Source organism: Ornithinibacillus salinisoli (assembly GCF_042684965.1).
Taxonomy (GTDB): Bacteria; Bacillota; Bacilli; order Bacillales; family Amphibacillaceae; genus Ornithinibacillus; species Ornithinibacillus salinisoli.
On record NZ_JBHUMI010000016.1, the window covers coordinates 403,701 to 519,043 of the forward strand.

Annotated in this window: 125 protein-coding genes and 1 riboswitch (2 of these 126 cut by a window edge); of the genes, 114 read left to right on the forward strand and 11 right to left on the reverse strand. The window is 35.3% G+C overall.

Features of this window, described 5'->3' with window-relative positions; translation table 11 throughout:
- The 21 genes from spoIIIAB to spo0A form a co-directional block, all read left to right on the forward strand.
- A protein-coding gene (gene spoIIIAB, locus ACFSTA_RS12705) for a stage III sporulation protein SpoIIIAB (RefSeq protein WP_377557088.1) crosses the window boundary here: on the forward strand, positions 1 to 216 show its end. The gene continues 297 nt to the left of window position 1, outside the view; 216 of the gene's 513 nt are visible here — the last part of the coding sequence; its start codon lies beyond the left edge, outside the window; its stop codon occupies positions 214 to 216.
- An 18-nt stretch (positions 217 to 234) separates the two neighbouring features.
- Positions 235 to 441 (forward strand): stage III sporulation protein AC, encoded by a 207-nt coding sequence (gene spoIIIAC, locus ACFSTA_RS12710; RefSeq protein ID WP_155666604.1) that lies wholly within the window; start codon positions 235 to 237, stop codon positions 439 to 441.
- 5 nt (positions 442 to 446) lie between these two features.
- Positions 447 to 839: a stage III sporulation protein AD gene (gene spoIIIAD, locus ACFSTA_RS12715; RefSeq protein ID WP_377557089.1), complete on the forward strand. Its 393-nt coding sequence runs from the start codon at positions 447 to 449 to the stop codon at positions 837 to 839.
- 42 nt (positions 840 to 881) lie between these two features.
- On the forward strand, positions 882 to 2,057 hold the full coding sequence (gene spoIIIAE, locus ACFSTA_RS12720) for a stage III sporulation protein AE (protein WP_377557090.1): 1,176 nt from the start codon (positions 882 to 884) through the stop codon (positions 2,055 to 2,057).
- An 11-nt stretch (positions 2,058 to 2,068) separates the two neighbouring features.
- Positions 2,069 to 2,689, forward strand: coding sequence for a stage III sporulation protein AF (spoIIIAF, locus tag ACFSTA_RS12725; RefSeq protein WP_377557091.1), 621 nt, complete (start codon positions 2,069 to 2,071; stop codon positions 2,687 to 2,689).
- Entirely contained in the window at positions 2,686 to 3,303 is a 618-nt protein-coding gene (gene spoIIIAG, locus ACFSTA_RS12730; RefSeq protein ID WP_377557092.1) for a stage III sporulation protein AG, read from the forward strand. Before spoIIIAF ends, spoIIIAG begins: the two co-directional genes overlap by 4 nt.
- Before the next feature lie 12 nt (positions 3,304 to 3,315).
- Positions 3,316 to 3,885, forward strand: a complete 570-nt coding sequence (locus ACFSTA_RS12735) for a SpoIIIAH-like family protein (RefSeq protein ID WP_377557093.1) — start codon at positions 3,316 to 3,318, stop codon at positions 3,883 to 3,885.
- Positions 3,886 to 4,286: 401 nt separating this feature from the next.
- Entirely contained in the window at positions 4,287 to 4,790 is a 504-nt protein-coding gene (gene accB, locus ACFSTA_RS12740; RefSeq protein ID WP_377557095.1) for an acetyl-CoA carboxylase biotin carboxyl carrier protein, read from the forward strand.
- A 13-nt stretch (positions 4,791 to 4,803) separates the two neighbouring features.
- A complete protein-coding gene (gene accC / locus ACFSTA_RS12745; RefSeq protein ID WP_377557096.1) occupies positions 4,804 to 6,162 on the forward strand; it encodes an acetyl-CoA carboxylase biotin carboxylase subunit in 1,359 nt (452 codons plus the stop codon).
- A 52-nt stretch (positions 6,163 to 6,214) separates the two neighbouring features.
- Positions 6,215 to 6,610 (forward strand): Asp23/Gls24 family envelope stress response protein, encoded by a 396-nt coding sequence (locus ACFSTA_RS12750; protein WP_377557098.1) that lies wholly within the window; start codon positions 6,215 to 6,217, stop codon positions 6,608 to 6,610.
- A 139-nt stretch (positions 6,611 to 6,749) separates the two neighbouring features.
- Positions 6,750 to 7,133, forward strand: a complete 384-nt coding sequence (gene nusB / locus ACFSTA_RS12755; RefSeq protein WP_377557099.1) for a transcription antitermination factor NusB — start codon at positions 6,750 to 6,752, stop codon at positions 7,131 to 7,133.
- 33 nt (positions 7,134 to 7,166) lie between these two features.
- The gene (folD, locus tag ACFSTA_RS12760) at positions 7,167 to 8,015 is read left to right on the forward strand and encodes a bifunctional methylenetetrahydrofolate dehydrogenase/methenyltetrahydrofolate cyclohydrolase FolD (RefSeq protein WP_377557100.1); all 849 of its coding nucleotides are present in this window, start codon (positions 7,167 to 7,169) and stop codon (positions 8,013 to 8,015) included.
- The gene (gene xseA / locus ACFSTA_RS12765) at positions 8,016 to 9,365 is read left to right on the forward strand and encodes an exodeoxyribonuclease VII large subunit (RefSeq protein WP_377557101.1); all 1,350 of its coding nucleotides are present in this window, start codon (positions 8,016 to 8,018) and stop codon (positions 9,363 to 9,365) included.
- Positions 9,358 to 9,591 (forward strand): exodeoxyribonuclease VII small subunit, encoded by a 234-nt coding sequence (locus ACFSTA_RS12770; RefSeq protein ID WP_377557102.1) that lies wholly within the window; start codon positions 9,358 to 9,360, stop codon positions 9,589 to 9,591. Before xseA ends, ACFSTA_RS12770 begins: the two co-directional genes overlap by 8 nt.
- Before the next feature lie 11 nt (positions 9,592 to 9,602).
- Positions 9,603 to 10,478, forward strand: coding sequence for a polyprenyl synthetase family protein (locus ACFSTA_RS12775; protein WP_377557380.1), 876 nt, complete (start codon positions 9,603 to 9,605; stop codon positions 10,476 to 10,478).
- A gap of 710 nt (positions 10,479 to 11,188) precedes the next feature.
- On the forward strand, positions 11,189 to 11,779 hold the full coding sequence (locus ACFSTA_RS12780; protein ID WP_377557104.1) for a hypothetical protein: 591 nt from the start codon (positions 11,189 to 11,191) through the stop codon (positions 11,777 to 11,779).
- 35 nt (positions 11,780 to 11,814) lie between these two features.
- Entirely contained in the window at positions 11,815 to 12,642 is an 828-nt protein-coding gene (locus ACFSTA_RS12785) for a TlyA family RNA methyltransferase (RefSeq protein WP_377557105.1), read from the forward strand.
- 193 nt (positions 12,643 to 12,835) lie between these two features.
- A complete protein-coding gene (ahrC, locus tag ACFSTA_RS12790; protein WP_377557106.1) occupies positions 12,836 to 13,285 on the forward strand; it encodes a transcriptional regulator AhrC/ArgR in 450 nt (149 codons plus the stop codon).
- A 27-nt stretch (positions 13,286 to 13,312) separates the two neighbouring features.
- Entirely contained in the window at positions 13,313 to 15,055 is a 1,743-nt protein-coding gene (gene recN, locus ACFSTA_RS12795; protein ID WP_377557107.1) for a DNA repair protein RecN, read from the forward strand.
- Positions 15,056 to 15,261: 206 nt separating this feature from the next.
- Positions 15,262 to 16,542 (forward strand): SpoIVB peptidase, encoded by a 1,281-nt coding sequence (gene spoIVB, locus ACFSTA_RS12800; protein ID WP_377557108.1) that lies wholly within the window; start codon positions 15,262 to 15,264, stop codon positions 16,540 to 16,542.
- 391 nt (positions 16,543 to 16,933) lie between these two features.
- Complete coding sequence (gene spo0A, locus ACFSTA_RS12805) at positions 16,934 to 17,752, forward strand: sporulation transcription factor Spo0A (protein ID WP_377557110.1); 819 nt, start codon at positions 16,934 to 16,936, stop codon at positions 17,750 to 17,752.
- Between the two features lie 49 nt (positions 17,753 to 17,801).
- Here spo0A and ACFSTA_RS12810 read toward each other — a convergent pair whose 3' ends face one another.
- Positions 17,802 to 19,151, reverse strand: coding sequence for an aspartate kinase (locus ACFSTA_RS12810; protein WP_377557111.1), 1,350 nt, complete (start codon positions 19,149 to 19,151; stop codon positions 17,802 to 17,804).
- 43 nt (positions 19,152 to 19,194) lie between these two features.
- The gene (locus tag ACFSTA_RS12815) at positions 19,195 to 19,422 is read right to left on the reverse strand and encodes a DUF2627 domain-containing protein (RefSeq protein WP_377557112.1); all 228 of its coding nucleotides are present in this window, start codon (positions 19,420 to 19,422) and stop codon (positions 19,195 to 19,197) included.
- A 144-nt stretch (positions 19,423 to 19,566) separates the two neighbouring features.
- Here ACFSTA_RS12815 and ACFSTA_RS12820 point away from each other — a divergent pair, with 144 nt between their 5' ends.
- The 10 genes from ACFSTA_RS12820 (at position 19,567) to ACFSTA_RS12865 (ending at position 31,856) form a co-directional block, all read left to right on the forward strand.
- The gene (locus ACFSTA_RS12820) at positions 19,567 to 21,627 is read left to right on the forward strand and encodes a sigma 54-interacting transcriptional regulator (RefSeq protein WP_377557113.1); all 2,061 of its coding nucleotides are present in this window, start codon (positions 19,567 to 19,569) and stop codon (positions 21,625 to 21,627) included.
- 113 nt (positions 21,628 to 21,740) lie between these two features.
- Entirely contained in the window at positions 21,741 to 22,643 is a 903-nt protein-coding gene (yqiS, locus tag ACFSTA_RS12825) for a phosphate butyryltransferase (protein ID WP_377557114.1), read from the forward strand.
- A gap of 12 nt (positions 22,644 to 22,655) precedes the next feature.
- Entirely contained in the window at positions 22,656 to 23,750 is a 1,095-nt protein-coding gene (gene bcd / locus ACFSTA_RS12830) for a branched-chain amino acid dehydrogenase (RefSeq protein WP_377557115.1), read from the forward strand.
- A 24-nt stretch (positions 23,751 to 23,774) separates the two neighbouring features.
- Positions 23,775 to 24,893, forward strand: a complete 1,119-nt coding sequence (gene buk, locus ACFSTA_RS12835; protein ID WP_377557116.1) for a butyrate kinase — start codon at positions 23,775 to 23,777, stop codon at positions 24,891 to 24,893.
- Positions 24,877 to 26,298 (forward strand): dihydrolipoyl dehydrogenase, encoded by a 1,422-nt coding sequence (gene lpdA / locus ACFSTA_RS12840; RefSeq protein ID WP_377557117.1) that lies wholly within the window; start codon positions 24,877 to 24,879, stop codon positions 26,296 to 26,298. The genes buk and lpdA overlap by 17 nt, the downstream gene beginning before the upstream one ends.
- A 57-nt stretch (positions 26,299 to 26,355) precedes the next feature.
- Positions 26,356 to 27,348 (forward strand): thiamine pyrophosphate-dependent dehydrogenase E1 component subunit alpha, encoded by a 993-nt coding sequence (locus ACFSTA_RS12845; RefSeq protein ID WP_377557118.1) that lies wholly within the window; start codon positions 26,356 to 26,358, stop codon positions 27,346 to 27,348.
- A gap of 15 nt (positions 27,349 to 27,363) precedes the next feature.
- Positions 27,364 to 28,347, forward strand: coding sequence for an alpha-ketoacid dehydrogenase subunit beta (locus ACFSTA_RS12850; RefSeq protein ID WP_377557119.1), 984 nt, complete (start codon positions 27,364 to 27,366; stop codon positions 28,345 to 28,347).
- A 14-nt stretch (positions 28,348 to 28,361) separates the two neighbouring features.
- Entirely contained in the window at positions 28,362 to 29,645 is a 1,284-nt protein-coding gene (locus tag ACFSTA_RS12855; RefSeq protein WP_377557120.1) for a dihydrolipoamide acetyltransferase family protein, read from the forward strand.
- A gap of 91 nt (positions 29,646 to 29,736) precedes the next feature.
- On the forward strand, positions 29,737 to 30,168 hold the full coding sequence (locus tag ACFSTA_RS12860; RefSeq protein ID WP_377557121.1) for a BrxA/BrxB family bacilliredoxin: 432 nt from the start codon (positions 29,737 to 29,739) through the stop codon (positions 30,166 to 30,168).
- 728 nt (positions 30,169 to 30,896) lie between these two features.
- Positions 30,897 to 31,856, forward strand: coding sequence for an aromatic acid exporter family protein (locus ACFSTA_RS12865; protein ID WP_377557122.1), 960 nt, complete (start codon positions 30,897 to 30,899; stop codon positions 31,854 to 31,856).
- 66 nt (positions 31,857 to 31,922) lie between these two features.
- Here the strand turns inward: ACFSTA_RS12865 and prli42 are convergent, their stop codons facing one another.
- Positions 31,923 to 32,060, reverse strand: coding sequence for a stressosome-associated protein Prli42 (gene prli42, locus ACFSTA_RS12870; RefSeq protein ID WP_377557123.1), 138 nt, complete (start codon positions 32,058 to 32,060; stop codon positions 31,923 to 31,925).
- A 146-nt stretch (positions 32,061 to 32,206) separates the two neighbouring features.
- Between prli42 and ACFSTA_RS12875 the strand changes: the two genes are divergently transcribed.
- The 5 genes from ACFSTA_RS12875 to ACFSTA_RS12895 all read left to right on the forward strand — a co-directional run bounded on the left by ACFSTA_RS12875 (position 32,207) and on the right by ACFSTA_RS12895 (position 38,810).
- Complete coding sequence (locus ACFSTA_RS12875) at positions 32,207 to 33,853, forward strand: acyl-CoA mutase large subunit family protein (protein ID WP_377557124.1); 1,647 nt, start codon at positions 32,207 to 32,209, stop codon at positions 33,851 to 33,853.
- A gap of 61 nt (positions 33,854 to 33,914) precedes the next feature.
- Complete coding sequence (gene mce, locus ACFSTA_RS12880) at positions 33,915 to 34,730, forward strand: methylmalonyl-CoA epimerase (RefSeq protein WP_377557125.1); 816 nt, start codon at positions 33,915 to 33,917, stop codon at positions 34,728 to 34,730.
- Positions 34,730 to 36,277 carry an acyl-CoA carboxylase subunit beta gene (locus tag ACFSTA_RS12885; RefSeq protein WP_377557127.1) on the forward strand — a complete coding sequence of 516 codons (1,548 nt, stop codon included), beginning with the start codon at positions 34,730 to 34,732 and terminating at the stop codon, positions 36,275 to 36,277. Before mce ends, ACFSTA_RS12885 begins: the two co-directional genes overlap by 1 nt.
- Positions 36,278 to 36,300: 23 nt before the next feature.
- Positions 36,301 to 37,425, forward strand: coding sequence for a M20/M25/M40 family metallo-hydrolase (locus ACFSTA_RS12890; protein WP_377557128.1), 1,125 nt, complete (start codon positions 36,301 to 36,303; stop codon positions 37,423 to 37,425).
- A gap of 131 nt (positions 37,426 to 37,556) precedes the next feature.
- On the forward strand, positions 37,557 to 38,810 hold the full coding sequence (locus tag ACFSTA_RS12895) for a DNA polymerase IV (protein ID WP_377557129.1): 1,254 nt from the start codon (positions 37,557 to 37,559) through the stop codon (positions 38,808 to 38,810).
- 45 nt (positions 38,811 to 38,855) lie between these two features.
- Here ACFSTA_RS12895 and ACFSTA_RS12900 read toward each other — a convergent pair whose 3' ends face one another.
- From ACFSTA_RS12900 to ACFSTA_RS12915, 4 genes are read right to left on the reverse strand one after another with little or no spacing between them, the layout of a single operon-like run.
- Entirely contained in the window at positions 38,856 to 40,226 is a 1,371-nt protein-coding gene (locus tag ACFSTA_RS12900) for an aldehyde dehydrogenase (protein WP_377557130.1), read from the reverse strand.
- A gap of 1 nt (position 40,227) precedes the next feature.
- Positions 40,228 to 41,154 carry a ribonuclease Z gene (gene rnz / locus ACFSTA_RS12905; RefSeq protein ID WP_377557131.1) on the reverse strand — a complete coding sequence of 309 codons (927 nt, stop codon included), beginning with the start codon at positions 41,152 to 41,154 and terminating at the stop codon, positions 40,228 to 40,230.
- Positions 41,155 to 41,168: 14 nt separating this feature from the next.
- Positions 41,169 to 42,185 (reverse strand): NADPH dehydrogenase NamA, encoded by a 1,017-nt coding sequence (namA, locus tag ACFSTA_RS12910; RefSeq protein WP_377557132.1) that lies wholly within the window; start codon positions 42,183 to 42,185, stop codon positions 41,169 to 41,171.
- A gap of 12 nt (positions 42,186 to 42,197) precedes the next feature.
- Positions 42,198 to 42,932 carry a glycerophosphodiester phosphodiesterase gene (locus ACFSTA_RS12915; protein ID WP_377557133.1) on the reverse strand — a complete coding sequence of 245 codons (735 nt, stop codon included), beginning with the start codon at positions 42,930 to 42,932 and terminating at the stop codon, positions 42,198 to 42,200.
- Positions 42,933 to 43,134: 202 nt separating this feature from the next.
- Between ACFSTA_RS12915 and ACFSTA_RS12920 the strand changes: the two genes are divergently transcribed.
- From ACFSTA_RS12920 to ACFSTA_RS12930, 3 genes are read left to right on the forward strand one after another with little or no spacing between them, the layout of a single operon-like run.
- On the forward strand, positions 43,135 to 44,094 hold the full coding sequence (locus ACFSTA_RS12920) for an MBL fold metallo-hydrolase (RefSeq protein WP_377557134.1): 960 nt from the start codon (positions 43,135 to 43,137) through the stop codon (positions 44,092 to 44,094).
- Positions 44,084 to 44,881 carry an SDR family NAD(P)-dependent oxidoreductase gene (locus ACFSTA_RS12925; protein WP_377557135.1) on the forward strand — a complete coding sequence of 266 codons (798 nt, stop codon included), beginning with the start codon at positions 44,084 to 44,086 and terminating at the stop codon, positions 44,879 to 44,881. The genes ACFSTA_RS12920 and ACFSTA_RS12925 overlap by 11 nt, the downstream gene beginning before the upstream one ends.
- Before the next feature lie 34 nt (positions 44,882 to 44,915).
- Positions 44,916 to 45,242, forward strand: a complete 327-nt coding sequence (locus tag ACFSTA_RS12930) for an iron-sulfur cluster biosynthesis family protein (protein ID WP_377557136.1) — start codon at positions 44,916 to 44,918, stop codon at positions 45,240 to 45,242.
- A gap of 592 nt (positions 45,243 to 45,834) precedes the next feature.
- On the opposite strand, the gene ACFSTA_RS12935 is transcribed toward ACFSTA_RS12930, so the two are convergent.
- Positions 45,835 to 46,755, reverse strand: coding sequence for an aldo/keto reductase (locus ACFSTA_RS12935; protein ID WP_377557137.1), 921 nt, complete (start codon positions 46,753 to 46,755; stop codon positions 45,835 to 45,837).
- Positions 46,756 to 46,891: 136 nt separating this feature from the next.
- On the opposite strand from ACFSTA_RS12935, the gene ACFSTA_RS12940 reads away from it, so the two are divergent.
- The 20 genes from ACFSTA_RS12940 (at position 46,892) to ACFSTA_RS13035 (ending at position 63,633) form a co-directional block, all read left to right on the forward strand.
- Positions 46,892 to 47,440 (forward strand): NUDIX domain-containing protein, encoded by a 549-nt coding sequence (locus ACFSTA_RS12940; RefSeq protein ID WP_377557138.1) that lies wholly within the window; start codon positions 46,892 to 46,894, stop codon positions 47,438 to 47,440.
- Positions 47,440 to 48,606, forward strand: a complete 1,167-nt coding sequence (locus ACFSTA_RS12945; RefSeq protein ID WP_377557139.1) for an endonuclease Q family protein — start codon at positions 47,440 to 47,442, stop codon at positions 48,604 to 48,606. The genes ACFSTA_RS12940 and ACFSTA_RS12945 overlap by 1 nt, the downstream gene beginning before the upstream one ends.
- A gap of 101 nt (positions 48,607 to 48,707) precedes the next feature.
- Positions 48,708 to 49,352: a stage II sporulation protein M gene (spoIIM, locus tag ACFSTA_RS12950; protein WP_377557140.1), complete on the forward strand. Its 645-nt coding sequence runs from the start codon at positions 48,708 to 48,710 to the stop codon at positions 49,350 to 49,352.
- Positions 49,353 to 49,479: 127 nt separating this feature from the next.
- A complete protein-coding gene (gene fur / locus ACFSTA_RS12955) occupies positions 49,480 to 49,935 on the forward strand; it encodes a ferric iron uptake transcriptional regulator (RefSeq protein WP_377557141.1) in 456 nt (151 codons plus the stop codon).
- Positions 49,936 to 50,255: 320 nt separating this feature from the next.
- Positions 50,256 to 50,462, forward strand: coding sequence for a DUF4227 family protein (locus ACFSTA_RS12960; protein ID WP_377557143.1), 207 nt, complete (start codon positions 50,256 to 50,258; stop codon positions 50,460 to 50,462).
- Between the two features lie 4 nt (positions 50,463 to 50,466).
- Positions 50,467 to 51,360, forward strand: a complete 894-nt coding sequence (xerD, locus tag ACFSTA_RS12965) for a site-specific tyrosine recombinase XerD (RefSeq protein WP_377557144.1) — start codon at positions 50,467 to 50,469, stop codon at positions 51,358 to 51,360.
- 214 nt (positions 51,361 to 51,574) lie between these two features.
- Entirely contained in the window at positions 51,575 to 52,756 is a 1,182-nt protein-coding gene (deoB, locus tag ACFSTA_RS12970) for a phosphopentomutase (RefSeq protein ID WP_377557145.1), read from the forward strand.
- Positions 52,757 to 52,773: 17 nt separating this feature from the next.
- Positions 52,774 to 53,598 (forward strand): purine-nucleoside phosphorylase, encoded by an 825-nt coding sequence (locus ACFSTA_RS12975; protein ID WP_377557146.1) that lies wholly within the window; start codon positions 52,774 to 52,776, stop codon positions 53,596 to 53,598.
- Between the two features lie 15 nt (positions 53,599 to 53,613).
- Positions 53,614 to 54,918, forward strand: coding sequence for a pyrimidine-nucleoside phosphorylase (locus ACFSTA_RS12980; RefSeq protein ID WP_377557147.1), 1,305 nt, complete (start codon positions 53,614 to 53,616; stop codon positions 54,916 to 54,918).
- Positions 54,919 to 55,038: 120 nt separating this feature from the next.
- The gene (locus ACFSTA_RS12985) at positions 55,039 to 56,223 is read left to right on the forward strand and encodes a D-alanyl-D-alanine carboxypeptidase family protein (RefSeq protein WP_377557148.1); all 1,185 of its coding nucleotides are present in this window, start codon (positions 55,039 to 55,041) and stop codon (positions 56,221 to 56,223) included.
- A 104-nt stretch (positions 56,224 to 56,327) separates the two neighbouring features.
- Positions 56,328 to 56,681, forward strand: coding sequence for an anti-sigma F factor antagonist (gene spoIIAA, locus ACFSTA_RS12990; RefSeq protein WP_377557150.1), 354 nt, complete (start codon positions 56,328 to 56,330; stop codon positions 56,679 to 56,681).
- On the forward strand, positions 56,678 to 57,118 hold the full coding sequence (spoIIAB, locus tag ACFSTA_RS12995) for an anti-sigma F factor (protein ID WP_377557152.1): 441 nt from the start codon (positions 56,678 to 56,680) through the stop codon (positions 57,116 to 57,118). Before spoIIAA ends, spoIIAB begins: the two co-directional genes overlap by 4 nt.
- An 11-nt stretch (positions 57,119 to 57,129) precedes the next feature.
- Positions 57,130 to 57,885, forward strand: a complete 756-nt coding sequence (sigF, locus tag ACFSTA_RS13000; RefSeq protein WP_377557153.1) for an RNA polymerase sporulation sigma factor SigF — start codon at positions 57,130 to 57,132, stop codon at positions 57,883 to 57,885.
- 93 nt (positions 57,886 to 57,978) lie between these two features.
- Positions 57,979 to 58,596, forward strand: coding sequence for a stage V sporulation protein AA (locus tag ACFSTA_RS13005; RefSeq protein ID WP_377557154.1), 618 nt, complete (start codon positions 57,979 to 57,981; stop codon positions 58,594 to 58,596).
- A complete protein-coding gene (locus ACFSTA_RS13010; RefSeq protein WP_377557155.1) occupies positions 58,574 to 59,002 on the forward strand; it encodes a stage V sporulation protein AB in 429 nt (142 codons plus the stop codon). The genes ACFSTA_RS13005 and ACFSTA_RS13010 overlap by 23 nt, the downstream gene beginning before the upstream one ends.
- Positions 59,003 to 59,115: 113 nt before the next feature.
- A complete protein-coding gene (locus tag ACFSTA_RS13015) occupies positions 59,116 to 60,531 on the forward strand; it encodes a spore germination protein (RefSeq protein WP_377557382.1) in 1,416 nt (471 codons plus the stop codon).
- Positions 60,532 to 60,673: 142 nt separating this feature from the next.
- Entirely contained in the window at positions 60,674 to 61,981 is a 1,308-nt protein-coding gene (gene lysA / locus ACFSTA_RS13020; protein ID WP_377557156.1) for a diaminopimelate decarboxylase, read from the forward strand.
- Between the two features lie 91 nt (positions 61,982 to 62,072).
- Entirely contained in the window at positions 62,073 to 62,510 is a 438-nt protein-coding gene (locus ACFSTA_RS13025) for a peptidylprolyl isomerase (protein ID WP_377557157.1), read from the forward strand.
- A 19-nt stretch (positions 62,511 to 62,529) separates the two neighbouring features.
- Complete coding sequence (locus ACFSTA_RS13030; RefSeq protein ID WP_377557158.1) at positions 62,530 to 62,985, forward strand: hypothetical protein; 456 nt, start codon at positions 62,530 to 62,532, stop codon at positions 62,983 to 62,985.
- Between the two features lie 276 nt (positions 62,986 to 63,261).
- Entirely contained in the window at positions 63,262 to 63,633 is a 372-nt protein-coding gene (locus ACFSTA_RS13035) for a GNAT family N-acetyltransferase (protein ID WP_377557159.1), read from the forward strand.
- Positions 63,634 to 63,720: 87 nt separating this feature from the next.
- Here the strand turns inward: ACFSTA_RS13035 and ACFSTA_RS13040 are convergent, their stop codons facing one another.
- The gene (locus tag ACFSTA_RS13040; protein WP_075209110.1) at positions 63,721 to 63,810 is read right to left on the reverse strand and encodes a YjcZ family sporulation protein; all 90 of its coding nucleotides are present in this window, start codon (positions 63,808 to 63,810) and stop codon (positions 63,721 to 63,723) included.
- 158 nt (positions 63,811 to 63,968) lie between these two features.
- Between ACFSTA_RS13040 and ACFSTA_RS13045 the strand changes: the two genes are divergently transcribed.
- The 13 genes from ACFSTA_RS13045 (at position 63,969) to ACFSTA_RS13105 (ending at position 75,844) form a co-directional block, all read left to right on the forward strand.
- Positions 63,969 to 64,709 carry a segregation/condensation protein A gene (locus tag ACFSTA_RS13045; protein WP_377557160.1) on the forward strand — a complete coding sequence of 247 codons (741 nt, stop codon included), beginning with the start codon at positions 63,969 to 63,971 and terminating at the stop codon, positions 64,707 to 64,709.
- 2 nt (positions 64,710 to 64,711) lie between these two features.
- Positions 64,712 to 65,308, forward strand: a complete 597-nt coding sequence (gene scpB / locus ACFSTA_RS13050) for an SMC-Scp complex subunit ScpB (RefSeq protein WP_377557161.1) — start codon at positions 64,712 to 64,714, stop codon at positions 65,306 to 65,308.
- A gap of 141 nt (positions 65,309 to 65,449) precedes the next feature.
- The gene (locus ACFSTA_RS13055) at positions 65,450 to 66,556 is read left to right on the forward strand and encodes a D-alanyl-D-alanine carboxypeptidase family protein (protein ID WP_377557162.1); all 1,107 of its coding nucleotides are present in this window, start codon (positions 65,450 to 65,452) and stop codon (positions 66,554 to 66,556) included.
- Between the two features lie 2 nt (positions 66,557 to 66,558).
- Entirely contained in the window at positions 66,559 to 67,143 is a 585-nt protein-coding gene (locus tag ACFSTA_RS13060; RefSeq protein ID WP_377557163.1) for a nucleoside recognition domain-containing protein, read from the forward strand.
- Between the two features lie 2 nt (positions 67,144 to 67,145).
- Positions 67,146 to 67,676, forward strand: coding sequence for a spore maturation protein (locus ACFSTA_RS13065; RefSeq protein WP_377557164.1), 531 nt, complete (start codon positions 67,146 to 67,148; stop codon positions 67,674 to 67,676).
- A gap of 88 nt (positions 67,677 to 67,764) precedes the next feature.
- Positions 67,765 to 68,499, forward strand: a complete 735-nt coding sequence (locus tag ACFSTA_RS13070; RefSeq protein ID WP_377557165.1) for a pseudouridine synthase — start codon at positions 67,765 to 67,767, stop codon at positions 68,497 to 68,499.
- A 58-nt stretch (positions 68,500 to 68,557) separates the two neighbouring features.
- A complete protein-coding gene (gene resA, locus ACFSTA_RS13075) occupies positions 68,558 to 69,127 on the forward strand; it encodes a thiol-disulfide oxidoreductase ResA (RefSeq protein WP_377557166.1) in 570 nt (189 codons plus the stop codon).
- Between the two features lie 16 nt (positions 69,128 to 69,143).
- Entirely contained in the window at positions 69,144 to 70,787 is a 1,644-nt protein-coding gene (gene resB / locus ACFSTA_RS13080; RefSeq protein ID WP_377557167.1) for a cytochrome c biogenesis protein ResB, read from the forward strand.
- Positions 70,788 to 70,799: 12 nt separating this feature from the next.
- The gene (gene ccsB, locus ACFSTA_RS13085; RefSeq protein WP_377557169.1) at positions 70,800 to 71,996 is read left to right on the forward strand and encodes a c-type cytochrome biogenesis protein CcsB; all 1,197 of its coding nucleotides are present in this window, start codon (positions 70,800 to 70,802) and stop codon (positions 71,994 to 71,996) included.
- A 108-nt stretch (positions 71,997 to 72,104) separates the two neighbouring features.
- Positions 72,105 to 72,821, forward strand: coding sequence for a response regulator transcription factor (locus tag ACFSTA_RS13090; RefSeq protein WP_377557170.1), 717 nt, complete (start codon positions 72,105 to 72,107; stop codon positions 72,819 to 72,821).
- Positions 72,821 to 74,587, forward strand: coding sequence for an ATP-binding protein (locus tag ACFSTA_RS13095; RefSeq protein ID WP_377557171.1), 1,767 nt, complete (start codon positions 72,821 to 72,823; stop codon positions 74,585 to 74,587). Before ACFSTA_RS13090 ends, ACFSTA_RS13095 begins: the two co-directional genes overlap by 1 nt.
- A gap of 43 nt (positions 74,588 to 74,630) precedes the next feature.
- Positions 74,631 to 74,807: riboswitch (cobalamin riboswitch) on the forward strand.
- A 134-nt stretch (positions 74,808 to 74,941) separates the two neighbouring features.
- Positions 74,942 to 75,340, forward strand: a complete 399-nt coding sequence (locus tag ACFSTA_RS13100; RefSeq protein ID WP_377557173.1) for a DUF4430 domain-containing protein — start codon at positions 74,942 to 74,944, stop codon at positions 75,338 to 75,340.
- A gap of 6 nt (positions 75,341 to 75,346) precedes the next feature.
- Positions 75,347 to 75,844 (forward strand): ECF transporter S component, encoded by a 498-nt coding sequence (locus tag ACFSTA_RS13105; RefSeq protein WP_377557174.1) that lies wholly within the window; start codon positions 75,347 to 75,349, stop codon positions 75,842 to 75,844.
- A 551-nt stretch (positions 75,845 to 76,395) separates the two neighbouring features.
- Here ACFSTA_RS13105 and ACFSTA_RS13110 read toward each other — a convergent pair.
- Complete coding sequence (locus ACFSTA_RS13110) at positions 76,396 to 76,653, reverse strand: ferredoxin (protein ID WP_377557175.1); 258 nt, start codon at positions 76,651 to 76,653, stop codon at positions 76,396 to 76,398.
- A gap of 124 nt (positions 76,654 to 76,777) precedes the next feature.
- Here ACFSTA_RS13110 and ACFSTA_RS13115 point away from each other — a divergent pair, with 124 nt between their 5' ends.
- The 8 genes from ACFSTA_RS13115 to ACFSTA_RS13150 all read left to right on the forward strand — a co-directional run bounded on the left by ACFSTA_RS13115 (position 76,778) and on the right by ACFSTA_RS13150 (position 84,913).
- The gene (locus ACFSTA_RS13115) at positions 76,778 to 77,836 is read left to right on the forward strand and encodes a helix-turn-helix domain-containing protein (RefSeq protein ID WP_377557176.1); all 1,059 of its coding nucleotides are present in this window, start codon (positions 76,778 to 76,780) and stop codon (positions 77,834 to 77,836) included.
- A 9-nt stretch (positions 77,837 to 77,845) separates the two neighbouring features.
- Positions 77,846 to 79,417 carry a RecQ family ATP-dependent DNA helicase gene (locus tag ACFSTA_RS13120; protein ID WP_377557177.1) on the forward strand — a complete coding sequence of 524 codons (1,572 nt, stop codon included), beginning with the start codon at positions 77,846 to 77,848 and terminating at the stop codon, positions 79,415 to 79,417.
- Complete coding sequence (locus ACFSTA_RS13125; protein ID WP_377557179.1) at positions 79,380 to 79,958, forward strand: CPBP family intramembrane glutamic endopeptidase; 579 nt, start codon at positions 79,380 to 79,382, stop codon at positions 79,956 to 79,958. The genes ACFSTA_RS13120 and ACFSTA_RS13125 overlap by 38 nt, the downstream gene beginning before the upstream one ends.
- 1 nt (position 79,959) lies before the next feature.
- Entirely contained in the window at positions 79,960 to 80,280 is a 321-nt protein-coding gene (locus ACFSTA_RS13130) for a hypothetical protein (RefSeq protein ID WP_377557180.1), read from the forward strand.
- A 499-nt stretch (positions 80,281 to 80,779) separates the two neighbouring features.
- Complete coding sequence (locus ACFSTA_RS13135; protein WP_377557181.1) at positions 80,780 to 81,568, forward strand: metallophosphoesterase; 789 nt, start codon at positions 80,780 to 80,782, stop codon at positions 81,566 to 81,568.
- A gap of 168 nt (positions 81,569 to 81,736) precedes the next feature.
- Positions 81,737 to 82,315 carry a genetic competence negative regulator gene (locus tag ACFSTA_RS13140; RefSeq protein ID WP_377557182.1) on the forward strand — a complete coding sequence of 193 codons (579 nt, stop codon included), beginning with the start codon at positions 81,737 to 81,739 and terminating at the stop codon, positions 82,313 to 82,315.
- A gap of 235 nt (positions 82,316 to 82,550) precedes the next feature.
- Positions 82,551 to 83,831 carry a Glu/Leu/Phe/Val family dehydrogenase gene (locus tag ACFSTA_RS13145; protein WP_377557183.1) on the forward strand — a complete coding sequence of 427 codons (1,281 nt, stop codon included), beginning with the start codon at positions 82,551 to 82,553 and terminating at the stop codon, positions 83,829 to 83,831.
- Positions 83,832 to 83,941: 110 nt separating this feature from the next.
- A complete protein-coding gene (locus ACFSTA_RS13150; protein ID WP_377557184.1) occupies positions 83,942 to 84,913 on the forward strand; it encodes a YpdA family putative bacillithiol disulfide reductase in 972 nt (323 codons plus the stop codon).
- A gap of 74 nt (positions 84,914 to 84,987) precedes the next feature.
- Here ACFSTA_RS13150 and ACFSTA_RS13155 read toward each other — a convergent pair whose 3' ends face one another.
- A complete protein-coding gene (locus ACFSTA_RS13155) occupies positions 84,988 to 85,956 on the reverse strand; it encodes an asparaginase (protein ID WP_377557186.1) in 969 nt (322 codons plus the stop codon).
- Positions 85,957 to 86,084: 128 nt separating this feature from the next.
- Here ACFSTA_RS13155 and prsW point away from each other — a divergent pair, with 128 nt between their 5' ends.
- From prsW to ACFSTA_RS13325, 34 genes are all read left to right on the forward strand, one after another.
- A complete protein-coding gene (prsW, locus tag ACFSTA_RS13160) occupies positions 86,085 to 86,759 on the forward strand; it encodes a glutamic-type intramembrane protease PrsW (protein WP_377557187.1) in 675 nt (224 codons plus the stop codon).
- Positions 86,760 to 87,614: 855 nt separating this feature from the next.
- The gene (sleB, locus tag ACFSTA_RS13165) at positions 87,615 to 88,598 is read left to right on the forward strand and encodes a spore cortex-lytic enzyme (protein ID WP_377557189.1); all 984 of its coding nucleotides are present in this window, start codon (positions 87,615 to 87,617) and stop codon (positions 88,596 to 88,598) included.
- A gap of 14 nt (positions 88,599 to 88,612) precedes the next feature.
- Positions 88,613 to 89,956 (forward strand): germination protein YpeB, encoded by a 1,344-nt coding sequence (gene ypeB, locus ACFSTA_RS13170; protein ID WP_377557190.1) that lies wholly within the window; start codon positions 88,613 to 88,615, stop codon positions 89,954 to 89,956.
- Between the two features lie 95 nt (positions 89,957 to 90,051).
- Positions 90,052 to 90,705: a flagellar brake protein gene (locus ACFSTA_RS13175; RefSeq protein ID WP_377557191.1), complete on the forward strand. Its 654-nt coding sequence runs from the start codon at positions 90,052 to 90,054 to the stop codon at positions 90,703 to 90,705.
- A 134-nt stretch (positions 90,706 to 90,839) separates the two neighbouring features.
- Positions 90,840 to 91,517: a (d)CMP kinase gene (gene cmk / locus ACFSTA_RS13180; protein WP_377557192.1), complete on the forward strand. Its 678-nt coding sequence runs from the start codon at positions 90,840 to 90,842 to the stop codon at positions 91,515 to 91,517.
- Between the two features lie 13 nt (positions 91,518 to 91,530).
- Positions 91,531 to 92,103 carry a lysophospholipid acyltransferase family protein gene (locus tag ACFSTA_RS13185; RefSeq protein ID WP_377557193.1) on the forward strand — a complete coding sequence of 191 codons (573 nt, stop codon included), beginning with the start codon at positions 91,531 to 91,533 and terminating at the stop codon, positions 92,101 to 92,103.
- Positions 92,104 to 92,229: 126 nt separating this feature from the next.
- Positions 92,230 to 93,360: a 30S ribosomal protein S1 gene (rpsA, locus tag ACFSTA_RS13190; protein WP_377557194.1), complete on the forward strand. Its 1,131-nt coding sequence runs from the start codon at positions 92,230 to 92,232 to the stop codon at positions 93,358 to 93,360.
- 148 nt (positions 93,361 to 93,508) lie between these two features.
- Positions 93,509 to 94,111: a YphA family membrane protein gene (locus tag ACFSTA_RS13195; RefSeq protein ID WP_377557195.1), complete on the forward strand. Its 603-nt coding sequence runs from the start codon at positions 93,509 to 93,511 to the stop codon at positions 94,109 to 94,111.
- Positions 94,108 to 94,998 carry a YIEGIA family protein gene (locus ACFSTA_RS13200; protein ID WP_377557196.1) on the forward strand — a complete coding sequence of 297 codons (891 nt, stop codon included), beginning with the start codon at positions 94,108 to 94,110 and terminating at the stop codon, positions 94,996 to 94,998. The genes ACFSTA_RS13195 and ACFSTA_RS13200 overlap by 4 nt, the downstream gene beginning before the upstream one ends.
- A 3-nt stretch (positions 94,999 to 95,001) precedes the next feature.
- Positions 95,002 to 95,187 (forward strand): capping complex subunit for YIEGIA, encoded by a 186-nt coding sequence (locus ACFSTA_RS13205; protein WP_377557197.1) that lies wholly within the window; start codon positions 95,002 to 95,004, stop codon positions 95,185 to 95,187.
- Positions 95,188 to 95,409: 222 nt separating this feature from the next.
- Positions 95,410 to 96,720, forward strand: a complete 1,311-nt coding sequence (gene der, locus ACFSTA_RS13210) for a ribosome biogenesis GTPase Der (protein ID WP_377557198.1) — start codon at positions 95,410 to 95,412, stop codon at positions 96,718 to 96,720.
- A 13-nt stretch (positions 96,721 to 96,733) separates the two neighbouring features.
- The gene (locus tag ACFSTA_RS13215) at positions 96,734 to 97,771 is read left to right on the forward strand and encodes an NAD(P)H-dependent glycerol-3-phosphate dehydrogenase (RefSeq protein ID WP_377557199.1); all 1,038 of its coding nucleotides are present in this window, start codon (positions 96,734 to 96,736) and stop codon (positions 97,769 to 97,771) included.
- A gap of 58 nt (positions 97,772 to 97,829) precedes the next feature.
- Positions 97,830 to 98,090: a stage VI sporulation protein F gene (locus ACFSTA_RS13220; protein ID WP_377557200.1), complete on the forward strand. Its 261-nt coding sequence runs from the start codon at positions 97,830 to 97,832 to the stop codon at positions 98,088 to 98,090.
- A 246-nt stretch (positions 98,091 to 98,336) separates the two neighbouring features.
- On the forward strand, positions 98,337 to 98,534 hold the full coding sequence (locus ACFSTA_RS13225; RefSeq protein ID WP_377557201.1) for a DUF2768 domain-containing protein: 198 nt from the start codon (positions 98,337 to 98,339) through the stop codon (positions 98,532 to 98,534).
- A gap of 22 nt (positions 98,535 to 98,556) precedes the next feature.
- Complete coding sequence (locus ACFSTA_RS13230) at positions 98,557 to 99,279, forward strand: hypothetical protein (RefSeq protein ID WP_377557203.1); 723 nt, start codon at positions 98,557 to 98,559, stop codon at positions 99,277 to 99,279.
- 257 nt (positions 99,280 to 99,536) lie between these two features.
- Positions 99,537 to 101,015, forward strand: coding sequence for a stage IV sporulation protein A (gene spoIVA, locus ACFSTA_RS13235; RefSeq protein ID WP_377557205.1), 1,479 nt, complete (start codon positions 99,537 to 99,539; stop codon positions 101,013 to 101,015).
- A gap of 456 nt (positions 101,016 to 101,471) precedes the next feature.
- Positions 101,472 to 101,744 (forward strand): HU family DNA-binding protein, encoded by a 273-nt coding sequence (locus tag ACFSTA_RS13240; RefSeq protein WP_377557206.1) that lies wholly within the window; start codon positions 101,472 to 101,474, stop codon positions 101,742 to 101,744.
- Positions 101,745 to 101,851: 107 nt separating this feature from the next.
- Positions 101,852 to 102,076 (forward strand): trp RNA-binding attenuation protein MtrB, encoded by a 225-nt coding sequence (gene mtrB, locus ACFSTA_RS13245; RefSeq protein WP_377557207.1) that lies wholly within the window; start codon positions 101,852 to 101,854, stop codon positions 102,074 to 102,076.
- 104 nt (positions 102,077 to 102,180) lie between these two features.
- On the forward strand, positions 102,181 to 102,945 hold the full coding sequence (locus tag ACFSTA_RS13250; protein ID WP_377557208.1) for a heptaprenyl diphosphate synthase component 1: 765 nt from the start codon (positions 102,181 to 102,183) through the stop codon (positions 102,943 to 102,945).
- A gap of 22 nt (positions 102,946 to 102,967) precedes the next feature.
- Entirely contained in the window at positions 102,968 to 103,672 is a 705-nt protein-coding gene (menG, locus tag ACFSTA_RS13255) for a demethylmenaquinone methyltransferase (protein WP_377557209.1), read from the forward strand.
- Positions 103,673 to 103,708: 36 nt separating this feature from the next.
- The gene (hepT, locus tag ACFSTA_RS13260; RefSeq protein WP_377557210.1) at positions 103,709 to 104,686 is read left to right on the forward strand and encodes a heptaprenyl diphosphate synthase component II; all 978 of its coding nucleotides are present in this window, start codon (positions 103,709 to 103,711) and stop codon (positions 104,684 to 104,686) included.
- Between the two features lie 78 nt (positions 104,687 to 104,764).
- A complete protein-coding gene (gene ndk / locus ACFSTA_RS13265; protein ID WP_377557383.1) occupies positions 104,765 to 105,214 on the forward strand; it encodes a nucleoside-diphosphate kinase in 450 nt (149 codons plus the stop codon).
- 66 nt (positions 105,215 to 105,280) lie between these two features.
- Positions 105,281 to 106,054 carry a CheR family methyltransferase gene (locus ACFSTA_RS13270; RefSeq protein WP_377557211.1) on the forward strand — a complete coding sequence of 258 codons (774 nt, stop codon included), beginning with the start codon at positions 105,281 to 105,283 and terminating at the stop codon, positions 106,052 to 106,054.
- A gap of 211 nt (positions 106,055 to 106,265) precedes the next feature.
- Positions 106,266 to 107,432, forward strand: a complete 1,167-nt coding sequence (gene aroC / locus ACFSTA_RS13275; protein ID WP_377557212.1) for a chorismate synthase — start codon at positions 106,266 to 106,268, stop codon at positions 107,430 to 107,432.
- Positions 107,432 to 108,514, forward strand: coding sequence for a 3-dehydroquinate synthase (aroB, locus tag ACFSTA_RS13280; protein ID WP_377557213.1), 1,083 nt, complete (start codon positions 107,432 to 107,434; stop codon positions 108,512 to 108,514). Before aroC ends, aroB begins: the two co-directional genes overlap by 1 nt.
- Before the next feature lie 18 nt (positions 108,515 to 108,532).
- Positions 108,533 to 109,819, forward strand: coding sequence for a 3-phosphoshikimate 1-carboxyvinyltransferase (aroA, locus tag ACFSTA_RS13285; RefSeq protein WP_377557214.1), 1,287 nt, complete (start codon positions 108,533 to 108,535; stop codon positions 109,817 to 109,819).
- A 104-nt stretch (positions 109,820 to 109,923) separates the two neighbouring features.
- On the forward strand, positions 109,924 to 111,177 hold the full coding sequence (locus ACFSTA_RS13290) for a tetratricopeptide repeat protein (protein ID WP_377557215.1): 1,254 nt from the start codon (positions 109,924 to 109,926) through the stop codon (positions 111,175 to 111,177).
- 66 nt (positions 111,178 to 111,243) lie between these two features.
- A complete protein-coding gene (locus tag ACFSTA_RS13295) occupies positions 111,244 to 111,807 on the forward strand; it encodes a ReoY family proteolytic degradation factor (RefSeq protein ID WP_377557216.1) in 564 nt (187 codons plus the stop codon).
- 102 nt (positions 111,808 to 111,909) lie between these two features.
- Positions 111,910 to 112,368, forward strand: coding sequence for a YpiF family protein (locus ACFSTA_RS13300; RefSeq protein ID WP_377557217.1), 459 nt, complete (start codon positions 111,910 to 111,912; stop codon positions 112,366 to 112,368).
- 166 nt (positions 112,369 to 112,534) lie between these two features.
- On the forward strand, positions 112,535 to 113,047 hold the full coding sequence (locus tag ACFSTA_RS13305) for a QcrA and Rieske domain-containing protein (protein ID WP_377557218.1): 513 nt from the start codon (positions 112,535 to 112,537) through the stop codon (positions 113,045 to 113,047).
- A 6-nt stretch (positions 113,048 to 113,053) separates the two neighbouring features.
- On the forward strand, positions 113,054 to 113,728 hold the full coding sequence (qcrB, locus tag ACFSTA_RS13310) for a menaquinol-cytochrome c reductase cytochrome b subunit (RefSeq protein WP_377557219.1): 675 nt from the start codon (positions 113,054 to 113,056) through the stop codon (positions 113,726 to 113,728).
- Positions 113,729 to 113,743: 15 nt separating this feature from the next.
- Positions 113,744 to 114,520 (forward strand): menaquinol-cytochrome c reductase cytochrome b/c subunit, encoded by a 777-nt coding sequence (locus tag ACFSTA_RS13315; RefSeq protein WP_377557220.1) that lies wholly within the window; start codon positions 113,744 to 113,746, stop codon positions 114,518 to 114,520.
- An 82-nt stretch (positions 114,521 to 114,602) separates the two neighbouring features.
- Positions 114,603 to 115,181 (forward strand): DUF1405 domain-containing protein, encoded by a 579-nt coding sequence (locus tag ACFSTA_RS13320; RefSeq protein WP_377557221.1) that lies wholly within the window; start codon positions 114,603 to 114,605, stop codon positions 115,179 to 115,181.
- A 68-nt stretch (positions 115,182 to 115,249) separates the two neighbouring features.
- Positions 115,250 to 115,343: the start of a sporulation protein YpjB gene (locus ACFSTA_RS13325; RefSeq protein WP_377557222.1), read on the forward strand. It continues 158 nt past the right edge of the window; only the first 94 of its 252 coding nucleotides appear in the window; the start codon lies at positions 115,250 to 115,252; the stop codon falls past the right edge of the window.

Sequence of the window (115,343 nt, forward strand, 5' to 3'; positions counted from 1 at the left end):
TCCTCATTAACAAGTAACGAAAAAGAAATTTTAAATCAGTTTGGTAGAACATTGGGACAGCATGATTTTTCTCAACAACAAAAACATATTCAGCTTACGATCACACATTTGGAAAGAGAACTACAAGATGCAATTGATAATCAACATAAATATGGCAAAATGGCCAAAAGTTTAGGTTTTTTATGTGGTTTGTTTATCGTATTATTGCTTATTTAAGAAGGAAGGGGCATTTTTATGCAGATGGATGCGTCCATATTATTTCAGATAGCGGGAATAGGAATTATTGTGGCATTGATACATACCATTTTAAAACAAATGGGAAAAGAGGAGATTGCTCAATTTGCCACATTAGTTGGTTTTATTATCGTGCTAGTAATTGTTATCAATGGGCTCTCTGACTTGTTTCAACAGATAAGATCCGTATTCCTGTTCCAAGGGTAGTTCCTATGGATATCATACAAATCGTAACCCTTGGAATTATTGCTAGCATCCTTTATATCGTGCTAAAGGATCTGAAAGGCCCCTTTGCCTTCTTTATTATTTTAGTTACTGGAATTATTATATTTTTAGTTGTTATGAAGCAAATTGGTTCCATCATAAATTTAATTGAAACGTTAGGACAAAAAGCAACTATTAATGGGATGTATATCCAAACCATTCTAAAAATTATCGGTATTGCTTACATCACGGAATTAGGAGCAAATATTACAAAGGATGCTGGACTAGGTGCTGTTGCAGCGAAGATAGAACTTGCTGGAAAGGTTTTTATTCTTTTACTTGCTATTCCGATTCTAACTGCAGTTATCGAAGCAATATTAAATTTCATACCATCTACTTAATATTTACAAATGCTTGTGAAGGGAAGGGAGTAATTGGAGTGAATGAAACGATATAGTCGAATAATTCTTCTTGTTATCCCATTATTCTTTATAGTACAAGCAGTAGTTTCTGCAGAGGAACGAGAAGCGGAAGAGCCGATAGAAGATAAGATTATGGAAGAAGTATCTTTAGACGGTATGCAGCATTATTGGAATGAACTTGTAAGTGAGTACGGGGGATACTTACCGGAATTAGAGAAAACAAATGTCTACGAATTTATTAAAAGTAAAGATTCCTTTTCGATAAAAAATGCATTACAAGGGGCATTGGAGTATCTTTTTCATGAATTATTAGTTAATGGGAAATTACTAGGGACTTTGTTATTGCTAACATTATTTTCTGTTTTTTTACAAACCATGCACACAGCATTTGACCAGAGTGCAGTCAGTAAAATTGCCTATTTTGTCGTCTACATTGTATTAATATTTATTGCATTAAATAGTTTTTACTTAGTGGTTTCTTATACAAAAGAAACGATAGATATGATGAGCGGGTTCATGATTGCCCTTATCCCTTTAGTTTTAGGATTAATGGCGACCTTTGGTAATTTTATTTCCGTTTCTTTTTTTCATCCAATTATCCTATTCCTAATTAATCTAAGTGGGGTTCTCGTATCTAAATTTATACTTCCATTATTATTTTTATCTGCAATTCTACTTATCGTAAGTAGTTTAAATGAAAATTATAAAGTGACACAATTAGCAGATTTATTTAAATCAGTAAGTTTAGGTGTGTTGGGTGCTTTCCTTACCATATTTTTAGGAGTGATGTCCGTTCAAGGAGCTGCAAGTGCCATACAAGATGGGGTGGCGATGAAAACAACCAAATTTATTACTGGTAATTTCATACCAGTAGTGGGTAGGACAATAACAGATGCTGCGGACACTGTTTTGAGTGCCTCCTTACTATTAAAGAATGCCGTTGGAATAGTAGGGGTAGGAATTATAATATTTATCGCATTGTTTCCTGCCTTAAAAATATTTGCGATCGCTTTAATTTATAAAATAGCTGCAGCTGCTATGCAGCCAATTGGTGATGGGCCATTGATTACATGCTTGGATACGATCAGTAAATACATTATTTATATGTTAGCTTGTTTACTAGCTGTTTCATTTATGTTTTTCTTAGCTATTGCCATTATTGTCATTGCTAGTAATATTACGCTGTTACTACGATAGGATGATTAAATATGGACCTACTCATTCAATGGGTTACACAAATCGTTATATTTATTTTATTAGCTACTATTATTGACCTGATTACACCAGCTACATCTATGAAGAAATATATAAGGTTTGTAGTTGGTTTGCTATTAATTCTCATTTTTTTAAAACCATTTTTTAGTTTATTTAATATTGATATACAGCATGCGTTCAATACCTCTATAACAGAGTTTTTTGAAGAAAGTGAAGAAGAAGGAAATATAGAAAATTTAATTGATATTCAAAAAAGTGAAATAGAATCCACACAGAATGCATATATTTTAGAACAGATGGCTGTCCAACTCATAGATTTAGCTAAAGATCCACTAATAGAAGAATATCAGGTTGAAATTACTGACTTGGACTTTACCTTTGCAGCTGAATCAAGTTACTCATTTGAAAATCTGGAAGAGGTCATTGTTTACATTCGAGAATCTGAAAAAGGGGAGGGTACAGTATATGCAGTTGATGACATCGTAATTAATACAGAAAAACCGGTAGAAGCAGACCAAAACGAAGACCTAGATGAAATCAAAAGATTTTTAGAAGAGGTGTGGGAAACAGAAGAAATGAAGTTAAGTTTAATTTGGGAGGGAGGGTCATCTTGATTAAAAAACTACAGGAGTTCTTTCAATCACGAGTTGGTTCATCAAAGAAAACTTCATATTTAGTATTAATTGGTCTAGTCAGCTTACTACTACTACTTGTTGGAAATATTTTTAGTACCTCATCCCAGGAAGAACAACCAAATCAAGATAACAGAATGCATTTAGAACAAGATTCTAATGAAGATGAATCGGAAGTCGAAACTAGTACATCAGATGTGTCTGAATTAGAAAGAAGTTATAAACAGGATTTAGAAGAACTACTAGGCGAGATAAGTGGAGTCTCTGAAGTAGAAGTAATGGTAAACCTTGATTCAACAAATGTAAAAGTCTATGAGAAAAACTTAATAATAGGACAGCAAAACACAAATGAAAATGACCAAAATGGTGGAACAAGACAAATTGAGGAGAATACCGAAGAAACCCAAGTGGTTTCCATTAGGCAAGGGGATCAGGAATCTCCACTACTTGTACAAACAAAGCGACCAGAAGTCAGAGGGGTGTTAGTTGTGGCCAAAGGAGTTGACCACGCAACAGTAAAACAATGGGTCGTTGAAGCAGTTTCAAGAGTATTGGATGTTCCTACACATAGAGTATCCGTAATGCCTAAAAAATAAGGAGGATGAAATATGTTGAAAAAACAAACGGTTTGGCTTTTGACAATGCTTAGTTTAATGATTGTATTGAGTGTATATTATATGACTTCACCTGATAATGAAGATATTGCTTACGTTGATACAGGACAAGATGCTACTACAGATGACACAGAAGAAGCATCTACTGAAAATGCAGATTCAACCGATGAAACGGATGTAGGAGATATTTCCAACCTAGGTAGAGATGAAATATTTACATCGCTTCGAATGGATTTACAAGATGAACGTAGTGCAAAAAAGAGTCGCTTAGAAGAAATTGTTGCTTCAAGTAACGCGACAACAGAAGAGAAAAACCAAGCTATGAAAGATATCGATGAGATCGAGAAAATGATGACGAAAGAAACTGTTATTGAAGATGCTGTTTTAGCAAATGCCGAATATCAAGATGTCCTTGTAAGAAATGATGGTGAGGTCGTTCATGTGCACGTGATGGTAGATGGTAAGCTATCAAATGAAGAAACCGTACAAATTATGCGCATGGTATATGATGAGTTTGGAGAAATACGCGTAAATGTGATTACCCAACCTACAACGGAGAGCTAGATACGCTTATAATAAAAAAGCTGTTCCAATCGGAGAAAAGGTTACCCTTTCTTCTCCATATGATCTGGAACAGCTTTTTTATGTAATAATACACGTGGTTACCATTGTATTATTGATAGTTAAGCATAGTAAGGTTTCTTTAAACAATTCGCATTGCACATTCAAGATTGTTATAATTAAATTGGAATCGGTTTATCCCGCATGTAATTGTCAGTAAGTGTCCGATTGGTTCAACTAACAATCGGTGGGGATGAAAGAAATCCCCACTGATTGAAGTTTCACTTTATTTTTCTGGTAACTTCATCTTTTCTATTGATGTTTACCTTATACTTATCGTAAAATGTTAAGAGGAGTTATTAAGACCTAATAATAATTTTCTATTGTGAAGGGGTGCAAGCAATATGTTAAAAGTACAAGAAATCCGCGAAATAATAAAATTAATAGATCAATCTACTATTAATGAGTTTACTTATGAAACAAATGGGACCACAATAAGCATGAAGAAAGAAACCGAAACAAAAACGGTTCAACTTTCACCTGCAAGTCCTGTTCAAGAAGTGAAAGAAGTACAACAACCTAAAGTAGAGGTAACAGAAACACAAGAAAACCAACCTGTTGCTAATACGGAGCCAAAAGAGGAATCGACTCCGAATCGTGTAGAATATGACTATGAGATTACATCTCCAATGGTAGGAACACTTTATCGAGCGCCTAATCCTGAAAGCGGTCCTTTTGTTAATGTGGGAAGCAATATAAATAAAGATACAGTAGTATGTATTGTAGAGGCAATGAAATTGTTTAATGAGATTGAAGCAGAAGTTTCAGGTGAGATTGTTGAAGTCTTAGTTGAAAATGGCGAGCTAGTTGAATATGGACAACCATTGTTTAGAGTAAAGACAAAATAAGGGGACGATTGTAATGATTAAAAAACTATTAGTTGCTAATAGAGGTGAAATTGCCGTTCGAATTATACGTGCTTGTAAAGAAATGGACATTGAAACAGTAGCCGTATATTCCGAAGCAGATAAAGAATCATTGCATGTTCAATTAGCAGATGAAGCCTATTGTATCGGTCCTACGTTAAGTAAAGATAGCTACCTCAATTTTACAAATATCATGAGTGTAGCGACATTAACAGAGGTAGATGCAATTCACCCCGGTTATGGGTTTCTAGCTGAAAATGCTGATTTTGCAGAAATATGTAAAGCATGTAATGTGACCTTTGTTGGCCCAAGTGCACATTCAATACAAAAGATGGGTATAAAAGATGTAGCAAGAGAAACAATGAAGGAAGCAAATGTCCCAATTGTACCGGGTTCAGAAGGGATTATTCAAAATGAAGAAGAAGCCATTGCTATTGCTGAAGAAATTGGCTATCCAGTAATTATTAAGGCGACTGCAGGTGGCGGTGGTAAAGGTATTCGCGTTGCAAGATCTGAAGAAGAATTAATCAAAGGAATTCGCGTGACACAAAAAGAGGCGGAGACAGCCTTTGGAAATCCAGGTGTATATATTGAAAAATTCATCGAAGATTTTCGCCATGTCGAAATTCAAGTGCTTGCTGATAATTATGGCAATGTTGTTCATCTTGGAGAAAGAGACTGTACCATTCAGCGAAGACTACAAAAGTTGATAGAAGAAACTCCTTCTCCGGCGTTAAACGAAGAAGTTCGAACAAAAATGGGAGATGCAGCAGTTAAAGCTGCACAAGCTGTTGATTATCGAGGTGCAGGAACGATAGAATTCATTTTTGATCGTACGTCAAAAGAATTTTATTTCATGGAAATGAACACAAGAATTCAAGTTGAACACCCAGTCACCGAAATGGTAACAGGAATTGACTTAATCAAAGAACAAATAAAAATAGCTAATAATGAAGAACTGTCCTTCAATCAGGAAGAAATTACTTTCGAAGGTTGGGCAATAGAATGTAGAATAAATGCAGAAGATCCATTTAAGAACTTTATGCCATCTCCAGGGACTATCGAGATGTACTTACCACCAGGTGGTTTTGGTGTGAGGGTGGATTCAGCTGCTTATCCAACGTATAAAATACCTCCATTTTATGATTCCATGATTGCAAAATTAATTACGTATGGTCCAACACGTGAAGAAGCAATTAATCGAATGAAGAGAGCATTAGGAGAATTTTTAGTTGAAGGAGTTCATACGACAATTCCTTTCCATCAACTAATTATGGAACATGATGTATTTGTAGCAGGGGATTTTAATACAAACTTTTTAGAAGAGCATCCAATTGTTGAAAAAAACAAATAAATGGAGACGAAGGAACATAGATTATCATTAAAAAATGATAAGGAGTGAGAAGATGGCTGATCAACAATTAGTAAATGTAAGTGAGAATACTGGTTTAGGTAAGGTAGAGATTGCTCCAGAGGTAATTGAAGTAATTACTGGTATTGCTGCATCAGAAGTAGATGGGCTGTATGCAATGCGTGGTAATTTTGCTACCGGTGTAGTAGAACGGTTCGGGAAAAAAACACATAGTAAAGGTGTAAAAGTTGAACTAACAGATAACGGGGTAGCTATTGATTTATACGTTGTACTGGATTATGGTGTATCTATACCACAAGTAGCTCAAAAACTACAAGAAAATATTAGACAAACTCTAAAAAATATGACGGCATTGGATATAGCAGAAATAAATATTCATGTTGTTGGTGTACAAATGGATAAAGAGGATACCGAAGAAGTGAACGAATAATGATCAAGGTCAAAAGAAGCCATTCTTTTGACCTTGATTTATTCCTATATCATTCATTTGTTCCTGACTGTTGTTTGTAGCTTTGCGTGTATAATCATGTTATTATTTGTGGTAGATAAGATAAAAGGAGTTATGGAAGATGAAACGTCATGCAGCAAGAGAAAAAGCATTTCAAATATTATTTCAGTTAGATATTAACATAACTGACCCTAATGAAATAACAAGTCAGCTACTAGATGCAGAGGAGCAGGATGATTTTTTGCAAGCACTAGTCGAGGGTGTTGTTTCCCATAAAGATGAAATCGATCAAACCATATCAAACCACCTAGAAAATTGGACAATCCAAAGACTTGCATCGGTAGAAAGAACTGTTTTACGAATCGCTACTTATGAAATTTTGTATGTCGAGGATGTTCCTACTAACGTATCCATTAATGAAGCTATTGAATTAGCTCATTTATATGGAGATGATAAATCAGGGAAATTTGTGAATGGTGTTCTATCAAAAATTATCGCTAAGTAATCAATAAATAATTTGCATAGGGGGAATTGAATTATGTCTGCTCAAATTATTAATGGAAAAGATTTAGCACAAGAATTAAGACTCGAGATGAAAGAAGAAGTGGTGAAGTTAAAAGACACAGGTGTCAACCCCAACTTAACAGTAATATTAGTTGGAGATAATCCAGCATCAAGATCTTATGTAAAAGGAAAAGAAAAAGCTTCTGCACAAGTAGGTATTCAATCTGAAGTTATCGAATTATCAAGCTCTGTAACAGAAGAAAAATTACTTGAAATAATACATAAATTAAATGAAGACCCTTCTGTCCACGGTATTTTAGTTCAATTACCACTTCCTGATCACATACACGAGCAGCATATAATAGAGGCAATTTCCCCAACTAAGGATGTCGATGGATTCCACCCAATAAATATTGGACGAATGATGACAGGGCAAGATACATTTTTACCTTGTACACCATTTGGAATTATTACCATGCTAAAATCTAAAAGCATCCCTATTGCAGGTAAGCATGTAGTTATTATTGGAAGGAGTAATATCGTAGGAAAGCCTGTTGGACAATTATTATTAAATGAAAATGCTACGGTAACTCATTGTCATTCGAGGACAAGTAACCTCAAAGAATATACTACGAAAGCAGATATTTTAATTGTAGCTATTGGGAAGCCAAATATTATTGATAAAGAATATTTGAAAGCCAATGCGGTAGTAATTGATGTTGGTATCAATCGCCTAGATAATGGCTCATTAACAGGAGACGTTGACTTTGATAGCGCAGCCTCTAAGGCTTCATATATTACTCCTGTTCCTAAGGGTGTGGGTCCAATGACGATCGCAATGCTATTACATAACACGATAAAAGCTGCAAAAGGACTGACTTAATTGAGTGAAAAATATTTGACCGTTACAGCTTTAACGAGATATATAAAACGGAAGATAGATACAGACCCTCATTTAAGAGATGTTTGGTTAAAGGGAGAAATATCTAATTTTAAACATCATAGCAGAGGTCATATGTATTTAACCATTAAGGATGATAACACTAGAATCCAGGCTGTGATGTTTGCTGGTAATAATCGTTATTTAAAATTCACCCCTGAAAACGGTATGAAGGTTCTTATTCGAGGGGAAATTAGTGTTTTTGAAATGAATGGACAATACCAACTATATATTCAGCAAATGGAACCGGATGGTATAGGATCACTGTATTTAGCTTTTGAACAGTTAAAAGAAAAGCTTCGAAAGCTTGGCTATTTTGAAGATATCCATAAAAAAACAATTCCGGTTCATCCAACTTCGATTGGAATTATTACCTCTCCAACAGGTGCAGCAGTTCGTGATATTCTCACAACAATTAAAAGGCGTTACCCTATTGTTCAGGCTACAGTTATTCCTGTTTTAGTTCAAGGACCACACGCTGCCGCATCCATAAAAAAAGGTATAGAAACAGCTAATAATAAAGGTTCATTTGATGTGCTGATCGTTGGACGTGGTGGAGGTTCTATTGAAGAACTTTGGAGTTTTAATGAAGAGATTGTTGCCCAAGCTATTTTTAATTCCGATATTCCGATTATATCCGCAGTAGGTCATGAAACAGACATAACAATAAGTGATTATGTCGCTGACCTAAGAGCACCAACACCAACTGGAGCTGCTGAATTAGCAGTACCTTCCGTGAGTGATCTAATGGAACGAATAAGGACTCGTAAACATTCCCTCACAAGGGCGATGAAAGTAGTAATTGAACGTAATCAAAGCATACACCGACGGATGACTCAATCCTATGCCTTTAAATATCCGAAACAGATCATGCAACAACGAGAACAAGAATTGGATAAACTAGATGAACATTTACATAAATATACTAGAAATCATTTATCTCAAAATAATGAAGCGTTCCGGCATCTAGTGATGCGTTTGAACTATCAACACCCAAAACGACAAATTGATTTGTATCAGAAGGAACTTGATCAACTGAATCGTCAACGTCTAAAGAGCATGAAGTTGATAGTGGAGAAAAACACAACACAACTGAAAAAATCGATGGAAAAACTAACACTTTTAAATCCGTTAGAAATTATGAAACGTGGATTCGCAATACCTTTTACTTCTAGTGGGGATATTATTAAATCAACAAATCAAGTTACCAAGCATGATAATGTTTCGATCCAAGTTAATGATGGAAAGATTAATTGCCAAGTGTTACATATAGAGGAGGGTAATAATGAGTAATTCAAAAGAAATATCCTTTGAGGAAGCTATGGAGCAATTAGAAACAATTGTGGAGAAATTAGAAGAGGGAGATGTCCCCCTTGAAAAAGCAATTAATTATTATCAAGAGGGTATGAAGTTATCCAAGTTATGTAGTGATAAATTAAGCAATGTCCAAGAGAAAATGGCCCAAATAATGAATGAGCAGGGAGAACTCGAACCGTTTGAAGTACAGGAGGATAAGTAATCGTGGAAGGTATGTTAAATGATTATATTTCATCGAATCAAAAGCGAATAGAGAAAGAAATAAACAGGTATGTTCAACAGCTATCCATTCCCCTGGAATTAAAAAATTCAATGCTTTACTCTTTAGAAGCAGGTGGGAAAAGATTACGTCCAGTCTTACTAATGGCAAGTTATGAAACTTATGGGGAAGATGTTTCAAAGGTATTTTCATCAGCAGTCGCTTTAGAAATGATTCATACATATTCCTTAATACATGATGATTTACCAGCTATGGATGATGATACGTATCGTAGAGGAAAATTAACAAATCATAAAGCTTTTAATGAGGCAACAGCAATACTAGCTGGTGATGCGTTACTAACATATAGTTTTGAAGTTATTTCAAGTGACCCATTACTTACAGATCGTGAAAAAGTTGAAATTATTAATAAAATATCCAAATGTAGTGGACCAAGCGGTATGGTTGCAGGTCAAATATTAGATATGGAAGCAGAAAATAAGGAGATATCCTTGGAAGAATTAGAAAATATCCATAATCTGAAAACAGGGGAATTGCTAAAGTTCGCCATTACAGCAGGAGCATATTTAGGAAATGCTACTGAAGAACAGTTAGAAGCTTTAGAAGAGTTTTCGTATTATTTGGGATTAATATTTCAAGTACAAGATGATATTCTAGATATTGTTGGTGATGAAAATAAAATAGGGAAATCAGTTGGCAGTGATGAAATCAACGATAAGAGTACCTACCCGAAACTATTAGGGTTAGATGGTGCAATGGAAAGAAAAAATGATTATGTCAATCGTGCGAAAGAGGCTTTAAAAAAGGCGGATGCCGATGTTTCGAATTTAAGTGCACTAACTGACTTCTTTAGTCAACGAGACCATTAAAATATATATTTTTTCCCTAATTTATGTTATAATACTTATAAAAGGAATGGTGCAGTATTCTAGTCAGTCCTCCGTTCCTGAAGGCGGGCCTAAAAATCCGCCAAAGGGCACATCGATGAAGTTCCTTGTGTTGGCTTGAGGCGCCCAGCCTTGGGTCGATGCTGGGAGTTAAGGTTTTTGGGCGATCCACAAAGGCATGTGGGCGTTGACCCGATTACCGCGGAGGCCCATCTCTGTAGTGTTAACTAAGCCTAGGGATCATTATGGAATGGGGTATGAACCTGCATGAAGTGGTTAGGGACACCTAACGTGCAGCGTAGCCTGCCTTGAGTGGTATGCGAGGGGATTAGAGGTACGAGTAGTTACACTAGGTGGCCACTAGTATGACTATTTTTTCTCTATGAAATCGGTACTGCAAAAGAGGCTAGGGAGCGGCTAAAGACTGCTGAGGAAATCTCCTAGACTGTTCTATGGACATTTAAATGGGATTATAGTGTGGACTAAGTGGTAATCCAGTCTAGCTTTTGGTGACAAAGCTAAGTTGGGTTTAAAGGGGAACCGCCTACGTGGCAACACGTGGTACTCAACTGGGAAAACCTACTGGACCTAAGCCACAGTTTTTACTATTTAAATGACCATTCCTTCATACATATTGTAATCAATTCTTAGTATATTATCAGAAATCTAATGATAAAATAATGGAGTTAATAATGAATTCACAAATAAAACGTTCGATAAAATTTAGTTTAACTATTGCCGTTATCACTTTTGTGTTAGCGGCTGTTTTTTCAGTAATATCATCTTCTATCTTAAATCAAGTAATGTGGTTAATCGGTACCATTGTCGTGTTTTTTATTGTATTGCTGGGAGTTATATTTGATATGCTAGGAATTGCCTCAACTGCTGCAGATGAAAAACCTTTTCACGCCATGGCTGCAGAAAAAGTTCCAGGTGCTAAACAGGCGGTGTACATCATCCGCAATGCAGATAAATTTGCAAGCTTCTGTAATGATGTCATTGGTGATATTTCAGGTATTGTCAGTGGCACAGCATCTGCCATAGTTGTATTACAAATTGCTAACCTAATGGGGCAAGGTGATGGCTCTTCAACACAGATTACTTTAGGTGTGATTTTCACAAGCTTAGTAGCTGCGCTTACAGTTGGAGGTAAAGCAGTAGGGAAATTTTTAGCAATTAATTCATCAACACAGATTATTTTCTTTGTAGCGAAGGTAATTGCTTTTATAGAAACAAAGTTTAAAATAAAATTGCTTCCATCATCAGATACTAAGAACAAATAATTTACGTCAATTTATCAAAAAAGGAAATAACAATAATGAGTAAAAAAAGATTAGATGTGTTATTAGTCGAAAGAGAGTTAATTGAAACAAGAGAGAAAGCAAAAAGAGTTGTGATGGCTGGACTTGTTTTTTCCGAACAAACCAGATTAGATAAGCCAGGAATGAAAGTGGAAGAAGATATTCCAATAACCATTAAAGGAAACCTAATTCCGTACGTTGGACGTGGAGGTTTAAAGCTTGAGAAAGCACTGGAATACTTTGCATTAGATGTTAAAGACAGAATAATGGTGGATGTAGGTTCATCTACAGGCGGTTTTACAGATTGTGCTCTACAAAATGGAATAGAAAAAAGTTATGCCATTGATGTTGGATATAATCAGTTGGATTGGAAGTTGAGAAACGACCCTCGTGTAATTGTGATGGAACGGACAAACTTTCGTTATGTGACAAAGGATATGCTACAAGAGGGATTCCCGAATTTTGCTACAATTGATGTATCATTCATTTCCCTAAAATTAATATTACCTGTACTTCATAAATTGTTAGAAGATAATAGTGATGTTATTGCTTTGATTAAACCGCAATTTGAGGCTGGGAGAGAGCAGGTAGGTAAAAAAGGGATTGTAAGAGATAAAAATGTACACCGAAACGTTCTTGAAACGATCATTTCTTTTGCAATAAATGAAGGATTCCAACTCTATGGATTGACTTTTTCACCGATTACTGGTGGCGAAGGGAATGTTGAATTTTTAGCTCATTTCGGTTGGAATAAAGAAAAAGAAGGAATTTTAATAGATGATGTCGAAATAGAGCAAGTAGTCGAAAAAGCTCATCATAAATTTAAGACACCTGAGAATATATGAGTATGGACTGCAAAATGATTGTAGTCCATCTTTTATGAAGGCAGTTTGGTGGAAATACATGAGGATTCCTGTGAGTCCGCAGAAAGCGTAGTGTATTTTCGAAGCAGTTAGATACGTAACAGTATAAATGAAATTGCTACAAATTACATGAACAGAGCCTTTGTAAAAACCGAATGGAATATGGAGGTGCGGAATGAGTAAGATACAACGTCATATAAAAATAAGGGAATTAATTACCGAAAATGAAATTGATACACAAGATGAACTTGTAGATCAATTAAAAAATCTAGGTTATAACGTCACACAAGCAACGGTATCAAGGGACATTAAAGAATTACACTTAGTAAAGGTTCCGACAACTAGTGGTAAGTACAAATATAGCTTGCCTGCAGATCAACGCTTTAACCCTTTAGACAAATTGAAACGTTTAATCATGGATGCCTTTGTAAAAGTAGAACATACCAGTCATTTTATTGTACTTAAAACACTACCAGGGAATGCACATGCAATCGGAGTGTTAATCGATAACTTGGATTGGAATGAGATTATGGGAACTATTTGTGGTGATGATACGTGTCTAATTATTTGTCGATCAGAACGAGATACAGAGAATATTAAAGATCGCTTCTTGAACATGCTTTAAATCGAAATTAATGGGGTGTAAAATTACATGTTAACAGAATTATCGATTCGTAATTTTGCAATTATTGATCACATAACAATAACATTTAATGAAGGATTAACGGTATTAACAGGTGAAACAGGTGCAGGAAAATCAATTATAATTGATGCTGTTCAACTATTAGCTGGAGGTCGTGCGTCCGTTGAGTTTGTAAGACATGGTCAGGAAAAAGCAGAAATGGAAGGTCTATTTTCTATCGATTATCAGAGCCATCCAATATTCAGTGTAGCAAAGCAATATGGAGTGGAGATCCAAGATGATCAAGTTGTATTACATCGTGTTATAACTGCCAGTGGAAAAAGCATCTGTAGAGTCAATGGGAAATTGGTAACATTAGCCATTTTGAGAGAGTTCGGCAAAACCTTAATTGATATACATAGTCAACATGAAACACAATCACTCATGGTTCCTGAAAATCATATTGAATTATTAGATTTATATGATCAACAAGAAATTTCACAAGTAAAAGAAGAGTATACATATTTGTTTAAAAAACTACAAACTTTAAAAAAAAGGTATAAAGATCTTACCGAAAATGAACAAGAAATGGCACACCGGTTAGATTTATTAGAATTTCAACTAAATGAAATTGAACAAGCTGATTTAACACCGGATGAAGACATAGCATTAGAAAAGGAACGTAACCATTTAATGAACTATGAACGGATTTATAAAGGTGTTCATGACGCATACCAAGCTTTGTATGGTGAACAAAAGGGAATAGAATGGTTGAATATTGCCAAACAATCCTTGCAGGACATCAGCAACTATGATAATACGATCAGTGAAAAAGCAGAGGAATTATCGAATTACTACTTTCTAATTGAAGAAATAAGTATGGATTTACGAAATTTCCAGGAATCATTGGAGTATGACCCAAATCGCTTGAATGAAATTGAATCAAGATTAAATGAAATTAGTCGATTAAAGAAAAAATATGGTCAGACAGTGAATGAAATACTATCGTATATGGGTAGGATAGAAGAAGAGATTGAACAAATTAGAAATAAAGATTCGCACCTTTCAAAATTAGCTGAGCAAATGAAAGATCTTGAAAATGATACCTATTTAGAAGCAAAACAACTCCATGATTTACGAAGAAAAGCATCTGAGTCCTTAGTTGAAGATGTGCATCGAGAATTAAAAGGGTTATATTTAGAAAAAGCCACATTTTCGATTTCGTTTAACCCATGCATAAATCACCTGAACGAATTAGACGGAGACAAGGCCACTAGCTTACATAAAAATGGCTTTGATCAAGTAAAATTCATGATATCAACCAATTCTGGAGAACCATTGAAAGAACTAAGTAAGGTCGCATCCGGGGGAGAATTGTCTCGGATTATGTTGGTCCTAAAAAAAATCTTTGCGAGACATCAAGGAGTTACAAGTGTGATTTTTGATGAGGTAGATACTGGAGTAAGTGGTCGTGTTGCGCAAGCTATAGCAGAGAAAATATTTCAAATATCTAATCAATCACAGGTATTATGTATTACTCACTTACCTCAGGTTGCAGCAATGGCTGATATACATAAATTCATTTCAAAAGATGAAAGCAATAACCGTACGACTACCACCGTTTCAGAATTGACATTAAACGAACAAATAAATGAATTGAGTAGAATGATTACAGGAACGAAGCTAACTGAAACGGCAAAAGAGCATGCAAAAGAATTGCTTGATTTAGCCACAGATTTTAAAAGTATGCAGGTCAATAAGGTTAATTCGTGAAAAGCCAGAAGTATCTGGCTTTTTATCGCATCTTTCCTTATGCTGTTTTAAAGGTACAATCATTATTCATTCTTTCATAAACTTTAGACAGGAAATGATACACATCTTTTCTAATCTCTCACCAGTTTAAAAAACGCCCAAAAGGTAAAATTATAAGTACAGAGAAAAAAATATGGTATGGGTTAGGAACGAGGAGAGTGAATTGCGTGAAAAAGACAAATAAGATTCGATTAATTACGGGCGTAATGCTCCTTATAGCTTTGCTTACAGTTCCTTTTATGCCCCCAATTCAGAAATATATCTCGATCCCCAATGAAATTGTTACCGTCAATAACCAATCTCCTATTGATTTACCTGCATTAGGTAGTTCTGTAGAAGTAGGTGCAACGGAAAACATTCAAGCAATTGATTCATCCATGTTTTATGCACAAGATACTGGTAAAAGCGAGCTAACTTATTCGTTAGCTGGCATGCCAATCAAAAAAGTAAATGTTTCTGTACTGGAAGACATTAAAGTAATCCCTGGTGGGCAATCCATTGGCGTACAACTTCATACGCTCGGGGTACTTGTAGTAGGTCATCACCTTGTAAATGGAGAAAATGGTTCACTATCTCCTGGAGAAGATGCGGAAATCGAAGTAGGTGATGTTATTTTAGAAATTAATGGGCAAAAGATTAAAGCAATGAAGGATGTTAAACCACTCGTCGAGGAAGCTGGTAAAAATAAGAAAGACTTAAAGCTAAAGGTAAAAAGAGGCAAAGAAACATTTGAAACTTCGTTGAAACCTGTATATGATCCAAAAGAAAAGGAATATAGAATTGGTTTATATATACGGGATTCGGCAGCTGGTATTGGAACAATGACATTTTTTGAGCCACAGTCAAAGAAATACGGTGCTCTAGGACATGTTATTTCAGATATGGACACAAAGAAGCCCATTGAAATCCACAATGGAACGATCGTACGCTCAACCGTAACTTCCATTGAAAAAGGGAATAATGGAACTCCAGGTGAAAAGCAGGCAAAATTCTCTTTGAAAGATAACAAAATTGGTTCGATTACCAAGAATAGTCCTTTTGGTATCTTTGGAAAACTAGAGAGTGGTATAACGAATGGAAATTATGATAAACCGATGTCAATTGCTTTATCACATGAAGTAAAAGAAGGTCCTGCAAAGATATTAACTGTGATCGATGGAGAAAAAGTCGAGGAATTTGATGTAGAAGTTGTCAGCAGTATAGCACAGAAATCTCCAGCGACAAAAGGAATGGTTATTCAAATTACAGACCCTAAGTTATTAGAGGCAACAGGTGGTATTGTTCAAGGAATGAGTGGTAGCCCTATCATTCAAGATAACAAAATCATCGGAGCAGTTACCCACGTTTTTGTGAATGATCCTACTTCCGGGTATGGTGTTCATATTGAGTGGATGTTACAAGATGCGGGTGTGAACATTTATAAAGAAGAAAATGAAATAGCTGGCTAATACAAAAAACTTGTAGTGATTTCTCACTACAAGTTTTTTGTATTGTTGTATATTCAAATTGATTTTCGAGTAATGAAAACATCTGCGGTAAAAATAAGTTGTTAAAGAGTATTGAACATACACAATTAATATCAAATTTGCGATTAGATCCTGTATATGAATGATTTGTATAATACAAAAGTTGTGTTTTTCAATTATATAAGAATTCTTTCAATTTACATGTTATAATAAAAGCAGAAATATTTTTCGACAAGTTGATCTGGGTTTTGTCATATAAAATCGAATCATATCGAAATATATAGCAAATTGAAGTAAATCAAAGAAAACATAAAAAAATCCAAAGTTTTTCAAATAAAAGAAGGATATTTCGAACTTATGTCGAATACATAGTATGGGAAAAGCTCGAATAATAAAAGGAGGAACTTTTGTGGAAAAGATTTCAGTATGTTTAGTGGATGATAATAAAGAACTCGTCCAACTAATGGAAGAATATTTTGATGAAAAAGATGATATTGAAGTAATTGGTACTGCTTTTAATGGGAAAGATTGTTTGTCCATGCTAGATGAATTAAAACCGGATGTTCTCATTTTGGATATTATTATGCCTCACGTGGACGGAATAGCGGTTTTGAATAAACTTAGAGACATGGGGCGAGACACAAATGATCCAAGTGTTATTATGCTGACTGCTTTTGGGCAGGAAGAAGTAATGAAAAAAGCAGTAGACTTAGGTGCTTCTTATTTTGTACTCAAACCGTTCGATTTAGATAATTTAGCAGATCAAATACGTCAAGTTAAAGGAAGCCCAATTGTTTCAAATAGGGCAAATAAAGGCCATAAAAAAGAAAGAAGGAAAAAAGATTTAGAAGCAAGTATCACAAATATTATTCATGAGATCGGCGTACCTGCTCATATTAAGGGGTATATGTATTTAAGAGAAGCGATTACAATGGTTTATAATGATATTGAATTGTTAGGATCTATTACTAAGGTGCTTTATCCTGATATCGCAAAAAAATACAATACCACTTCTTCGAGGGTAGAGCGTGCTATTCGTCATGCGATCGAAGTTGCATGGAGTAGAGGGAATATTGATTCTATCTCGGCTTTATTTGGTTATACGGTAAGTGTTTCTAAAGCAAAACCAACAAATAGTGAGTTTATCGCGATGGTAGCTGATCGATTACGATTGGATCATAAAGCAAGCTAATAAAAAAAGATTACTGTAAGTTTAAAACTTTACAGTAATCTTTTTTTCTTTAATTTTCAAAAAAAACGTCGTATAAAGATTGTATTGCTTTGTCGATATCTTCTGATTGAATGCCGAACATCATAGAAACGTCGGAGGATCCTTGGTTGATCATTTTAATATTAACATTTGCTTTGGTTAGAGCTGTTGTAGCTTTTTGTGCTATCCCAATCGTATTCATCATACCTTCTCCGACGATCATAATCATCGCAAGATTTTGATGAATTCTAACTGTATCAGGATTTAATTCTTGTTTAATTTGCTTTAATATTTTTTCTTCTTTATCAGCATTAAGTTGATTATCACGAATAATGACAGACAAATCATCAATTCCAGAAGGTGAATGTTCAAAAGACACCGATTCTCTCTCTAAAATTTCGAATAGCTTTCGACCGAATCCTAATTCTCGGTTCATTAAATATTTACTGACAAATAATGTGGAAAATCCTGTATCACTGGCAATTCCTACAACACATTTTTCTTTATCCTCTTTATTTGCGACAATTAATGTCCCTGGAACTTCGGGATTATTTGTGTTTTTAATGGAGACTGGAATACTTTCTTTAAATGCAGGAATTAGCGCTTCATCATGAAAAACAGAGAATCCAGCATAAGACAATTCACGCATTTCTTTATATGTTAGTGTTTTTATTTCTTTTGGGTTGGTAACAATATTAGGATTAACCGTATATACGGAATCGACATCTGTAAAATTTTCGTATAGACTTGCTTTAACCCCTGCCGCTACAATCGAACCGGTAATATCTGAACCGCCTCTTGAAAATGTCATCAATTTTCCAGTAGTTGTATAACCGAAAAACCCCGGTATAACCAAAATTTCTTCTCTATCACGTAATGTAAATAACTTAGGATAACTTTCGGGTAGTATTTGTGCATTCCCTGGTTCATCACTCACAATAATACCTGCATCTTTTGGACTTAAGTAACTCGCCTTAAGACCAATGGTATTTAAATACTCACTAAGTATTTTAGCACTACTGTCTTCTCCAATTGCTTTTAACGCATCCAATTTTTGCTCTGTAGATTCATCCCACTTTAATACGCTATTTATTGTTTCTTCGATATCATATAAGATTTTTTTAGAAATTGCTAACTCCTCTATAATTTCTGCAAATCGTTGCATGATAACTTCCATATAGTCTAAATAGGGTTTATCATGGACAAATGCATCACCTAAATTAATTAATACATCTGTAACTTTAAAATCATTTTTGTCTCGTTTTCCAGGTGCGGAAACGACTATAAACTTTCGACTAGAATCATTTTTAATGATTTCTCCGACCTTTTTTAACTGTGTTGCGTTTGCTACAGAACTTCCTCCAAATTTTGCTACTTTCATTTCAATCTCCCCAATACGAAGTTTAATCTGTTGTTGGATTATTCTATTGCTCTTTCTTTTTTTGCTGGCGTTTTCTATCACGATATACGATAAATCCAGTAATAAAAGTTAATCCGCTTATAAATAGAATTAATCCAACAGTAAACTGAACGCCAGTATGTATGAAAACTGGGTAGAATTCATCGAATAATGTGTCTCTCATGAGCTTTATTCCGATTGCGGAAATAACTCCTGGTATAAGTAAAATTAAAAATGCAATAATTCGAATCATGGAATTCTCCTCTAGCTATATAACTTTAATTAGTATATCAAAATACAATGAAAATAGGTACAGTAATATTAACATTATTAATTTGCTAATTTCTGCAGGTTAAAGTATGATGGATTTATGCAGAAAATTGCAAGGTGGGATGAGATGAAACGAGTTTTAATTGTTGGGGCTGGCAAGGGAGGAAGTGCGCTTTTTAAAATATTATTTCCTATTGATCGTATGAACGTTATCGCTATGATTGATACAAATCCTGATGCAAAAGGTCTTGAATTGGCGAGGCAATATAATATCCCAACTGGAAATGACTGGAAGTACTGGATAAATGAAAAGGTAGATATTATCATTGAAGCAACAGGAAATGAAAATGTTCTCAATGAAATTCTCCAAACCCGTAAACAAGAAACAGTTGTGATTCCTGGATCTGTGGCTTATGTCATTTCAGAATTGCTGGATGAAAAAGAAGCATTACTAGATAAGTTAACGGATCAAACAAATAATCAAGAGCTAATATTAAGTAATATCCGTGATGGAATGATTGTTATAAACGAACAAGAGGTCATTCAATTTGTAAATAAAAGTGCCGAACAAATCTTTGGGAATTCCAAAGCAAATTTAGTTGGCAAACAAATAGATAAAGTAATCCCGAATACGAGATTGCCTCAAATATTGAGAAGTAGAAGAAAAGAAGTAAATCAGAAATTACTACTTGAGAATGGTAAAATGGTCATTACAACTAGACTTCCCATCATAAATGCGAATGACCAGTTAATCGGTGCGTTTGCAGTTTTTAAAGATATAACAGAAGTGCTTAATTTAGCTGAAGAAAATACGGATTTAAATGAAATTAAAACCATGCTAGAAGCAATTATCCAATCCTCTGACGAAGCAATAAGTGTTGTTGATGAAAATGGAATTGGACTCATGATAAATCCTGCGTACACGAGAATTACTGGATTGAAGGAAACAGATGTTATTGGTGAACCAGCGACTGTGGATATCTCTGAAGGTGAAAGTATGCATATGAAAGTCTTGCAGACGAGAAGACCAGTCAGAGGTGTTCGGATGAAGGTAGGTCCTAGCAAGCGTGATGTACTAGTTAATGTAGCACCTGTTATTGTAGATGGAAAAATTAAAGGTAGTGTTGGAGTTCTGCATGACGTATCAGAAATTAAATCATTAACGAGTGAACTGAAAAGAGCTAGACAGATTATACGTAACTTAGAAGCCAAATATACATTCGATGATATCATTGGAAAATCAAACGAAATGCAGTTGGCATTAGAACAGGCAAAAGTTGGTGCGAAAACACCCGCAACTGTACTTTTACGAGGTGAATCAGGAACGGGGAAAGAGCTATTTGCACACGCAATACATAATGAAAGTAATCGAAAACATAACAAATTTATTCGTGTAAACTGTGCAGCTATTGCGGAGTCAATTCTGGAAAGCGAATTATTTGGTTATGAAGAAGGTGCATTTTCCGGAGCAAAAAGAGGCGGAAAAAAAGGTTTATTTGAAGAAGCAAATATGGGCAGTATATTTCTTGATGAGATAGGTGAATTATCTCTCCACATGCAGGCGAAATTATTACGTGTACTTCAGGAAAACGAAATTGTGCGTGTGGGTGGAACAGATCCAGTTATGATTGATGTTCGTATAATTGCTGCAACGAATGTAAATTTAGAGAAAGCAATCATGAATAAAACGTTTCGAGAAGATCTCTACTACCGATTAAACAAATTACCTATCTTTATTCCTTCCCTTCAGGAAAGGATATCTGATTTACCAGAATTAATTCACCATATTATTCAAAAAATGAATCAAGATTACGGTAGAAATGTTACTACAATTTCAAATGATGCTTTACTAGCCTTAGATGCATACCATTGGCCAGGTAACGTTCGTGAATTAGAAAACGTTATAGGACGAGCCATGATTTATATGGAAATGAATGAAGAAGTTATCAAACAAGAACATATACCAAGTTTGCAGACTATGTCGCAAAACTCAAGTGAAGAAATAAGTATTCGTTTAGACCTACCGCTTCAAGATGCGGTAGAGCAATATGAAAAAGAGTTAATTTCAAGTGTATACAAACAAAGTGGTTTTAACAAAACTAAGACAGCAAAAAGATTAGATATCTCGATAAGAAATCTATACTATAAGCTGGAAAAGTACAATATTGCAAAAAGTAACCTGCAATAATTTGCGCATTTGCAAAAATGTGCAAGAGCCATAAAGTGAAAAATGAAGCGCTTACATACATTTGGTAGTTGGCACGTTTTTTGCATATAAGTTTATGAGGTGGTGTGAACATAATGAAATCATTAGCAGCAATAAAGAATCAAGTACAACATGAAAAGAAACAAATCGTTTCACTAGCAAATGCTGCAGATAGGGAGGTTCTTACAGCTGTTAAATATGCTATATCGGAGGAACTTTGTAGTTTCATATTAATTGGCGATCAAGAAGAGATAAAGGAGACGGCATTTAAAGCTGAATTAGATCTTACGTCGCCACTAATTTCGGTACAGCATGAAGAATCAGAACCGAGTTTAGCGGCTGTGAAAACAGTTTATGAAAAGCAAGCAGACATTTTAATGAAAGGAAATGTCTCGACAAAATCATTATTAAAAGCAGTTCTAAACAAAGAATATGGACTCCGAACTGGTAATGTTTTGTCACATGTAGCATTGTTTGACATCCCAAATCAGGATCGTCTTATATTTTTGACAGATGCCGCAATGAATATCCAACCAACATTAAAGGAAAAGGTAGAAATAATTCATAATGCAGTTCGTGTTGCACATGGGGTTGGCATGGAATTGCCGAGAGTGGCAGCAATAGCACCGGTAGAAGTAGTTAATGAGGCTATGTCTTCTACAATGGATGCTGCTATGTTAACGCAAATGCAAAGACGAGGACAAATAAAAGGCTGCCTTGTCGATGGTCCTTTAGCCTTTGATAATGCTGTTTCTAAGGATGCTGCAGAGTTGAAAGGTATTACTTCCGATGTTGCGGGCAAAGCCGATATATTATTATCTCCAACGATTGACGTAGGAAACGCTTTGTATAAATCATTCATATATTTTGCACAAGCGAAAGTTGCTGCGATCATTAGTGGAGCAAAGGCACCAATCGTTTTAACCTCTCGCGCAGATTCTGCTGAGAGTAAATTATATTCTTTATCATTAGCATTAGTTTCATCAAAATCATTTTAGGAGGAATACGATATGGAGATTTTTACTTATATGGAGAAATACGATTATGAACAGTTGGTTTTTTGTCAAGACAAAAATTCTGGATTAAAAGCTATAATTGCAATACATGATACTACATTAGGTCCTGCACTTGGCGGAACTAGAATGTGGACGTATAACTCAGAAGAAGAAGCTATTGAAGATGCTTTACGATTAGCCAAAGGAATGACTTATAAAAATGCTGCTGCTGGTTTAAATCTTGGTGGAGGAAAGACTGTGATCATCGGTGATCCGAGAAAGGATAAAAATCCAGAAATGTTCCGTGCTTTCGGAAGATATATTCAAGGATTAAACGGTCGTTATATTACAGCCGAAGATGTGGGTACTACGGTAGAGGATATGGATATTATTCATATGGAGACGGACTTTGTTACGGGTATTTCGCCAGAGTTTGGTTCCTCAGGCAATCCATCACCTGTGACAGCTTATGGTGTATATAAGGGTATGAAAGCTGCAGCGCTTGAAGCATATGGCGATGATTCATTAGAAGGAAAAACAGTGGCTGTTCAAGGTGTTGGTAATGTAGCTTACACACTATGCGAATATCTTCATAAAGAAGGTGCAAACTTAATTGTTACAGACATTAATAAAGCTGCCGTCGATCGTGCAGTTGAAGCATTTGGAGCAAAAGCTGTAGATCCTGATGATATATACGATGTGGATTGTGATATTTATGCTCCATGTGCATTAGGTGCCACAGTAAATGATGACACGTTGACAAGATTAACAGCAAAAGTTATTGCGGGATCTGCAAACAATCAATTAAAATCAACAAAACATGGCGACATACTTCATGAAAAAGGAATCGTCTACGCACCTGATTACTTAATTAATGCAGGCGGTGTGATTAATGTAGCCGATGAGTTAAATGGTTACAATCATACGAGAGCGATGCGAAAAGTAGACACAATTTATGATAGCATTTTAAAGGTTTTCGAAATTTCGAAACGTGATAATATCCCAACATATGCTGCGGCAGATCGTTTGGCAGAAGAAAGAATAGAGTCTGTGAGGAATTCAAGAAGCCAATTTTTATTAAACGGACATCACACCTTAAGCAGAAGATAGTATTTACTAACGGAGGTAACTATAGTGCAACAACAGTATCGCATTTTAGTAATCAACCCAGGATCAACATCAACGAAAATCGGTGTGTTTGATAACGATGTATGTATATTTGAGAAAACAATCAGACATGAAATGAAAACAATAGCTCAATTTAACAAGATAATTGAGCAATATGATTTTCGGAAAGAAGTTATTCTTGAACAATTAGATTATGAAGGAATTAATGTTTCAAAGTTAGATGCAGTTTGTGCAAGAGGTGGTTTACTTCGACCGATTGAAGGCGGAACTTACGAAGTAAACGACACCATGCTACAAGATTTACAATTAGGATACAATGGAGAGCATGCTTCAAACCTTGGTGGGATTATTGCCCACGAAATTGCAAGTGGCCTAAATATCCCGGCATATATTGTCGATCCAGTTGTAGTGGATGAACTTGATGAAATAGCACGTTTTTCGGGAGTGCCAGAAATTCCGAGAAAAAGTATTTTCCATGCGCTAAATCAAAAGGCTGTTGCAAGAAGAGCGGCAAAAGATATGGATAAGGCATATGAAGATATGAAAATAATAGTCACTCATATGGGTGGTGGGATTACAGTTGGTGCCCATCAAAATGGTCGAGTAATTGATGTGAATAATGGTCTACATGGAGACGGCCCTTTTTCTCCTGAGCGTGCAGGGACCGTTCCAGCGGGAGACTTAGTTGCCTTATGTTTTTCTGGTCAATATTACCGGGATGAAATCATGAAAAAATTGGTAGGAAATGGCGGACTTATGGCTTATTTACATACCAATGATGCCAGAGAAGTGGAAGAGAAAATTACCAACGGTGATAAGGATGCAAAGCGTATTTACGAAGCGATGGCCTACCAGATCGCTAAGGAAATTGGAAGTATGAGCGCTGTTTTAGCTGGTCGAGTTGATGCTATCGTATTAACTGGGGGCTTAGCATATGGGAAAACGTTTGTTGAAATGATTTCTAACCATATCAGTTGGATAGCGGATATATTAGTGTATCCAGGTGAAAATGAATTACAAGCTCTTGCAGATGGGGCTTTAAGGGTATTACGACACGAAGAGTTACCAAAAGTATACCCAAACGTAGATGGAAAGGAGCTGACCATACATGACGAAAGAATATGATTTAGTCGTTCTTGGTGGCGGAACTGGAGGATATGTTGCGGCAATTAGAGCATCACAACTTGGTATGAATGTTGCTGTAGTTGAAAAAGGAAATCTAGGTGGGACATGTTTGCATAAAGGCTGCATTCCATCCAAAGCATTACTGCGAAGTGCTGAAGTATTTAAGCAAACAAAAGAAGCAAGCCAATACGGAATTGAGACGAATAATGTAGCACTGAATTTTATGAAAGTCCAAGAAAGAAAAAATAGTGTCGTGCAAACATTACATCAAGGTGTACAAGGATTAATGAAAAAAGGAAAAATTGATGTTTTTGAAGGATTTGGTCGTATACTAGGACCAAGTATATTTTCACCTATGCCTGGGACAATCTCCATTGAGTATGAAAATGGTGACGAAAACACGATGATCGTTCCTAAAAATGTATTAATTGCTACCGGTTCAAAACCAAAATCATTGCCTGGGTTAGAAATTGATGGAACATATGTAATGAGTTCTGATGAGGCATTAGAGATGGATCAATTACCGTCATCTATCGTAATTGTAGGTGGTGGAGTTATCGGAATTGAATGGGCTTCTATGCTTGCTGATTTCGGTGTGGAAGTAACTGTAATTGAGTATTTAGATCAGATCCTTCCAACTGAGGATGATATGGTTGCAAAAGAAGTAGAAAAACTGCTAAAGAAAAAAGGTATTTCGTTTGTGAAGGGTGCAAAAGTATTGCCTGATACACTATCGGTGGAAAACGGAATCAATATTGAAGCAGAGGTTAATGGAAAAACCGAGACATTTAAAGCAGAAAAAATGCTAGTTTCTGTTGGACGTGAGGCAAATACAAGTAATATCGGTATTGAAAATACGGATATTGTATTAGAAAAAGGCTTCATCCAAACGAATGACTTTTACCAAACGAAGGAATCACATATTTACGCCATTGGAGATGTCATTGGTGGAATGCAATTAGCCCATGTAGCATCTCATGAAGGGATTGTTGCAGTGGAGCATATGGCAAACCAGGATCCACACAAAATCAATTATGAAAATATACCTACATGTATATATTCAAACCCTGAGGTGGCAAGTGTTGGATTGACAGAAAAACAAGCAAAAGAAAAAGGTTATGAAATTAAAGTAGGTAAGTTTCCGTTCAAGGCTATTGGGAAGGCATTAGTATATGGTGAATCAGAAGGCTTTGTGAAGATTATATCTGACAAAAAAACCGAAGATCTTCTAGGGGTTCATATGGTTGGACCTCATGTAACCGATATGATTTCAGAAGCTGGACTGGCTAAAGTACTCGATGCTACACCATGGGAAATTTCTCAAACGATTCATCCACACCCAACTTTATCAGAGATTATGGGTGAGGCATCCTTAGCTATCGATGGATTGCAAATTCATGGTTAGCAGCACGTTTGCGATATTCTATTATGAAATTATTTAAATTAGAGGGAGGGACTTTACATGTCTACGAATCGTCATGAAGCGTTAGGATTAACGGACGAACAAGTTATTGAAATGTATAAAACAATGCTTTTAGCAAGAAAAATCGATGAACGTATGTGGTTATTAAACCGAGCTGGAAAAATTCCTTTTGTAATATCTTGTCAAGGGCAGGAAGCCGCTCAAGTTGGTGCAGCTTTTGCTTTAGACAGATCCGGTGATTATGTAGCTCCTTACTACCGTGATATGGGCGTTGTACTTGCTTTCGGTATGACCGCACAAGAATTAATGTTATCAGCTTTTGCAAAAGCTGAAGACCCTAATTCAGGTGGTCGACAAATGCCAAGTCACTTTGGACAAAAGAAAAATCGGATTCTTTCAGGTTCTTCACCGGTTACAACACAGTTACCTCACGCAGTAGGTGTTGCATTGGCAGCAAGAATGGAAGAAAAGGATTTTGTATCGTTTGTAACCTTAGGTGAAGGTTCTTCTAACCAAGGTGACTTTCATGAAGGGCTGAACTTTGCAGGTGTTCATAAATTACCTGTCATAACTATGGTTGAAAATAACAAATATGCTATTTCAGTACCAATTGAAAAACAAATCGCTGCGGAAAAAGTTTCTGATCGCGCAATTGGTTATGGTATGCCAGGATATACCGTAGATGGAAATGATCCTCTAGCGGTGTATGAAGTTGTCAAAGAAGCAAGAGAGCGCGCGGTTAACGGTGAGGGTCCAACGTTAATTGAGGCGATTTCTTACCGGTTAACGGCCCATTCAAGTGATGATGATGATCGTTTGTATCGAAATAAGGAAGAAGTAGAAGAAGCAAAGAAAAAAGATGCTTTATATACATTTGCAACATACTTGAAAGATGAAGGAATTTTGACAGAAGAATTAGAGTCAGATATGAATAATGAGATAAATCGTATCGTTAACGAAGCAACAGACTATGCTGAAAATGCACCATATGCTGAAGCTGAATCTGCATTAAGATACGTTTACGAAGAGTAGGGAGGGGGATTTTTTATGCCTGTAATGTCATATATTCAAGCTGTAACTAGTGCATTAAAAGAAGAAATGCAACGTGACGAAAAAGTATTTGTCTTAGGAGAAGATGTAGGTAAAAAAGGTGGCGTATTCCGTGCTACTGACGGACTATTCGATGAATTTGGTGAGTATCGGGTATTAGACACCCCGCTTGCTGAGTCAGCTATTGCTGGTGTCGGTATAGGTGCTGCAATGTATGGAATGCGACCGGTAGCCGAAATGCAATTTGCAGATTTTATTATGCCTGCGGTAAACCAAATTATTTCAGAAGCGGCGAAAATGCGTTACCGTTCAAATAATGACTGGAATTGTCCGATAACAATCCGTGCTCCGTATGGCGGTGGGGTTCATGGTGCATTGTATCATTCCCAATCTGTTGAGGCAGTATTTGCTAATCAACCAGGATTAAAAATTGTTATGCCATCTACACCTTATGATGTTAAAGGATTGTTGAAAGCTGCAATCCGGGATAATGATCCAGTACTATTCTTTGAACATAAACGTGCATATCGGTTATTGAAGGGTGAAGTACCAGAAGATGATTATGTGCTTCCAATTGGTAAGGCAGATGTAAAACGCGAAGGGTCGGATGTTACGATTATTACATACGGACTTTGTGTTCATTTTGCTTTACAAGCTGCGGAAAAATTGGCAGAAGAAGGAATTGATGCTCATATCCTTGATTTGAGAACGGTTTATCCACTGGATCAAGAAGCAATAATCGAAGCAGCCAAAAAGACAGGTAAAGTACTATTGATTACAGAAGATAATAAAGAAGGAAGTATTATAGGTGAAGTAGCTGCAATCATCTCAGAGAATTGCTTATTTGACCTTGATGCACCAATTCAAAGATTAGCAGGACCTGATGTCCCTGCAATGCCGTATGCTCCATCAATGGAGAAGTTCTTTATGATAAATCCAGATAAAGTAGAGAAAGCAATTCGGGAATTAGCGGAATTTTAGAAGGAGGGACAACAATGGCTACTGAAAAAATTAACATGCCACAACTTGGTGAAAGTGTTACAGAGGGCACAATTAGTTCATGGCTCGTTAAAGTTGGAGATCATGTAAATAAATACGATCCCATTGCCGAAGTAATGACTGACAAAGTAAATGCGGAAGTACCTTCATCGTTTACTGGAACGATTAAAGAACTTACCGCTCAAGAAGGAGATACGATAGCTGTCGGTGAGTTAATGTGTTATATCGATACAGAGGGTGGATCGACAGAGGAAGAAACAAGTACACCTGATACACAAGCAAGTGAAGAAAACGATCCAACTCCAGAACCTGCTGGAGATCAGTCTATGAAGAAACGATATTCTCCTGCTGTTTTACGGATGGCGCAAGAGAATGATATAGATTTAGACCAAGTGACAGGTAGTGGGCGTGGTGGAAGAATTACTCGTAAAGATCTTGAAAAAATTATTTCGAGTGGTAATGTTCCTACACCAACTCAACAGCCGGCTGAGCCAAAAGCAGAATCTACACCTAAAACAGTAGATACCCCACCTGTACAATCAAAAGTTGAACAACCAGTCCAGCAAGTGCCAACGCAAGCGGGGGATATTGAAATTCCAGTTACGGGTGTTCGAAAAGCTATTGCTCAAAATATGGTACGTTCCAAAACAGAAATCCCTCACGCATGGATGACTGTAGAAGTAGACGTTACTGACTTAGTTGCGTATCGAAATACTATAAAAAATGAATTTAAGCAAAAAGAAGGGTTCAGTTTAACCTTCTTCGCATTCTTTGTTAAGGCAGTTGCCCAAGCTCTGAAAGAGTTCCCGCAACTTAATAGCATGTGGGCAGGGGATAAGATTGTACAAAAGAAAGATATTAACTTGTCTATTGCAGTGGCAAAAGATCAAGAATTATTTGTTCCTGTTATTAAACATGCGGATGATAAAACGATTAAAGGGATTGCTAGAGATATAACTGATTTAGCCACAAAAGCACGGACTGGTAAATTGGCTTCAGAGGATATGCAAGGTGGAACATTTACAGTAAACAATACCGGATCATTCGGTTCTATTCATTCAATGGGAGTAATCAACTATCCACAAGCCGCAATATTGCAAGTGGAATCAATTGTGAAGCGTCCAGTTATTATTAACGATATGTTTGCTGCTAGAGACATGGTGAACCTATCACTATCACTAGATCATCGTATTTTAGATGGGTTAGTTTGTGGTCAATTTTTAGCACGAGTGAAGGATATATTGGAAAATATGAATCAAGATACAACATCTGTTTATTAAAAGTAATATAAATTGAATTTTCTAGGTAGAATTGATAAGCTTTAACTGTAGTTATGCTTATTAATTTGGATTGTAAGGAGATGAACGTTACATGGATTTTAACATGTTTATGAATGATGTTGTCGATGCAGCACGTAAAGATATTAGGGAAGCAGGGTATCAAGAGCTTAAGGACCCTGAAACAGTTGATGAAGCTTTAAATCGTGAGGGGACTACTTTAGTGATGGTTAACTCAACTTGTGGATGTGCAGGAGGGGTTGCTCGCCCAGCAGCAGCAAATGCCATTCATTATGACAAAAGACCAAATCATTTAGTTACTGTCTTTGCTGGTCAAGATCCTGAAGCGACAGAAAAAGCTAGGGAGTATTTCGAAGGATACCCACCATCATCACCATCTTTTGCTTTCTTAAAAGACGGGAAAATTGTCTCGATGATAGAAAGACATGATATTGAAGGTCATAGTGCTATGGATGTTATGGGTAAACTGCAACAGATTTTTGATGAGCATTGTAAAGAGGTATAATAAAAGATCAACATTATGAGGCTGTCTCTTTTTATTCGAGTCAGCCTTTTTAATAAGGCTTCTTTCGTATCGATTGTTTCAATTTATTGTTCTAAAAGGCTATTTTCTAAAATACTGTTGCTCTCTCTTTAGGAGAAATGAATCTTAATGAGTAGTTGATGTAAAATGCGCAGTAACATATCAAAAATTGCTCTGATTACAAATTGTAAATTAATATAACGCTCGCAACACCGCTTCGGAAATACACTTCGCTTTCCGCGGGCGGCTGGTGAGCCTCCTCGTGCTACGCACTGTGGGGTCTCACCGATGCCTTTTCTCCCGCAGGAGTCTTCGTGTATTTCCTACGCTAGTGAAGTAGTAACACTTTTCTTTAAACAAGAAATCGGCATCAGCGGAGGCAGAATACGAAGACTCCTGTGGGAGCAGCACGTGTCCGAAGTCCCCGGAGATGCGCCTGCGTCTTCCAGTTACGCTCCGAAGCATGCTTCCTCGGCGCAAGGGAACGAAGAAGCGTATTCAAGAAGTTCCCTGGCTGAGGCCGTGCCCACGGAAAGCGAAGTATTCTGACGGAGCGGTTTTGTAGCACACTATTGAATTAGACTGTCAAAGTAATTCTATGCATAAGTTATGTCGCAGTTTATATAAAAATAACAATAAACTATGCGAAAAGAGCCTTCTGAAACAGCATCACTCTTTTAGAACACAGTGATAATAAGGAGATTGTACTCGTGAAAATCGGCTATCGTACAATTAAGACTGCTATTGGAACTCCAGTTGCTGTTTTAATTGCTCAACTTCTCGGAATAAGTAATTTCATCTCTGCAGGTATTTTAACAATTTTAAGTATACAACCATCTAGAAAAAGATCTGTATTAAGTGCATGGCATCGATTTTTTGCGTGTATTATAGCGAGTGTGTATTCCTTTTTGTTATTTGAACTGTTTGGCTATAATCCATTCGTTTTAGGAATAATGCTTATAGTCTTTATTCCTACCACCGTGTTCTTTAAAATCACACCCGGAATTGCAACGAGTTCCGTAATAACTCTAAACCTATTTAGTACGGGGAGTATATCCTATTCCTTTTTGTTCGAGCAATATTTACTTATTATTGTTGGGCTTGGGGTTGGACTATTAGTTAATTTATACATGCCTAGCTATGATAAGGAATTAAAGGTTAGTCAACAGAAAGTGGAGCATTGCTTTCAGGTGATTTTAAATGAAATAGCTTTATACATAAGAGATAACAACTCAAATTGGGATGGCAAAGAAATTGCGCAATCGGAAGTTATTTTAGATGAAGCTAGTGATTTAGTAAAGTTAGATAGAGAAAATCATATGTTAAGGTCGAAGCATCCTTATTATGATTACTTTGTGATGCGTACCAAACAATTAGAGCAGCTACGCAAAATGTTACCTCTGGTCACAAAGCTACCTAAAACCAATAGCATATCACTTCGAATAGCATCCTTTTTTGAAAAGTTGGCAGATGTCGTACATCCAGGGAATACAGCTGCTCTATATTTACAGGAATTACATCAATTAAAAGAGGATTTTAATCAAGTAGAGTTACCTAGAACACGTGAAGAATTTGAAACAAGAGCAAATATGTTTCGGTTATTATTAGAAATCGAAAATTATCTATTAATTAAGAAAAAGTTTAAAAAAAGTGATGTATCTAAAAAATAAAATAAAAGACTGGCACTACCTAAGCAGTATCCAGTCTTTTGCTTTTTACTATATATTTTCTGATATTTACAAAAACATAACTAAGCCAGCAGTTAATGAAGAAAGTAGCATCGCTATAATCATAATATATACGATGAATTTCACTCTACGCTCGCGTTTTGATTTTTTTCTCGGCATAGGTTTGCTTGATTGATTTGTAGCCATTTATAAGTCCTCCTTAAAATCCCGTTGCTAATTGTATTTTAACGTTAAAATTAATATTGGACAAGTATAAAAATATAATTAAGAATAGAGATATAGTATTTTCTAAATTGTATACCTATTTATGGCAAAGAAATGGAGATGAGATAATGGATGATAACAAAAATAACTTGAGGGAAAAGTGGGAGAATGAGGTCCATTCAACATTAAAGCGCTTTCCTGAAAGAAAAGAAAGCTTCATGACATCCTCAAATATAAATGTAGAGCGGTTATACGAATCTGATCAGGATTCAAATTATGTGGAAAAACTCGGATATCCTGGAGAGTATCCATATACTAGAGGAATTCAACCGACGATGTACCGAAGTCGATTTTGGACGATGCGACAATACGCTGGTTTTGGGTCGGCGGAAGAAACGAATAAACGATTTCGTTATCTCCTGGATCAAGGACAAACGGGATTATCGGTTGCATTCGACTTGCCAACACAAATTGGGTATGATTCAGATGATCCAATGTCTGAAGGTGAAGTCGGGAAAGTAGGAGTTGCCATAGATTCTTTACATGATATGGAAAAATTATTTGATCAAATACCACTAGATCAAGTTAGTACTTCGATGACCATTAATGCTCCAGCGTCTGTGTTACTTTGTATGTATATCGCTGTAGGTGAGAAGCAAGGGGTACCATTAGATAAACTTACGGGAACGATTCAAAATGATATTTTAAAAGAGTATATTGCTAGAGGGACCTATATTTATCCACCAAAGCCATCGATGCGTTTAATAACAAATATATTTGCATACTGTCAGCAGTTTGTACCTAAATTTAATACAATTAGTATTTCTGGTTATCATATCCGAGAAGCAGGTTCTACAGCGGTACAAGAAGCAGCCTTCACTATTGCCAATGGCATGGCGTACGTTGATGCAGCATTGGAATCTGGACTTGCCATCGATGATTTTGCACCGAGACTTGCGTTTTTCTTTAATGCTCATAACAACTTCTTTGAAGAAGTTGCAAAATTTAGAGCAGCTAGACGGGTTTGGGCAAAAATTATGAAGGAACATTACCAAGCTAAAAATCCGAAAAGTTGGAAAATGCGTTTTCATACACAAACAGGCGGATCTACACTAACTGCGCAGCAACCAGATAATAATATAGTCCGGGTAACATTGCAAGCACTTGCTGCTGTCATGGGAGGTACACAAAGTTTACATACGAATTCTCGTGATGAAGCGCTATCCTTACCTACAGAAGACTCTGCGCGAATTGCGCTTAGAACACAGCAAATTATTGCAAATGAAAGCGGTGTAGCAGATACAATAGACCCATTAGGGGGTTCATTTTATGTGGAAGAGCTCACCGACAAAATGGAAGCTGAAATAGGAAAATATCTAGATCGTATTAAAGATATTGGCGGTGCAGTTAAGGCAGTGGAAGAAGGATTTATGCAACGGGAAATTCAACATAATGCTTACGAAACGCAAAAGCGAATTGAAAAAGAAGAAGAAATAATTGTTGGGTTAAATAAGTTTACATTAGATGAAGAAGTGAATCCTGACTTATTAAAAGTGGATGAGGAATTAGAAAAGAGTCAGATTGGAGAAGTAAAACGGGTAAGAGAACAACGGGAAGACGATAAAGTAGATCAAGCACTCAGTGCCATTCGAGTAGCGGCAAAAAATGATGGGGATAATTTAATCCCACATATTTTGGAAGCGGTTAAAGCATATGCAACAATAGGGGAAATTTGTAATGTGCTTCGTGATGAATTTGGGGAATATACCGGCTAAAATTCTAGTTTTTCGTGACTAGTTGCTAGAAAAAGAGAAATGAAAGAAAAGGGGAGAGACTATGGGTAAAATTCGTGTATTAATCGCAAAGCCTGGTTTAGATGGACATGACCGAGGTGCACTAGTCATTGCTCAAGCATTAAGGGATCATGGTATGGAAGTAATTTATACAGGTTTACGGCAATCACCATTACAAATTGCTCAAGCAGCTATTCAGGAAGATGTGGATGTAATTGGGCTTTCATCTTTATCAGGTGCTCACAAAACTTTATTTCCTAAAATAATGGAAGAGTTAACTAAACGTGACGCAGATGATATACCTGTTGTGGCTGGCGGAGTTATTCCGAATGAAGATATTCCTTTTTTACTCGAGAAAGGAATTAATAAGATTTTCACAAGTGGATCATCTACAGAAAGTCTAGCAAAATATATCAAACAATTGGTTAAACCTAAGGTCGATCCGCCTAAAAAAATCGCGCATATAGGTATAGCAGTGAAATCAATAGATGAAGCTCTTTCCTTTTATACAGATTCTTTAGGCTTAGTACTAGAAGCTATAGAAGAAGTTGAGTCAGAGGGTGTTAATGTAGCCTTTTTAAGAATTGGTGAAAGTCGTATTGAACTATTAGAACCGTTACATCATACGTCACCAATCCATTCCTTTATTGAGAAAAAAGGAGAAGGAATTCATCACATTGCTCTAGAGGTGGAAGATATACAGAAACGAGTTAGTCAATTTAAGGAATCGGGTGTGCATTTGATCCATGATGAGCCCAAAATAGGTGCCCATAATAGTCAAATAGCATTTCTTCATCCAAAATCTGCATATGGTGTTCTATTTGAGGTCTGTCAACAAGAAAAGGGTAGGGATTCATAATGGATATTTTTGATAAAATTAATGAATTATATGATAAGCGTAGGTTAGCAGAACTTGGTGGCGGAGACGAACGAATTGAAAAGCAGCATGCTAAAGGGAAACTAACTGCAAGAGAGAGAATTGATTATCTTCTAGATGAAGGGTCTTTTGTAGAATTAAATACGTTTATTGAGCACCGTGGGACTGACTTTGGAATGAATAATTCATCTGCAAAGGGTGAGGGAGTTGTCACGGGTTACGGTAAAGTAAATGGGAGACCAGTTTATTTATTTGCACAGGATTTCACTGTTTATGGTGGAGCACTTGGTGAGATGCACGGGAAAAAGATTGCTTCTGTAATGGATTTAGCAGCTAAAAATGGTGTTCCATTTATTGGATTAAATGACTCAGGAGGAGCAAGAATTCAAGAGGGAGTATCATCACTTGATGGATATGGACATGTATTTTACCGTAATTCCATTTATTCTGGTGTTATTCCACAAATATCAGTTATCATGGGTCCGAGTGCAGGTGGAGCAGTTTATTCTCCAGCGATTACGGATTTTGTTATTATGGTGGAAAAGACTTCACAAATGTTCATAACAGGCCCAAAGGTAATTGAAACAGTTACTGGGGAAAAGATATCTTCTGAAGATTTAGGTGGAGCATATATTCATAATACAAAAAGTGGTAATGCACATTTAAAAGCAAACACCGAATATGAGGCACTGGATGCTGTAAAACAATTGCTGGCATATTTGCCAAATAATAATAATGAAAAGCCACCTGTCGAACAAATGGAACAACAAGACCAGCTCCGACCTAGATTAACCGACATCGTACCATTTGATTCTACAAAACCATATGATGTGAAAAATGTTATTTCAGAAATAGTAGATTCAAATAGCTTTTTTGAAATACACCCTGATTTCGCCAAAAATATTGTAGTTGGATTTGCACGAATAGACGGAAAGGTCGTTGGTTTAGTATGTAATCAACCCAAATATTTAGCTGGTGGACTTGATATTGACTCAAGTGATAAAGCCGCTAGATTTATTCGTTTTTGTGATTCGTTTCATATTCCCTTGATCACGTTTGAAGATGTTACAGGCTTTTTTCCTGGTATTAAGCAAGAGCATGGTGGTATTATACGACATGGAGCAAAGATCTTATATGCATACTCAGAAGCAACTGTACCTAAAATAACAGTTATTACTAGAAAAGCATATGGCGGGGCGTATGTTGCACTGAACAGCAAATCAATTGGTGCGGATTTAGTTTACGCCTGGCCAAATGCAGAAATAGCAGTTATGGGTCCTGAAGGTGCTGCTAACATAATTTTTGCTAAAGACATTGCGGAAAGTGATAACCCGGAGATAACGAGACAAGAAAAGATTGATACGTATCGTGAAAAATTTGCCAATCCTTATATTGCGGCAGGATTAGGAATGGTTGATGATGTTATTGATCCTAGAGAGACGAGGGTGAAGCTGATACAAGCACTTGAAATGCTGGAGAATAAGAATGAACAACGGCCGCAAAAGAAGCATGGAAATATTCCATTATAAACGTACATAGGAGGATATACAACATGACAAGTATTAATACGGACAGATTAATTAATGAATTTATGGAACTCGTACAAATTGATTCGGAAACAAAGTATGAAACAGAAATTGCTGCGGTCCTAAAAGAAAAATTTACAGCCTTGGGATTAGAAGTAATGGAAGATGATAGTAAAGAAAAGACTGGGCATGGAGCTGGCAACTTAATTTGCACATTAAAAGGGAACAAAGATGGCGTTTCTCCGATTTATTTTACATCTCACATGGATACCGTTGTACCAGGAAAAGGTGTTAAACCATCAATCAAGGATGATTATATTGTCTCAGATGGGACAACAATATTAGGAGCAGATGATAAAGCTGGGCTTGCCGCTATTTTAGAAGCTATACGTTCTTTACAAGAAAATAATGTACAGCATGGGGATATTCAATTTGTAATTACGGTAGGAGAAGAATCCGGATTAGTAGGTGCAAAATCATTAGATGGTTCCTTATTACATGCTAAATTTGGGTATGCGTTAGATAGTAACGGTGATGTTGGAGACATAATTGTTGCTGCACCTACTCAAGCCAAAATTTTTGCTATTATCAAAGGTAAAACGGCACATGCAGGTGTTGCTCCCGAAAAAGGGGTATCGGCCATTACGCTAGCTGCAAAAGCTATTTCTAAAATGCCACTTGGTCGAATTGATGAGGAGACGACGGCTAATATTGGTCGCTTTGAAGGTGGAAAACAGACGAATATTGTCGTTGATCATGTAGAAATTCTGGCAGAAGCACGATCGTTAGTTCCAGAAAAAATGGAAGCACAAGTTTCCAAAATGAAGGAAGCGTTTGAAACGACTGCTAAAGAATATGGTGGGGAAGCGGAAGTAGAAATTAAAGTAATGTATCCTGGCTTTAAGCAAGAAGCCGGTGATGAAGTTGTAGAGGTTGCTAGAAATGCTGCGAAAGCAATCGGTCGGGAAAGCAAGCTACTAAAAAGTGGTGGTGGCAGTGATGCAAATGTCATTGCTGGGTTCGGCATCCCGACTGTTAATTTAGCTGTCGGATATGAAGAAATTCATACAACTAATGAACGAATACCAGTAAGTGAACTTGTTAAAATTACAGAGTTAGTAGATGCGATTATTAAAGAAGTGGCGAAGTAATCAATGGGAGCCTTTAGAACTCGATTCTAAGGGTTCTTTTTTCTTAATTATGTAACCCTACTGTAGCCCTCCTCGGCGTGTTAGCTAGCTTGAACGTATGATATAATACAAATATAATCAATTGTTTAAGGATGTATTTCATGGTACAAGAAACTAATAAAAGAAGAATTATATTTCACATGGATATGAATTGCTTTTATGCTTCGGTTGAAATGGCTTTTAACCCGAAGTTAAAAGGTAAACCAGTAGCGATCGCAGGTAACCCTGAAGAACGTAGAGGGATCATTGTAACTAGTAGTTATGAAGCACGAGCAAAAGGTGTCAAGACCACTATGCCTTTATGGCAGGCTAGAAAGCTTTGTCCCAACCTGATTGTGCTACGTCCTAATTTTGAACGTTATCGTACGGCATCACGAGAAATATTTAAGATGATGTCTGAGATAACGCCTTATGTCCAACCGGTGTCAATTGATGAAGGTTATATGGATGTTACTGATGTAAAACATTTAGATTCTCCAATGAAGATAGCTGAAAACCTGCAAAAACAAATATTAGAAAAACTTGATTTACCATGTAGTATAGGAATAGCGCCCAACAAATTTCTAGCTAAAATGGCATCTGATATGAAAAAGCCTCTCGGTATAACGGTATTAAGAAAGAGGGAAATCTCTAAAATGCTTTGGCCATTACCCGTAGGTGAAATGTATGGAGTTGGGGAAAAAACAGCAGAGAAGTTAAACCAAATGGACATCACAACAATAGAGGATCTGGCACATAAGGATGTTTATCAGCTAAAACAGGTTTTAGGTATTAATGGAGAGAGATTGAAAAACAGAGCGAACGGAATTGATTTAAGTCCAGTAGATCCCGATGCGGTTAATGACTTCAAAAGTATAGGAAGTTCACAGACGTTACCTCATGATACTACGAATGAAAATGAAATTAATAGTTTAATGGATTCACTGGCGGATAATATTGAAAGAAGGTTAAAACGTAAACATGTTGCTGGCAGGACCGTCCAAATCATGATTCGTTACTATGACCGAAGAACGATTACACGAAGTAAAAAACTTCAAGCATTTATCGAGGATAAAAAGGATATTGTTGAGGTTGCTTCAGAATTATGGAAAAAACATTGGAATCAAGCCCCTATAAGGTTGTTGGGTATCACTGTTCAAGATATTCATGATAAACAAGATATTGCACAGCAACTTGATCTTTTTACTTACGAAAAAGAGGCAAGTAAAGAAAAGCTATACTCTACTATTGATATGTTGACTGATAAATATGGAAAAAATCCGTTTAAGCAATTAATAAATCAAGAACCAGATGACCAACCGCGTACAAGTTTTCAGAAGGATTTTCTGGATGATTTTAAACAATAGAAGCCCACATTCTACAAAAAAATGTGTGCTTCTATTTTTAATTTCCTACTTCATAAGTTTCTTTACAATGGAATGAGATAGTTTACTGCCAGGGTAGCGGAATGGTATATCAAATTTAGTAGTTTGTTTCAGGATACTTTTTCTGTGTGAGAACGTATCAAAACTGAATTTACCATGATAAGCACCAATGCCACTTGATCCGACTCCTCCAAATGGTAAATGAGGGTTGGCCAAGTGATATAGTGTGTCATTGATACATCCACCACCAAAGGATAGGTTATCAAAGACATATTGTTGTTTCTTCTCTTTTTCTCCAAAAAAATAAAGTGCTAATGGTTTTTCCATTCGTTTTAATTTCTCCACAATGTGATGTAAATCAGAGAATTTCAAAATTGGTAATAGAGGTCCAAATATTTCATCTTGCATAATGGAATCTTCCCAATTTACTTCATCAAAAATAGTTGGTTCAATCAATAATTTCTCTGGATTTATTCTTCCTCCACTTATGATTTTGCCATTTGATAAGAACTCCTTTAATCGATTGAAATGTTTTTCATTTACAATTTTGACGTAATCATTGTTTTCAAGTGGCTTATTACCATATAGTACCTTAATTTGTTTAATCATTGACGAAATTAGCTTTGACTTTACTTTCTCATGAACAAGGACATAGTCTGGAGCGACACAAGTTTGACCTGCATTTGTAAACTTACCCCAAACAATTCGTTTAGCAGCTAAATGAATATTGGCATCTTTATCCACGATAACCGGACTTTTTCCTCCTAGCTCCAATGTTACCGGAGTAAGATTTTTACTTGCTTTTTCCATAATTATCTTTCCAACGGGAGTACTGCCTGTAAAGAAGATATAATCAATTTTTTGCTCCAATAATTTATTACTTACATCAGCATCCCCTTCTACAACAGTAATAAATGATGGGGAAAATGTTTCTTTGATCATTTTAGCAAGTATTGCGGATGTCTCTGATGTGTATTCAGATGGTTTTACGATAACTGTGTTTCCTGCAGCAATGGCACCTATTGTTGGTGCTAATGATAGTTGTAACGGATAATTCCACGGTGCAATAACTAGCGTTACTCCATAGGGTTCCTTTTGAATCAAACTTTTTGAACCTTTATGTGTGATGGGAGTATCAACTTTTTCCGGTTTCATCCATTCTTTTAAATGTTTAATCGTAAAATCTATTTCCATATGAGGAAAGCCAATTTCGGTTGTAAGTGCTTCATAGCTTGATTTATTTAAATCTTTTTTTAGCGCTCGATAGACGCTTTTTTCATACTTTTGGAGCATGTGTTTTAATTCTTTAAGCTGTTTGATACGAAAATCGTACTTTAATGTTTGTCCACTATAAAAGTAAGAACGTTGTAATTCAACTAAATTATCTATTTCTAGCAACTTACTCACTCCTCGCGATTTTTCGTTCATAAAAATCACTAGCAATATGCGTATTCGGAAAAATATCTTGTGCTTCTTGCAATAGTTTATAAGAATCATCCTGTTGGAATCGTGATGAAATATGAGTTAACACCAGCTCTTTAATTGAACTTTCCTTCGCAAGTAGTGCAGCTTGCGTCGTTGTTGAGTGATAATACTTTTTAGCTAGATCTGATTTATCATGATCAAAAGTTGCCTCATGAACTAGTAGATCAGAATTTTTTACAAAGGTGCTATTTTTTTCTGTTGAGCGTGTATCACCTAATATAGAAATAATTCTTCCAGGTTTATTCGGTCCGATAAAGTCTTTTCTCATAATCTGTTCTCCGTCACTGGTTACTACATAGTCATTCTCTTTTATTTGTTGGTAGAGTGGACCTGGTTTAATACCTTTAGCAAGTAGCTTTTCTACTAACAGTTCACCAGGTTTATCTTTCTCTTCGATTCGAAAGCCATAGCTTGGTAGACCATGTTCAAGCTTTTGGCAATATACCGTAAAATTGTCATCACTAAATAGCTTTCCTTCTTCTATTTCAACAATCGAAATAGGGTAGGTTAGGTGTGTTCCACTGATATCAAGGCTTGTCTCTATATATTTTTTTATTCCTAGTGGACCATAAATGGTTAATAAATCATCCCCTCCTTGAAAGGAACGACTACTTAAAAGTCCTGGTATTCCAAATATATGGTCTCCATGAAGATGGGTAATAAAAATTTTATTTATTTTTCTAGGTTTTATAGAAGTATGAAGAATTTGATGTTGTGTTGCTTCTCCACAATCAAATAACCAAATGCTATTTATTTCATGTAGTAGCTTTAATGCGATTGCTGATACATTTCTCTCTTTTGAGGGAACTCCTGAACCAGTTCCTAGGAATAATAATTCCATGATATCCTCCTAAACTAATTCCAACCTCTTGTATATTGCTTTGGTGCAGCAAGCTGATAATTTAATTCATCTGCAGCTTGTTTTGCCCAATATGGATTTCTAAGTAGAGCTCTTGCAATAAATATGAGGTCAGCACGATCATTTTGTAATATCTCTTCTGCTTGAACACCAGAAGTAATTAATCCAACAGCACCCGTTCGGATACCTGTTTCCTGTTTAATTGTTTCTGCCCGTTTTACCTGATATCCAGGATATGTATGAATGGATGCAGGTACTACTCCACCAGAACTACAATCTATAAGCTGTATACCTTGTTGTTTCATTTCATGTACAAAATAGATAAAGTCTTGTAATTCATTTCCATTTTCCTGATATTCATCCGTAGAAATTCGAACAAAAATAGGACCGGCCCATTCTGTTTTTACAGCATCAATGATTTCTTTTAGAAAACGGTATCGATTCTCACGATTACCACCATATTGATCCGTACGTTTGTTGGTAAGTGGCGATAGAAATTGGTTAATTAAGTAACCGTGCGCAGCATGTAGTTCGATAATGTCAAACCCAGCTTCTTTCGAACGAATTGCTCCGTCTTTAAATGCCTCAACAGATTTTTTTATATCCATCGATGTCATTTCCACTGGTGTTTGAAACGATTCATTAAATGAGATTGCAGATGGTGCGTATATTGGTGAATCGAGTTGTGTTTTTCTTCCAGCATGTGCTAATTGAATAGCAGATTTAGCGCCAAAGCTGTGTAATTGTTCATTGAGTTCTGTAAAACCAGAAGTATGATCATCATCCCATATGCCTAAATCTTGTGGAGAAATCCTTCCTTCCGGTTGAACAGCTGTAGCTTCAACCATAATTAATCCAACTTGACCTGCTGCACGAGAAACATAATGTGTCATATGAAAAGGTGTAAGCTTCCCATCTTCATTCATAGAAGAGTACATACACATTGGTGACATGACGATACGGTTTTTTAGAGTTATATCTTGAAAAGTTATTGGTGAAAAAAGTTTTGCCACGATTATTACCTCCTAATTGGTATATAAATTTCGAACGTGTAGAGCCTTGTCAGGAACATCGGTAAATATACCATCACAACCATATTTATAACAATTAAACATACGAACTGTTTTATTAATCGTATACACTCGAATTGGCATGTTTTTTTGGTGACATTGCTCAACAAGATTTGCATGTAATAATCGGTACTTTACATGCAAAGCATTACCACCAAGGTCCTTTGTTAGTTGTGCAAGGTTCCGATTTCTTCTTGAAGTTAAAAAGGCTACCTCAACATGTTTTCGGTATCTTCTCATCCGTTTAATACTATTTGGATTAAATGTAGAGATTGTGCTACGATTTAATAGTTGGAAATGTTCAAGCATTTCATACACAATTGATTCCAAGTTCTTATATTCTATTTTATTATTTTTTAGTTCAATATTTAAATATAAAGGCTTATGAACGAACCATTGTAAAAATTCCTCTAAAGAGAGGATAGTATTTCCAGCAAAAGATTGGTTAAACCATGCACCTGCATCAAGTTGCTTTATTTCCGTAAAAGTATAATTGTTTACTAGTCCGGTTCCATTGGTCGTACGCTTAACATTTTCATCATGTATTAATACTGGAACATGATCTTTTGTTAATTGTACATCTGTTTCAATTCCTTCAGCACCCATTTCGTAGGCGATCTTGAAAGCATCCATGGTATTTTCTGGTGCATATTTACTTGCGCCTCTATGTGCTATTATTTTCGTTTGCATTTTTTCACCTCTCTTTGATTCTGTTTTATTATTTTATAAAAGTCAATTCAGGCATTAGATAGCTATATAATTATCATGTATATTCGAGAATGCTTAAGTGTTGACGGGGTAAACAGATATCAATATGTGTGACAATACAAAGGATAAGGTGTAAAATGAAATAAAAATAATGAATGACTATTCATTTTTGGGGGATAAACACATGAAAGTTTTAGATGAAACGATTAGTCAGCTTACCATTCCTACTCCGTTTGCAGTAGGAGATACACATGTTTATGTGTTAAAAGGTGATACGTTATCATTAGTAGATGCAGGGGTAAAGACACCTGAAGCTTGGGAGGCATTTACGATCCAGTTAAAGGAACTAGGTTATTATCCTAATGATATAGAACAAATCATACTTACACACCACCACCCAGATCACATTGGGTTAGTGGAACAATTTCCACGTGCCAATCGAATTATAGCTCATGAAAACGTGAATCTTTGGTTAACTCGAAATGAGCCATTTTTTAAGCATTATGAAAATTTTTTTCGTGACCTGTTTCAGTCTTCTGGCGTTCCCGATCAATATCAAGCTCTATTAAATAAATTGCGTGCTCCACTTCGATATGCAGGACAAGGTGAAGTAACCGATGTTATTACAGAGGGCGATATTCTCCCGGGCCACCATGAATGGAGCGTTATTGAAACAAAAGGACATGCTCAAAGCCACTTATCTTTCCTACGGGAGCAAGATGGTGCTTTTATTGGAGGGGATCATATTTTATCGCATATTTCCTCTAATCCATTATTAGAACCACCTATAAATGAGTTGGACCGACCAAAACCAATGTTACAATACCGTGCCAATTTGGAAAAATGCCTAGCATTAGGAATTACCACTGTATTTCCTGGACATGGTAGTGTTTTTTCAAATGTTGAAGAGCTTGTTCCATTGCGGTTAACGAAACAGGAACAACGAGCCAATAAAGTACTTACGTTATTAAAGGAATATTCCCAAACACCATTCCAAATTTGCCAGCAGATTTTCCCGAGACAATATGAAAAACAATTAGATTTGACAATGTCTGAAACGATCGGGCAACTTGATTATTTAGAAGCTGAAGACTTGATAAGTAAAACATGTGAGGACGGTTTATTATATTACCATGCGAGATAAGATTGAAAACAAAAAAATAATTATTACGGGATCCTCAGGTGGACTTGGAGAAAAAATAGCTTGGCATATTGCAAAAAACGGCGGAATTCCGATCATGTTAGCAAGATCTATCGATAAACTTGAAAATGTACAACGAAAAATGAAACAGGAACTTGATGCAAATAGTTTTGTTTACCAGGTAGATTTAATGAATGAAAAACTGTTAGTTCATACATTTGATCGAATTCTCATAGAGCATGAAAAGGTGCATGGTTTAATTAATAATGCAGGATTAGGTATATTTGATTTTGTAAATGATTTGGATTGGAAAGATATTGATCGTATGTTTCAATTAAATGTTTATGCTTTAATTCAAGCAACAAAAATTGTCCTCCCGCATTTTGTGGACTTGAAGGGGAATTGCCATATTATTAATATTGCTTCTCAAGCTGGTAAAATCGCAACGCCAAAATCAGCTGTTTATGCTGCCACGAAGCATGCTGTGCTAGGTTTTACCAATTCATTACGTTTGGAGCTAGCAAATGAGAGGGTATTTGTAACAGCAGTAAATTTAGGTCCGGTGCAAACAGATTTTTTTAAACTAGCTGATCCTTTTGGAACTTATCAAGCAAACATTGGGAAATATATGTTGGACCCAGATGACGTTGCTAAAAAAATAGTAGCAAACTTATTTAGACAAAAACGTGAGATTAACCTGCCTTGGTGGATGGATATGGGAAGTAGGTTCTATCATTTATTTCCTAAAACCATGGAGGTATTGCTTCATAAGCAATTCAATAAAAAATGAACAACATAATTACATACAACAGGAGGACAACGAAATGGAATTAACCATTACCGAAATAGCTATGGAGAAAATCAATGAAATTGGTAACCCATCTTTGAAGCTATTATTATGGTATGAAACAGAAGGTTGCGGTTGTGGTGTTAATGGTGTTCCAACTTTTCAACTTATTAATGAACCTACAAGCTATGATAAAACCATTATTTGTAGGGAAATACCAACGTTTGTTCGTGACCAACAGGTAGTTTTCTTTGCAAAAGATATGAAGTTAGATTTTATAAATGGAGCTTTCAGGTTACTTAGTAGAGAAGGTATATTAAACCCATTTATATCTCCGGCAAGTATTCATATTAACGTAGCATAGCACTCTTTTAATATATAATCGAATTTTCCTAGTGAGAGGTGGCACCTGGATCATAAAAATCGATGCCACTTTATTACATTCCATTTCGATTGTAAATAAAAGATCTATTGTACCGATTGCTTCTTTTTTATGTAGTATACAAAGTAATTTAATATGTAAAACTTGGTGAAATTTGAGATTAAATGTACTGCACCAAATCTCGCTCCAGAAATACACTTCGCTTTCCGCGGGCGGCTGGTGAGCCTCCTCGAACTCCGTTCTGCGGGGTCTCACCGATGCCTTTTCTCCCGCCGGAGTCTACGTGTATTTCTTCCGCTAGAACAGTGTATGGACACTTCATAACATGAATTCCCTAGAAATAGCTTTCTGTACCATTGGGAAGAGCTCCACTAAGTGTTGAAATCATTGGCAAACACCATTCCATAATTAGAGAATATCCACTAGCGAAGTATTCTGCTGGAGCGGGTTTGTAGCACTCTTGATAAGATTAAGATAGAAAAACGTTTCAAAGTTACTGCGTAAATTCTATTAATTGCTCATTAAGGTTCGTTTCTTGTAAAAACTACAATTCAGAAACAATAAAAATGGGAGCTTACAAATGTTTCTCGTAATTGAATGCTTTGGTGATTTGTTGTAAATTTTGATAGGTTTCGTTACTTAGGTCTTGGGATGGTTCTATGTCAATATTTTCACGAACCTGGTCAATAGAACTTGCTCCAAAAACCGCGCTAGCTAATGCAGGATGTTTGATAACATATTTTAAAGCTATTGCATTCATTGAAGGTTCGCTACCTATATCCGTGGATATTTTTTCAATAACTTTCTGCAATTCATGATAGGAGTATGCTAGAAATCCATCTTTGCCTTTTTTATTAACCTGATACATTGCACGGTTGCTTAGCATTCCTTTGGCTAGAGGCCCGCGAGCGAGTACACTAATTTGGTTATCATGTAATAGGTCTAATATTTCTGATTCAGGACGTCGATCAAGTAGACTATATTGCATCATAACAGCATCTATATTAGAGCGTTTGACATACTCTCTTATTACATTTGGACGTATAGATGATATCCCATATGCTCGAACTACCCCTTCTTCTTTTAGTCGCTCAAATGCTTCAATAGATTCATCAATAGGGTCGTCGATGGTCCCACCGTGAAGCATATAAAAATCAATATAATCAGTTTGTAATCTACGAAGACTATCTTTCAAGCCATTCATTATATGTTCTTTTGAGGGATCCCAAAACCAATCTTTACCTTCTTTTGAAAAATGATTTCCAACTTTGGAAGTTAAAACTATCTCATTTCGCTTTCCTTTCATAGCATTACCAATTATTTCTTCATTTTTACCAAAATCATATAAATCTGCTGTATCAAGATGATTTATTCCTTTATCTAGTGCGTAATCAATAATGTTAGATGCGTGTGCCTGATCTGTACCAAGAGACATACATCCGAGTGTTAATGTTGAAACGGATATTTCGGATTTACCTAAACGATTTTTTATCATAAAGTTAGATACCCTCCTAATTGTTCTAATTTTATTGTAAAAACACTTGAAGTGAATTACAACTAATATACAATGCTGGAGAAAAGTACTTATGCTAAAATATAATTATCTATATTTACATGAGGGAATGAACAGAATGAAAAAGTTTGAGGAAAAAACAATTCGTACGGAAGAAATATTTGATGGCAAAGTAGTAAAACTGCAAGTGGATGAGGTGCTTCTGCCAAATGGTAAGAGATCTACACGGGAGTTAATTAAACATCCTGGCGCAGTAGCTGTTATCCCCATTACAAAGGATAATAAAATCGTCTTCGTAGAGCAGTTTCGAAAACCACTAGAAAAATCACTGATTGAAATCCCTGCTGGGAAGTTAGAGCCTGGGGAGAAACCAGAAATAACAGCAATTCGAGAATTAGAAGAAGAGACAGGGTACACAACCAGTCAGCTTACATTTGTAACATCATTTTACACTTCACCTGGATTTGCAGACGAATTAATGTATTTGTATCTATCAAGAGATTTGGAAAAAGTAGATCAACCATTAGCCCCTGATGAGGATGAATTTGTTGAAATCATAGAGCTAACTTTAGCAGAAGCGAAAGAATATGTTAGTAAAGAAAGAATTCACGATGCTAAAACAAACTATGCCATTGTATACCTGGAATTACTTGAAAGGATGTTATAATGCTTAACTCTTACTTTGCAGATATGCATATTCATATAGGAAGAGATATGTATGATAAACCGGTGAAAATTACAGCTTCCAAAAGTTTAACGCTGACAAATATTTTAAAAGAATCTAGTCGGAACAAAGGGATACATATGGTAGGTGTAATAGATAGTCAATCACCTGCAGTACAACAAGAACTGAAAAGATTAATTGAATGTGGAGAAGCGTTTGAATTGGATGGTGGTGGTATTCAGTTTGAAGAAGTCACCTTAATTCTCGGCTCAGAAATTGAAATATATGATAACAATTGCCAAGGACCAATACATGTATTGTGCTACTTTCCCACTTTGGAAAAGATCGAACAGTTCTCAGAATGGCTCGTAACGAAAATGAAAAATATTACGTTAAGCTCGCAGCGCTACTACGGTACGGCAAAAGAATTACAATATAAGGTGAAAGAACTGTCGGGCTTATTTATTCCTGCTCATGTTTTCACACCTTTTAAAAGTCTGTACGGAAAAGGAGTTCACAAATCACTAACGGAAGTTTTTGATCCAGATTTAATAGATGGAATAGAACTTGGTCTAAGTTCAGATACAGAAATGGCTGATCAAATCAAAGAACTTCATCATTATACTTTTGTTACAAATTCTGATGCCCATTCATTAGCTAAAATAGCTCGTGAATATCAAGAAGTATTAATGGATGAACCGTCGTTTCAAGAATTTGAGTTGGCATTACATGAAGTGAATGGTCGAAAAATCAGTCGAAACTTTGGTATGAATCCAAAGTTGGGAAAATATCATACTACAGTTTGTGATCATTGCCTCGAATTATTACAATCCGATAGTAAGGAATGTCCAACATGTGGCTCACACAAAGTTATTAAAGGTGTATTTGATCGGATAAGAGAAATTTCTGATACGGATGTAGAGCATAAACGTCCCCCATATATATATCAAGTACCGTTAGAATATTTACCTAAATTAGGTCCTAAAACGTTTGAAAATTTATTAAGGCATTTTCAAACAGAGATGAACATCATCCATCACGTTTCAGTCGAAGAATTAAAGGAAGTTATACCAGAGAAACTAGCAAAGGCAATTATAGAGATGAGAGAAGGTAATCTGGTCATAAAATCCGGAGGTGGCGGAAAATACGGTAGTATACACACTAGTTAAATTTTATAGGTTTTCGAAGAAAAGATAGAATTATTGGTATTTTTATGTGGAATTCTTCATAGTTTTTAAATATAAAAGCAACTATTGAATGGAGGATTCCAATGAACAAAAGAAGCATGCAATTAGTAGACCATATGAAGGAACATGCAACGATTTATATATTTATGATAATCTTATTTTTAACAGGAATAATCTTTGGTGCTATTATCGTTAATAGTATGAATTTTGATCAGAAACATGATTTATTCTTTTATTTGGAACGATTTTTTGGTCAAATTTCTAACGGTCAAACGATTGAGAGCAAAGATATATTAAAAGAAAGTTTTTTCTATCATGCAAAGTATTTGTTATTGCTATTTTTGTTAGGATTATCTGTCATTGGGCTGCCTATTGTATGGATACTTCTTTTTATTAAAGGATTAGTAATCGGATTCTCTGTAGGATTTATTGTGAACCAATTAGGGGTGCAAGGTTTTTTATTAGCCACATTGTCGATTGCGCCTCAAAATATCTTAATTATTCCGGTCTACATCATCGCTGGAAGTCTATCGATGATTTTTTCGTTATCATTATTAAATAAATTATTTAGTCGAAAAATGTCACAATCAGTGTTTCAACCATTTGCAAGATACGTAATTGTGTTTATCGTATTGCTAGGTGCTTCTTCCATTGCTGCCATATTAGAGGCTTTTGTGGCAAATGGAGCAATGGAATCTCTAATTCAGTCACTCTACACAAAGAGTTAAACAGAAGACAAATAATAATTATTCTATTATAATAATTATTATTGTATGCAAATTATACTCATTATACTTTGACACTGCGTTTCACAGTGCATATAATAAAGGTGGGATATGAGGGAGGGAATCTGCTATGGAACATCGAATTGATCGGATTAAAAAACAACTCCATGCACAAAGCTATAAGCTAACTCCACAAAGAGAAGCAACTGTTCGAGTACTTTTGGAACGTGAAGAAGATCATTTAAGTGCAGAGGATATATACCTTTTAGTGAAAGAAAAAGCGCCCGAAATTGGTTTAGCTACTGTATACCGAACATTAGAATTATTATCTGAATTAAAAATTGTTGATAAAATAAACTTTGGTGATGGTGTGTCTAGGTATGATCTAAGAAAAGAAGGCGCAGAACACTTCCACCATCATTTGGTATGTATTGAATGTGGTTCCGTTGAAGAAATTATGGATGATTTACTTGGAGATGTTGAAAAAATTGTTGAGAATGAATGGGGCTTTAAAGTAAAGGACCATCGATTAACTTTTCATGGGCTCTGTAAAAAATGTCAAAAAGCTATTACAGTTGAAGCTTGATGATTTATGGTGGTGATGTCTTTTTTCTAAGGAGAAAAGGCATTTTTAATTTGTTTACAACTAACACTGGTAAGTTATTATTTTACAAAGGTACATAAATACGTTATTTTGAAATAGATGGAATTATAGATGGATTATCTTCATTAGCTGACATGTAAGCACATTTTTCCAAAACGAAGAAAGAGGATTTAGGTAACAGGTGACCACCTTTCTAATAATTTACTATTTTTATGGACTAGTTTTATAGTTATATGTATAAACCTAAACTTTTTTGGCATATCTTTTAATATTAACGTTTTTATTAAGAGGAGAAATGCCAAATGAAGCGAGCGGTATGGGATGCAATTAAAGTATTTGTCATTTTCATTGCATGCACGTTTTTATTTTATTTTGGATTGCAAATCATGCACTCTGAATATGAGCAATTTCATCGCTATGATCCACCTGAAGGCCCATCAGTTAAAGTATTTAATAGTGAGCAAAGTTTTATTGATCGATTGAATATATTTTTTCGATTAGGGGAGTAATGCTATGGTAATGCACGCCTTAGAAGATTTTCTTCATTACTTACAAGTTGAAAGAGGATCATCCGTCAATACAATAAATTCCTATAAAAGAGATTTAAAGAAATATGTACAGTTTCTCCAAAAAGAAGGAAACAAGCAAAATTGGGATATGGTTACTAGAGGAGATATTATTAGCTTTTTGCATAAGTTAAAAGATGATGGAAGATCGTCTGCAACAATTGCCAGAACCATTTCTTCGATTCGACTTTATCATCAGTTCTTAATACGTGAAGGTGTTGCCAAACAAGATGCTAGCTTACATATCGAGACACCAAAGATTGAGAGAAAGCTTCCAGCAATATTATCAATAGAAGATGTGGATAATCTACTAAATATACAAGTGAAAACTCCACTAGATATACGCAATAAAGCAATGCTAGAATTACTTTATGCTACTGGATTACGTGTTAGTGAACTTACGTCTTTAAAGGTAAGTGATCTTCATTTGACAATGGGATTTGTGCGCTGTTTTGGTAAAGGGTCAAAGGAACGAATCGTTCCCCTAGGAAATGCTGCACATCGAGCGGTTGAGAATTATATTCAACAGGCAAGAAAACATTTGATAAAAAAAAATAATGATGAAAACTTCTTATTTTTGAATCAACATGGTAAACCGTTAACAAGACAAGGTTTCTGGAAAATACTGAAAGCGATAGCAAAAAATGCGAATATAAAGAAAGATATTACACCACATACACTTAGACATTCATTTGCAACCCATTTATTGGAAAATGGTGCTGATTTACGTGCGGTCCAAGAGATGCTTGGCCATGCAGATATCTCAACAACTCAAATTTATACGCATGTGACAAAAGCTAGATTAAAAGATATGTATAAAACATATCATCCGAGAGCATAATTTTTTCGATTTAGTTGTCTGACATCATACAACGTTATTCGTTTATTATTGTTTTCAATCAGATTGTTGTTTTTCTCGAGTAATAAATAGTAATTAATAGTTGATGTAAACTGCGCAGTAACTTTGAAACGTTTTTCTCTCTTAATCTTAGCCTAAGATTATAAACATATATTTCGTACATATTAGGCAATATAATCAACAGGAGGTAAATATCATGAAAAATTTTAAACGAGTTTTCTTAGTTGTAATGGATTCGGTAGGAATCGGTGAAGCGCCAGATGCAGATAAATTTAATGACACAGGTGCTGATACATTAGGCCATATTGCAGAACATATGAATGGTCTTCACATGCCACATATGGGGCAATTGGGGCTAAGTAATATTCGAGAAATTAAAGGGATTGAAAAAGCAGAAAAACCATTAGCACATTATACGAAAATGCAAGAGGCATCTAATGGAAAAGACACCATGACAGGCCACTGGGAAATAATGGGTTTACATATTGAACAGCCGTTTCGAACATTTCCTGATGGATTTCCTCCTGAATTAATTGAAGCGTTGGAAGAGAAGACTGGACGAAAAATAATTGGAAATAAACCTGCTTCAGGAACTGAAATCTTAGATGAACTTGGTGAAGAGCATATGAATACTGGAGCACTTATTGTCTATACTTCTGCAGATTCCGTTTTGCAAATAGCTGCTCATGAAGAAATTATTTCGATAGAAGAGCAATATCGAATTTGTGAAATAGCAAGAGAGCTAACTTTAGATGAAAAATATATGGTTGGTCGAGTTATTGCGAGACCATTCATTGGAAAACCTGGTGCTTTCGAACGTACTTCTAATCGACATGATTACGCACTTAAACCATTTGGTCGTACTGTCATGAATACGTTGCAAGATGAAAAGTATGATGTCATTGCAATTGGCAAAATCTCTGATATCTATGATGGAGAAGGTGTAACAGAGGCAATTCGTACTACAGATAATGATGACGGTATGACGAAACTGGTGGAATCCATGGATAAAGATTTTAACGGTTTAAGCTTCTTAAACTTAGTTGATTTCGATGCTAAGTATGGACACCGTCGCGACCCACAAGGTTATGGAGAAGCATTAGAAGCTTTTGATAAGAGACTACCTGAAGTATTAGAAAAGCTTCAATCTGACGACTTACTAATTATTACAGCTGATCATGGAAATGATCCTGTTCATCATGGTACAGATCATACCCGTGAGTTTGTTCCGTTAGTTGTCTATCATACTTCTATTAATGATGGAACGGAGATTCCTTTGCGAAATACATTTGCTGACATTGGAGCAACCATTGCAGAGAACTTTCAAGTAACAAAACCTGAGTTTGGAAAAAGCTTTTTAAATGAGATAAGAAAATAAAAGGGATGGATGTAAAAATGGATCAAGTATCAATTAAAGAAGCAAGTCAATTTATAAAAGAAAAGTTATCTAAAACACCAACTCTAGGATTAATTCTTGGGTCTGGTTTGGGTGTATTAGGAGAAGAAATTGAAAATAAAACTTTCATTTCATATAAAGATATTCCCCATTTTCCAGAATCAACAGTGTCCGGACATAAAGGACAGTTAGTAATAGGAACATTAGAAGGAAAACAGGTTATTGCAATGCAGGGTAGGTTTCATTTTTATGAAGGCTATTCTATGCAACAAGTTACATTTCCTGTTCGAGTAATGAAACAATTAGGCATTGAATCCATTATCGTGACAAATGCTGCTGGGGGAATAAATGAATCCTTCGAGCCTGGGGACTTAATGATTATTACAGATCATATTAATAACATGGGTACGAATCCATTAATTGGCCCTAATGATGATGAATTAGGGGCACGTTTTCCTGACATGTCGAAAGTATATGATCCGGAATATATACAGTTTGCAAAGAATTGTGCAAATGAAATCGGAATTACAGTTCGTGAAGGTGTTTATGTTGGTAATACTGGACCGGTGTATGAGACTCCGGCAGAGGTAAGAATGTTAAGAACAGTAGGTGGAGATGCAGTTGGAATGTCTACCGTTCCTGAAGTAACTGTTGCGGGTCATGCTGGATTACGAGTTTTAGGTATTTCTTGTATTTCTAATATGGCAGCAGGAATTTTAGACCAACCTCTCACACACCAAGAAGTTATAGAAACAACTGAAAAAGTAAGAGAAGATTTCTTACGTTTCGTGAAAAAGATAATTAGTGACTTACCAAATTCATAACAGAGGATGATACACATGAGAATGTACGACATCATCGAAAATAAACGTGATGGAAAAGAATTAACTGACGAAGAAATACAGTTTTTTATTAATGGCTATACGAAGGGAGATATCCCTGATTATCAGGTTAGTGCACTATTAATGGCTATTTACTTTCAAGACATGACGGAAAAAGAAAGAGCTATATTAACAACTGTAATGGTTCAGTCAGGTGACCAAATCGACCTGTCCGAAATATCAGGGATTAAAGTTGATAAGCACTCTACAGGTGGAGTGGGCGATACAACAACATTAATTTTGGCACCATTAGTAGCATCCTTAGGTGTTCCAGTTGCTAAAATGAGTGGGAGAGGGTTAGGACATACTGGTGGTACGATTGATAAATTAGAATCCGTCCCAGGATTTCATGTGGAGATTACAAATGATGAATTTATATCCCTTGTAAATCAAAACAAAGTTGCCGTAATTGGCCAATCAGGTAACTTAACTCCTGCCGATAAAAAATTATATAGTTTAAGGGATGTCACAGCTACAGTAAATTCTATCCCATTAATAGCTAGTTCTATTATGAGTAAAAAAATTGCTGCCGGTGCGGATGCGATAGTTCTAGATGTAAAAACAGGTGCTGGAGCATTCATGAAGGATTTAAATGATGCGAAGGAATTAGCAAAAGCAATGGTTTCTATCGGTAATCATGTGGGAAGAAAAACGATGGCTGTCATTTCTGATATGAGTCAACCTTTAGGTAATGCGATTGGCAATGCATTAGAAGTGAAAGAAGCCATTGAAACATTGCAAGGCAAGGGGCCAGAGGATTTGACAGAATTATGTTTAACCTTAGGTAGTCAGATGGTAGTATTAGGAAATAAAGCCAATAGCCTTGATGAAGCAAAAGCTAGATTAGAAGAAAACTTACACAATGGAAAAGCGTTTGAGCAATTTAAAACATTCTTACGTTCCCAAGGTGGAGATATTAGTGTTGCAGAAGATCCAACCTTACTTCCCAAAGCTTCGAAAATGGTTGAATTACCAGCTAAAAAAGGTGGAACTGTTGCATCTATCATTGCAGACCAAATCGGATCTGCAGCAATGATGTTAGGTGCTGGAAGAGCAACGAAAGAGTCTGAAATTGATTTAGCAGTTGGGATTGTTTTACACAAAAAAGTTGGCGATAAAGTTGAAATTGGTGAACCGCTCCTAACGATCCACGCTAATCAATCGGATATTCAAGAGGTACAGAACAAACTATATGAGAGTATTGAAATAGTGGAATCATCCGTAAAAGCACCGTTACTCGTTCATGAAATTATAACCGAATAAACACAAATGTTACAGGAGTTTGAAAGCACATGAATATTCATGTGCTTTTTCTTGCTTATAGTTATAAAATTATTGAATCATGGCAATCCTAAATGTATATTGATTGCTGGAGGTATAACAATGAAAAAATATGCTCTAATGATTTGTGTTTCATTACTTGCAATATGTTCATTAAATGTATCTGTGTATGCAGAAGAGGGTAATGCAAGTGAGACGAATGATTCTTTAGATCTTGCTCCAGATGCTAAATCTGCTATATTGATTGAGCGAGACACGGGCAAGGTACTGTTTGATAAAAATGCAAATGAAAAATTACCACCTGCTAGTATGACCAAAATTATGACCCTTTTATTAATCATGGAAGAGTTAGAAAAAGGAAATTTGAAAAAAGACGAAATGATCAGAATTAGTGAAAATGCAGCCTCTATGGGAGGATCCCAAATTTTTCTAGAAGCTGGAGAAGAAATGTCTGTAAATGATCTATTAAAAGGGATTGCAATTGCATCTGGAAATGACGCTAGTGTTGCTTTAGCTGAAAGAATAGCTGGAAGTGAAGAAGCTTTTGTTGGAAGAATGAATGATAAATTAAAAGAACTAAATTTAAAGAACACGAAATTTCAGAATGTATCTGGATTGCCAGCTGATGACCACTATAGTACGTCACACGATATGGCCGTTATCGCCAAGGAATTATTAAAGTATGAATCAATAACGGAGTATACATCTATATATGAAGACTATTTACGTAAAGGTAAAGAAGATGAATTTTGGCTAGTGAATACCAATAAATTGGTAAGGTTTTATCCTGGAGTTGATGGCTTAAAAACAGGATTTACAAATGAAGCCAAGTATTGCTTAACAGCTACAGCAAAGAAAAATGATATGCGTGTTATTGCAGTAGTGATGGGGGTGGAAACACCAAAAGAACGTAATGCTACTGTTTCAAATATGTTAGACTTTGCTTTTAATCACTTTGATACAAAAAAATTATTTGATAAAGGGCAAGTAATTACAAATTTGGAATTATTAAAGGCTGAGCAAAAAAGTATTGATATTGTTGCATCACAATCGATAAGTACCATATATAAAAAAGGTGAGTCTATCGAAAATATCACGACATCTGTAGATATAGATGAAAACCTGCAAGCTCCACTTCAAAAAGGTGACCAGGTAGGTATTTTAACGGTGAAAAATGAAGATAAAATATTGTCAGAAACCCCTTTGATCGTTGAAGTCGATGTTGAAAAAGCATCCTTTATGACTTTATTTAAACGATCCTTGCAACGATTGTCGAAATTTCAGTAATTTATACGTTAAAACACGATTTTCTTCTACTTTTGTCAACAGGCAGGAAATTGCCCATTTAATCAAGAATCAATACTTACAAGGATTTGTAAGGAGGAAATTAAATGGGTTTAACGTATACGTTTAATGTTAAAGAAGATGTGCTTATTGTAAGGTTAGCCGGTGAATTGGATCACCATGAGTCAGAGAACTTGCGGGATAAATGGAAGGAAACGTTATATACGAATTCAGTAAAACACGTCATACTTAACTTGGAATCCGTTTCTTTTATGGATAGTTCAGGTTTAGGTGTTGTTCTTGGAAGATACAAGGAAGTTTTGCAATTGGGTGGAGAAATGGTAGTATGTTCTGTCCCACCAACAATCAAACGTTTGTTTGAAATGTCGGGGTTATTTAAGATCGTTCGTTTAGAGGAGAGCGAGGAATTTGCATTAGAAACGTTGGGGGTGGCTTCATGAAAAATGAAATGTTTATTGAGTTTTCAAGTGTAAGTCAAAATGAGTCGTTTGCGAGGGTGACTGTCGCAGCATTCGTTACACAACTTGATCCTACAATGGATGAACTGACTGAGATTAAAACCGTTGTGTCAGAAGCAGTAACGAATGCTGTCATCCACGGCTATAATAATGAGCCGGATCATAAAATTGAAATTTCATGTATATTGTACGAAGGAGAAATTGAGCTAACGATTAAAGATTATGGGATTGGGATTAAGGATATAAATGAAGCAAGACAACCATTATTTACATCCAAGCCAGATTTGGAAAGATCTGGAATGGGTTTTACGATCATCGAAAATTTTATGGATTCTGTTGAGGTTATATCTAAGCCGGACGAAGGAACGGTCGTTCGAATGAAGAAGCAGCTCACTAATAGCAAAACGGTTTATAATTAGGGGCCGCGCCTATGGACGTTAATGTGAAAAATAATAAGCAAAAAGAGTCCTTAACAGATGACCAAGTAAAAGATTATATAGCTAGAAGTCAACAAGGAGATAAACATGCTAGAGACATATTAGTTGAACGAAATATCCGTTTAGTTTGGTCTGTTGTTCAACGGTTCATGAATAGAGGATATGACCCAGATGATCTATTTCAAATCGGAAGTATTGGTTTGATAAAATCTATCGATAAATTTGATTTATCATATGATGTTCGATTCTCTACTTATGCTGTACCAATGATTATTGGAGAAATTCAACGATTCTTACGAGACGATGGTAGTGTAAAGGTAAGTAGATCACTAAAAGAAGTTGGTAATAAAATACGTAAAAAGAAAGATGAATTAACCAAACAGCATGGAAGGTCACCTACGGTAAATGAAATTGCGGACGCGCTAGAAATTAGCCCAGAAGAAGTAGTACATGCACAAGAAGCTGCTAAGGCACCTCATTCCATACATGAAACAGTATTTGAAAATGACGGGGATCCCATTACGCTTTTAGATCAAATTGCAGACCAAGATTCCAATTGGTTTGATAAACTGACATTACAAGAAGCAATAAGAGGGTTAAACGAGCGAGAACGGTTAATATTATATTTACGGTATTACAAAGATAAAACCCAATCAGAGGTTGCCGAAAGATTAGGTATCTCACAGGTGCAAGTTTCTCGTTTAGAAAAGAAAATACTATTTGAAATGAAAAATAAAATGGATCCATAAAAATCACCACTAATTGTGGTGGTTTTTTTATGATAATTATTCTCTTTTATACAAATACTATGTAGTATCGAACGAGAAAAGGTGGAATAATCTGTGGCTGACATTGTTTATTTAAGGATGAAAAAAAATCTTGAACTAGAAAAGATGCAAGAGCTTCAGTTAAAAGATATCGCCTTCATTATTACGCAAACAAAGCATAAAAAGGCATTGGAGAATATGAGGATCTATCGCATTACGGAAAAGGACCAAGATTTGGTTGTTATTGACAGTTTTTTAATTATTGAACATCTACATCGTTTATTCCCTGATATAGAAATTCAAATAGTTGGTCCAACACAGACAATTGTACGGATATACAAGCAAAGGAAATTACCTTCTACATTAATAATTAGCTTTGTATGGATCCTATTATTTATAGGAACTGCGATGACAATCATGAATTTTCATTATGATGTCAGTATGCAAGAAGTCCATCAAAAATTACATTTTTTATTAACAGGCAGAGAGAATAAGTTTCCATTATGGATTCAAATTCCTTATTCCATTGGCCTTGGTGTTGGGATGCTGCTATTTTTTAATCATTGGTTTAATAAACGATTTAATGAAGAGCCAAGTCCTCTTGAAGTTGAAATTTTTAACTACCAGCAAGCCCTAGATCATTACATTATTCATCATGAAAACAAGTTAAATGATACAGACTATTCTCGTTAATACGATACAAATTTTTATTGGATTTGCTGGGGGGCTTGCTGTAGGTAGTGGTTTTGTAGCTTTTTTAACAGTGTTAGGCATTATTCCTCGCTTAATTCAGTTAACCAAGGGAAATCGTTTAATTAAAGTGCTAATTGGTTGTGTTATTGGTGGCTCCATTTTTGGTACTTATTTATCATTTACCGATGTTTCCTGGAATCAACCGTTCGTTACACTATTAATTTGGGGAGTATTTCATGGCGTGTTTAATGGCATGCTAGCAGCTGCATTAACCGAAGTATTAAATGTATTCCCGATAATAACCAAACGAATAGGACTGGAGCGGCAATTATTATGGTTATTAATGGCTGTCGTTTTCGGTAAGATTGCTGGATCTTTGTTTCAATGGCTAATATTAGTAAGGTAAGACAGATTGCGATTACCAATTCATTGCCTCGTATAAATTGCACAAGGTATTAGGAGTGAGTAAACTTGAGTAAAAGTCCAATATCTCCGAAAATCAATGATAACTTAGCATATATGAAAGAAAGAGTTGGTGTCGGTACTTCATATGATGTTGGTTTTCGAGAAGTATTCTTATTAAAGAAAAGTATTCAGCTTTATTATCTCACAGGGTTAGTAGATAGTCTTATTGTTCAAGAGCTAATTAAAGAGCTTGTGAATATGAATGATCATGAGACAAATAAACGAAAAGTACCTGAAATCGTAGAAAACAGATTAATTCATCAACAAGTTGAAACGATTAAGTCCATGGATGATGCTGTAGATCAAATCCTATCAGGTTTAATCGTAGTATTTATTGATGGAGAGAAGTATGCGTTTGTTGTAGATACGCGTAGTTATCCTGGACGTACCCCGGAAGAGCCTGATACAGAACGCGTGGTTAGGGGATCTCGAGATGGATTTACAGAAAATATAGTAGAGAATACAGCACTCACCAGAAGAAGAATACGTGATACACGATTACGTCACGAAATGTTAAAGGTTGGAGAACGGTCGAAAACAGATGTTTGTGTTAGTTATATTAAGGATATCGCGGATCCAGGATTGGTTAAATTAATCAAAGATAAAATTGATAAGATAGAAATTGATGGAATATCGATGGCTGAAAAAACGTTGGAAGAATATATCGTTGGTCGCAATTGGAATCCATATCCGCTAGTGAGGTACACGGAAAGACCAGATGTGGCTGCAAGTCATTTATTAGAAGGTCATGTACTCATTCTAGTTGATACCTCCCCAAGTGTGATTATTCTACCAACAACATTTTTTCACCATGTGCAACACGCTGAGGAACATAGACAAGTTCCTATGGTTGGAACATTTATAAGATGGGCACGATTTCTAGCTATCTTTGCATCGCTATTTTTGTTACCTGTGTGGTTGCTATTTGTCATTGATCCTTCACTACTACCAAAGGCATTAACTTTTATTGGCCCTAATGATGTAGGAAATGTACCGATTGTTATGCAAATTGTTTTAGGGATAATTGGCATTGAATTTTTAAGGATGGCAGCAATTCATACGCCAACTGCATTATCAACTGCTATGGGCTTGATTGCTGCTGTGTTAATTGGACAAATTGCTATTGATGTCGGGATGTTCAGCCCAGAAGTAATTTTATATATATCCATCAGTGCGATTGGTTCGTACGTAACACCTAGCTATGAATTAAGCGTAGCAAATAAGATTGCAAATGTATTTTTAGTGCTATCAACTGCAATATTCGGTCTAATAGGGTTTTTAATAAGTTTTACGCTATTTATAGTCTATTTAGCCAATTTGCGTTCTATTCGCACACCTTACATGTGGCCGCTAATTCCATTTAATGCGACGGCGTTGCTACACATTCTGATACGAATTCCTGTACCAAGGACAAATAGCCGACCTAGTATAGTTCACCCTAAAAATAATTATCGTCAACCTGTAAAATAATCAAATTTATCATAAATATCAAATGTTGATCCCCGTAATGCCTTTACATTGCGGGGTTATTTCTTTCGTTTTTGTACCGATTATGATAAAGTATGTATTATTTAAACAACTTACGAAATTTACTATATGGAGGAAAATAGGAATGAAATTAGCGGGTCATCCTTTTCAAGTTAATAAGGAAGGACATCTAGTAATAGGTGGACTAGATACGGTTGGACTAGCAAAGAAATACGGAACACCTCTTTATGTATATGATGTTTCCATTATTCGCGAAAATTGCCGTGCATTTGTCAATACGTTTAAGGAACTAGGAGTTTCTGCGCAAGTGGCATATGCTAGTAAAGCATTTTCATCCATTGCTATCTTACAAGTAATGAAACAGGAAGGACTATCCATAGATGTTGTTTCTGAGGGAGAGCTGTATACAGCATTAAAGGCCGATTTTCCAACAGAAAAGATCCATTTACATGGGAATAACAAAAGTATTGACGAATTGACTTTAGCTATTGAAAATAATATTGGCTGTATTGTTATCGATAATTTCTATGAAATTGAGCTGTTGAACCGATTGTTAGATGAGCATGACAAAAATATGAATGTGTTATTAAGGGTAACTCCAGGTATTCAATCAAAGACTCACCAATATATTATGACCGGAAATGAAGATTCTAAGTTTGGGTTTAATTTAGCTAATGGACAGGCCGAAAAAGCCTTTACACAATTAGATAACCATGATCGTATACACTTTAAAGGGTTACATTGTCACATTGGTTCACAAATTTTTGAAACGGATAGCTTTACGAAAGCTGCTGAAATATTATTTGACGAACTAGCTAAATGGCATAGTGTGTATAATTACACTCCAGAAGTATTAAACTTCGGTGGTGGTTTTGGAATTAGATATACGAAAGAGGATTCTCCTTTACCATTAGCCCAATATGTAGATGAATTAGTATTAACGGTAAAAAAACATATTAGTCATTTACAATTCCCAATGCCCGAAATTTGGATCGAGCCGGGACGGTCAATTGTCGGGAATGCCGGAATTACACTTTACACTATAGGGTCAACAAAAGAAATTCCTGGAGTTCGAAACTATATTGCGGTTGATGGTGGTATGACGGATAATTTAAGACCTGCTTTGTATCAAGCAAAATATGAAGGTGTAATCGCAAATAGAGCTGATCAACCGAATACGACAGAAGTTTCTGTTGCTGGGAAGTGCTGTGAATCAGGAGATATGTTGATTTGGGATCTACCACTTCCAGAGGTAAATAATGGAGATATTTTGGCTGTTTTTTCTACTGGAGCATATGGATATTCCATGGCAAATAATTATAATCGCTTCTCTAAAGCTGCCGTGGTTTTTGTTGAGAATGGTCAGGATAAATTGATCATTAAACGAGAAACATATGATGATATCATTCGCAATGATCTATCATATGAGTAACGTAAACACATTTTATCAGCTTTGCATTTTTTTATTTACGTGATACCATGATATGTAAATAGTATTATAAGTTTAGATAGGAGATTTTGTGATGACTAAAAAAGGATATTTTGTAATGGAAGATGGAAATAAAATTGAATTTGAACTTTATCCAAATGAGGCACCGAATACGGTAGCTAATTTTGAAAATCTTGTAAATGAGAAGTTTTATGATGGTTTAACATTTCATAGAGTAATTGATGGTTTTGTTAGCCAAGGTGGGTGCCCAATTGGAAACGGGACAGGATCAGCTGGTTATACGATTAATTGTGAAACAGAAGGTAATCCACATAAACATGTCGAAGGTACATTATCTATGGCTCACGCAGGAAGAGATACAGGTAGTTGTCAATTTTTTATTGTACATGAGCCACAACCACATTTAAATGGTGTCCATACCGTTTTTGGACAAGTTACTTCGGGAATGGAACATGTGAAAGCCATGAAAAATGGCGATGTTATGAAGGAAGTTAACGTATTTTCAGAGTAGATTGTGTTGAGGTAAATTGATGGATATATACATTTTGTTATATTTATTTTTAATAGCTGGTCCATTAAGCACACTCATACATGAAGCTGGTCATTTGGTCGGTGCGAGTTTATTAAAAGCCGACCAAATAACTTTGTCGTTTGGATCTGGAAGAAAAATGTATTCCATTAATATGAACAAGGTTCATATATTTTTCCAACCAAGCCTTTTTATAAGTGGAGCAACTATGAGTGAACGAAATAGACCATATAATTCGGTAGAAGTTGCCTTTATCTCGCTATGTGGTCCACTATGTAATATCCTTTTCTTTACGATCTTCACTGTTTTATATCAATACTTTACAAACGATTATTTGTTTTTGCTAATTTTTTTAAATGGTTGGTTTGCTATCATAAACATCATTCCCTTTAAGGTAAAGGAAAAGGAATCGGATGGGTATATAGTTATGAAACAACTATTTAAAAAGAAGTTTTAGAGTATATGAATGTATGTTTTCAATTTAATTAGTTTATACTTACTAAGGATGATTATACTTGAATAAAAGAAATAAGAATCTCTTGTTATTTATTATTTTGGCGGTGCTAAGTATAATTTGGGGCTTTGTATATTGGTTTTGGTTTGTATTTTAATACGTATTTGACAAATCTGACATAATAGGGCATAAATATATATACAATCTCTTACAGTTGTATCGTAAGTAACTCGTACTACATAATATATTTATAGATAAGTTTTTTAATGAGGGATACCTATGTTGACACGTTATAAAAAAAATTTAGAGAAAATTGCAATGGGCTTACTATCTTTTATGCCTGAAGAAAAAGATGTGAAAAAATTGCAACAAACGATTAAAGAATATGAAACCAACCCGGATTGGCATCTTTATCTTTGGAAAGAAGATGATGTTTTAGGAGCAATTGGAGTTAGGTTAGAAGATGAAATCAATGCAATTATTCAGCATATATCAGTTAATCCATCCCATCGAAATTTGGGAATTGGCAAAAAAATGGTTAATGAAGTTACAAGATTATATGAAGATAAGTATTCCGTTTGTGCAGACGATATGACGGAACGTTTTTTTACAAAATGCGGAGATAACACCACAGATAAAGACAATGACTGATAAACAAAAACCAGCCCTACAAGGATAGGGCTGATTTTTGTTCTACTTTATGGCCATTTGTAATCGTAGCTACTTTATCTGACTATCTTATAACCAAGCAGCACCAACGATAATTAAAAGAATAAACAATACTACGATTAACGCAAAGCCTCCACCATAACCATAGCCTGCACCCATGATTAAATTCCTCCTTTTTCTTCTTCCGATAAATGTTTTATGATAACATTTATCTTACGTTAATAACTTATGTCAATAGTAATTATCGTGTATAGGCGTTTATGACAAATGAGACGTATTTTTTAAAATTTAATTGGGTATTTGAAAGGAAGACGACAATGAATCAAGCATATAAAGTTAAATTAGATACATTTGAAGGACCGCTTGATTTGTTATTGCATTTAATCAATCGTTATGAAATTGATATTTACGATATACCTGTAGCGCAAATAACGGAACAGTATATGCATTATATTCACACGATGCAGCGATTAGAATTAAATATTGCGAGTGAATATCTAGTGATGGCAGCAACACTACTAGCTATAAAAAGCCAAATGCTTTTACCGAAGCAAGAAATCACCGATGATACAGAGGAATACGTTGAAGATCCACGTGAAGAATTAATGCAACGGTTAATTGAGTACAGGAAGTATAAAGCTGCTGCTGAACAACTGAAAGAAAAAGAAGTCGACTCTAACCAAATATTCACTAGAGCCCCTTTAGCTTTCGACCCGAAAGAGTACACCAATGTGCCTATTGTACAACAAGGGGATGTATCGATATATGATATGTTAGGTGCATTAGGTAAAATGCTTGAACGAAAGAAATGGAAAGCTCCGTTAGAGACAAGTGTTCAACGTTCGGATATTCCGATTGAACAGAGAATGGAAGAAGTATTACAACTAGTTAAAAAGTCACGTGATGGTATTAGTTTCGACCAGATGTTTACAGATCGGACGCGATCACATGTTGTAGTTACCTTCATGGCTTTATTAGAATTAATGAAGAAGAATGAAGTAACTTGTAAACAAAAGAGTCATTTTGATTCATTATTTGTATATTATTTGGGGGATTAATGTTGGAAATGAAAGAACTTAAAGCTGTTTTAGAAGGGTTATTGTTTGCTAATGGGGATGAAGGTATTACTGTAAAACAATTATCAAACATTATGGATATCTCAACAGATTCAGTTGAGCATTTGTTGGAAGAGTTAAAATATGATTATGAACATGTTACACGTGGTATTATGATCATGAAGTCACATCAAGTGTATCATCTAACTACGAAACCGGAGCATAGTGAATATTTTAAAAAACTATTGGAAACTCCTCAAGCCAGCAGAATGTCTCAAGCTGCACTTGAAACGCTTGCAATTATTGCTTACAAGCAGCCAATAACAAGAACTGAAATTGAAGAAATTAGAGGCGTTAAAAGTGATCGACCAGTACAAACCTTAATTGCGAGGTCTTTGATTGAAGAAGTTGGTAGAAGAGAGGGTGCCGGTAGACCAATTTTATTCGGGACAAGTATAGACTTCTTAACTTACTTTGGATTAACTTCACTAGATGAACTCCCACCATTACAGGAAAATATGGATACGAATGAAATTGAGCAAGAAGCAGATTTATTTTTTGAGAGGTTTAATCAAATAGAAGAAGGTACAACAAAAGATTAATACATATGAAATAATGAAGATGAAAATCCGTATCACGTAAGAGTGATACGGATTTTTTTATGGTGGGTGGAAAATATTCATATCACAAGTAGACGAGCATAAAATATATTCAGATACATAAAAACAGTAGGAGGAAATAAAATGCGGTTTTTTGCAGTGCTTTTGATCACGCTATTAATCTTTACCCTGTCGTTTCCTATCATTGGACATGCAAGTCCGAGTGTATCTGCCAACAATGCTATTTTAATTGAAAAAGATACTGGTAGAGTACTATATGAAAAGCAGGCTCATGAAAAGAAATTGATTGCAAGTATAACGAAGATAATGACTGCCCTGATCGCAGTGGAATCTGGAAAGCTAAATGAAATGACAAGTGTCAGTAAACGAGCGGTGTACACGGAAGGATCCTCTATTTATTTAGAACAAGGTGAAAAAATTAAATTAGAAGATCTTGTTTATGGTTTAATGCTTCGTTCTGGTAATGATGCCGCAGTAGCGATAAGTGAACATGTAGGTGGGAGTGTCGAAGGGTTTGTACATGTAATGAACGATAAGGCAAAGTGGTTGGGAATGACTAATACAAATTTTGAAAACCCCCATGGTCTAGATGGGGAACATCATTATTCGACCGCATATGATATGGCACTGTTAATGCGCTATGCAATAAGTAATGAGAAGTTTCAAAAAATCACTGAGACAACAACTTATAAATCAGATAACAGAACATATAGTTGGAAAAATAAAAATAAGCTGCTCACGATGTTTTATGAATATTGTACGGGTGGTAAAACTGGATTCACTAAAGCTGCTGGAAGAACGTTAGTTTCTAGTGCGGAAAAAGATGGTATGGAACTAATTGCCGTTACTTTAGATGCCCCAGATGATTGGCGCGACCATATGAAACTATTTGATTGGGGATTTGAGAATTATAATATGGAATCAATCGCGTCGAAAGGGATGGTTGAGTATAATCTAAAAGACTCCGACGAGAGTGTCATAGGATATATTCAGTCAGATATATTGTTCCCTTTAACCAATACAGAAAAGGAACATTTGGACAAAAAAAACTTTCTTAGAAAAGATGCTATAAAAACTAATGAGGAAATTATCGGAAAGTCGATAATATATCTTAACACAGAGCCTATTACCGAAGTGCCTATATTTACTTTAGAAAAATTTAAAGAACCAAAAGAAGGGTTATTTAGTGATCTTATTTCAATCGTAAAAAATGTAGTTGGGTTGAGTTAATTATGGTAAATGTTATTTGGGCTTTTATGGCCATTATTGGAATCATTTATGCAATGATTAACGGTACGATGGATCGTGTAAACGAAGCTATTTTTGAAAGTGCCAATAGTGCGGTTACACTCTCTATTGGTCTAATCAGTGTGCTAGTATTTTGGCTAGGTATTATGAAGGTTGCTGAAAAAGCAGGAATTCTCCGTGCATTATCAAGATTATTTCGGCCGATCATTGTAAAGTTATTTCCTGACATTCCGAAAGACCATCCTGCAATAGGGTACATTTTATCCAATATAACTGCCAATATATTTGGATTAGGTAATGCAGCAACTCCGATGGGAATTAAAGCTATGGAACAAATGAAGAAGTTAAGCGGATCAGATACTGCCTCTAGATCCATGATTACATTTTTGGCGATGAATACTTCCAGTCTCACAATTATTCCTACTACTGTAATTGCTATCAGAATGCAATACAATTCATTATCACCAACAGAGATTGTTGGAACAACAATTATTGCAACAACTATTTCCACTATTAGTGCATTATTAATTGATCGTTTCTTTTACTATAAAAGTTTGTGGAGGAAATAATAATGGGTATAATTACAATGATCAGTACATGGATCATACCTTGCTTTATTTTATGTGTACTACTAATTGCAACCTGGAAAAAAATACCTGCTTATGAATTATTCGTTGAGGGAGGAAAAGAGGGTGTAAAGATGGCATTCTCTTTGCTTCCTTTTTTAGTAGGCATGATAGTCTCCATTTCGATTTTGCGAAGTTCTGGAGCTTTGGAGGCGTTCATTAACCTTAGCACCCCATTACTAGCTATCGTTGGAATACCACCTGATATTATTCCACTTGCATTAGTACGACCGATTTCAGGAACTGCCGCTCTTGGGATGACAACAGAATTAATAGAAACACATGGTCCCGACTCCTTTATGGGAAGATTAGCATCCACTATGCAAGGCAGTACAGATACAACATTATATATTATAACCATATATTTTGGGGCTGTAGGTATTAGAAAGATGGGTTATGCACTAAAGGTTGGACTATTGGCTGATTTAATTGGTATAATAGCATCGATAATAGTCGTTACAATTGTATTTGGATAAAAACAGTTAAGTAGCGTTAACATAAAGTTAACGCTATTATTGTGTAAGTAAATAATAAATAAAATAATAAAGGTTGAATGGTGATAATATGACAAATGCATTAGAAAGATTACAAAAAGTAATAGCACAAAGTGGTGTTACCTCTAGAAGAAAAGCAGAACAATTAATATTGGATGGAAAAGTAAAGGTAAATGATAAAGTAGTTACAGAGTTGGGGACGAAGGTTTCTTCCAATGACAAGATTGAAGTTAACGGTGTGCAGTTAGAAAAGGAATTACCTGTTTACTTTATGTTATACAAACCACGCGGTGTGATTTCCAGTGTTAGTGATGATAAGGGAAGGAAAGTTGTTACAGATTTTTTCCCGGAGGTAAGTGAACGTATTTTTCCAATAGGTAGACTAGATTACGATACATCCGGAATATTACTTCTAACTAATGATGGTGAATTTGCTAATTTGTTAATGCACCCGAAACACGGTGTAGAGAAGGTTTACATTGCAAAGATTAAAGGTATACCAAGTAAGGAAGATCTTCGAATGCTTTTAAAAGGAGTAAAAGATAAAAAGGATGTCCTAAAAGTAATTCGCTACAAAATAATCTCGACGGAGAAGAAAAAGAATACTATGATTTTAGAGCTAACACTTAAGGAAGGTAAAAATAGGCATGTTAGACGAATGATGGAACAAATAGGTTATCCTGTACTGAAGTTAAAGCGGGAACGATATGGTCTCCTAACCCCTGAAGGTATGCAACCAGGTGATTTTCGCCCACTCACACCAAAAGAAGTAAACCAAATGCGTAACAACGCTCAAAAATTGTAAAACAATAGACAAATTTTACACCATGCCTTAATGATATAATAGGGCGAGGAGTGATTTCATGAGTTTACAGCAAATGAAAGCAAACAAAAGAAATAAAAAACGAAGCCGCTTGATTTTTAGAACGGTTATTTTAGGTATCATGATCGTTGCTGTAGTATTTGCTGTTGTTTCTAATATAAACAAGGACAAGACCATTTATAAGGTTGGAGATCAGGCTCCAGATTTTAAACTACAGCAGATTAATAAAAATAATGAGTTAGAATCTGTACAATTGAGTGATTACAAAGGTAAAGGTGTCATGCTGAACTTCTGGGGGACATGGTGTGAACCATGTAAGGATGAAATGCCGTATATGGAACAACTCTATCCTGAATATAAAGAAAAAGGAGTAGAGATTGTTGCGGTTAGTTTAGATGCTACCGAATTAGTAGTTGATCGCTTTATTGATACATATAACCTAAGCTTTCCTGTTCCACATGATAAAAAGAACCAAGTAAGAGACGTATATAAAATTGGTCCAATACCTACCACTTACTTTATTAATTCGGAAGGTGAAATTGTGGAAAAAATAGAGGGGGCTTTATCTCTACAACGATTAGAAGGATATTTGAATGATATACAGCCTTAAGCAGAGAGGGATATAAATGAAAAACATTAAATGTGAATGTGGTCATGTGAATCCAGAAGGCACAGTTCTTTGTGAAGCATGCGGAAAACCGATTGAAGGTAATCAGCATATTGATGGAAATGAAAATAAAAAACTATTAAATATGCGGTACGACGGAACTGCTAGAAGGTCTCAAACATATAATCGTTCCATCATTGACAAGACGTGGAGTTTTTTCTCGTCTGTTAAAGTTGGGGTATGGTTAATCGTTTTAGCGTTGATCGCTTCTGCGTTAGGGACCATTTATCCACAAGAACAGTACATACCTGCTGAAGCAGTCTCACGTGATCCGGCAATATTTTATGAAGCGCAATATGGAATTTTAGGGAAAATATTTTATCAACTAGGTTTTCATAATCTATATAATTCATGGTGGTATTTAATTTTAATAGCATTAATAGGTGTATCTTTAGTAATTTGTAGTCTTGATAGATTTGTCCCATTGTATAAGGCATTAAAACTTCAAAAAGCAAAACGTCATAATTCTTTCCTAACAAGGCAAAGATTGTATAGTGAAACAGATGTGGTTACTGCTGAAGAGAAGCAGCGTGTCATTGATCGCCTAAAAGCTAATCGATACAAAGTTACCGAGGAAGATGGTCATATATTAGCTGAAAAAGGTAGATTTTCACGTTGGGGACCATATGTTAATCATATTGGTTTAATCATAATCTTGCTCGCAGCACTACTACGTTCTACACCTTTATTCTATACAAATGAATATGTTTGGGTTAGAGAAGGAGAACAAATAGTCGTTCCAGGTACAGATGGAGAGTATTATATCGAAAATAAGCGATTCATTATTGATATGTATGATAGCAATGATGAGCGATTCAAAGATGCTATAGCAAAAGAAGGTGGGATGATTGCAAGTAATTATCAAACCAATGCAGTGATTTATCAACGTAAAGAAGAAGCTGTTGTAGGCTCTGAGTCAGATCTCGATAAAATAGTCGAAGATGAAATTCGCATGAATCATCCGTTAGAATTTGATGGGTATAAGGTGTATCAGTCAGGGTATCAATTAAATGAGTTTAAGAGTATGACATTTAAAATTCATGAAACAAATGATGATGAAGAGGTTGCGCTTGATTCATTTACGATTGACTTAGCCTCGCCAAAAGCAGAGTATGAATTAGATAATGGTTTTCGTGTGAAGGTAGACCAATATTTTCCCGATTATTATCTAGATGATGATGGTATCCCTAAGTCTGAAACAAATTACCCAAGAAACCCAGCCTATGTGTTTCTTGTTTATCCTCCAAATGAAGATAAAGCAGAAGTGAGTTTTGTGGGAATAGGTAGAAATATTGATGCTACTGGTGCCAATCAATATAAACTAGGGATTGAAGATTTTGAAATGACCAATGTGAGTGGATTATCTATACGAAAAGATCATTCACTACCATTCTTTGGATTAGGTGCACTCATCTTTATGATTGGTGTTATTCAAGGAATGTACTGGCAACATAGAAGAATATGGATCCGTCCTACTCAAACTGGTATTATGCTTGCTGCTCATACAAATAAAAATTGGTTTGGTATTAAAAAAGATATTGAAAAAGCAATTGAGAATACAAATATTGGCATAGTCGATGACCAGCAAGAGTTGGATAAATAAGGAGGATGTTTTATGGGAGATCTACTGAGTATCAGTAGCACAATGCTATATACGGCATTTATACTATATTTAATTGCGACCTTTTTCTTCGGTTTTACAATTAGGGATAAACATACAACTAACGGTCAACCAAAAGGATTAGCAAGCAAGTTAGGCATTACCTTAACCATTATTGGTTTTATAGCTCAAATATGCTATTTTATTACGAGATGGATCGCTAGTGGTCATGCACCAGTAAGTAATTTATTTGAGTTTATGACCTTCTTTGGTATGACGATTGTATTTGCATTTGTTATTTTATACTTTATTTATAGAGTTACTGTGCTCGGGTTATTCGCTTTACCCGTGGCAATGATTATCATTGCCTATGCAAGTATGTTCCCAACAGATATAGCACCTTTAGTTCCTTCCTTACAAAGTCATTGGTTATATATTCATGTAACTACGGTATCATTGGGACAAGGGATTTTAGCGATTAGTTTTGTAACGGGTGTTATCTATTTAATCAAACATATCGATCAATCATCAATTAATCTAAAGAATGTTAGTCTGGAGCTTGTCTTATATTCCTTAGTATTATTTATAGGATTTATTGTTATAACAACGACATTCAATGCAATGGATTATAATGCTACATTTGAATATAAAAACGGTAGTCGAACACTTACGGCAGAATATCACTTACCAGCTATAGCCTCGCCTAACGATAGTACGTTAATTAGTGAAGGTGTCATGACTCCATGGTTTGAAACGCCTGGATGGATGCATGGCGCAGATGCAGGAAGAAAGTTCAATACGTTAATTTGGTCATTTATAACCGGAACGGTAATCTACGGCCTTCTGTTATTAATATTGAGAAAGCGAATTGGTGCAGCAATACAACCTTTATTAAATAATGCTAAACTTGATTTACTAGATGAAATAACCTATCGATCTGTAGCTATTGGATTCCCGGTGTTTACATTAGGAGGACTAATTTTTGCATCAATATGGGCCCAAGAAGCATGGGGAAGATTTTGGGGTTGGGATCCAAAAGAAGTATGGGCTTTAATTACGTGGTTCTTCTATGCAGCCTTCTTACATTTACGACTTTCACGTGGTTGGCATGGTGAAAAATCTTCTTGGCTTGCAGTTGGGGGATTTGCGATTATTATGTTTAATCTTATCGCAGTAAACCTTATTCTAGCTGGTCTTCACTCATACGCTTAGAAATAATGGAAAACATGGCATTTTAATAGAGAAGGTGTCGTGTTTTTCTTATACTTATACCTTTGATTTGTTTATACTATACCTAGGATTTATGAAGGGGGATCTGACATGGAAGTGAAAGCGAAAGTGTTAGTAGTTGATGATGAGGAAAGAATTCGTCGGTTAATACGGATGTATTTAGAGCGTGAGGATTTTATCGTTGAAGAGGCAGATAATGGAACGGATGCATTGGAGCTAGCTTTGAATAATGACTATGATGTCATTTTACTAGACATTATGATGCCTGAAATGGATGGTATTGAAGTGTGTCAAGAATTAAGAAAAGAAAAAAACACGCCAGTCATAATGCTAACTGCAAAAGGTGAAGAGGCTAATCGTGTGCAAGGATTTGAGGTAGGTACAGATGATTATATTGTAAAGCCTTTTAGTCCAAGGGAAGTTGTGTTACGGGTGAAGGCAATACTTAGAAGGTCAACTGCAACATCTTATAATGAAGCAGATGCACAAACGAAGAATTTACTTGTATTTCCTCATCTAACAATTGACCATGATGCACACCGTGTCACTGCAGATGGCGTTGAGGTGAGTCTAACACCGAAGGAGTACGAATTGCTTTGCTTCTTAGCAAAGGCTCCTGATAAAGTATTTAACCGTGAGCATTTGTTAAAAGAAGTATGGCAATATGAATTTTTTGGGGATTTACGTACTGTGGATACACATGTGAAACGGTTACGTGAAAAGCTTAATAATGTGTCCAAACAAGCCGCAAAAATGATCGTAACTGTTTGGGGAGTAGGATATAAATTTGAGGTAGATGATGTATAATGTTTTGGCGTAGTGTAGTAGGGAAACTAGCAATAACAATTCTTTTGCTAGTTTCTTTTGTATTATTTATATTAACAGTTTTACTATTAGAGTTTTTTGAGAACTTTCATATTCAAGAAGCCGAGAATGATATGATGCAAACTGCAACAAAGGTTTCGGTTATGGTTGAAAATCATGAGGATAAATCATTGATATATGAGACGACAGAAAGGGTAAAAGATACAGCAAGTCAGGTTGTAATTGCCTTTCCAGATGGCTCAATTTGGTTTTCATCAAGTAGTGAAGCGAGTTTAGCTTATTTGAATGAAAAATGGTTAAACGAAGAAGGGTATATACAGCAAGTTTTATCAAACAAACAAAAAGTTCAGGAACAAATTGATATACCTGAAAGTGAACAAGGAGCCATTGTAGTTGGTCATCCGATTGATAATGAGAATGCAGCAGTATTCGTTTATCAGTCTTTAGAGGTTGTGGATCAGACAAAAGCGGAAACAACTAAAATCATCTTTTTAGCAGCTGGAATAGCCATTGTCTTAACTACTATATTTGCTTTTTTCCTGTCAACAAGAATAACTTCTCCTTTAATAAAAATGCGAGAAGCTGCACTAGATTTAACAAGAGGAGAATTCAATACAAAGGTTCCAATATTAACTTATGATGAAATAGGCGAGTTAGCGATGGCATTCAATCGTATGGGTAGACAATTGAAATTCCATATTAACGCACTACATCAGGAAAAGGAACAGTTATCTAGTATAGTTCGTTCCATGGCAGATGGTGTTGTAACCTTAAGTCGTAATGGCGAAATGATTGTAATTAACCCTCCAGCTGAACGATTTTTAGAAGATTGGTATTTCGAGAAGAATGAAGCGGGTAATGGGAAGGATCGAAAGTTACCGTCTGAATTAAATAGTATTCTGCAAGATGTAATACAAGGTGAAAAAGAAATTTTAGAAGAGATTAGTCTCCAAGGTAGAAGTTATGTCATGATAATGACTCCACTCTACGATCAATCTTATGTACGAGGGGCAGTTGCGGTTATTCGTGACATGACAGAAGAGCGTCGATTGGATAAGTTGAGAAAAGATTTTATTGCAAACGTTTCTCATGAGCTGAGAACACCGATTTCGATGCTTCAAGGATACAGTGAGGCAATTGTTGATGATATTGCTGAGAGCAAGGAAGAGAAAAATGAACTGGCACAAATCATATACGAGGAGTCATTGCGATTAAGTCGACTTGTTAATGAACTATTAGATCTTGCGCGAATGGAAGCTGGTCATATTCAATTAAGTAAAACAACCGTAGATGTGGAACCATACGTTTCTCGGATTATTAGAAAATTTAAAGGAATAGCAGAAGATAATAATGTAAGACTTGAACTGGATAAGAATATTCAATTCTCTACTGTCGTTTGTGACCCAGATAGAATAGAGCAGGTTTTTACTAACTTAATCGACAATGCAATCCGTCATACAGATGAAGGAGGATTTGTGAAAGTATCCATCGATATTACAAGTTCTGAATGTAGTGTATCTGTAAATGATAGTGGAAGTGGTATTCCGGAAGAGGATTTACCATTTGTATTTGAAAGGTTTTATAAAGCCGATAAATCTCGTACAAGGAATAAAAAGCAAAAAGGAACGGGACTCGGTTTAGCAATAGCAAAGAATATTATCGATGCGCATCACGGTAAAATTACGGTAAATAGTAAATTAAATGTAGGTACAACCTTTAATTTCAAATTGCCAAATGATGCAAGCTAATTTGTGTTTTGTGTTAAGTATGATAAGATAATTTATAGAATTGAATACAGTATTAGATAATGGTGATTTACTTAATAGGGAATCTAGTGAAAATCTAGAACTGTCCTCGCAACTGTAAGTGAATACGAAATAAGCAATACCACTATATGTTACATATGGGAAGGGCTTAGAGTAGGTTAAGTTCATAAGTCAGTAGACCTGCCAATATCTAAATGTGTCAATGATCCCGGGGATAGGACTATTGAGGCGACCGAACAACATTATATTTGTGTCGATTGTCTAATGCTAACTCTATCATTGAGTTAGCTTTTTTAGTACTTGAATCCTTAATCGAAATATATAGGAGGATGGAATATGAGTAAGTGGGTTTTACGAATTGCTACATTACTTTTCGTGCTTGGTTTTGTAGCTGGATGTGGAAATGAGAATCCCAGTGGAGACAACGGAGATGCTAATGTCGCTGACGGAGAAGAGTCAGTTGAAATTTTAATTTCCAAAGATGAAGGTGCAGAAGTCATTACTAAGGAAGAAATATCCATTGAGGAAGGTGATATTCTTATGGAAGTAATGAAAGAACACTTTGATGTTGAGGAAGATGGTGGATTTATAACTTCGATTGAAGGTATCTCACCTGAAGAAGGCGAACAAAAAGCTTGGATGTATTTTATTAATGGTGAGAGTGCATCAGTTGGTGCAAATGAGTATGAATTAACACCAGGAGAAGAAATTAATTTTGATTTGCAAGCGTGGTAATTTGAAGTGAACACATACAAGTTAACATTACTTGCTTTGTTAGCTGCAATCGCGGTTGTTGGGAGAATTACCCTATCATTTGTTCCAAATATTCAACCAGTTACATCCATGGTTATTATATGCGGTATAATACTTGGTCCTGTTGCAGCAGTACTATTAGGGTTACTTACTACTTTTTTATCAAATATGTTACTTGGTATGGGAATTTGGACAATTTGGCAAATTGTATCATGGGCGATCATTGGGATTGTTAGTGGGTTAATAGGTAAAACGAAAAAAAGTATTCCATTATATGGTATCGTGTTATTTTCAATACTAAGTGGTTATTTTTACGGTTTCGTCATATCTTTGACCCAATATCAAATTACAGGTAAGTTTTTACCTTATTATCTAGCAGGGTTACCATATGATACATATCATGCTATTGGAAATGCATTTTTTATTACGATGATTTATCCAGTCTTAACTTATTTCATGAAAAAATATGCTAATGATCATTTTTGAACACAATGATGCTAGAACATAACTAAAACTTTCCACAGGGAACGCGAAGAGGCAAAGAGGATACATGGATAGGAGAAGTATGGAAACGGACAATGCTTCCCTTATTTGTGACCAAATTGGGTAATAAAGGGGGGGAAGGACATCTGTTCCGTTATTAACCGGAATGACAGATATTCTGGTACGAATTAGAGCAAATAACGTACTTGATGTCCGATTACATTGTCAAATGAGATTATTTTACGAAATAACGTACGCCATGTCCGCTCCGCTAAACCCCTACTCCAAGCGAAGACGATAAGACCCAAAGAAGCGAGGGAACTACTTGCGTAAACCTCTTTTTCCCTTGCGTCGTGGAATCCTAGTGCGAAGCATTACTAGAAGATGCAGGCGCAATTGTTTAGCACTATGCTTCGCATTTTATATATGATTAGCAACAAAGTATACGAAAACACTCTCAAAGAAAAATCCTAACTAATTCGAATTGAATTAGTTAGGATTTTTCTTTGACTAAAACACTTTTGTCACAGCCTCTTTGTGTTATAATTTAATTATTATTTTTCTTCAAATTTCAATGGATCACCATGAAATGGTTTTTCTGATATTTTTAGAGAATCACTGGGACATCCTTCAAAAGCATCTATCACATCTTCTTGAAGAGATTCTGGAATATTTTTATTTCCTTGGTTATTATCAATAACAACGTATGCGAGACCCTCATCATCGTAATCATATATTTCTGGTGCTGCTGCACCACATGCACCACATGCAATACAAGTATCTTTATCGATAATCGTATAGTTAACAGTCAACGAAAAGCCTCCTAGTAAATAAATTCCTCATAGTTATTGTAAATCGGTATGATTAACATTTCAATAGACAATATCATGGTATCATATAATTAAGTTATTTAGAGAGTTAGAGGTGATATTAATTGTGTATATAGAATTTTTTATTCTAAAAAGTGGATTACATTTGCAAGGGGAACGCACAATCTCTGGAATCTATCATTTGTTGAAAGGAAAAAAATCGATACAGTCTATACACGATGCAAGGATGTTCCAAATAGAGAAAGTATATGGTTTATATCCTAACTTACATAAAGAATTTTTTGATAAGAAAGTCAAAGAGTTAAATAAAAACGAATTGATATCATTTGAGACAAATTCGGAAGAAATATTTCGCCTTACAAATGCTGGAAAACAATGGTTAAATCAACATGACAACATAATACCTTATTCTTACTTTAATGGTCTGAAATACAGTAGCATAAGTCCCATCTTTTATGAACGCTTATTATTACTAATTCAAACTTTAACGAATAGTAATAAGAAAAACTTTTCATTTATTCCCATCGTTGATAAAGTAGCAGTTACAAGTTGGGTAAAAAATTATTATCGAAAAACGAAGAGGGATAATCAAACATTGTTGCATCATTTATACCATGATATTTCTTCTATTTTACAACAAATAAAACCGACAGAAGCAGCCATATTTGTTGATCGTTTAACTGGGTACAAATATTACGGAATGAGTATTGATCAGCTTGCCAATAAGTATAGCCTAGAGCCTGAAGATATTAGACTTTTGCTAGTAGGTATTATACATCAGATGTTACAAAGAATTGACAATAATAAAGATAACTACCGTATTTTACCGTTGTTGCTTACTGATTTGTCAGGAAATCATCTCATTACAAATACAGCAAAAAGAACGAAACAACTTTTAGATAGAAATTACAGCATTGACCATATAGCAAGGATACGAGGCTTGAAGGAAAATACCATACAGGATCATATCGTCGAAATTGCACTATATGATACTGATTTTCCAATTTATAATTATGTAGATAAGAAGGTCGAGAAAGAGATCGTAGCAGCTATAACACAATTAAAGTCATTTAAATTAAGAGAAATTAAACATGCGGTTCACGAAAATATAAGCTATTTTCAAATTCGGCTTGTATTATCGCAAACCGAATACCAACTAAAATAGGGGTATAAAATGATTGAAGAAATGAATTTAGAGCAGCAATTACTAAGGTATTTTAACTATTCATCATTTCGAAGTGGCCAAAAAGAAATAATTAAAGATGTCCTTAGCCAGAAAGATATATTAGGTGTATTGCCTACAGGATCTGGCAAATCAATATGTTATCAACTACCTGCAACATTACTTGATGGAGTTACTATCGTTGTTTCACCTTTGATTTCATTAATGGAGGATCAAGTAAAACAACTAAGGGCAACAAATTTTAAAGAGGTAGTTGCCATTAATAGTTTTTTAGAGCCTACAATCAGAAATAAAGTTATCCAACATATTAATCAATATAAATTAGTATATGTTTCACCCGAACTATTACAGCAAAAAGAATTGATTAATCGATTGAAAAAAATTAATATAAGTTTATTTGTTATTGATGAAGCACATTGTATTTCACAATGGGGGCATGAGTTTCGTCCTGATTATTTGAAGTTAAAACAGGTTATAAAGGAATTAGGCAGTCCAACAATTTTAGCGCTAAGTGCTACAGCTACCAAAACGGTACAAGAGGATATTTTGAAAGTATTAGATAAACCAAATATTGTGAAGCATATCTATCCAATGGATCGTAATAATATTACCTTGACCGTAAAAGAGGTAGTGGATAACCAGGAAAAAATAGAAGTTATATTAAATGTCCTATCTACATATCGTGTGCCGACATTAATTTACTTTTCAAGTAGGCAAGTAGCAGAACAAGTCTCAAGTATTTTATCGCATAAGATTCCCACTCTTCGGATTGCTTTTTATCATGGTGGAATGGAACAAATCGATAGAATCACCATTCAACAACAATTTATGAGTGACCAACTTGATGTAATTTGTTGTACGAGCGCCTTTGGAATGGGTATTAATAAAAACAATATTCGTTTGATAATCCATTATCATTTCCCACCACAAATAGAATCTTATATTCAAGAGATTGGACGGGCTGGTAGAGATGGGGGTTCAAGTGTAAGTTTGTTATTATACGCGAAACGCGATGAATATATCCCTTGGCATATGATACAGAAGGAATTACCTTCTGAAGAGCAATTACGGTCATTTTTTGACTTGTTACGTAATCAACATATTACTATGGGAGAGCATGCAGATATTGATTATATAAGTGAACAAATAGAATTAAATGAAACACAGCGGAAATTTATACACTACCAACTAGAAAATCATGATATGATTGAAAATAACATAATAAAATTGGAAGAAAAATATTGGGAAGAATTATTTTATAAAATAAATTATTATCGAAAAGATCGCTCTTATGTAAAAGAAAATAAAATAAAAGAAATAGTTTCCTGGATGAACTCGAAGGAATGTTTACGAGAAAACTTATATCGTAAATTTCAAGATTCCTATTCTGAACCAATTGAACAGTGTTGTAGTAACTGTGGTTTTTCCTTTCAACACTGGAAGCCTGAACAAGTGAAAATAGTAACAGATGATAGTGGAAATTGGGAGAATAAATTGAGAAAGCTATTGTTATTAGGAGAAACGGATGAAACAGTCAGAAGTAATTCAACAGCTAACAAATAAGGATTTAAAAAAGTCTTTAGTCCTATCCCAAGTGTTATTCCTTTTATTAGCCTTAGTATTGAGTTTGTTTCTGTTTGAAAGCTTTTTCGATTGGTTTAGCTATTTTCATTGGAAGCCGAAGGAAATACTACTATATGGTGTTGCTTCCGGTATGATCGTTGTATTCATTGATATCATCCTTATACATGTATTTCCAAGTCGATATTATGATGATGGTGGGATTAATAAGCGAATATTTAGTAGTTTATCTTTCTATGAGATTGTTTATGTAACACTGATCATTGCTATCGCGGAGGAACTTCTATTCCGAGGTGTGATTCAGACAACTTTCGGTTATTTTATTGCAAGTACTATTTTTGCTATTGTTCATTTTCGTTATCTAAAAAAACCAATTTTATTGGTTTCTATTATACTTGTTAGTTTTTTTATCGGGTATTTATTCGAATTAACAGAAAATCTAGTTGTAACAATTACTTCACATTTTTTCATAGATTTTTTATTAGGACTATTCATTCGTTATAATGGGTGGAGGGAAGAGTAAAATGAGTAAGATTACTAATGATAAGCAAGATCAAGCTGAGCAGCTACGTGCAATACTGTCTGAAATGCAAGAACAAGCTAATGCATCCAATAAAGAAAAAGAATACCATTCACCAAACAGGAACACAGAAGAAGAAAAACAGGACGAAATAGATATATTAAATTTACCTCCACGAAAAGAGATACATAAAAATAAAAAAAGTGGTATACAATGGAAAGTAAGCAGACCACTTATTCGTTTTCTATTCGTTAGTTTGATTATTGCTGGAATCGTTGTCTGGGTAATTTGGAGCGAAGAAATCATATCCTTCTTTCATCTTTAACTGTATTATGTACATAACAAATAGCCACGCTACGTGTGGCTATTTATTTGGCTCTTTTTAAATAGCTTGTTACTATAGCTATCAATTACGAAGTAACAGCAACGGATTCAGCAAAGGAAGTATAATTGGCTAAGAAAAAGAAATGGATGGAAACTGACTATCGCTCCTTTTTTGTGACAAAGTAAGTTAAATAGGATACTAAAGCTAAAGGGCGTCTGTTCCGTTATAAACCGAAAAGACAGGTATTATCATACGAGTTATTCCGTTAAACGTACTTCTAGTCCAAACAGTTTCAAATGGAGTTACTTTATGAAATGATGTACTCCATATCTGCTCCGTTAACCCTTCATTGTACGAAGCCGATGAACTACACCTTCCTAGGTCACCTCGTCTTCTAGTTTTGTCTGGTTCATTGGGATACATAACAACTTATAAGAAAACAGCCTTTATTTATATTGGGGCTAGGGCTACACCATATGGATAAAGGGAGATGAATACTTTGATTTATATCTTTTTAATAATTATTATGGTGTTTAGTATCTTCTATATGATTTATAGGGCGCATCATGACCATGTTGATTATCGCTCCATTAATGATAGCAGATTACCGGATTCATTCAATGATTTAACCATTTTTTTTATAGCTGATATACATCGGCGAACGATTCGTCAGGAAACCTTGAACAGTATAGGTAGTCATATCGATTTTGTGTACATAGGTGGAGACCTCACAGAAAAAGGAGTCCCTTTAGCAAAAACAAGGGAAAACATTAAAAGATTGAAACAATGGGGAAGACCTATTTACTTTGTAACGGGAAACAATGATTATGAGGTCAATATAAATGAGCTTTCCAAACTATTATTGGATGAAGGAATAACGATTTTAAATAACTCAACAATATACATAGAGAAAGAGAAGCATGTACTTTGTTTGACAGGTCTGGAATATAATCCTCTTGATGAGCCAAATGATGCGATCATATCCGAAAATGTGCAGGGGGATTATCGCATTTTATTGACACATTGTCCTTCTGACTTTTATGATCTTGATATAACCTCTCAGGATAAAGTTCATATGGTTCTTGCAGGGCATACTCATGGTGGTCAGATTCGTATTGGTCGAATGGGTTTATATAGTAAAGGTGGGTTACGAAAGGTTAGAAATACCCATGTTTTTATTACGGAAGGATATGGATATACACTATTACCTTTTCGTTTTGGAACAAGTGCTGAGTGCCACGTAATAACTTGGCATTCAGAAAAGGATACATATAATAAAGATGCGTAACCAATACGAGAGAAGTTCGTAAAAATATCTAAACAATGAACTTAAAATTGCATATACTATTATAAATTAAAGAATCACACAAAATGTGCCGATTATTGGAAAGTATTGAATTATAGGTCCAATTACTCGAAGTTTCATATAAACGGCCATTACTAAGGAGGATGCTGTGTGCGTATAGAAAGAATGTCTGAAAACCAATTTACGATCTTTTTAACATTTGATGATCTGGTAGAACGTGGTTTTACACAAGAAGATTTATGGTACGATGCAACAGGTGTCCGTAATTTATTTAGTGATATGATGTATGAAGCTAGTTCAGAGTTAGGCTTGGAGTTAGAAGGAAGGCTCCTTGTACAAGTTCATTTGATGCAAGCACAAGGGTTACACGTGATCGTAACACAAAAATTCGATAACATAGATTGGGATGAGGATTTCATTGAAATGAAAGTTACGTTAAATGAAAGTAAAGAACTAATCTTTTCTTTTGATGACATTGAGAATGTAATTCAAGTCGCCACTTATTTAACATCTTTATCCATTGAAGGTGGCCGTTTATTTTATATGAATGAAAAATATTATATGCTGTTACAAGCTGGTGAATTGAAGCATAATAGTAAAGAAGATGTTATAGCAGTTATGTCTGAATTCTCTACTCCAAGCATTGTTACCTCTTACCGTTTGATTGAGTATGGTAAGGTAATTATGCAATCGAACGCAGTTCAGCAAATAATGAAAGTTTTTAATTAATGTGACTATTGAATTATTGAGCAAGTCCCTTCCTAACGATTATATTTTGTAATGTATTGATGGACAGGGTGTATAATCGCTACAAATAACACGTATACAGTAAACGCTTACATGCAATAAAAAATTTATTACGAAATTAGATTATTTTTTATTGCATATTTATATTGAAAGTGTATACTAATCTCTGAGTACAGCAATAATAAAATATTTATTAGGTATTTTAGGAGGTAAATTCATGGTAGCCGATAAAGCAGCAGATTCTACCGAAATGAAAAACACTAAAATGGATGTATTACATTCAACACAAACTGTTGTAAAAACTGCGTTGGAGAAACTGGGTTACCCTGATGAAGTTTTTGAATTATTAAAGGAACCTGTTCGTATGATGACTGTTCGAATTCCTGTTCGAATGGATGATGGTTCCATCAAAATCTTCACTGGATATCGTTCACAACATAATGATGCGGTTGGTCCTACAAAGGGAGGAGTTCGATTTCACCCGGATGTTACGGAAAAAGAAGTGAAAGCCTTATCTATTTGGATGAGTCTAAAAGCAGGAATTGTTGACTTACCATATGGTGGCGGTAAAGGTGGAATTGTTTGCGATCCAAGAGAGATGTCCTTTCGTGAATTAGAAGGGCTAAGTAGAGGGTATGTACGAGCAATAAGTCAAATTGTTGGACCTACAAAAGATATACCTGCCCCTGATGTTTTTACTAATTCACAAATTATGGCATGGATGATGGATGAGTACAGCCGTATTGATGAATTTAATAGTCCAGGATTTATTACAGGTAAACCAATTGTACTTGGTGGTTCACATGGTAGAGAATCTGCAACTGCAAAGGGTGTCACAATCGCTATTAATGAAGCGGCAAAGAAAAAAGGTATTAATGTGGAAGGCGCTAGAGTTGTTGTCCAAGGATTTGGGAATGCAGGAAGTTTCTTATCTAAATTTTTGCATGATGCTGGTGCAAAAGTAGTAGGTATTTCGGATGCTTATGGCGGATTGCATGACCCAGAAGGCTTAGACATTGATTATTTATTAGATCGTAGAGATAGCTTTGGAACGGTTACAAAACTATTTAATAACACAATTTCGAATAAAGAATTGCTTGAATTAGATTGTGATATTCTTGTTCCGGCGGCAGTTGAAAATCAAATTACAGAGGAAAATGCTCATAAGATAAAAGCAAGTATTGTCGTTGAGGCTGCTAATGGACCTACGACCATGGAAGCAACGAAGATTCTGAGTGAACGAGGAGTCTTATTAGTTCCTGATGTATTAGCATCTGCAGGTGGAGTTACAGTTTCCTATTTCGAATGGGTTCAAAATAACCAAGGGTATTATTGGACAGAAGAGGAAATTGAGGCAAAACTTCACGATAAAATGACAAAGGCATTTGATACGATTTATCATACTTCACAAACGAGAAGAATTGACATGCGACTAGCTGCTTACATTGTTGGCGTAAGAAAAATGGCAGAGGCATCGAGATTCCGTGGATGGGTATAATATAATCATAATTTAAGAACCAAAAATATATGACGAAAAAACTCTTATCATGTATAGTTTAGATAAGAGTTTTTTTATGTTATAGATTGAAATAAAGGAAGTGCTTTAGAATGCAAAGAGAGAAAGTCATCATTGTAGGTGCAGGACCATGTGGTATGTCCTGTGCAATTGAATTACAGAAATATGGAATAGATCCCCTTATTATTGAAAAACAAAATATTGTAAATACAGTACATAATTTTCCAACCCACCAAACATTTTTTAGCTCTAGTGAAAAGTTGGAGATTGGAGAAATTCCATTTATTACAGAGAAACAAAAACCTACTAGAAACCAAGCATTGGCCTACTATCGATCGGTTGCAGATAGAAAGCAATTAAGAATTAATTCTTTTGAAAAAGTACTAGGAGTAAAGAAAAGTGGACATCTTTTCGAAATTACTTCGGAACTCCCACATCATGAGAAAAAGCAATATTCAGCTGATCATGTTATCATTGCAACAGGTTATTATGATCAGCCGAACACAATTGAAGTTCCTGGTGAAGGTTTAAATAAAGTGATGCATTATTTTAAAGAAGCCCATCCTTATTTTAAGAAAGATATAGTTATTATTGGTGGCAAGAATTCGGCAATCGATGCCGCATTAGAACTAAATAAAGCTGGTGCTAATATTACGGTTTTATATCGTGGTGAGAATTATTCAACAAGTATTAAACCATGGATCCTACCTGATTTTGAATCATTAGTAAAAAAAGAAGTGATTCAAATGGAGTTTAATGCTCAAGTAGAAAAAATAACGGAGGACTACGTTTATTACAAAGTTAATGACGAACGCAAAAAAATTAACAATGATTTTGTTTTCGCGATGACTGGATATAAGCCAGATGTTACCTTTTTAAAAAGTATTGGGGTTACTATTGACCCTGAAAATGGTAAACCGTATTACAACGAGGATACGTTTGAAACAAATGTCAGTGAATTATATATAGCAGGTGTCATTGCTGCTGGATATAATAATAATAAGATATTTATTGAAAATGGCAGGTTTCATGCACATCATATTGCAAAGGCAATAGCTAAATAAAATATAAGGTAAAGTGTATTTAAAATACAACGTTATAAAAAATAAGATAGCAGCATTATACTGCTATCTTATTTTTATAGCTCTTCTTCAAAAACTTTTCTTAATGAATGAACAGATTCAGATTCCAGTGCAATGAGTAATTTCATTCGTGCTTTTGGACCTGTTAATCCATTAGTAAAGATTAATCCCATTTCTCTTAACTGTTTCCCTCCGCCATCATAACCATATGTTGGCTGAACAATCCCCTGATAACATCTTGACACGAGTACTACTGGTATTTCGTCTTGAAGTAATCTTCTTAAGGCTGGTAGCGTATTTTTGGGTAAATTCCCTTGCCCTAGCCCTTCAATCACTAATCCATCAGGTTTGCCTTGATGAATTGCATCCATTATCTTTTCATCCATCCCTGCATATGCTTTAAGTAAAAATACACTTTTAGTTATTTGATCTACTGGATAGGATATCCTCGATAGTACCGTGTGGTGAAATATCACCATATCCTTTGTTATGATACCAATTGGACCAAACGGTGGACTTTGGAAAGTGGCAACATTACTTGTTGATGTTTTCGTAACATTACGAGCCGAGTGGATTTCGTCATTCATCACAACTAACACACCCTTAGAAGAAGCGTTCTCGTTTATCGCAACTCGTATGGAACTAATTAAGTTATAAAGTGCATCAGAGCCTATCTCATTACTAGAGCGCATGGCACCAGTAATTATAATAGGAATTTTTTGATCTATTACTAGATCTAGAAAATATGCCGTTTCTTCTAAGGTATCTGTACCATGTGTAATTATTATTCCGTCGTATTTATGACTAGATTGATTAATTTTTTTGGCCAATGCAAGCATATGGCTCGGAGTTATTTGTGGTGAAGGTAGTGAAAACTCCAGGTGTTCCTCAATATTTGCAAACTTTCTAAAATGAAAAGATAAATCTGTTAATGGATGTTTATTCGTTGTATGTACTTCACCGGTATCTTTATTTTCGAGCATGGATATGGTTCCGCCAGTGTGGATAATTAAAATATTTTTCATTTGATATCACCTTTAATATTAGATTATAAATTTTTACTATATTTTAATTGAAACTAATTATTATGGTATTTTCAATTTTATTGCTTAATGTTACGATTAATGTAACAAATTGGAATGAGGACAGCATTATGTTAACTATACTATCTGCGGGAATAGCACCCGGATTAGCTTTATTATCATTTTTTTACTTAAAAGACCATATAACCGAACCAATTACACTAATAATTCGTACGTTTATTTTTGGATGTCTTCTTGTTTTTCCTATTATGTTTATACAATATGCTTTTTCTACGGATGGTATAGAGAATTATTTTATTCAATCCTTTTTCATCGTATCCTTGTCAGAGGAATTTTTTAAGTGGTTTATTTTTTTGTATGTCATTTATCACCATACAGAATTTGATGCACATTACGATGGTATCGTTTATGCGGTTTCCATCAGTCTTGGTTTTGCTACGGTGGAGAATATCTTATACCTGTTGAATAACGGAATAGAATATGCTTTCTCTAGGGCATTATTCCCTGTTTCTTCACATGCTTTATTCGGTGTAATTATGGGGTATCATTTTGGAAAAGCTAAAACTACCAATAGATTTGTTAAATGGAATATATTTTTAGCTTTATTACTCCCGTTGTTCTTACATGGAACATATAATTATATTTTAAAAGGAATACCGAATAATTGGATCTTTTTAATTGTACCATTTATGATTGTTTTGTGGTTTATTGGACTACGGAGAGTTCGATCAGCACACCAATTACAATTAGATCCACTGCTTCCTATGAATAAGAAAAACGCTTAGTAATCACTTGGAATTGAATTCAATCAAGTGGTTACTTTTTATTTTGTCTGATTGCTAAAGCTTGTTGCTTTATCTTAAGTATTAATCTTAATGAGTTATTGATCTAAAATGCGATGTAACTTTCGCTTGGATTTATTTTCACATTTCGAAGGGATTGCTATACAATCGCTCCGGCAGAATACTTCGCTTTCCGCGGGCACGGCCTCAGCCAGGGTACTTCTTGAATATGCTTCTTCGCCCCCTTGCGCCGAGGAAATATACTTCGGAGCTTAACTGGAAGACGCAGGCGCATCTGCGGGGTATTCGGACACGTGCTGTTCCCGCAGTAGTCTACGTATTCTGCCTACGCTGATGGTAGTAATCTGGTTATGGAGTGGTAGTAACCCATGCTATCAACATTCAGTGAGGCTCTTCTATCCAATACATGTCATGAAGTTGTAATCCACTATTATAGCGGAAGAAATACACGTAGACTCCAGCGGGAGGCTCACCAGCCGCCCGCGGCAAAGTAGACACTGTAAAAGCGACCTAAAGGAGCTTGAACAGATGTCGCACTTGTGCTGGAAGTGAAAGCGAAGTGTATTTCTGGAGCGAGGTTTGGAGCAGTACATTTAATCGCAAATTTCACCGCTTTTTTCATATTAAGTTAATACACATTCTATATAATTAACAACACACAATCTGAAAATCCATATTCTTAAGTACAGTATAAAACCTTCCTCAAAAACCTTCTATTAGTTATCCTATCTAATATTTTTCTTGCAATATTTTAATTGTATTTATAAAACATGCATAAAAACCCTTTTTAATCTAAAAATAGATATTACTAGATGATGATAAAACAGGAGGATTACTATGACTTATAAAAAAATGTTCCTTTTTATGATAATAATATGTTTTCTATCGATTGGCATTCAAACGACTTATCAACCAAAAGAGGTAGATGCATTTACTGAACAAGTTATTCAGCGAGGGGCAGTCGGAGATGATGTAATTGAATTACAAGCAAGGTTACAGTGGATTGGATTCTATCATGGAGAAATAGATGGAGTCTTTGGTTGGGGCACGTATTGGGCACTTCGAAACTTCCAAAAAGAATTTGGCTTGAAAAATGTGGACGGTTTAGCTGGAGCTAAAACAAAAGAAATGTTAGCAAAAGCAACCGAATACGATGAGCAATTTGTAAAAGAGCAAATCAGAAAAGGAAATCGATTTACCCATTATGGTGGTATGGATAAAGGGAAACAAACTGCCCCTCAAAAAAAGAAGGAACAAGAAAAGCAACAACAACAAAAAGAGCAAAACCAAAAAGAAAAACAGCAACAACAACAACAGCAACAAGAACAACAAGAACAACAAGAACAACAAGAACAACCAAATGATCAAGCTGGCGACACGGGAGATGCAGCAAATGAAACTGATCCAGGAGCAGAGGCTGAGGGAGAAGAAAGAACAACTGCGGCAGTTAATGTACCTCAGGGATTTTCTCAAAATGATATAAATCTTATGGCTAATGCAGTATATGGTGAAGCACGAGGTGAACCATATGAGGGACAAGTTGCAGTGGCATCAGTCATTTTAAATCGTGTAGAAAGTCCCACTTTTCCGAATACAGTTTCTGGAGTTATATTTGAGCCAAGAGCTTTTACAGCTGTTGCGGATGGGCAAATTTGGTTAACTCCAAATGACAAAGCGAAGGAAGCTGTTCTAGATGCGATCAATGGTTGGGACCCATCTTCAAATGCAATATACTATTTCAATCCGGATACAGCAACATCTGGTTGGATTTGGGGCAGACCACAAATCAAGCGAATAGGCAAACATATTTTCTGTAAATAGAGAGGTGTGATTACATGATTCGATGGATATTAATAGCCGTTTTAACCATTGGTGTAGTCGGTACGGCTGTTTGGGGCTACCAAGAACATCAAGAAAAAAATGCCATTTTAGTTCAAGCTGAAAACACATACCAACGATCTTTCCATGATCTTTCCTATCATGTGGATTTACTACATGATAAGATTGGAACCGCATTAGCAATGAATTCAAAAGAAAGATTATCACCACAATTTGTTGAAATTTGGAGGTTAACTTCGGAAGCACTTTCAGATGTTGGGCAGTTACCACTTACTTTAATGCCCTTTAACAAGACAGAGGAATTTCTTTCTAATATAGGTGATTTTACGTATCGTACAGCTGTAAGAGATTTGGAGAATGAACCGTTGTCAGAAGATGAAGCGGAGACGTTGAATCAACTATATAATCAATCAGCAGAAATTAAAGATGAATTAAGACAAGTGCAACATGAAGTTATTGAAAATAATTTACGCTGGATGGATGTGGAGTTAGCACTAGCTACACAAGATGAAAAAGCAGATAATACTATTATCGACGGGTTTGAAACCGTTGAGAAAAAAATAGAAGGTTACACAGAAAGTAATATGAATACAGCGTTAATTGGAACATCTTCTAATGAGCATAAGTTTCAGAACCTACAAGGGGATGAAATCAGTCAGTCAAAGGCAATAGATATTAGTAAAGAATTATTTAATGTAAAGAGCGAGGATAAGATCAGGGTAACTGAAAGCGGAGATGGTGCAGATATCCCTCTATACAGTGTATCTTATCGAGATGGAGATAAAAACGCTTATATGGATATGTCACAAAAAGGAGGTCATCCTTTATCACTATTAGTGGATCGACCAATTAATGAAAAAGAATTAAGTTTAAATGAAGGTCAGCAAATAGCAGAAAAATATGTTAAAGACCATGATTTTGATAATATGGAGATCTTTGAAACGACGGAATATAATAATTCAGGGCTATATTCTTTTTTATACAGTCAAGATGGAGTACGAGTGTATTCAGATGCGATAGAAGTAAAAGTAGGTTTAGATAACGGTGATATTTTAGGAGTTACAGCTAGAAATTACTTTATGAATCATAAAGACAGAGAAATTCCAGAACCAGATATTTCTGCAGAAGAAGCCAAGGAAATGGTCAATCCAAGTGTAGATATTCAAGAGGAATTTCTTGCTGTTATTGATAACGATTTAGGAGAAGAAGTGTTGGTATATGAATTTTTAGGTGTATTAGAAAATGACACCTATCGTATATTTATCAATGCAATGGATGGAACCGAAGAAAAGGTAGAAAGAATGGACGGAAAAGAAATAAACTTTGCTGGGTTGTCATAGGGAATGGTCAATAGACCTTTCCCTTTTTTCATTTTTCTGTAATAATAGAAAAAGAAGGAATCGAACATGCTATTGTAATAATATGGGGGAAAATAATGAATATAGGGACACTTCTTACGCTAGAATATATAAAATCTGAAAAAAAAGAAAAATATAAATGTAAGGTAATTGAAAAGAGTGATACATTATTAATTATTGATTATCCAATAAATATCGCAACAAAAAAAACAACCGTTTTAAGAAAGGGGACACAATTAGAAGTTTCCTATGTAGGGGAAGATAATTCGGTATATAGTTTTACTTCAATTATTAAAGGAAAACATAAACTCAATGTACCCGCACTTTCCTTAGAAATACCAGAGAAACATGATATTTCACGTGTTCAACGCAGACAATATGTAAGAGTTGATACAGCTGTTGATTTGGCAGTACATAGCCTTGACCAATCATTCCCTTCCTTTTCCACTGTAACAACGGATGTTAGTGGTGGTGGACTATCTTTTATTATTCCGAATGGAGTAAAGGTAAATGAAAATATGAAAGCTAGTGTATGGATGGTCTTACCAATGAACTCAGGAGAATACCAATATATTTGTGTAGAAGGAGAAGTTGTAAGACTTATTGACCATACCAATACTGCACAAACCGCATCATTAAAATTCAATGCTATTACAAAGCAATCACAGCAGAATATCATTCGTTATTGCTTTGAAGTTCAACGGGAGCAAAGGCAAAAAGAATTAGATTAACATTTGTCCTAAGATTAGACCAAATTTTTTAGGATATGTTATTATTAATAGGTATTTTTGAAAGAAACTTGGCTTTAGCTGCCAAGTTTTTTCAAATAACGCTAAATGCATGTTGAGAGGATTGAGGAATTTCTATGGAAAACAATAGAATTGCTATAGCAATTGATGGCCCTGCGGCTGCAGGTAAAAGTACAGTTGCAAAAATAGTTGCACAAAAACTTACCTATATTTACATAGATACAGGAGCAATGTACCGTGCACTTACATTAAAGGCGACCAACGAATCCGTTGCGTTAGATGATGAAACATCGCTTGCGAGATTGTTGAACAATACTACCATTGAATTAAAACAGAGTGACGAAGGACAACGTGTGTTATTAGACGGGGAGGACGTGACGTTAAGCATACGTTCACAACTAGTCACCAATAATGTCTCTTATGTTGCTAAACATCCGGAAATTCGCCAAGAGATGGTAGCACGGCAACAAGCCCTTGCAAATAAACGTGGAGTAGTAATGGATGGAAGAGACATTGGTACGCACGTACTACCTGACGCAGAAGTGAAAATATTTTTAATTGCTTCTGTTGAAGAAAGAGCCAAACGAAGACATGAAGAGAATATTCTAAAGGGTTTTTCTTCCGATTTAGAAGAATTAAAGAAAGAAATTGAACAACGAGACCTTATTGATTCTAAAAGAGATGTAGCTCCATTAATAAAAGCAGAGGATGCTATTGAAATTGATACAACATCATTATCCATTGACGAGGTAGCTCAAAAAATATTATCGGAGGTTTATCAAAAAATGGAATAGAGGGGAGTAGCAAATGAGCTTATATAAATTTGCCAAATTTGTCGTTTCGTTATTATTCTACCCTTTGTACCGTATTCAAGTAATAGGGAGAGAAAACATTCCTAAGGAAGGGCCAGTTATTATTTGTTCGAACCATATTTCCAATTTAGATCCCCCGGTAGTAGGTATTACTTCAACTAGAGACGTAAATTTCATGGCTAAGGGAGAATTATTCGAAAAAGGATTTTTACGTAAATTATTAATAAATATTAACGCTTTTCCAGTAAAACGGGGAATGAGAGATCGAAATGCACTTAGAAAAGGATTAGATATTCTGAATGATGGTAAAACGTTAGGGTTATTTCCTGAAGGTACGCGAAGCAAGTCAGGACAATTAGGAAAGCCATTAGCAGGTGTGGGATTTTTCGCATTACGGTCAAATGCTAAAATTGTACCTTGTGCAATTATTGGTCCATATAAACCACTGAAAAGACTGCAAGTTATTTATGGAAAACCTATTGATTTTGAATCATTACGAGGAAGTAAAATATCTCCACAAGATGCTGCGGATGTTATCATGAAAGAAATTGGAAAATTAATGAAATAGATTGACTTTACTTGACAAATAAAAGTAATTATTAGAAGTTATATAAGAAGGTTTTTATTTGATAGAATTGTACAGCAATTATATTAATTACCAATTTACTTGTTTTAACTTAAGGAGGAAGCAAATATGAGTGAATCAACAAACGAATTTCCTGAATTAAATGTAGGAGATACAGTACAAGGAACTGTTGTAAAAGTCGAAGATAATCAAGTTCTTGTGGATATAGGCTTTAAAACGGAAGGAATTGTACCACTTAACGAACTATCTAATCTTTCTATTGAGTCAGCCTCCAATGTTGTAAATGTAGGAGATGAGTTATCATTGGCAATAAAAAAGCTCAGTGATGATGAAGTTATTCTTTCCAAAAAAGCTGTTGATTCTAATAGAGCTTGGGAAGATCTAGAGGAAAAATATAGTAACGGTGAAGTGTTCCAAACAGAAGTGAAAGAAATTGTAAAAGGTGGACTAGTAGCCGATGTTGGAATACGAGGATTTATTCCTGCTTCATTAGTGGAAGCGCACTTTGTCGATGATTTTTCAGATTATCTTAATAAACAATTAGATGTTAAAATTGTTGAATTGGATAAAGAACAAAATCGAATTATTCTTTCCCATCGAGCAGTGGTTGAGGAAGAAGCGTCAGCTAAGAGAAGTAAAGTTTTACAATCTATTGAAGAAGGTCAAGTACTAGAAGGTACAGTACAGCGAATTACGAATTTTGGTGTTTTTGTTGATCTAGGTGGTATAGACGGATTGGTACATATATCACAACTTGCACATGAACATGTTAATAAAGCTTCGGATGTTGTATCTGAAGGTGAAACAGTAAAAGTGCAAGTACTATCAATTGATCGTGACAATGAGCGAATTTCATTATCACGTAAAAAAGTTCTTCCAGGACCTTGGGCAAACATTGAAGACAAAATTAAAATTGGTCAAGCTGTTGAGGGGACGGTTAAACGTTTAGTGAATTTTGGTGCTTTCATCGAAGTTCTTCCAAATGTAGAAGGTTTAGTTCATATATCACAAATTGCTAATCGTCATATTGGTAGCCCACAAGAAGTGTTAGAGGTTGGTCAGACCATAACAGTGAAGGTTTTAGATATTAATGAAGCAGACGAACGGATGTCTTTAAGTATTAAAGAAATAGAACAAGAGCAAGAAGAAAAGGAATATAAACAATACCAAAAAGACGAAGATCAACCAAGTTTTCAATTTGGAGATATTATTGGAGATAAATTGAATAAATTTAAATAAGGATTAATAAGTGGAATTTTAGAATGGGCTTGTCTACATTCATTCAACCTTTATGGTGGATGGATGTAGACAAGCCCTTTTATTATGTTTAATTTTAAGGTTTAAAAACAGCTTTGGTTAGTAATAATAGGAATGGTAGGTGGGAACATTGATCAATGGATTATACTTTTATTGGATTTCTTGGACGCTTTGGGTAATTGTAACTTTTTTTATGAAAAAGAATACAAAAAGAACCTTACTTTCGTACTGGATCTTAGTGTCTATTATCGTATCAAATGCTTACTTTACATTTGATTATTATGATATTTCATTAACATTTATCAGTATACTGATTGGGGGTTTTTTGCTTTTTCCACATATTTCAAGAATGGTTTATCATATGTTTTGTACGTTTACCATGATGATTGGTTATGCAAGTATATTAATCTGGGAAGGCCAGGCTCCTATTTGGTTGTTTATGCCAAGATTTGTATTAATACCGCTCATCTGCATTTTCATGATATGTATTCTTGTAAGAGGGCTGTATCCAAGAATTACAGTAGCATTAGTTGGTATATGTAGTGGAGAATTTTTATATAGCCATATGCTTTCCAATTATTATATTTCTTATGTAGTAGGTGAGATGATATTTTTTGATACGTTGTCACTCATCTTATTTATCATTATAGGGATAGAATGGATACGAAAATTAAAACGAAAACTATTTTTAATCCTACGAAATTATAAAACTAACGTTGAGGTGGCAAAATGAATGAATATCTCTATCCAATTGTATTTGGTGTTATTGCTGGAACGGTAGCACGTATGTTTATGCTAAGAACAGATTATCGTCAATATCCAACTTATTTACATGGTAAGGTGATTCATCTATCGTTAGGGTTTATCGCTGCCGGATTAGGATCCGTAGCTGTTCCGGCAATATTGGAAATGGAATTTACCGCTGTTACATTTTTAACTGTAGCAGCTACTCAATTTCGTGAAGTAAGAAATATGGAGAGAAATACACTTACAGAAATTGATGACTATGAATTAGTTCCAAGAGGAAAAACGTATATTGAAGGAATTGCTATTTCATTTGAAAGCCGAAATTATTTAGTAATTTTAACTGGATTTATTAGCACATTGTTTTACATATTATGGAATGTCTATGCAGCAATTATTGGAGCAATAATTAGCCTAATCATAGGCAAGATATTGCAAAGTGGTTCAACCATGAAGGAAATTGTTGATATTGATCATCATCCCGTTCATTTCGATGGAGCGGGTCTTTATGTAGATAACATTTATATTATGAATATCGGTTTGAAAGAACGACAGGAAGAAATTTTGAAATATGGAATGGGGTTTGTTTTAACACCAAAGAATATGAATTCCATTACGACAATAGCCAACTTAGGCCAAAGACAAGCTATATTACATGACATTTCAATTTCATTGGGTGTTATTCGTGATTCTGGAACACCTGCATTAACGCCGTTAATTAAAAGAGACCTTGATGATGGCAGAATTGGAATATTTATTTTGCCTCAAATAAGAGACGTAGATAGAGCGAAAAAAATAATTGGTGCAGTTCCAGTGTTGGAAAATGCTATAAGGATGCCCTCCCAATCCAAGGTGCATAATAAGGAGGCCAAGTAATTCATGAAACTAGAAAAGGCAATTTTGGCTGTCATTACTACAGATAGATCGAGAATCTCAGGCGGTGCTCCCATATTTATTTGTGATAATAACAATGAGCTTGAAAAGTTGGCGGCAAATTTAGAGGCCATTACAGATGGGATAGCACATGCGTTAAGTGATGAAGTATTTATTATCGTTAAACACTAAAACAATTGTTAATATCATTTACTTTTGCTAGAATAAGATGAAACTCCATTCAGCGGAAGGATGCTTTCCGGAATGGTAGTTTTAAGGATCGGGGTTAATGCCTTGTGGAACTTTTGTTTTCTTGGTATGTACACGCAATTAGAGTTCGTGACATCTGGGATATATGAAAGGTGTATAATATAATAAAATGTAAAGAAAAGTATGAGAAAGGATGTCCCTTTCATGAGGAAATCTGTAGTTGCAATTGTCGGGAGACCGAATGTAGGTAAATCAACCATTTTTAATCGGTTAGTAGGAGAAAGAATTTCAATCGTAGAGGATATACCAGGCGTTACCCGGGATAGAATTTATGCACAAGCTGAATGGCTAACAAAGTCATTCAATGTAATTGATACTGGTGGTATTGAAATTGGAGATGAACCTTTATTGGTACAAATGCGTCAGCAAGCGGAAATTGCTATTGATGAAGCTGATGTAATTATTTTTATATTGAATGGAAAAGAAGGAATAACAGCAGCCGACGAAGAGGTTGCGAAATTGTTGTTCAAATCTAATAAACCTATTGTTTTGGCAGTTAACAAAATCGATAATCCAGAGATGCGAAATGAAATATATGAGTACTATTCCTTAGGATTTGGTCAACCATTCCCAATTTCTGGTGCACATGGCTTAGGATTAGGCGATTTACTTGATGAGGTTGTTAAGCAATTCCCTCAATCCGAAATGGAGGAAATCGATGATGAAACGATCTCATTCAGTCTTATAGGTAGACCAAATGTCGGGAAGTCCTCATTAGTAAATGCATTGTTAAATGAGGAACGGGTTATTGTAAGTGAAATAGAAGGTACGACTAGAGATGCTATCGATACAAAATTACATAAAGATGACCAAGATTATATCATCATTGATACAGCTGGAATGCGTAAACGAGGAAAAGTCTATGAAACGACAGAGAAATATAGCGTTTTGCGAGCACTCCGAGCAATAGAACGATCCGATGTCGTTTTAGTTTTAATTGATGCGGATACAGGGATACGCGAACAAGATAAAAAAATTGCAGGTTATGCACATGATGCTGGAAGAGCAATAGTCATTGTTGTAAATAAGTGGGACACAGTCGAGACAAATGAAAAGATAATGAAGGAATTTGAAGGAAAGATCAGAGCACATTTTCAATACCTTGACTATGCACCGATTGTATTTTTATCTGCAAAAACCAAAAAGAGATTGCATACATTATTACCAGCAATAAAAGTGGCAAGTGAAAATCATGCCAAGCGAATTCCAACAAATGTATTAAATGATGTGATCATGGATGCGATTGCCATGAATCCTACTCCTACTTTGAAGGGGAGACGTTTAAAGGTACTTTATGCTACACAAGTAGCTGTAAAACCGCCTAGTTTTGTTGTTTTTGTCAATGAACCGGAGTTAATGCATTTTTCGTACCAACGATTTCTGGAAAATAAGATTAGGGATGCCTTTGGATTTGTTGGAACACCAATAAAAATCTTTGCACGAAAGCGTCAATAAGGGGGAAATAATAATGTCTAAAGTTGCAGTTTTAGGTGCCGGTAGTTGGGGGACTGCATTAAGTATAGTATTAGCTGATAATGGACATGATGTGCGTCTTTGGACACATTCCAAGGATCAAGCGGAGAAAATTAATTCCACTCATAAGAATGATAAGTATTTGGAAATTATGATTCCTGAAAAGATTAAAGCATATTCTGATCTAGAAGCAGCTTTAAACGGTGTTACAGATGTAGTTCTAGTTGTTCCAACGAAAGCAATTAGAGAAGTTTGTCATAATCTAAATCGTATCGTTAAGAACCCTGTGCGTATCATTCATGCATCAAAAGGAATAGAACCTGGTACTTTAAAAAGGGTTTCTCAGTTGATAGATGAAGAAATGGACAATTATAACTATGAGGATATTGTCGTATTATCTGGTCCAAGTCATGCAGAAGAAGTGGCAAAGCGTCAACCAACAACAGTAACAGTAGCATCGATAAATGAGGAATACGCGAAACTTGCTCAAGAGCTATTTTTTAATGAGTCATTTCGTGTGTATACAAGTAATGATGTTATTGGTATTGAATTAGGAGGCGCATTAAAAAATATTATTGCTTTAGGTGCCGGTATATCTGATGGATTGGGTTATGGTGATAATGCAAAAGCAGCCCTTATTACAAGGGGGCTTGCTGAGATAACTAGATTAGGTACCTATCTTGGAGCGAACCCATTAAGTTTCCTTGGACTGCCAGGTGTTGGCGATCTGATTGTAACGTGTACGAGTGTTCACAGTAGAAACTGGCGTGCAGGAAATCTATTAGGAAAAGGCAAAAACCTGGATGAAGTATTGGATCAAATGGGGATGGTAGTTGAGGGTGTACGTACTGCTGAAGCAGCTTATCAATTTGCAGCAGAAGAAGATGTAGAGATGCCTATAACTACCGGTATATATCAGATTTTATATAATAACCAAAAACCGAAAGATGTTGTTGAACAATTAATGAATCGTGATAAACGAGAAGAAATGGACGATTTGGCTACCTTATTACGTAATCGCTATACACGATAACAATAAATGCCATCCTTGCATATACTATTTTGAATTACTATAGCAAGGAGGCGAGCGCGTGAGCAATAAACACAAGAATGCTTTTGACAAAATACAGGCTGACACGAATATTAATCCAAAAGATATTTATAAAGTAGCAGACACAGTCAAGAATGCAGACTTTTCGGATGAAAGGACTGTTAGAAAATTGGTTCGTCATCTAGCGAAGATGGCCAATAAACCAATTTCCAAAGAGAAGGAAGACAAAATTGTACAATCTATTACAAGTAATAAAGTACCAATGGATATGAACGCATTAAATCAATTATTTAAAAAATAGACGTTTCTGGGCAAGTGAGGATACAACCTCGTGTCTACTCGCATAAAATGAAACGCACAAGCATTCATAGATAGGGTTGCTGTGGGTATTATTTAGTCAACCGGGATGGAGAATAGCCCCTCTTCATCCCGGATTTTTCTATGCTCTCTTGACAAAATTGTGTATTTCTTTGTTTTTGATGCCTAGTGCTGTAAGCATATGATATAATACCATGTGGAATAATATAGCACCATAAGGAGTGGAAACATGTCTCAATCGATGTTAAATATGTGGATTTCTTTTGCAGGTATGGGATTTTTAATAATCGCTATTGGGCTCATACTACTGAGTAGATATAAATTAAAAGGGGTACTGGCTGGCATTGTGGCTAGTATTGCATATATCTCATTATTTTTGGGAGCGATCATAATAATATTTATCGTTTTTAGTGGGCCAACTGGTTAACAGATCATAGGAGGCATATTCAATGAAGTTTACATATTTAAGGATAAGTTTTTTGTTCGTAATTCTAATACTTTTAAGCGGATGCCTGTATCCAAATGGAGAATTAGAAAAAAACCAAGTACCAAATGAAGCACAATTAAATACGATTCAACATGCAATCGAACAGTATCAAGAACAAACAAATGGTCTTCTTCCAATAAAAACAAAAGAAAATGATACACCAATCTTTGAAAAATATTTAATCGATTTTTCTGCATTAAAAGAACAAAACATAATTACTGAAATACCAGGAAACGCATATGAAAATGGTGGGGTATATCAATATGCGATCATTAATCCAGAGGATGATCCGCAAGTAAAATTAATTGACTTGCGAATCACGGAAGAAATAAGAAGAATTAACGTACAACTAGATATTTATCGAGACAAACATATTTATCCACCATTTGGCGAGGAAATCGCTGATGGGTTTTACAGTGTTAACTATAAAGTGCTGGGCTATGAAGAACCATTAACCATTTCGAGTCCTTATTCAGCTGAAAATCTTCCCATTATAATGGATACGGATGGAAAACTATATGTAGATTATCGAATAGAATTAAACAATGCACTAAATCAGTATGAACATCAATACACGGATGGAGATGATATTCGTTTTCTACTAGCAAATAATACACCGTTCGTCCCAGCATATTCCTTCCCTTACACTATACGTAATGGGGAACCTGTTTTTATGCAGGACTAACCACCTTTCCTATAAAATAACTATAATATTTTTTTATCATATAATCTCCCTTGAAACATATATTGTTGCAAGGGTTTTTTTAGGTCCTAGAACATAGTTGTAGGAGATTATAAACTACGAATGATAATTTTTTACCATTAAATTAATTTCTTTTACACATATTAAGTCATATTTTGATAGGACAACATCATAGACTTGTAATGTCAATTATTCGTAGTTTGTTTATTAATATTGTAGTTAGATCGGGAGGGGATCGTTTGGAGAAGATTGATATTTTTAAAGATATTTCGAAGCGGACGGACGGAGATATTTACTTAGGGATTGTAGGTGCTGTCCGTACGGGTAAATCAACGTTTATCAAAAAGTTTATGGAATTGGTTGTATTACCTAATATTGAAGATGAGAGTGAAAGAGTAAGAGCACATGATGAATTACCTCAAAGCGCTGCAGGAAAAACAATCATGACAACGGAGCCTAAGTTCATTCCTAATCAAGCCGTTTCAGTCAATGTAGAAGAAGGTCTGAATGTTAACGTGAGACTGGTAGACTGCGTAGGCTATGCGGTAGAGGGAGCAAAAGGATTTGAAGATGAAAATGGTCCAAGGATGATTAATACACCTTGGTATGAGGATCCAATTCCATTTCATGATGCAGCTGAAATTGGTACGAGAAAGGTAATTCAAGAACATTCAACAATAGGTGTTGTTGTTACTACGGATGGAACAATTGGTGAAATACCACGCAATGATTATGTTGAGGCAGAAGCAAGAGTTGTAGAAGAATTAAAAGAAGTCGGCAAGCCATTTATTATGGTTGTTAACTCCGTTAAGCCAACAAGTAAAGAAACGGAAATGTTGAGACAAGATCTTGCCGAAGAATACGATATCCCAGTGTTATCGATGAGTATTGAGTCGATGACGGAACATGATGTATATAATGTATTAAGGGAAGCACTATATGAATTCCCGGTATTAGAGGTTAATGTTAATCTACCTAGCTGGGTAATGGTCCTCCGTGAAGATCATTGGCTTCGTGAAAATTATCAAGAAGCAATTCAGTCAACTGTAAAAGATATCAAGCGTTTGCGTGATGTTGATCAAATAGTTGGACATTTTTCAGACTATGATTATATTGACAAGGCTAATTTAGCAGGCATGGAAATGGGAGATGGGGTTGCGGAAATCGATCTACATGCTCCAGATTACTTATACGATCAAATCTTAAAGGAAATTGTAGGTGAAGAAATCCGTGGGAAGGACCACCTACTCGAGTTAATGCAAGATTTCGCATTTGCAAAACGAGAATATGATCAAGTTGCTGGTGCTTTACAGATGGTAAAACAAACTGGTTATGGTATAGCAGCCCCAGCATTGGAAGATATGGAACTGGATGAGCCAGAAATAATTCGTCAAGGTTCTCGTTTCGGAGTCCGACTAAAAGCAGTTGCGCCATCCATTCATATGATCAAAGTAGAAGTAGAATCTGAATTTGCACCAATAATTGGTACGGAAAAGCAGAGTGAAGAGTTAGTTAGATACTTAATGCAAGACTTTGAAGAAGATCCGTTATCGATTTGGGAGTCAGATATTTTCGGTAGATCACTTAATTCCATCGTAAGAGAGGGGATCCAAGCTAAAATATCCCTCATGCCAGAAAACGCAAGATATAAATTAAAAGATACGCTAGAACGAATCATTAATGAGGGATCTGGAGGATTAATTGCGATCATCCTTTAAGTAAATAGAAAAACCTCTAAAATAGCGGCTGAAAAGCTGCTATTTTTGTTTTCTGGGGACTCAACAACTTTAGACCTTACGGAGCGGAAACAATGCTTGCTACCAATTTTCCCTCATCCATTTCTCCACCTGACCACATTTACCCACTAGGAAAGCGACTGCCATAAGCGAATATCATGTTGCTTTTACTTCGGGTTTTATATCAAAACCTATGTATTATGTACAGTCTATGAAGGGTAAAATAATAGGAAATAGGTTATAAAAATAGTTAAATATAAATAAAATCCTAAAAAAAAGTGATTTATTGTTGAATTTTGTATCAATCTCAGTTAATATTAGCCTTGTCACTACTTGATTTTAGTGACTTTTACGTATAAAAGTAGGTAAATTGGTAAACAAATGATGATAGAATTTGTTCCAATGTGACCCGAAACTTTTTGGGAGGAGGTGAATGTCATGAACAAAACAGACTTAGTCAATGCAGTTGCTGAGAAAAGCGAACTTTCAAAGAAAGATGCTACAAAAGCTGTTGATGCAGTTTTCGAAGCTGTCATGGATTCACTTAAAAATGGTGATAAAGTACAGTTAATCGGGTTTGGTAACTTCGAAGTACGTGAGCGTTCAGCACGTAAAGGTCGTAATCCACAAACTGGTGAAGAAATCGAAATTCCTGCAAGCAAAGTTCCTGCTTTCAAACCAGGAAAAGCCCTTAAAGATAGCGTAAAATAATACGTACATAGGGTAAAAGAGGGTGCGTTTTTCGCACCCTCTTTTCATTATCTGAACATATTCTACTTCATGATAAATAAATAATACTATATTAAGGAGGTCACTTAATGGAAAAGTCAGTTTCAAAGTCAGATTACTTTGTAATAAAGGCACTAGAAGATGGTGTGAATGTTATTGGACTTACAAGAGGATCAGATACAAGATTTCATCACTCGGAAAAACTTGATGAAGGGGAGATAATGATCGCTCAATTTACTGAACATACCTCTGCTGTAAAAGTTAGGGGGAAAGCTATTATTCAAACGAGTCACGGAGAAATGAAGAACGAATAAACAATTTATAAGAAAATCTATTAAGAATTAATTATTTTACTTACATAATTATGCTATAATAACTAATGCACGAAGGAATGCTTGAAAGGGCTAAGGTGATTACTTTGCATACTACGAGATCTGAAATACAGCAGCTTAAGATATTAATTAATGAAAAGTTACATCAAACATATCTTAAAAAGTACATACAAAAGCCCATGCTTGATGAAGACAAGTTACTTATCTTATATACAATTGTAAATAATTCTCCCATTTCTTCTGATAAAAAAGAGCGCTATATTATCACGACAATGCTTGTACAGATCGCCCTGGATACTCATGAACTCGTACCTGATAAATATGATTTAAATGAGAACTCATCAAATACGGTGCAAGGGCAATTATATGTATTAGCTGGTGATTATTATAGTGGACTATATTATTTATTACTGTCAGAAATAGAAGATTTCAGCTTCATTCAGACGCTTGCTTCTGCAATTAAAGAAATCAATGAATTAAAAATGAAAAATTATTATTTAGAGGTAGAATCAGTAGAGGAATTTATTTATAACAAGAACTATATAGATACATTACTAATTATTCGAGTAGCAGATGCACTCAATCAGAAAGAATTAATGCATCTCACAAAAGAATGGTTTTTAAGTAATACGCTAATTCATGAAATAGAAAGACTAGATGATGGGGCAGCTTCTTTATTTGAAAACTATATTCGATCTACAAATGCTGATATATCTTCTATCAAAGATTATTGCAACCAGTTACTATCCAGGCAAATAGAAAAACTTAAAACCAATACATTAGAGATTTCTAACCAACATAATGTGTTAAAGAAACATATTATGGCAACCTTAAAAAGGGAATTTGAATAATACATATGGAAGAAGGATTAGGATGACTGAACAATCAAAAGAAGAACGTGTACATCATGTTTTTGAAAAAATATATAACAAATATGATTCCATGAATTCCATAATATCCTTCCAAAGACACAAATCATGGCGTAAAGATGTGATGAAACGAATGGACGTATTTAAAGGCTCATCTGCTTTAGATGTTTGCTGTGGAACAGGTGATTGGTCCATTGCACTCGCAGAGTCCACAGGAAGAGACGGTCATGTAATTGGTCTTGATTTTAGTGAGAACATGTTGTCTGTCGCAAAGGATAAAAATATGAAACTCCAATATAATCAGCTTGCATTTACTCATGGTAATGCGATGGAACTTCCTTTTGATGATAACTCATTTGATTTTGTAACCATTGGCTTTGGCTTACGAAATGTTCCGGATTATATGACAGTTCTAAAAGAGATGTATCGAGTAGTAAAGCCGAATGGAAAAGTGGTTTGCCTGGAAACATCTCAGCCAACACTTTTTGGTTTTAGACAGTTGTATTATTTTTATTTTAAGTTTATTATGCCTTTATTTGGTAGATTATTTGCTAAAAGTTATAAGGAGTATGCTTGGTTACATGAGTCAGCCAAAAATTTTCCAGATAAAAATGAATTGAAGGATATGTTTTTAAAAGCGGGATTTTCTCGTGTAGAAATGAAAAGTTATACTGGTGGAGTAGCCGCCATGCACATGGGATATAAATAATATAAAAATAGTATTTTTAACTTAAAGGTGAATTACATGAAATTAGCTAAGACATATAGTTATTTAAAAAGGGATTTAGACATAATTGAAGAGGCATTAGCAGAAGTAATCCAAGCTGATCATCCTGTGTTACGAGAGGCTTCTACCCAATTACTAAAGGCAGGTGGAAAACGAATTCGACCTGTTTTTGTTTTGCTATCTGGAAAATTAGGGAATGACTTTCAAATTGAAAAAATCAAGACTGTTGCTATTTCTTTGGAATTAATTCATATGGCAACATTAGTTCACGATGATGTAATTGACGATGCAGAATTAAGACGTGGGAAACCAACAATTAAAAAGCAATATGGTAACCGAGTAGCAATGTATACTGGTGACTATATTTTAGCAAGAGCGTTAGAAAATATTACAACTCTTAGAAATGCCAACATACATCGTACACTTTCAAAAACGCTTGTGGAAGTTAGCTTGGGAGAAATAGAGCAAATAAAAGATAAGTTTAATTGGGATCAGAATTTACGGACCTATCTACGTCGTATTAAACGTAAAACAGCATTACTCATTGCAACAAGTTGTAAATTAGGGGCAATAACCGCAGGATTATCGGAAAAAGAAATTAATTATTTGTATCAGTATGGATATAATATCGGAATGTCTTACCAAATCATAGATGATATATTAGATTTCACATCTTCATCAGAAAAGCTAGGAAAACCGGCGGGAAATGATTTAATTCAAGGAAATATTACCTTGCCAGTATTACTCGGCATGAAGGACCAAACCTTTTCACAACTGTTACATCAAACGTTTACCGACGCCAATTCTCATGTAACAGAAAAGGATATGACACAGTTAATCACTGCTCTAAAGCAGACAGATGCTATTGACCTTTCTTATAAAGTAAGTGATATGTATTTAAATAAAGCGATAGACAACCTAAATAAATTACCAGATAATAAATCTAAACAAACGTTAGAGAGTATAGCTAAAATTATCGGTAAAAGAACGTCATAAGCTTATTGTTATTTTTCGGAAAGTTTGATAGAATTTAAAACGGTTACAAAATGAATTATACATAAAAAAAGAGGTGTAATTGTGGAAAAAACTTTTATAATGGTTAAACCAGACGGGGTACAACGCAATCTAGTAGGAGAAATTGTCAATCGTTTTGAAAAAAAGGGCTTTACATTAGTTGGTGCTAAACTCATGCAAATTACAGATGAGTTGGCCAAAGAACATTATGGTGAACATAAAGAAAGACCATTTTTTGGTGAATTAGTAGATTTTATTACTTCTGGACCAGTATTTGCAATGGTTTGGGAAGGTGAAAATGTTATTACATCTGCACGTGAAATGATGGGTAAAACAAATCCATCTGAAGCAGCTCTTGGAACTGTTCGTGGTGATTATGGTGTAACTGTAGGGAAAAATATCATTCATGGATCAGACTCTCCTGAAAGTGCAGAAAGAGAAATTAATTTGTTCTTCCATTCCAATGAACTTTTATCATACAATAAACAAGTTAATACTTGGATTTATTAATAAAGAAAGCGCCTCCGTTAAATTGCGGAGGCATTTTAATATTATAAGAAGCGAAGAGGCAGAAATATGAACGATGAGTATTTAGAATTTATAACAAACATCAAGAAAAGATTAGGGATTGATCTTAATTATTATAAAGAGGCACAAATGAAACGTAGACTTACTACGTTGAGAGATAAAAGAGGTTTTAGCAATTTTAACTCTTATTATTCTGAACTGGATAAAAACGAAGACTTACTTGCTGAATTTGTCGACCGTATTACGATCAATGTCTCTGAATTTTTCCGTAATCCTAAACGTTGGGAAGTATTAATCGAGAAAATATTGCCATTACTGGGTAGTACGAAAGCCAATATAAACATTTGGAGTGCGGCATGTTCAACTGGAGATGAACCATATAGTCTTGCAATAATCTTAAGAGAGTATTTTCCGAAATGGAATGTTAAGATTCTTGCTACGGATATTGATGAGAACGTTTTAACAAAGGCTAAACAAGGAATGTATTCATCTTCCGCATTAAAAGAGTTGCCTGAAAAAATTAGAGATAAATATTTTAATCAAGTAAACGGATTTTTTCAAATTGATGATTCCATAAAGAAACTTGTTCAATTTAAAAAACATAATCTATTGGAAGATCCTTATCCCAAAAATATGGACTTAATCGTTTGTCGAAATGTACTTATATATTTTACAGATGAAGCTAAAGACAAAATATATCGTGATTTTTCAAGTGCTTTGACCACAAATGGTGTACTATTTGTAGGGAGTACGGAACAAATATTTTCACCTGCAAAATATGGATTTCAATTAGCTGATACATTTTTCTATCAAAAAGTTTGAGAAACATACACTCTTATCCTGTTACGGGTAAGAGTATTTTGTTTTGTTTCAAATATAAGGCACTTGTCATATAGACGTTGATTTTGTAGTGATGATAGAATTTCTCTAACGGAAGTATCACTTTAACTTATCTGAAAGATATATTATGATTTCAGTATAGAAATGATCATATGATATAGTTTTATCAAAGTGTAATGGAGGGGGTTAGGTCATGCGGTATTTAACAGCAGGAGAATCACATGGTAAACAATTAACAACAATAATTGAAGGTCTCCCGGCACAGTTACCATTAACGAGGGACAATATAAATGAATCTTTACTACGTAGACAAAAAGGTCATGGTAGAGGAAAGAGAATGCAAATTGAGAAGGATTTAGTAGAAATTACGAGTGGTGTAAGACACGGATATACGCTAGGATCACCACTTTCGTTAGTAATACATAATGATGATTTTAAGCATTGGACAGATATTATGGGTGAAGATCCAATTCAAGGTAACAAGAAACTAAGACGAATCGTTACAAAGCCAAGACCGGGACATGCGGATTTAAATGGCGCACTGAAGTATGGTCATCGGGATATGCGAAATGTTTTGGAGCGTTCTTCGGCAAGGGAAACAGCTGCTCGAGTAGCTGCTGGTGCAGTTGCAAAAACACTATTACATCATTTAGGAATTGAAGTATGCGGATATGTAAAAGAAATTGCGGGACTCCAAGCCGACGATATGAGTGAATTATCAATGGTGGACAAGAAGGTAATATCTGAGGAATCGCCAGTTCGTACTTTAGATAAAAAGATAGAACAGCGAATGATGGATAAGATAGATCAAGCAAAAAGAGACGGTGATTCGATTGGTGGCATTACCGAAGTATGTGTCGAAGGAATGCCAGCTGGAATAGGATCTTATGTACATTATGACCGTAAATTGGATAGTAGAATAGCTGGTGCCGTTATTAGTATTAATGCATTTAAAGGCGTTGAATTCGGAATAGGCTTTGATGCCGCTCATAAATATGGTAGTGAAGTGCACGATGAAATTGCTTGGGATGAACAACGTGGCTACTACCGTAAGACCAATCGTTTAGGTGGTTTTGAGGGTGGTATGACTACTGGTATGCCTTTGATCATTAAAGGAGTGATGAAACCTATACCAACTCTATACAAACCGCTTCAAAGTGTTGATATAGAAACGAAGGAACCGTTTCATGCAAGTATTGAGCGCTCCGATTCTTGCGCTGTTCCAGCTGCAGCAGTTGTGATGGAGCATGTGGTTGCCTTTGAATTAGCTAAAATGATATTAGAACAATTTCCTCATGATCAATTTCCTAAGCTGAAACAGGCAATAGAAGATTATCGTGAAGAAATAAGGTGTTTTTAGTGGACAGTATTTTAATACATGCAAACACTCATACCTATCCAGTTTATATTGGTGAGAATATTCGCTTTCAATTACAGGAGCTTCTACCCAAAAGTTACGATTCTATCTTAATCATTACCGATGATCATGTGGCACGTTTGTATTTAGATGATTTATCGAATTCATTAGAGGGGAGTTCTGTACATACAGCAATTATACCTGCAGGTGAACAATCTAAAAGTATACATTCTTTCTATGAACTTCATTCTCAGGCAATTCGCTACGGCCTAGATAGATCTTCCTTAATCATCGCTTTAGGTGGTGGAGTCGTTGGTGATGTTGCAGGTTTTGTTGCGGCGACGTATATGCGCGGAATTGATTTTGTGCAAGTGCCTACAACTGTCCTGGCGCATGATAGTAGTGTGGGTGGTAAGGTTGCGATCAATCATGAGAGTGGTAAAAACTTAATTGGCAACTTTTATTCACCTATAATGGTACTTTATGATGTAAGTACTTTACATACATTACCCTTAAAAGAGCTACGTTCTGGCTATGCAGAAATTATGAAAGAGGCATTTCTGGCAGACGAAAAATTATTATGGGATGTAATGGAACTAGACCTGACACATAATGATAATTACGAGCGGATTAGACATTTGGAGAAAGGCATTCAAATCAAAGCGAATACCGTCGAGCAAGATGAAAAAGAAGCTGGCAAAAGAAAGTTTCTTAATTTAGGTCATACACTCGGCCATGCAATCGAAGCAGAATTAGGTTATGGCTCTATAACACATGGTGAAGCAGTAGCGATCGGACTATTATTTGCAATTGATGTAAGTGAAAAAGAATATGCTATTAATTTGCATGCAGATAAGTTGTTTACTTGGTTAACTAATAATCATTATCCTTTAAATATGGATAATGTTTGTATCGAAGCACTCCTGAAACGGATGAAAATGGATAAAAAAGCCACTAACCAACGAATTCAAATGGTATTATTAGAAGAAATGTCCAAACCGGTGTTGATCGAAATAGAAGATACGACATTAAGAAGTTATATAGAATCATTTTTTGCAAAACTGCAGAACTGGTATGGCCATTAGAAGGGTGAGTGAAGAAATATGGTGAATTATTTTCAGCCTGTCAATCAATCAATTCACGGCGAAATTGAAGTTCCTGGTGATAAATCTATATCACATAGAGCTGTAATACTAGCATCCCTGGCAGAAGGGACTTCACGTATTAGACATTTTTTAGATGGTGAGGACTGTATGCGAACAGTAGAGGCATTTCGTTCCATGGGGGTTTCTATAATCAAAAATAACAATGCATTAATTGTAAAAGGTGGTGGCTACTATTCTCTCAAAGAACCTATAAAACCACTTTATTTTGGGAATTCTGGTACAACGGCTAGATTAATGATCGGCGTTCTAGCTAGTTTGCCAATATTTTCAACAGTGTATGGTGATGAATCCTTATCTACTCGTCCTATGAAACGGGTAGTAAACCCATTAAAAGAAATGAATGCGCATATAATAGGCCGAGATACTGGTAATTTATTGCCTTTAGCCATACACGGTCAACGGCTTCAAGGTATACAATACGTAATGCCTGTGAAAAGTGCACAAGTAAAATCTGCCATTTTATTAGCCGCGCTACATGCAGATGGTCCGACACACATTATCGAGCAAACGCCTACACGGAATCATACGGAAAATATGTTAAACGCTTTCGGAATAAACGTTACTAAAAATGGGGATCAGATAACAGTAATACCAGGACAACCTTTACGGGCAACAGACATAAATGTTCCGGGTGACATATCTTCAGCAGCATTTTTCATGGTTGCCGCAGCTATAGTACCAAATAGTAAAATAACATTAAAAAGTATTGGACTAAATGAAACAAGATCTGGAATTATTGATATTCTTATAAAAATGGGGGCAAGCATTCAAATTTCTAATGAAAAGAAATTATATGGCGAGAGAATTGGTGACGTTACAGTATGTTCTCAACCTCTTCAGTCTACTATTATTGAAGGAGAAATAATTCCTAGATTAATTGATGAAATTCCAATAATCGCATTATTAGCCACCCAGGCAGAGGGCACCACTATTATCCGAGATGCTGAGGAGTTAAAAATTAAAGAGACTGATCGAATTAGTGCCATTGTGGAGGTCCTACAAAAGCTAGGAGCAAACATTGAAGGAACAAACGATGGGATGATTATACATGGAAAAACAACGTTAAAAGGTGGTCAAGTTTCCTCCTATGGTGACCATCGCATTGCCATGATGAGTGTTATTGCTTCACTTATGGCATCTGATCCAATTGCAATTGATGACACCGATTCAATTGCTATATCTTATCCTAGTTTTTTTGCAGACTATAAAAAACTAATTTCTTGACCGCATAGAGGATCTCAGCATATTGAGGTTCTCTTATTTTACATAAGTTAGTGGAAGGTTTAAACTTTAATTGAATCTTGTATTAGAAGAAAGGACTTTTTTACATGGATACGATAATGAGAGCTATTTCTTTAATGGAAAACAATCAAAATGAAGAAGCAATAGAACAATTAGAAAATTATCTTCCAAATGCAAATGAAGACGAAAAATATACGATTGCTGAACTTTTTATACAATGGGGATTACTTGATGAAGCGAAGGGTATTTTACAGGATTTGCTTATGCTATTCCCAGAAGAAAGTGATTTAAAATTAATGCTTGCCGATATATTCATTGAACAAGAGAATGATGTTGAAGCTATTAATTTACTAAGTGAGGTTAACGATCAAGACGACTCTTATACACAGGCCTTGGTCCAATTAGCGGATTTATACCAAGCACAAGGATTACATGAAGTTGCTGAGCAAAAACTATTACAAGCAAAACAAATTAGTCCGAATGAAGTTATAATTGATTTCGCACTTGGAGAATTATACTTTTACATCGGTGAAAGTAATAAATCTGTATCATATTATGAGCGAGTTGCTCAGAAAACGAATGAAATTGCATCCATTTCAATACGTGAGCGGTTAGCTGAAGTATATGCAGATGTTGGCGAATATGAGAAAGCATTAGAATTATACCAACAGGAAGAACCCGAAAATGTAGATGCATTATTTAAATATGGAATTACTGCATTTCAAGCGGATCGTAAAGATATTGCGATTCATGTGTGGGAGAAAGTAATTGAAAAAGATTCGTATTATCACTCAGCTTATTTTCAATTAGCCAAGGCATATGAAGCAGAGGAATTGATAAAACAAGCTTATGATACTGCTAAGAAAGGCATAAAAGTAGACGAATTCAATAAGGAGTTATTTCTATATGCCGGGAGGTTAGCCCATAAATTAGGGCTTGACACAGAATGTGAAGATTATGTACGGCAATCGATTGCACTTGATGTCGATTATAAAGAAGCTGTACTATTTTTAGTTGAATTATTAAAGGAAAATAATAAGCAAAGTGAAATCGTTGAACTTATACAAGAAACGAAGCATACAGGAGCGGATGATCCTATTTATGAATGGGAATTGGCACGTGCTTACAGAGAAATTGAATTATTTGATGATGCATTAAATCAGTACAATGAAGCATATAATAGCTTACAACATGATAGTGATTTCCTTAAAGAATATGGATATTTTCTAATCGAAGAAGGGAGGACAGATAAAGCTGTTAACGTTTTTGAATCATACTTAGTTCATCAACCTTTAGATGAAGAGATACGTGAATATGTTGAACGCATTAGAAAGTCATAAAAAGATATGTGCTGATAAATAATGGTTCGTTTAAAAATGGATGATAGAGGAGGGAATCGTCCGAGAATGCAAACTCCTATTTCCATCAAAGATAAAAAGAGTTTTATTCAATGGTTTTTAAATAATTATCAACTTAAAAAGAGAGAAAGTGTTTGGATATTAAATTATTTAATTAATCATCATGAAGTTTTAACAAATGTTCATTTTGTCCGTGATGCCAAATTTTGTCCTAGAAGTATTATTATTTCTACACATTGTTCGAAGGATGTACCGTTTCGTTTTTATAAGGATCACTTAGTAACAACAGATCCTGAAAAGTCTTTTCATGATATTCGCTTAAACCAAGATGAAACCCTCTATGTTCAACTTAATTTTCGCAATGCGAATCAAAATACAACTTATGCAGCTGTTTTGGAGGATAACCCATTTGTACCGGATGAATATTTTATTACACGTAAGGACAAGGATCTTGCAAAGCAAATAATGGACCACTCGATCCAAAGCTTCCGAAGAAAACATTTAATAAAGAAAATTGATCAAGCGTTGGATAAGAAGTGTGAGGATGAATTCCATAGATTAGTTGAGGAACTTAAAAAATTTGATAAAGATCATATGAATCAACCTAAATAAAATAGTAATAGGTTGATTTTTTTTGTTTAAATAAGATAAGATTTAGAAGGATTATCATACTTATACGAAAATTGGTTAACAATAACAGAAAGGTGAGTTCTTATGAAGTGGAACGAACACGATATGGAAAAGTATATGCAAGCAAAAGAGTATATTGATACTATTATTTTGCCTTTAATACCTTTTCACTTATCACAAGAAGCTAGTGTTAAGAAAAACGCTTTTGCATCAGAAGTACTTACGATTTTTTCAAGTGAGATTGAAAAAGAACTTACTGGTAGAATTGTATTGACTCCTAGTTATTATTACGTTAAAAATGCCGATAAAGAACCGGAGGTGGACAGGCTAAATGCCTGGGTTGATGATATGAAGGAACAACCATTTCAGCATATTTTCTTTATATCGTTTGATTCCAAGTGGAAAAAACATGAAAAAGATTTAAATGGAAATTTAATATGGTTACCAGGTTTTCAATCTGGAGATGTTCAATCAGTCGAGATGCAACAGGTAATTCGGGAGCAAGTTAAACAAATCGTAGAATTAATTCGATCTTATTGGTAAATAACTAAAATCTACATAATTAATAAAATTTTCTCTGTAAAATAAGAACTTTTTGTAACAAATAGCAATATTTATTGACCAAGCAGATAGTTTACGCTATCATGGTAATGTCCTAGTAATCTGAATAAAATATTGTCCGTGATTAATGTAAAGAGGGGGGAAAATCATGAGTGAAGAAAAGCAACAAGTGTCCCGTCGACAATTTCTCAATTACACTCTCACAGGTGTAGGTGGATTTATGGCAGCTGGACTATTAATTTCACCAATTCGAATGGCAATTGATCCTGTATTAAAACCATCAACTGCTGGTGAATATGCAAATGTTGGCTTAGCTGTGGAAGATATTACAACAGAACCGCAACGTGTTGATTGGAAAGTTGACCAGGTGGATGGATGGTATGAATCAAAGGTTAATAAGTCTGCATGGGTATTTAAAGATGATAATGATGAAATAATGGCATTGTCTCCAACATGTACACACCTTGGTTGTGTTGTATCATGGGAAGGAAATGAAGACCATCCAAACCAGTTTTTCTGCCCATGTCACGATGGACGGTACTATAAAGATGGTACAAATATTGCAGGTACACCACCTACAAGACCATTAGATTTATATGATCATAAAGTTGAAAATGGAATGTTATACCTTGGTAAAGCACATGTCAGAGGGGAGGCGTAATAATTTATGTTACAGAAAATTTATGACTGGATAGATGAACGTATAGATATTACGCCAATCTGGCGCGATATCGCTGATCACGAGGTACCTGAACATGTTAACCCTGCCCATCACTTTTCAGCTTTTGTTTATTGTTTCGGTGGTTTAACGTTCTTTGTCGTCGTGATTCAAATATTATCTGGAATGTTTTTAACCATGTACTACGTACCAGATATTGAAAATGCATGGAAATCTGTTTATTACTTACAAACAGAAGTTGCACATGGTCAAATTGTAAGAGGAATGCACCATTGGGGTGCGAGTGTTGTAATTGTAATGCTTTTACTACATACATTACGTGTGTTTTTCCAAGGTGCTTATAAAAAACCACGTGAATTAAACTGGATGGTCGGAGTATTATTGTTCTTTGTAATGCTTGGTCTAGGTTTCACAGGATACTTATTACCATGGGATAACAAAGCTTACTTCGCTACTCAGGTTGGACTTGAAATTGCGGAACAAGTTCCGTTTATTGGAGAATATTTGAAGACTCTGTTAGCTGGTGACGCTGAAATTGTAGGTGCACAAACGTTAACAAGATTCTTTGCAATCCATGTCTTCTTCTTGCCTGGAGCATTGTTTGCACTAATGGCAGCACACTTTGTTTTAATACGTAGACAAGGTATTTCAGGACCACTATAAAAAGGAGGGAAAGCTGTGCATAAGGGTAAAGGAATGAAGTTTGTCGGTGACTCTCGTGTCTCTGCCGAACGTAAATCACAAATTCCAAAAGACTATTCTGAGTATCCTGGTAGAACAGAAGCTTTCTGGCCTAACTTTTTATTAAAAGAGTGGTTGGCTGGTTCTGTATTCTTAGTTGGATTCTTATCATTAACATTAGCACATCCATCACCATTAGAGGGAGTAGCTGATCCAACGAATGCAGCTTATATACCTCTACCAGATTGGTACTTCTTGTTCTTATATGAACTTTTAAAATATGAATTTGCCAGTGGACCATATGTTATAATGGGAATCTTGGTATTGCCAGGACTAGCATTCGGTGCCTTATTATTAGCACCGTTCTTAGACAATGGGCCTGGACGAAGACCACACCAACGTCCTATAGCTAATATTATGATGATCTTAGGATTAGTTGCGACGATTTGGTTAACCTATACTTCGGCTGCACACGTTGATTGGGAAACACGTGCAGAACAAAATAAACCTGTTCCACCAAACGCTGTAGAAATTGACACAGAACATGAAGGTTATGCAGTTTATGAAGCCAATTGTATGTCTTGTCACGGTGGAGAGTTAGAAGGTGGGGGCGCTGCACCACCATTAGTAGGTATTGAATATTCAGCTGAAGAAGTTGCTGATATTGCACAGAACGGTATAAATACGATGCCACCTGATCAATTCACAGGTTCAGATGAAGAATTAGAACAACTTGTAGACTTTATTATGTCTGTTAATGAACAAGAGGAATAACGAATGATAATTGCACCTTTGCCATAATCAATGGTAAAGGTGTTTTTTATCATTAATTACTTATAGAAAGGATCAAACGTTCATGATCAAGTATCTTCTGATTGATAAGCGCTTTTTAATTTTGTTATTTATCATCAATTTAGTTGGAACAATATATGGTTACATGTGGTATGAACCCCAATTAGTGGATACACCAAAAGAATTTTTGTTATTTGTTCCAGATAGCCCCACTGCAAGTTTGTTCTTTACCATATTTTTATTATTCTTCATTTTCAATAAACATGTACCTTACATTGAGGCGTTAGGAATGGTCACTCTGTTTAAGTATGGTGTATGGGCAGTAGTCATGAATATGTTGACATTAATTATTAATGGCTCCTTACATCCATCTGGATACATGCTCATGATATCTCATGGTGCAATGGCCATTCAAGGGCTTCTCTATGCTCCTTATTACAAAATTAAAGTCCATCATATAGTTGTGGCGGCAATTTGGACACTTCACAATGACGTGATAGATTATGTATTTGGAATGATGCCTAGGTATTCTTCATTAAATGAATACATGAGTGAAATTGGATATTTTACATTTTGGTTAAGTATTATATCGATCTTTATTACATACCAATTAACAATTTGTAGAAAGAAAAAAACTCTATAATTTAGATTGTTATATAAATTGTTTCTCACACATACATTAGTATAAATATGTTGTGAGAGGTGATCTCTATGATAAACAAACATAAAAGAATAAATAGCCGATGGGCCATAGGGATTGTGTTTTTTTGGGTTGTATTATGTACTGCTCATCCTGTTTTAGCTA

Excerpts from the sequence above, each read along its gene's own strand:
- ACFSTA_RS13060 (WP_377557163.1), top strand. The coding sequence starts at position 66,559 with ATGGTAAATGTTATTTGGGCTTTTATGGCCATTATTGGAATCATTTAT.
- ACFSTA_RS12975 (WP_377557146.1), top strand. The coding sequence starts at position 52,774 with ATGGATCAAGTATCAATTAAAGAAGCAAGTCAATTTATAAAAGAAAAG.
- ACFSTA_RS12875 (WP_377557124.1), top strand. The coding sequence starts at position 32,207 with ATGGATGATAACAAAAATAACTTGAGGGAAAAGTGGGAGAATGAGGTC.
- rnz (WP_377557131.1), bottom strand. The coding sequence starts at position 41,154 with ATGGAATTATTATTCCTAGGAACTGGTTCAGGAGTTCCCTCAAAAGAG.
- prsW (WP_377557187.1), top strand. The coding sequence starts at position 86,085 with ATGTTAACTATACTATCTGCGGGAATAGCACCCGGATTAGCTTTATTA.
- ACFSTA_RS12925 (WP_377557135.1), top strand. The coding sequence starts at position 44,084 with ATGCGAGATAAGATTGAAAACAAAAAAATAATTATTACGGGATCCTCA.
- ACFSTA_RS13045 (WP_377557160.1), top strand. The coding sequence starts at position 63,969 with ATGAATCAAGCATATAAAGTTAAATTAGATACATTTGAAGGACCGCTT.
- ACFSTA_RS12935 (WP_377557137.1), bottom strand. The coding sequence starts at position 46,755 with ATGATAAAAAATCGTTTAGGTAAATCCGAAATATCCGTTTCAACATTA.
- ACFSTA_RS13155 (WP_377557186.1), bottom strand. The coding sequence starts at position 85,956 with ATGAAAAATATTTTAATTATCCACACTGGCGGAACCATATCCATGCTC.
- spoIIIAE (WP_377557090.1), top strand. The coding sequence starts at position 882 with ATGAAACGATATAGTCGAATAATTCTTCTTGTTATCCCATTATTCTTT.
- ACFSTA_RS13030 (WP_377557158.1), top strand. The coding sequence starts at position 62,530 with ATGGATATATACATTTTGTTATATTTATTTTTAATAGCTGGTCCATTA.
- ACFSTA_RS13015 (WP_377557382.1), top strand. The coding sequence starts at position 59,116 with ATGAAAGAAAGAGTTGGTGTCGGTACTTCATATGATGTTGGTTTTCGA.
- ACFSTA_RS13300 (WP_377557217.1), top strand. The coding sequence starts at position 111,910 with ATGAAGTGGAACGAACACGATATGGAAAAGTATATGCAAGCAAAAGAG.
- ccsB (WP_377557169.1), top strand. The coding sequence starts at position 70,800 with ATGGGAGATCTACTGAGTATCAGTAGCACAATGCTATATACGGCATTT.
- ACFSTA_RS13025 (WP_377557157.1), top strand. The coding sequence starts at position 62,073 with ATGACTAAAAAAGGATATTTTGTAATGGAAGATGGAAATAAAATTGAA.
- prli42 (WP_377557123.1), bottom strand. The coding sequence starts at position 32,060 with ATGGCTACAAATCAATCAAGCAAACCTATGCCGAGAAAAAAATCAAAA.
- ACFSTA_RS13035 (WP_377557159.1), top strand. The coding sequence starts at position 63,262 with ATGTTGACACGTTATAAAAAAAATTTAGAGAAAATTGCAATGGGCTTA.
- ACFSTA_RS12845 (WP_377557118.1), top strand. The coding sequence starts at position 26,356 with ATGTCTACGAATCGTCATGAAGCGTTAGGATTAACGGACGAACAAGTT.
- ACFSTA_RS13205 (WP_377557197.1), top strand. The coding sequence starts at position 95,002 with ATGAAACTAGAAAAGGCAATTTTGGCTGTCATTACTACAGATAGATCG.
- spo0A (WP_377557110.1), top strand. The coding sequence starts at position 16,934 with ATGGGAAAAGCTCGAATAATAAAAGGAGGAACTTTTGTGGAAAAGATT.
- ACFSTA_RS12885 (WP_377557127.1), top strand. The coding sequence starts at position 34,730 with ATGGATATTTTTGATAAAATTAATGAATTATATGATAAGCGTAGGTTA.
- resA (WP_377557166.1), top strand. The coding sequence starts at position 68,558 with ATGAGTTTACAGCAAATGAAAGCAAACAAAAGAAATAAAAAACGAAGC.
- ACFSTA_RS13230 (WP_377557203.1), top strand. The coding sequence starts at position 98,557 with ATGAAGTTTACATATTTAAGGATAAGTTTTTTGTTCGTAATTCTAATA.
- ACFSTA_RS13040 (WP_075209110.1), bottom strand. The coding sequence starts at position 63,810 with ATGGGTGCAGGCTATGGTTATGGTGGAGGCTTTGCGTTAATCGTAGTA.
- ACFSTA_RS13215 (WP_377557199.1), top strand. The coding sequence starts at position 96,734 with ATGTCTAAAGTTGCAGTTTTAGGTGCCGGTAGTTGGGGGACTGCATTA.
- nusB (WP_377557099.1), top strand. The coding sequence starts at position 6,750 with ATGAAACGTCATGCAGCAAGAGAAAAAGCATTTCAAATATTATTTCAG.
- ACFSTA_RS13225 (WP_377557201.1), top strand. The coding sequence starts at position 98,337 with ATGTCTCAATCGATGTTAAATATGTGGATTTCTTTTGCAGGTATGGGA.
- ACFSTA_RS13120 (WP_377557177.1), top strand. The coding sequence starts at position 77,846 with ATGATTGAAGAAATGAATTTAGAGCAGCAATTACTAAGGTATTTTAAC.
- lysA (WP_377557156.1), top strand. The coding sequence starts at position 60,674 with ATGAAATTAGCGGGTCATCCTTTTCAAGTTAATAAGGAAGGACATCTA.
- menG (WP_377557209.1), top strand. The coding sequence starts at position 102,968 with ATGACTGAACAATCAAAAGAAGAACGTGTACATCATGTTTTTGAAAAA.
- fur (WP_377557141.1), top strand. The coding sequence starts at position 49,480 with ATGGAACATCGAATTGATCGGATTAAAAAACAACTCCATGCACAAAGC.
- ACFSTA_RS13095 (WP_377557171.1), top strand. The coding sequence starts at position 72,821 with ATGTTTTGGCGTAGTGTAGTAGGGAAACTAGCAATAACAATTCTTTTG.
- ACFSTA_RS12930 (WP_377557136.1), top strand. The coding sequence starts at position 44,916 with ATGGAATTAACCATTACCGAAATAGCTATGGAGAAAATCAATGAAATT.
- ACFSTA_RS13055 (WP_377557162.1), top strand. The coding sequence starts at position 65,450 with ATGCGGTTTTTTGCAGTGCTTTTGATCACGCTATTAATCTTTACCCTG.
- ACFSTA_RS12960 (WP_377557143.1), top strand. The coding sequence starts at position 50,256 with ATGAAGCGAGCGGTATGGGATGCAATTAAAGTATTTGTCATTTTCATT.
- ACFSTA_RS12775 (WP_377557380.1), top strand. The coding sequence starts at position 9,603 with ATGTTAAATGATTATATTTCATCGAATCAAAAGCGAATAGAGAAAGAA.
- ACFSTA_RS13010 (WP_377557155.1), top strand. The coding sequence starts at position 58,574 with ATGATACAGACTATTCTCGTTAATACGATACAAATTTTTATTGGATTT.
- accC (WP_377557096.1), top strand. The coding sequence starts at position 4,804 with ATGATTAAAAAACTATTAGTTGCTAATAGAGGTGAAATTGCCGTTCGA.
- recN (WP_377557107.1), top strand. The coding sequence starts at position 13,313 with ATGTTAACAGAATTATCGATTCGTAATTTTGCAATTATTGATCACATA.
- ACFSTA_RS12815 (WP_377557112.1), bottom strand. The coding sequence starts at position 19,422 with ATGATTCGAATTATTGCATTTTTAATTTTACTTATACCAGGAGTTATT.
- aroC (WP_377557212.1), top strand. The coding sequence starts at position 106,266 with ATGCGGTATTTAACAGCAGGAGAATCACATGGTAAACAATTAACAACA.
- ACFSTA_RS12735 (WP_377557093.1), top strand. The coding sequence starts at position 3,316 with ATGTTGAAAAAACAAACGGTTTGGCTTTTGACAATGCTTAGTTTAATG.
- ACFSTA_RS13290 (WP_377557215.1), top strand. The coding sequence starts at position 109,924 with ATGGATACGATAATGAGAGCTATTTCTTTAATGGAAAACAATCAAAAT.
- ACFSTA_RS13295 (WP_377557216.1), top strand. The coding sequence starts at position 111,244 with ATGCAAACTCCTATTTCCATCAAAGATAAAAAGAGTTTTATTCAATGG.
- sleB (WP_377557189.1), top strand. The coding sequence starts at position 87,615 with ATGACTTATAAAAAAATGTTCCTTTTTATGATAATAATATGTTTTCTA.
- yqiS (WP_377557114.1), top strand. The coding sequence starts at position 21,741 with ATGAAATCATTAGCAGCAATAAAGAATCAAGTACAACATGAAAAGAAA.
- ACFSTA_RS12810 (WP_377557111.1), bottom strand. The coding sequence starts at position 19,151 with ATGAAAGTAGCAAAATTTGGAGGAAGTTCTGTAGCAAACGCAACACAG.
- ACFSTA_RS12890 (WP_377557128.1), top strand. The coding sequence starts at position 36,301 with ATGACAAGTATTAATACGGACAGATTAATTAATGAATTTATGGAACTC.
- ACFSTA_RS13090 (WP_377557170.1), top strand. The coding sequence starts at position 72,105 with ATGGAAGTGAAAGCGAAAGTGTTAGTAGTTGATGATGAGGAAAGAATT.
- ACFSTA_RS13320 (WP_377557221.1), top strand. The coding sequence starts at position 114,603 with ATGATCAAGTATCTTCTGATTGATAAGCGCTTTTTAATTTTGTTATTT.
- lpdA (WP_377557117.1), top strand. The coding sequence starts at position 24,877 with ATGACGAAAGAATATGATTTAGTCGTTCTTGGTGGCGGAACTGGAGGA.
- ACFSTA_RS12780 (WP_377557104.1), top strand. The coding sequence starts at position 11,189 with ATGAATTCACAAATAAAACGTTCGATAAAATTTAGTTTAACTATTGCC.
- mce (WP_377557125.1), top strand. The coding sequence starts at position 33,915 with ATGGGTAAAATTCGTGTATTAATCGCAAAGCCTGGTTTAGATGGACAT.
- ACFSTA_RS12855 (WP_377557120.1), top strand. The coding sequence starts at position 28,362 with ATGGCTACTGAAAAAATTAACATGCCACAACTTGGTGAAAGTGTTACA.
- rpsA (WP_377557194.1), top strand. The coding sequence starts at position 92,230 with ATGAGTGAATCAACAAACGAATTTCCTGAATTAAATGTAGGAGATACA.
- ACFSTA_RS13200 (WP_377557196.1), top strand. The coding sequence starts at position 94,108 with ATGAATGAATATCTCTATCCAATTGTATTTGGTGTTATTGCTGGAACG.
- resB (WP_377557167.1), top strand. The coding sequence starts at position 69,144 with ATGAAAAACATTAAATGTGAATGTGGTCATGTGAATCCAGAAGGCACA.
- spoIIIAF (WP_377557091.1), top strand. The coding sequence starts at position 2,069 with ATGGACCTACTCATTCAATGGGTTACACAAATCGTTATATTTATTTTA.
- ACFSTA_RS12940 (WP_377557138.1), top strand. The coding sequence starts at position 46,892 with ATGAAAAAGTTTGAGGAAAAAACAATTCGTACGGAAGAAATATTTGAT.
- ACFSTA_RS13150 (WP_377557184.1), top strand. The coding sequence starts at position 83,942 with ATGCAAAGAGAGAAAGTCATCATTGTAGGTGCAGGACCATGTGGTATG.
- ACFSTA_RS12945 (WP_377557139.1), top strand. The coding sequence starts at position 47,440 with ATGCTTAACTCTTACTTTGCAGATATGCATATTCATATAGGAAGAGAT.
- der (WP_377557198.1), top strand. The coding sequence starts at position 95,410 with ATGAGGAAATCTGTAGTTGCAATTGTCGGGAGACCGAATGTAGGTAAA.
- ACFSTA_RS13175 (WP_377557191.1), top strand. The coding sequence starts at position 90,052 with ATGAATATAGGGACACTTCTTACGCTAGAATATATAAAATCTGAAAAA.
- qcrB (WP_377557219.1), top strand. The coding sequence starts at position 113,054 with ATGTTACAGAAAATTTATGACTGGATAGATGAACGTATAGATATTACG.
- ACFSTA_RS13305 (WP_377557218.1), top strand. The coding sequence starts at position 112,535 with ATGAGTGAAGAAAAGCAACAAGTGTCCCGTCGACAATTTCTCAATTAC.
- ahrC (WP_377557106.1), top strand. The coding sequence starts at position 12,836 with ATGAGTAAGATACAACGTCATATAAAAATAAGGGAATTAATTACCGAA.
- ACFSTA_RS13100 (WP_377557173.1), top strand. The coding sequence starts at position 74,942 with ATGAGTAAGTGGGTTTTACGAATTGCTACATTACTTTTCGTGCTTGGT.
- sigF (WP_377557153.1), top strand. The coding sequence starts at position 57,130 with ATGGACGTTAATGTGAAAAATAATAAGCAAAAAGAGTCCTTAACAGAT.
- ACFSTA_RS13185 (WP_377557193.1), top strand. The coding sequence starts at position 91,531 with ATGAGCTTATATAAATTTGCCAAATTTGTCGTTTCGTTATTATTCTAC.
- ACFSTA_RS13240 (WP_377557206.1), top strand. The coding sequence starts at position 101,472 with ATGAACAAAACAGACTTAGTCAATGCAGTTGCTGAGAAAAGCGAACTT.
- folD (WP_377557100.1), top strand. The coding sequence starts at position 7,167 with ATGTCTGCTCAAATTATTAATGGAAAAGATTTAGCACAAGAATTAAGA.
- ACFSTA_RS13065 (WP_377557164.1), top strand. The coding sequence starts at position 67,146 with ATGGGTATAATTACAATGATCAGTACATGGATCATACCTTGCTTTATT.
- bcd (WP_377557115.1), top strand. The coding sequence starts at position 22,656 with ATGGAGATTTTTACTTATATGGAGAAATACGATTATGAACAGTTGGTT.
- ACFSTA_RS12820 (WP_377557113.1), top strand. The coding sequence starts at position 19,567 with ATGAAACGAGTTTTAATTGTTGGGGCTGGCAAGGGAGGAAGTGCGCTT.
- ACFSTA_RS12915 (WP_377557133.1), bottom strand. The coding sequence starts at position 42,932 with ATGCAAACGAAAATAATAGCACATAGAGGCGCAAGTAAATATGCACCA.
- spoIIM (WP_377557140.1), top strand. The coding sequence starts at position 48,708 with ATGAACAAAAGAAGCATGCAATTAGTAGACCATATGAAGGAACATGCA.
- ACFSTA_RS12985 (WP_377557148.1), top strand. The coding sequence starts at position 55,039 with ATGAAAAAATATGCTCTAATGATTTGTGTTTCATTACTTGCAATATGT.
- mtrB (WP_377557207.1), top strand. The coding sequence starts at position 101,852 with ATGGAAAAGTCAGTTTCAAAGTCAGATTACTTTGTAATAAAGGCACTA.
- ACFSTA_RS12895 (WP_377557129.1), top strand. The coding sequence starts at position 37,557 with ATGTATTTCATGGTACAAGAAACTAATAAAAGAAGAATTATATTTCAC.
- ACFSTA_RS12770 (WP_377557102.1), top strand. The coding sequence starts at position 9,358 with ATGAGTAATTCAAAAGAAATATCCTTTGAGGAAGCTATGGAGCAATTA.
- ACFSTA_RS12980 (WP_377557147.1), top strand. The coding sequence starts at position 53,614 with ATGAGAATGTACGACATCATCGAAAATAAACGTGATGGAAAAGAATTA.
- accB (WP_377557095.1), top strand. The coding sequence starts at position 4,287 with ATGTTAAAAGTACAAGAAATCCGCGAAATAATAAAATTAATAGATCAA.
- ACFSTA_RS13270 (WP_377557211.1), top strand. The coding sequence starts at position 105,281 with ATGAACGATGAGTATTTAGAATTTATAACAAACATCAAGAAAAGATTA.
- spoIIIAD (WP_377557089.1), top strand. The coding sequence starts at position 447 with ATGGATATCATACAAATCGTAACCCTTGGAATTATTGCTAGCATCCTT.
- xerD (WP_377557144.1), top strand. The coding sequence starts at position 50,467 with ATGGTAATGCACGCCTTAGAAGATTTTCTTCATTACTTACAAGTTGAA.
- ACFSTA_RS12850 (WP_377557119.1), top strand. The coding sequence starts at position 27,364 with ATGCCTGTAATGTCATATATTCAAGCTGTAACTAGTGCATTAAAAGAA.
- cmk (WP_377557192.1), top strand. The coding sequence starts at position 90,840 with ATGGAAAACAATAGAATTGCTATAGCAATTGATGGCCCTGCGGCTGCA.
- spoIIAB (WP_377557152.1), top strand. The coding sequence starts at position 56,678 with ATGAAAAATGAAATGTTTATTGAGTTTTCAAGTGTAAGTCAAAATGAG.
- ACFSTA_RS12750 (WP_377557098.1), top strand. The coding sequence starts at position 6,215 with ATGGCTGATCAACAATTAGTAAATGTAAGTGAGAATACTGGTTTAGGT.
- spoIIIAC (WP_155666604.1), top strand. The coding sequence starts at position 235 with ATGCAGATGGATGCGTCCATATTATTTCAGATAGCGGGAATAGGAATT.
- ACFSTA_RS13125 (WP_377557179.1), top strand. The coding sequence starts at position 79,380 with ATGAAACAGTCAGAAGTAATTCAACAGCTAACAAATAAGGATTTAAAA.
- ACFSTA_RS13145 (WP_377557183.1), top strand. The coding sequence starts at position 82,551 with ATGGTAGCCGATAAAGCAGCAGATTCTACCGAAATGAAAAACACTAAA.
- ACFSTA_RS12860 (WP_377557121.1), top strand. The coding sequence starts at position 29,737 with ATGGATTTTAACATGTTTATGAATGATGTTGTCGATGCAGCACGTAAA.
- ACFSTA_RS12920 (WP_377557134.1), top strand. The coding sequence starts at position 43,135 with ATGAAAGTTTTAGATGAAACGATTAGTCAGCTTACCATTCCTACTCCG.
- ACFSTA_RS13070 (WP_377557165.1), top strand. The coding sequence starts at position 67,765 with ATGACAAATGCATTAGAAAGATTACAAAAAGTAATAGCACAAAGTGGT.
- ypeB (WP_377557190.1), top strand. The coding sequence starts at position 88,613 with ATGATTCGATGGATATTAATAGCCGTTTTAACCATTGGTGTAGTCGGT.
- spoIIAA (WP_377557150.1), top strand. The coding sequence starts at position 56,328 with ATGGGTTTAACGTATACGTTTAATGTTAAAGAAGATGTGCTTATTGTA.
- hepT (WP_377557210.1), top strand. The coding sequence starts at position 103,709 with ATGAAATTAGCTAAGACATATAGTTATTTAAAAAGGGATTTAGACATA.
- deoB (WP_377557145.1), top strand. The coding sequence starts at position 51,575 with ATGAAAAATTTTAAACGAGTTTTCTTAGTTGTAATGGATTCGGTAGGA.
- ACFSTA_RS12785 (WP_377557105.1), top strand. The coding sequence starts at position 11,815 with ATGAGTAAAAAAAGATTAGATGTGTTATTAGTCGAAAGAGAGTTAATT.
- aroA (WP_377557214.1), top strand. The coding sequence starts at position 108,533 with ATGGTGAATTATTTTCAGCCTGTCAATCAATCAATTCACGGCGAAATT.
- ACFSTA_RS13130 (WP_377557180.1), top strand. The coding sequence starts at position 79,960 with ATGAGTAAGATTACTAATGATAAGCAAGATCAAGCTGAGCAGCTACGT.